Below are 115343 nucleotides of genomic sequence, written 5' to 3'. Positions count from 1 at the left end.
AGCCGACTCCAAAATTGCCTAAATTTTCTTCAGATAAAGAAAAATATTTTATAAGCGGTAGAGGTATTTTAACAGTCTATTACAATGTTAAGAATTTAGAAGTTCGTTTTTCAAAACATCAAATTAGAGCGCCATTTTCAGGTATTTTAACAGAAGCGTTAGTAAGCCCAGGAACCTTAGTTAGAGCAGGGCAAAAATTGGGCGAATTTATTGATCCAAGAGTTTATGAAATGGAAGTTTCTATAAATTCAGAATTTGCAGATTTATTAAAAGTGGGTAATTCTGTATCGCTTTCTAATTCAGAAAAAACAAAAAGTTATAAAGGTAAAGTTGTTCGTGTAAATGGTAAGGTAGATCAAATTTCTCAAACCATAAAAGCGTATATAGATGTACAACATCCAGATTTAAAAGAAGGAATGTTTTTAGAAGCGAATTTAATAGCAAAATCAGAAACAGAAGCTATTGAAATTTCTAGAAAATTATTGGTAGCTAATAAAGCTGTTTACACGGTTAAAAATGATAGTGTTTTAAGTTTGGTAAAGGTAAATCCGGTTTATTTTGGTTCAGAAACAGTGGTTATTAAAGGTTTAAACAATAACGACAAAATTTTAACACAACTTCTTCCTGGTGCTTTTGATGGAATGATTGTAAAAATCAATAAACAGCAATAGGCTATGAAAAAAATCATTTCTTATTTTATAAAATATCATGTAGCTGTAAATGTTATCATTTTTGCTTTTTTAGCCTTTGGTTTAGTTGGAGCTTTAAGTATGAAATCGTCCTTTTTTCCTTTGGTAGATTCACAATTAATTAGAATTAATTTAGTATATCCTGGAGCTTCGCCAACAGAAATGGAAGAAGGTGTTGTACTAAAAATAGAAGATAATTTAAAAGGAATTGTGGGTGTAGAAAGAGTTACATCTATTTCTAGAGAAAATGCTGCAAGTGTAAATGTAGAGATAGAAAAAGGAAAAAATATTGATGTTGTTTTATCGGATGTAAAAAATGCGGTAGATAGAGTTCCGTCTTTTCCTTCTGGTATGGAACCTCCTGTAATTGCAAAAGTAGAAAGTATTAGACCCACTATTAGTTTTACGGTTAGTGGAGAAAATGTATCGCTTACATCTTTAAAACAATATGCCAGAAAAGTAGAAAATGATATAAGAGGTATAGAAGGTATTTCGCAAGTGGCACTCTCTGGTTTTCCTGATGAAGAAATTGAAATTGCAGTTAGAGAAAACGAGCTAAGAGCTTATAATTTGTCTTTTGCAGAAATTGCAACTGCCATTAGAAACTCTAATTTATTAATTACAGGAGGTAATATAAAAACGCCTCAAGAAGATTATTTAATTAGAGCTAACAATCGTTCATATTACGGTGTAGAACTGCAAAATTTAATTGTTAGAACACAACCCAATGGAACCATTATTCGATTAAAAGATGTTGCTGTTGTAAAAGATATTTGGTCAGAAAACCCAGATAGATTGTACTACAATGGTAATTTAGCCATTAATATTACTGTAAGCAACACCAATAGTGAAGACTTAATTTCATCCGCAGATAAAATTAAAGAGTACATTCATCAATTTAATCAAGAACAACAAAATGTACAATTAAATGTTTCTAGTGATTCTTCAATCACTTTAGAAGGAAGAACAAAATTATTGATAGAAAATGGGATGGTTGGTATTTTATTAGTGTTGTTTTTTTTAGCATTATTTTTAAACCTACGTTTGGCAATTTGGGTTGCTTTTGGGTTGCCAATTGCATTTTTTGGGATGTTTATTTTTGCAGCTCAGTTTAGTGTTACCATTAATGTTTTATCGCTCTTTGGGATGATTATTGTTATTGGTATTTTGGTAGATGATGGAATTGTGATAGGAGAAAATATTTATCATCATTATTACGATTTAGGAAAATCGAAAATCCAAGCTGCTATTGATGGAACAATGGAAGTAATTCCACCAATTGTATCAGCAATTTTAACAACGATTATTGCTTTTTCAACCTTCTTTTTTGTGGATGGTAGAATAGGAAGTTTCTTTGGCGAAGTTTCTACAATTGTACTATTAACACTAAGTGTTTCTTTAATAGAAGCTTTAATCATTTTACCTGCTCATATTGCCCATTCTAAAGCTTTAGATAGAAAAAGATTAGAAAATGGTAAAGAGAAAAATGCAGTAGATGCTTTTTTTAATAAAGTAAACAAAATTGCAGATGTTGCACTCTCAAAATTAAGAGATAATTATTATGTTCCGTTTTTAAAATTTTCTTTAAAAAATAAAATATTTGCATTTTCAATTCCTATTGCCGTTTTAATTTTTAGCAAATTAGCAATAGATGCGGGTATTGTTAAAACTTCATTTTTTCCAAGAATTGCCAGCGATAGAATTCAGATTACGTTAAATATGCCACAAGGTACAAACGAGAAAATTACAGATTCTATCATTTCTTTTATCGAAGAAAAAGTTTGGTTAACAAATACAGAATTTACAAAAAAACAATCTGGTAATGAGCAAGTTGTGCAAAATGTAATTAAAAGAATTGGTCCTGGAAGTGCAAACGCTACATTAACGGTAAATTTATTACCTGGTGAATCTAGAGATTTTTCATCACCTCAAATAACAAACTCTATTAGAGAAAAAGTAGGAAAAGTATATGGAGTTGAGAGTTTAATTTTTGGTTCTGGTGGTAATTTTGGCGGAAGACCTGTTGCTGTTTCTCTTTTAGGAAATAATATAAAAGAGTTAAAAGCAGCCAAACAAGAGTTAAAACAAGCGTTAGAAAACAATCAGCTTTTAAAAGATGTTACAGACAATGATCCTGCTGGAATTAAAGAAATAAAAATCACTTTAAAAGACAATGCTTATTTATTAGGATTGAATTTGCAAACTATTATGGCGCAAATTAGATATGGTTTTTTCGGATTTCAAGCTCAACGTTTTCAACGTGGACAAGATGAAATAAAAGTTTGGGTACGTTATAGTAAAAAAGACAGATCTTCTATAAAGAATTTAGATGATATGCGCATTGTAGCTCCAAACGGAACCAGAATACCGTTTTCTGAAATTGCAAATTATACCATAGAAAGAGGAGATATTGCCATAAATCACCTAAAAGGGAAAAGAGAAATACAAATTTCATCAGATTTAAAAGATGTAGAAACTAGTGCTACAGTTATTTTAGAGGATATTAAAACGAGAATAATGCCAGAGATCTTGTCAAAATATCCAACAGTATCTCCATTATATGAAGGGCAAAACAGACAGGCTAAAAAAACCACAGATTCTTTAGGTGTTGTTGGACCAATTATTTTACTGCTTATTTATATTGTTATTGCGTTTACATTTAGGTCTTATAGCCAACCAATATTGTTAATTGTTATGATTCCTTTTAGTATGATTGGTGTTATTTGGGGACATTATTTCCATAATTTTCCAATCGGTATTTTATCCTTTTTAGGAATCATTGCTTTAATAGGAATTATGGTAAATGACGGGTTGGTTTTAATCGGTAAATTTAATAAATATTTAAAAGAAGGAATGAAATATGATGCTGCTTTAGTTAGAGCTGGTCAATCTCGTTTTAGAGCAATTTTCTTAACGTCTTTAACAACAATTGCGGGTTTAGCACCATTATTATTGGAAAAAAGTAGACAAGCCCAATTTTTAATTCCAATGGCAATTTCTATTGCTTATGGTATTGCAATTGCAACCGTTTTAACTTTAATTATGTTGCCACTTTTGTTGTCGGTTTCTAATGCTATAAAAGTGAATATTAAATGGTTAAAAACCAATAGAGAAGTTACAAAAGAAGAAGTAGAAAGAGCAATTATAGAATCTAAATTTGATAAAAATGAAGATCATTAAAAACAGCATATTAGTCGTCGTTTTTTTATTGACTTTACAAGGAATTTCACAAGAAATTTTAACCAAAAAAGAAGCGTTAAAAATTACTTTAGAAAACAATTTTGGCATTAAAATAGCGAATAACAATTTACAAGTTGCTAAAAACAATAGCAGTATTTATAATACGCGTTTTTTGCCAGTTGCATCCATTTCTTCAGGTGCAAATTACAGAAGAGATAATCAAACAATTAATCGTCAAGACGGAACATCTACAAGTATTAACGGAGCAGTCACAAAATCGTACAATGCAGCATTAAATGTAAATTATACCATTTTTGATGGATTGGGAAGAAAATACAATTATCAACAATTAAAAGAAACCTATAATTTAACAGCGTTGCAAGCAAAACAAACCATAGAAAACACGTATTTACAATTGTTTACAAACTATTTTCAAATTGCGAGATTAACTGCAAATAAAGCAAACTTAAACGAAGCTTTATCCATTTCAAAACAAAGATTAAAGCGTGCAAAATATCAATATGAATATGGGCAATCTACCAAATTAGAATTGTTAAATGCAGAAGTAGATGTAAATAATGATAGTATTACTTTAATAAATGCAAACCAACAATTAAGCAATGCAAAACGTGGTTTAAATGTAATTTTAGGCATACAAAAAAATGTAAATTATGTTGTAGAAACCAATGTAGATTTTATTAAAATGATGAATTTTAAAGATTTACAACAGAAGACTTTAGCAAATAATTTACTTTTAAAACAAAATGAAAAAAATATTGCCATTAGCGAGTTTAATATTAAAATTAGCAAAGCAAATTATTTACCCTCTTTAGGATTAAATACTTCTTACGGTTGGAATAAAAGCGAAAACCCTGCAACTTCTTTTTTAGCAGGTGCAACTTCAAATGGATTGAATGCAGGTGTAAGTTTATCTTGGAATTTATTTGATGGAGGTAACACAAAAATAAGAGTTGCAAACGCAAAAATTGCCTTAGAAAATCAGCAAATATTGTTAGAGCAACAAAAAGTAACCATTCAAAATAATTTAAAAAATATTTGGGAGAATTATCAAAACCAGTTATTTATTATAAAAGCACAAGAGAAAAACATAGTAACTGCTCAAAATAATTTTGATAGAAGCACAGAGCGTTTTAAATTAGGTCAAATTACATCTATTCAATTTAGACAAGCGCAAATAAATTTAATCAATTCTAAAACAGCATATAACAATGCAAAGTTTGACGCAAAGTTGATAGAATTGCAATTATTACAATTAAGTGGAGACATATTAAATGTAAATTTTTAAAAAACTGACATTTATCATTCTTTAAAATTTAAGTAATTTTTACTTTTATATAAAATAGTAAGAGATGAGTTTTTTAACCTTACCCCAGGTTTCTTGGACAAACGGTACCATTATGATTGGTGTTTTTGCCTTGGTTGTTGTAGGCTTAGTTGTTGCTATATTTCTCTTAATGAATAGCGATAAGAAACCGAAGAGTTAGTAGTAGTTAGTCAATAAAAATCCGAGTTTTTACTCGGATTTTTCATTTTAAACTAACTAAATTTAATTTCTTAATTACTAAATTTATACAATCATAGAAAATATACTTAAATGTCAAAAACCGAAAATAATTTAACAACCAACTTTGGGTATTTATTTGAAGACGAATTAATAGAAGAAATTCAAAAAATTGGTACTTCGAAAAAAGTTCTAAAAAACGAAGTAATTATAGAGATAGGAGACTATATTAAGTTTATACCTCTGCTATTAAATGGTGCTATAAAGATTTTAAGAGAAGATAAAAACGGAGAAGAATTGGTTTTGTATTATTTAGAAAAAGGAGATACCTGTGCTATGACTTTGTCTTGTTGCTTAGGGCAAACTAAAAGTAAAATTAGAGCAATAGCAGAAACAGATACAGAATTGCTACTGATACCAAAAGAAAAAATGGGAGAATGGTTAGGAATCTATAAAACTTGGCAAGCATTTATTTTACAAAGTTATCATAATAGAATGGATGAACTTTTAGAAGCTGTAGATACCATTGCATTTTTAAAAATGGATGAACGCCTTTTTAAATACTTAAAAGACAAAGCTATGGTAACTCATAATGATGTTATAAATACAACGCATCAGCAAATTTCTGAAGATTTGCACACCTCAAGAGTAGTAGTTTCTAGGCTCTTAAAAAAGTTAGAAAATGAAGGTAAAATTGGCCTTTATAGAAACAGTATTAAGGTGATAGATTTGTAACATTTGTTACAACAAATGGACGTTTCATTTTTTATTCTTTCAGCACTTATCGGTTTCTTTAGTTGTCAAAATAAAAAACAACCTTCTTACAGTTCAAAAGAAGTAGTTTCTGAAGCTCAAAATCATCCTGGAAAAAAATTGATGGAAAATAAATGCTATGTCTGTCATAATCCTACAACAAGTCATAATGAAAGAATAGCGCCGCCAATGATTGCTATCAAAAAACATTATTTAAGAGCCAATATTACCAAAGAAGAATTTAATAACTCTATGCAAAATTGGATAAAAAATCCAACTCAAGAAAATGCAAAAATGTTTGGCGCAGTAAAACGTTTTGGATTAATGCCAAAGCAGCATTTTGCTGAAAAAACCATAAAGCAAATTTCAGAATATATGTTTGATAATGATATTGAAAAACCAGAATGGTTTGAAGAACATTACAATAAAGAAAAAGGAAAAGGAATGCAAAAAAATCGTCAAAAAAAATAAATTAGTTTCTATTATTAATAGTTTTAGTTAATTATTATAATAGCGTTGGTTGGAAAGCATCAGATTAATTTCTGGTGCTTTTTTTATGTACAATCTAAACTGTAAAATCCACCACAATTTGTTCTTCTTTTTTTAGAGAATTGCGTAATTAAATAGGCAGTAGTAATTAAGTTTCTAAGTTCACATAAATCTACAGAAAGTTCAGAATGGTCGTACAAACGCTTGTTGTCTTCATACAAAACACGTAAGCGTTTTTCGGCACGTTTTAAACGCTCATTAGAACGAACAATGCCAACATAATTGGTCATAATTGTTTTTACTTCATTTCTGTCATGCGTTATTAAAATTTTCTCCATATTTTTAATCACTCCGCTATCATTCCAAGCAGGAACATTGTCTGGCATTTTTGCTTTTTCATATTTTTTAGAAACATTTAAAAAAGCTTTATGCGCATACACTAAACCTTCTAGTAAAGAATTAGAAGCTAGTCTGTTACCTCCATGTAATCCTGTTTTAGTAACTTCGCCACAGGCGTATAATTTTTTAATTGATGTTTTAGCTTTCTTGTTTACGTTTACACCTCCGCAGATATAATGAGATGCAGGAACCACAGGAATAAAATCTTTGCTAACATCAATATTAAGAGAAGCGCATTTTTCTGTGATATTAGGAAAATGGTCTTTAAATTTTTTTATATCTAGATTTGTACAATCGAGATAAACGTGTGGTTTACCGCTTTTTTTAAGTTCGTTATCTATGGCTCTTGCAACAATATCTCTTGATGCTAATTCTTCTCTTTCATCATATTTATGCATAAAAGCATTTCCGTAAAAATCTCTTAATTTTGCACCAAAACCTCTTACAGCTTCTGATATTAAAAAAGCAGGATATTCTCCTGGATTATACAACGCAGTTGGATGAAACTGAATAAATTCCATTTCCGAGATTTCTGCTTTTGCTCTGTAGGCAATTCCTATTCCATCTCCTGTAGCAACAATAGGGTTTGTGGTTGTTTCATAAACCTGCCCATTTCCACCAGAAGCTAAAATTGTAAATTTGCTAGCAAAAGTTTTAACCACCTCTTTTTTTTCGTCTAAAACATACGCGCCAAAACAAGAGATTTTAGAATTTCTTTTTGTTCTTTTTTTCTTTACTTGATGTTCTGTAATTAAGTCAATTGCATAATGATGTGTAAGAAAATCGATATTAGAAAGTGCATTTACTTGCGCCAATAAAGCACGTTCTATTTCTGCTCCAGTAATATCTGTATGATGTAGAATTCTGTTTTGAGAATGCCCACCTTCTCGTCCTAAATCGTATTCTCCTTTTTTATTTTTATCAAATTTTGTACCCCATTTAATTAATTCTTGTAATCTGTCTGGAGCATCTTTAACAACCATTTTTACAACTTCTTCATCGCACAAACCATCACCAGCAATTAAAGTATCTTGTATGTGTTGCTCAAAACTATCAACAGTTTTGTTATAAACAGTGGCAATTCCACCTTGTGCATATTTTGTGTTAGATTCGCTTTGTTCATTTTTAGTAACAATGGTAATTTTTGCTTTTGGGAATTTTGTTGCTGTTTTTAAGGCAAAAGTTAAACCCGCAATTCCGGAACCAATTACTAAAAAATCAGTAGAAATTATTTTATTGTTGCTGTTCATAAATAATTTTTTATTTAGAAAGTTCTAACATTCTTTCAATAGGAATTATGGCTTTTTTGGCTAATTCTTGTTCAACTTCTATGCTTGGTAATTCATATTTTAAACACAAATACAACTTTTTCATTGTATTCATTTTCATATAAGCACATTCGCTACAAGCACAAGTATTATCTTCTTTTGCTGGCGCAGCAATAATAGTTTTATCTGGGTTTTCTTGCATCATTTGAAACAAAATACCTGCTTCTGTAGCCACAATAAATTTTTGTTTTTTACTGGTTTTTACGTGATTTAACAAGCCTGATGTTGAACCAATATATTTAGCAACTTTTAGCATATGAGCTTCCGATTCTGGATGTGCAATTAATTCTGCATCTGGATGTTCTTGATGTAGTTTAATCAATTTTTCCATAGAAAAAGCTTCATGAACAATGCAAGCTCCATCCCAAAGTAACATATCTCTACCCGTTTCTTTGTTTAAATAATCGCCTAAATTTCTATCAGGAGCAAAAATTAAAGGTTGGTCTTCAGGAAATGAATCAATAATTTTTCTTGCGTTTGATGATGTACAAACAATATCACTCAATGCTTTAATATCTGCAGAACAGTTAATATATGTAACTACTTTATGATTTGGATGTTTCTTTTTAAATGCTGCGAATTTTTCTGGCGGACAAGAATCTGCCAAAGAACAACCTGCTAATAAATCTGGTAGCAAAACTTTTTTAGTAGGATTTAAAATTTTAGCAGTTTCTGCCATAAAATGAACACCAGCAAAAACAATCATATCTGCTTCTGTTTTAGCGGCTCTTTGTGCCAATGCTAAACTATCGCCCACAAAATCTGCAATTTCTTGAATTTCATCTATTTGATAGTAATGTGCTAAAAGAACAGCATTCTTCTCTTTTTTTAATTTTAAAATTTCGTCTACATAATTAACGTTGGGAGTTTCTATGTCTAAAAATCCTTTTTCATTAATATTTTTCTTTGCTACAGCTAAAGTTTCCATAAAAAATGTTTTAATTTGAACTATACTGCAAATATAAACGCTATTTTGTTGGTAGGGAAATGATTATTGTCATTCTATTGAATTATAAATTATTCGCATAAAAAAGGGAAACTAGTAGGTTTACTTTTTAATGCTAAATTAAATGATGACCATCTTCCATTTGGTGGAAATAAAGAAGAATTTCTTTCTTATTTTGAAGAAAATTTTTCAATAGAAATTATGGAAAAGTGTTACAATTCTTTTCATAATAGAGATGAAATGGAATTGTTTGTTAAGTTTCTAAAAAAATAAAAAAAGAGTGTATTAGAAGTCTAACACGCTCTTTTTTTATTAAAACTTATACTGTAAAAAAGCAGAAAAATTACGTCCTGGTTCTGTTACAGGTGTTCTTCCAAAATTTGCTTGATTTGTAAATGAAAAGTTTAAATGACTGTTATAACCTTTGTCAAAAACATTTAAAACAGCAAAACCTAATGTTACATTTTTAAGAGGTTTACCTCCAAAACGTACATCTAAAGTTTCATAGCCTTTTGTAGTAGTTTCACCAAAACTTGCAGAAATATTATCTTGTTTAGAAACCATATTAAACTGTGCATTTGCCCACAAACTTTCCTTTTCATAACCTAAAGTAAATTTGGTAGTAAATGGAGGTGTTAATGGTAAAGATTCGTCTAAATCTTTGTTTTTAGTGTACACGTAATAAAATTCTGATTTAAAGTTATAAAAATCTAAAAAGTTTAAAACGGCTTTAGCTTCAAAACCTGTTTTATAAGAGTTATCTAAATTTCTAAAAACTTTTGGATTTACAGGTTGTTTTGTTGGCATAAACTTTCTAGTTTTTGTTGGGTCTACAATGGCAATAATGAAGTTTTCGAAAAAAGAATAATAGACAGAAGTTTCAAATTTGAAACTGTCAAATCCATTTTCTAATTCTTCTATTCCTTTTAGACCAATTTCAAACTGATTGTTAACTTCGGCTTTTAAATCAGGATTTCCAATATATTCATAAGGATCTTGCCCAACCGTAAAGTGATTTATAAAACGTTCTAACATATTAGCAGTTCTAACTCCACGTCCATATGCAGCTTCTAAAGTATAATTGTTAGACAATATTTTCTTTAAAGATATTGTTCCGCTTAAAGTATGTTCTGTACGTTTTTTTAAACTATATAATGCTGCAAAATCTGCTTCTGGGTCTTGAATATCTGATGTTACATTGTCATAACGAACTCCTGCTGTTAGTATAGATTTATCACTTAAACTATATTTTAATTCCGTAAATAAACCAATGTCTGTTATGTAAGAATCTTGCCAAACTTTATCATTAAAAGTCATTGGCATTGGCAATACATTTCCATTCATTTTCTTAACGATTCTTGTTCTTCCTCCATCTCTTGCAAGATTCATTAAATCGATTCCAGAGTAAATATCAGCTTTTTTTGTTGGTTTCCAGTTTAACTCAATTTTCCCACCTATTGTTGTTGCTTCAACTGCAGACGCAGCTTCCATCATCATAAAAGAAGGTCTGTTGTTATTGGTCATTAAATGATCTACATAACTATGGTATCCTTTTACTGTAACCGATTTTACAACATCACCTATTTTATCAATCTTATAATCAACAGAAAGAATGCTACTGTTATCATAATCTGTATCCATAGGTAAAGCTGCGTGTAAAACATCTCTACCAAAAGATTGTCTCCAATCTATTTTTAAACGTTGGTTTTTAGTGAAATTGTAACCAAACTTAATTCCATAATCAGAACTTTTAAAAGAGGAAGGAATTTCTGTTTTAAAACCATCTTTATAGTTCCCAAAGTTTCTGTAACCACCATTGGCAACAATGTCAAATTTTTTGTTGATGTATTGCATTTCAACTAAATTTACCATCGAATTTCCATTGCTTTCAAAACCACTAGAAACTTTACCGTGAAAACCATAATCTTCATAGTTTGGTTTTTTAGTAACTAGGTTTATAATTCCTCCAAAAATGGCTCCATATCTAACAGTATATGGTCCTTTTATAATTTCTATTCTTGAAACTTCTTCAGGAATAATATGTGTTGTAATTGGATCCATTCTGTTAGGACAAGCGTGCATTGCTTTTGTACCACCATCATATTGAATGTTTAATTGTTCGTATTGAAAAGCTCTAAATGATGGATCTATTGCATAGTTTCCTCTTTTTATGACAGAGAAACCATTGATGTTGTTAAATAAATCAGCAACATTTTTAGGCTGCACAACTTTTTTAGCATATTTATTGGCAATTGAACTTAAAACAGGATCTTTTTTTAGTTTTCCTGTGATAAAAACTTCATCCAATTTTATTGTTTTTTCTTTAAGGGTATCTTTTTTTGTCTTTGGCAATACTTGACTATAAGATACAGCAGATATTAGCGTGCAAAAAAGCACACTATAAAATATTTTCATTTTTAATTGTTTTAATTTTAAGTATTTAGTGTTTTATAGAAGTTCTATAAATTGATAAAACAATTATGCATTTGGCGGATGAAAACAGTTTTCTAATAATTTAAAGTTATAGAGATTGTTGTAATAAAAATTAGATTTTGATTGATGAATAATATCATCAACTTGATGAGAAGAAATCTTCTGATTATATAATAATATATCTTTAAAATCAATCAAATTAATTGGTTGATTACTTTCCTCATTCGTAGTTTTGGAAATCTTTTTTAAATGACACTTACCATTACAAGCCAATTCTGGTTTGTCTTTGTTTTCACACAGAGCTTCAATAAAACCAATAGTATCTACATTATAATAGATATAGGTAATAGAAACCCTTAAACTATTATATAGTATAAGTACACTTAAAAATAAGGTTAATATAAAGGTTCCTTTTTTCAACTACAAATAAATTAAGACTATTTTATCTTTTATTGCCGTTAGAGAACAAAGATAATATATCATTTCTGTTATTAATGTGACTTTTGTCACTTAAAAATAGTTTTTTCGATATTTTATTAGAGTAACAAATGTTACTTATAGAGCTGTTTATTCATTCTAGTTTTGTGTCATCAAAATGAAATAAATGAAAAATACTTTTAAATATCTAATTATTACTATTTTACTGTTTACTTCAATTATAGATGCGCAGGAAATTGTAACAATTACAAAATCAGAATTGTTATTAAAAGTTTCAGAAAACAATATTTCTATTAAAATTTCTGAACAAGAATTTAACAAAGCAAAAGCAGATTATAAGCAAACAAATGCTGTTTTTTTACCAAATATTACAGCAAGTCATACAGGAATCTCAACAACAAATCCTTTAATGGCTTTTGGTTCTAAATTGAATCAAGGAATTTTAACGCAAGCAGATTTTAATCCAGTTTTGTTAAACAATCCAACTAGAACTCAAAATTTTGCAACCAAGGTTGAAATTCAACAACCATTAATCAATTTAGATGGTTTTTATCAAAGAAAAGCAGCCAAATCTAAAATGGATGCAATGTCTTTACAAACAAAACGCACTCAAGATTATTTAATTTTTGAAGTTGAAAAAGCATATATGCAATTACAGTTAGCTTACAAAGGAGTTCAAGTTTTAGAAAAAGCATTAGAAGCTGCAAATGCAAATAAAAATATGGCAAACAATAGTTTTAAACAAGGCATTTTACAAAGAGCTGATGTTTTGAATGTTGAAGTGCGAGTTACAGAAATTAAAAATCAGTTGCAAACAGCAAAAAGTAATGTTCAAAACGCATCCAATTATTTATCATTTTTAATGAATGATGAAAGCTATACATTATACAAACCAGCAGAAAACTTAACAGTTACTAATTTACAAATTGATGATAAAACGATTTCTGAAAATAGATCTGATATTAAAGCATTGCAATTAGTTTCTAAAGGATATGAAGTGATGAATAAAGCTGATAAAATGTCTTTTTTACCTCGTTTAAATGCTTTTGGAAGTTATGAAATGTATGACAATAAATTTTTACAAGGTAATGCTAATGGATATTTAATTGGAGCACAATTAAGTTGGGATATTTTTAAAGGTTCACAGCGTTTTGGAAAAGTACAAAAAAGTAAAGCTGAGTTAGAGAAATCCAAATTAGAATACAAGCAATATGTATCTAAAAGTAAGTTAGAATTAAATAAAGTAAAGCGTCAATTGGTTGATGCAAAAAGCAAATTAGAATTAACAGATTTGTCGGTTCAACAATCTAAAGAATCTTTAAGAATCCGAAAAAATAGATTTCAAGAAGGTTTAGAAAAAATGTCTGATTTGCTAATGGCAGAAACTCAATTTCTACAAAAACAACTTGCATATTATCAAACTATTTTCGAATACAATTTTACAAATGCCTATTTAGAATTTTTAACTAAAGAATGAAAATAGTTGGTAGTAAGTAGTCGCAGTTTTTAGTAAAATAATTTTAAAAAAAATGTCTGATCAAGCGCAGTCGAGATCAAAATTATAAACAAATCATAAAATGAAAAAAATATACACAATTCTATTATTATCTGTAGCATTCACATTTGCAAATTGTGGTAAAGAAGAGAAAAAAGTAGTTGCAGACAATTCTCCTGTGATTAAAGTTGAAGTAAGTAAAGTTACAGAAAACCATAACAGTCAGTTTTTGTCTGTAAGCGGAAAAATTCAAGCCTCAAAAAGTGCAGATTTAAGTACAAGAATAATGGGTTTTGTAAAGAAAGTCCACGTAAATGTTGGCGATAAAGTTCGTAAAGGTCAATTGTTGATTTCTATTAATAATACAGATTTACAAGCAAAAAAAGCGCAAGTAAATGCAGGAATTACAAGAGCAAAAACCGCTTTTAATAATGCTGAAAAAAATTACAAGCGTTTTAAGAATTTGTTTGCAAGTAATAGCATTACACAAAAAGAAATGGACGATATGACTGCTAATTATGAAATGGCTAAAGCTGGATTGGAATCTGCAAACCAAATGAAAAATGAGATTAATGCTCAATTTACATATAGCAATATAACAGCTCCTTTTAGTGGAATAATTACTGCTAAAAATATTGAAAATGGAAATATGGCAAACCCAGGAATGCCGCTAATTAGTTTAGAAACTCCAAATGAATTTGATGTTGTTGCTATGGTGCCAGAATCTGAAATTTCACATATTAAAAAAGGAACAACTGTTACAGTAATAGTAAAATCTTTAAATAAAACTGTTAAAGGAAAAGTTACTGAAGTAAGTACTTCTGCAAAAAATACTGGTGGTCAATATTTGGTGAAAATCAATTTAGAAAAAACAGCTGTAAATATTTTATCTGGAATGTTTTCTACGGTTCAGTTTCCTGTTGAAAGAAAAGCAGTTTCAAAAATGGTTTTAATTCCGAAAAAAGCGATTGTGAAAAATGGACAATTATCAGGAGTTTATACAGTAAGTCAAAGTAATACAGCGTTGTTACGTTGGTTACGTTTAGGAAGAACTTATGGCAATAAAGTTGAGGTTTTATCGGGTTTATCTGCATCAGAATCTTACATCCTTTCTGCTGATGGCAAGTTATATAATGGTGTAAAAATTTCAATTAAATAACTAAAAAGTCGCGTTAAGGATAGAAGTGGAAATCCTTTTTTTGATGCCATTTATGGCAAAAAAAGATTGAAACGAATAGCCTGTTAAAACGCCCAAAATATAAAAATATGAAAGAAGGTTTAGCTGGAAAAACTGCAAAAGTCTTTATCGGTTCTAAATTAACTGTGTTGCTAATGATCGTTTTTATGGTGATTGGTGTGTATAGTTCGTTTTTAATTCCGAGAGAAGAAGAGCCACAAATTGATGTGCCAATGGCAGATATCTTTGTGGGTTACCCAGGTGCAAGTCCTACAGAAGTGGAGTCTAGAGTTGTAAAACCTTTAGAGAAATTAATTTCGAATATTAAAGGTGTAGAGTATGTGTATTCTACTTCTATGAACGAAAAAGCAATGGTTATTGTGCAGTTTTATGTGGGCGAAGATATTGAGCGTTCGTTTGTAAAATTGTACAATGAAATTAATAAACATATGGATCAAATGCCAAAAGGAGTCACCTTTCCTTTGGTAAAAACACGTGCGATTGATGATGTGCCAATGTTGGGATTAACCTTGTGGAGTGAAAATTATGACGATTTTCAGTTGAGCCAAATGGCACAAGAATTAGAATCTGAAATTAAGAAAGTAAATGATGTTTCTATCACACATAAAATTGGAGGTAGAAACAGACAACTACGTGTTGTTTTAGATAAAGATAAATTGGCAGCTAGTGGTTTAGATTTCTTATCGGTTTCAAAAATGATAAAAGCCAATAATACTCAATTGAGTTCTGGTAGTTTTGATAAAAATGATACTGAATTTTTAGTAAATACGGGCAAGTTTTTGTCTTCTGTTACTGATGTGGAAAATTTGGTAGTTGGTGTGCAACAGAATCAACCAATTTATTTAAAACAGATTGCAAAAATTATTGACGGACCAGAAGTTCCACAGAATTATGTGAGTTTAGGTTTTGGAAAAGGAAGTGTAAAATCATCTGATTATAAATCAGAATATCCTGCAGTAACTATTTCTGTAGCAAAAAGAAAAGGTGCAGATGCAATGAAGATTGCAGAAGTAATTATTGATAAAGTAGACCATTTAAGCACAACTTTAATTCCTGATGATGTACACGTAGAAATTACTAGAAATTATGGAGAAACAGCCTCTCATAAAGTGTCAGAATTATTGTTACACCTAATTGGTTCTATCATTGCAGTTACTTTAGTAGTAATGTTGGCAATGGGTTGGAGAGGTGGATTGGTTGTATTTTTGTCAGTTCCAATTACGTTTGCTCTAACATTGTTAAGCTATTATATGTTAGATTATACCTTGAATAGAATCACACTCTTTGCGTTGGTTTTTGTAACAGGTATTGTGGTTGATGATTCCATAATTATTGCAGAAAATATGCACAGGCATTTTAAGATGAAACGACTGCCATTTAAACAAGCTGCTTTATATGCAATTAACGAAGTAGGTAACCCAACAATTTTAGCAACATTTACAGTAATTGCTTCTGTTTTACCAATGGCATTTGTATCTGGTTTAATGGGGCCTTATATGGCGCCAATGCCAATTGGAGCTTCAATCGCAATGATTTTATCATTATTTGTTGCCTTAACAATTACTCCTTATTTAGGATACATTTTCTTAAGAGAAAAAGACAAAAAAGGAACAGTTGAAAAACAAGAAAAGCCTTTAGAAGAAACGTTTATTTATAAAATTTATAACAAGCTAGAAAGACCATTATTAGAAAACAAAGCAAAAAGATGGTTGTTTTTAGGCGGAACATTTTTAGTGTTGATGAGCACAATGGTCTTATTTTTTACGAATTCTGTCGCTGTAAAAATGTTGCCTTTTGATAATAAAAACGAATTTCAGGTTGTTATTGATATGCCAGAAGGAACCACATTAGAACGTACAGCTGTTGTTACACAAGAAATTGCACAGTATCTATCTACAAGACCAGAAGTAGTAAATTATCAAAATTATGTTGGTACTTCTGCTCCTATAACTTTTAATGGTTTGGTGCGTCATTACGATTTACGTGGAGGAAGCAATATGGCAGATATTCAGGTGAATCTGGTTGATAAAAGTGAACGTAAAATTCAGAGTCACGGAATTGCAAAATTACTACGCCCAGAGATTCAGAAAATAGCAGCAAAATACAATGCCAATGTAAAGTTGGTTGAAGTTCCTCCTGGGCCTCCAGTATTATCAACCATTGTAGCAGAGGTTTATGGACCCGATTATAAAATGCAAATTGATATTGCAAATCAGGTGCAAACCATCTTAAAAAATACTGATGATGTTGTTGATATTGATTGGATGGTAGAAGACAATCAAACTAAATATCAATTTGAAATAAATAAAGAAAAAGCAATGTTGTACGGTGTTGCGCCACAGCAAATTGCTTATACAATGAATATGGCTTTGTCTAACACTGCAATTACAAATTTGTATGATGAAGATGCTGTAAATCAGGTTGGTTTGGTGTTGAGTTTAGATGAAAAAGAAAAATCTACCATTTCTCAACTAAAAGTAAAATCGAAACAAGGAAGAATGATTCCGATTGCGGATTTAGTAGAAATTAAAGAAACGATTTCTGATAAAAGTATTTTTCGTAAAAACCAAAAACGAGTTGTTTATGTGATGGCAGATATGGCAGGAGAATTAGAAAGTCCTGCTTATGTAATTTTAGGAATGGAGAAAAAATTAAAAGAAATAAAACTTCCTGAAGGTTATAAGCTAAACGAGATGTATTTAGGTCAGCCAGATTTTGAAGATAATTATACTGTAAAATGGGATGGAGAATGGCAAATTACGCTAGAAGTTTTTAGAGATTTAGGAATCGCTTTTTTAGGTGCCATTATCTTGATTTATATTTTAATTGTTGGGTGGTTTCAAAACTTTAAAGCACCTGTGGTAATGATGGTTGCCATTCCGTTATCATTAATAGGAATTGTTATAGGACACTGGATTATGGGTGCATTTTTTACAGCAACTTCATTTATTGGAATGATTGCTTTGGCTGGAATTATGGTGAGAAATTCAGTTCTATTGATAGATTTTATCAACTTAAGATTAGCAGAAGGAGTTCCTTTAAAACAAGCAGCAATAGAAGCAGGAGCAGTAAGAACAACGCCAATTTTATTAACTGCAGGAACTGTTGTAATTGGAGCATTTGTAATCTTATTCGATCCAATTTTTCAAGGATTGGCAATTTCATTAATGGGTGGAACCATTGTTTCAACTGTTTTAACATTATTGGTTGTGCCATTAGTTTATTATATGATTGAAAAGAAGAATTATAAATAGTTCTCGACTGCGCTCGAACGGACATTAAAATAAAAAATTATGAAATTAGTATTAGTAACAGCAGTAGAAGAATTTCAAAATGATGTTTTAAAAATCTTCAAAAAAGCAAATATTGAAAACTTTAGCAGTTCAGATATTGATGGATATAAAAATTCGCCTCAATTATTAATGGCTTCAAACTGGTTTTCAGCAGGAAAAGGAGAGACAGAGTCTATGATGTTTTTCTCCTTCACCAATAAAGAAAAAATTGATGATTTGTTCAATTTAATAAAAGAATTCAATAATAATTTAGAAACAAATAATCCTTTAAAAGCGATTGTTGTTCCTGTAGAAAGATTTATATAAACTAAAAAAATTAATAAAAATGTTAAATAAGTATTTTAGAGTAATTGTAGGGATAATGATTTTGTTAAGTGTTGTTTTAGTGTATTATGTGAGTCAAAATTGGATGTGGTTTACGGTGTTTATTGGCGTTAATTTAATTCAATCTGCATTTTCAAAATGGTGTTTACTAGAAACGATTCTTGTAAAATTAGGTGTGAAAAAAGAAGGTGGATTTTGTTCTTCTTGTTAAAATAGTAAGATTTTTTATTATCTTTATTTATTCTAAATAAAGACTTATATTTGCAGAATAATTATTAATAATGATTGTTTTTTATACAGTAAATAAGCCTGTTATTTCTCTTTCAAACACTTCTGTTTGTAGTAATATTTGTTCTGAAAACTGTATTAAACCTAAGAATAAATGCTGTAATAAGTACAAAAAAAAGGGCATCAACTGTAAGCGATGCCCAAATATTCTGCTAAAAGCAGTTTCTTAATTCAAATATTATTCTTTCTTTTTGCATAAAGGATCAGCACCAATTGTTCCGTTTAAACTTTCTAAATAAGTTTTAGATTTTGCTTCATTATATAGTTCTTTAACCTTATCTAATCGCTTTTTAATATTCATTTCAACAACTAAATTAGCATTATTAGGATTCGCAATAAAGTCTTCTAAATATTGGATTTGCTTTTTGTAAAAAGCAATATCTTTTTGTTGTTTTAAAACTAACCTTTCTTTATACCAATCGCTATTAACAATAGATTCTCTGTTAAAATATTTACGCAATTCTGGGTCGCTAATATCTTTTCCTTCGTAATTTCCATACGCCATAATGTGTAAAAGAATTTTTAAAGGAGGTATTGCAGCTTCTACGCTACCATCTTCAAAGTAATTTAAAGCTACTTTTTGTTGCGCTTCGCAAATATTTTTGATTCCGTCTACATAATCTTCTAAACCTTGTAATTCTGGTTTTAACATTCTTTTGCTAAAAACAGCAGTTGGTTCATCAAAAATTCTATTCATACATCTATAAGAGAACGTTTTTGTAATTCTGTAACCCAATCTACTTGCTAAGATTTTTTCACCTTCGTATTCAAAATCATCAATCTTTTCTAAAGAACCATTTTCAATTAATGCTTTAGGATCTCTATCTGCAGGTTCTAATCTTGCCCAAATTTCAGGAATTAACAAACTAACATCGTGGTCAATTTTATTTTCTGCCCCTACATAACCTGCAGCAGTACTAAATCCGTTAGATTCTGTTAAAATATGAGATAACAACGCATTGTTTAAATCGGTTGTTGGCGTTAACATATTAAAGGGTGCTTTTGTTAATGCACCTTCAGAACCAGCACCTGTTGTAGAAGGAGATTTACCTGTTAAACTACAGATAAAGTCCATAAATAACTCAGGAGTTTCTTGGTAATGAATTGGGTTGTAAACCGCTAACGGTCTAATTCCGGCAGCTTTATCTACAGGATTATTTCTTCTTCCTGGTAAAACAGCATTCACAACGTGATTTAAAGGCTCATTTAGTTCAATTTTTCTTACCAAACGTACACCAATATCAGCTAAATAAGAAGCTTCAGTTTCTTTTACAAATCTATTTGGCTCTAAATAACGAGGGTTTTTTGTAGGTTCTCCGTTTACAATTCTTGTGTGAGATGGCACTACAAAATACTCTTCGTTTTTATCACTTTTTACAATACTTTCTATAAAATCTTGTACTGGTTTTGTGTATTTATCAAAGTTGATAGTATCTTCATATAAAGCAATTGCATCTTCTTTTTTTAACAATTCGTAGTTGGTTAAGAAGCGTCCGTTAGTAACCAAATCTAATTCAGCCCCTTTGTCATAACCTCTTACAACAGCTTCATCTGGTCTTTGAAATAAGTGTGCTTCACAGTTTTTAAGAACCTTTAAACTTTTGTTTGTAAATTCTGGATTTAAGTTCGATAATTTTTCTCTTGGTAAAGTGATAGATGCAGTAATATCATCCTCAGTTTGAATTTTTTCACAAGGAGAAAAGTCTGAACGTAATTTGTTTAACATCCAGTTTCCTTTTTCATTAAATCCAATTCTTACATAACTACCAATTACAGGTGTGTTGTTGTGCATTAAACCGGTTCCTTTTTTTCCGTTGATGATTTCAACAGACATATAATCTTTCCAGTTTAATTTTCCGTGTGCTTGTCTGTACAAACGTTTTACAAACAATACTAAAGAACGGATGTGAACAGGAATATTTTTTAAGAATTCATTGTATTCATCAGAGTTTTCAGCAGATGGAATTAATAATTTTACTGCAGAACTTAGCGATCTTTTTTCACTTAAGAATGATCTAGAAATAGGTCTGTTCGGGTCTTTAATTTTCCAACGAGTAGAGTAATTAAACTCGATAATTTCGTCGGCTTTTTTAAAGTCTTCTTCAATATCTATGATGTTAAAATTACTATAAGTAATTGCATTTTGCATCGATTTTGATATTTCAGATTTACCTCCACCAGAAACCGTACAAGGTTTGTGACAGAAAATGCCTTCTGCAAACGTATCTATAATTCTCCAAAGATTAACGGTTTTATGTTTTTCGAGCTTAAATTTATTTCCTGTTGGATGCACATACGTTTTATAAGGAGACAAGGTTAATTTTTGCTCTCTACTATTGTGCATCCAAGTAATGCTATTTGTATTAATGTTTACATAAGCAAATTCAGGGATATAAATTATGTTTGGATATTTTTTATCTACGGCATAATTTTCTGGTTTTACATCAATAGTATTACCTAAAAGTTTTTTTACATCTTCAAAAGTATGTTGAAAATTATGGAATTCAGAATAGTCTTTACCATCTAAAGTATCGCCCATAACTCTTCTTGCAAACGCAATGGCTCCACCTGCGTGTTCTTCTTCTACCAAACCATATAAATTGGCAGAATAACTAATTTGTGTTTTAATTTCTTTTTTAGAATATCCGTAGTAATTGTCTGCAATTAAGGTGATTACAACACCTCTTTCATCTCTACAAGTTATTTTAAATGCGCCACCATCATTGTACAGTTCGTTTTCATCTTTCCAACACATTCCGTCTTTTTTCTGACGCTCAGTAGCATCATCAAAATGAGGTAAGCCAACCTCTTTCTTTTTTAACGCTTTTAATTGCGGAGCTAAAACAATACAACCTGTATGACCTGTCCAATGTTCGGTATCTAAAGCAGCATCGTTTTGTGCTAAATTAGGATTGCCAGCATTGCCAAAAATAGATTCTACAAAGTCTAAATTACTCACTAAGTTTCCAGGAACAAAGAAGCGAACTTCTAATGATTTTTCTGAAATTACACCTTTTACTTCTGGGCAAACAGTTGGTCTTAATAACATAGAAACCATCACTTTTGCTTTTTCTTCTTGATTGGATGTAAATGGAAGAATTTTTAAATCGTCTGAAGGATTGAAGGCCGCATTTAGAAAATGAGCAAAAACAACTTTTGGTACTTCAAATTTATCTAGAGGTACAGGTAAATCTCCTTCTACAATATGAAAGGTTCCTTTTGTAGTTCTTTTATCGTGTAAAGGATTGTTTAAAATACCTTGTTTTACTCTACTAGAGGTTACTAAATCGCTTTTAAAAGAGTTACCATCTGGTGGTAAACTAATTTCTCTAGCTTGTCCTTTTTTTGATAATATTAACGTATTATTTGGTACAATTGTTGGTTTTTCTATAGAAACATCTTTTAAATAATCGTCTATAAAGTTTTGTATTCTTGTATCTACAGGAGAATGATGGTTAGATAATAATCTCGATTTTTCTTGTAAACTTTTTATAAGTCCGCTTGTTAATTCTTCAAATTTAGGGTCTAAGAATTTCCCTTCTTTATCTTTAAAAGTGGGCTGTCCTAACGAAGCTAATTGTAAGTTAATAAACTGTACAATATCTTTTCTTGATTCTTCCATGGTGTTTCGCTTGAATTTATTAGAATAATTTCTACAACAAAATTATACTATCAAACAAGTAAAAAACCTGTCAAATATCATATAATTATCAAAATCTACGAATACGATTTAGAAGATTTTACTCAATAATCAAGATTAAAAACGCTGAAATTCAATTAGAAATTTCTGCTGTTTTCTTTCAATTCTTTTAGAATTATTTTTAAAGAAATTTACTTAAAAGCATTTAAGCCAGTTATGTCTAAACCCGTAATTAAAAGGTGAATGTCATGGGTTCCTTCGTAAGTAATTACACTTTCTAAATTCATAGAATGACGCATGATAGAATACTCGCCAGTAATTCCCATTCCACCTAACATTTGTCTAGCTTCTCTAGCAATTTTTATTGCCATATCTACATTGTTTCTTTTTGCCATAGAAATTTGTGCAGAAGTTGCTTTTCCTTCGTTTCTTAAAGTTCCTAATCTCCAAGCTAATAATTGTGCTTTGGTAATTTCGGTAATCATTTCTGCCAATTTTTTCTGTTGCAATTGAAACTGACCAATGGGTTTTCCAAATTGCTCACGTTCTTTACAGTAGCGTAACGCAGTGTCATAACAATCCATTGCAGCACCAATGGCACCCCAAGCAATTCCAAAACGAGCAGAATCTAAACATCCTAAAGGTGCTCCTAAACCAGATTTGTTTGGTAATAAATTTTCTTTAGGTACTTTTACATTATCAAAAATTAACTCACCAGTTGCAGAAGCTCGTAACGACCATTTATTGTGAGTTTCTGGCGTAGAAAACCCTTCCATTCCACGTTCTACAAGTAAACCGTGAATTCTACCTTCTTCATTTTTTGCCCAAACCACAGCAACTTGTGCAAAAGGAGCATTAGAAATCCACATTTTTGCACCATTTAAAAGATAATAATCTCCCATATCTTTAAACTTGGTTTCCATTCCACCAGGGTTAGAACCGTGATTTGGTTCTGTTAAACCAAAACAACCCATCCATTCTCCAGAAGCCAATTTTGGTAAATATTTTTTACGCTGTTCTTCTGTTCCGTATTTAAAAATAGGATACATTACCAAAGAAGATTGTACAGATGCTGTACTTCTTATACCAGAATCTCCACGTTCAATTTCTTGCATAATTAATCCATAGGAAATTTGATCTAAACCTGCACCTCCATATTCTTCTGGAATGTAAGGTCCAAACGCACCAATTTCTGCCAAACCATTTACAATTTGCATTGGGAATTCAGCCTTTTGAGCATACTCTTCTATAATTGGAGTAACATCACGTTTTACCCAATCGCGAGCAGCATCTCTAACCAATTTATGTTCTTCAGTTAGTAAATCGTCTAAATTATAATAGTCTGGAGCCTGAAAAAGATCTTGTTTCATATGGTTTTATCTATAAATTGATTCGTTTTTTTATTATTTATCAAATGTATGATATTTAACAAATTTAGTGATTGTTGTTTAATTTTTAAATTTTAAATCGAAAAAACAGCAACATTAATTGATTTGAAAAGAAAGTTAAACGTGCAAAATATACAAAAAGTAGATGATTTCTATTAAGTTTGTAGCAATGAAGTACACTTTAGGAAAAGAAGAGCGTTTAAAGAGCAAGAAGTTAATAGAAAAACTTTATAAAGAGGGAAATTCTGTAAAAGCTTTTCCGTTAAGAATGATTTTTTTACAAACCGAACACACTTCAAATTTTCCTGCACAGGTTGGCGTTTCTGTACCCAAAAGAAATTTTAAATTGGCGGTTGATAGAAATCGAATTAAAAGATTGATGCGCGAAACGTATCGTTTGCAAAAAGAAATTGTCTATAAAAACCTAGACAAACCCTATGTTTTTATGATTTCTTATCTTGGGAAAGAAGAATGGAAATATGAAGAACTGTTCTTAAAAATGGAAAAATTGTTGACATTGTTTGTTAACGAAACAAAAAATAAAAATGATGAAGTTTAATCTATCCAAAAAAACGATTGGTGTTCTTTTAGTAGCAACCCTATTTTTATCGTTTTCTTTTAAATCTAAATTTTTTGAAATTGCAAAACAGATAGAAATCTATAATATGTTATTCAAAGAACTGAATATGTATTATGTAGATGAAATTAATCCGGCAGAAATTACGGATAAGGCAATTAAAAACACCTTAAAAGATTTAGATCCTTATACTAATTTTTACAACGAGCAAGACGTTGAAGATGCTAGAATTAGAAGAGAAGGAGAATATGGTGGCATTGGTGTTTCTGTGTATTACACAAAAAAAGGAATTCAAATAAAAGAAATTTATAAAGGTTTTGCAGCAGATAAATCTGATTTAAAAGCAGGAGATATTATTGTTGCTATTGATGGACAATCTATTAAAAATATGGAAAGAGACCAGCTTTCTATGTTTTTAAAAGGAGCGCCAAATAGTGAATTTTCTGTGGATGTTTTAAGACAAGAAAACATCATCAAAAAAGAAATAACGAGAGAAAAAGTAGTTGTAAATCCTGTTCCTTTTTCTAAAATGATTGATGAAGAAACAGGTTATATTGTTTTAACTCGTTTTAATAATAAGGCTTCATCCGAAGTAAAAAAAGCCTTTAAAAAATTAAAAAAAGAAGGAATGAAAAAACTGGTTTTTGACTTACGCTCTAATCCTGGAGGTTCTTTGTTAGAATCTATAAATATTTCGAATTTCTTTTTACCAAAAGGAAAAAAAATAGTGAGTACAAAAGCAAAAGTTAAAAAATGGAGCAATACTTATAAAACTACCAATAATCCTTTAGATTTAGAAATACCTATTGTGGTTTTGGTAAATGGGCGTTCTGCATCAGCATCAGAAATTGTAAGTGGTTCTCTACAAGATTATGATAGAGCTATAATTATGGGACAACGTTCTTTTGGTAAAGGATTGGTGCAGCGTTATAGAAAATTAACTTACGGAACGCAGTTAAAAGTAACCATTTCTAAATATTATACGCCAAGTGGCAGATGTATTCAAGAATTGGATTATGCCAATAGAAAAAAAGACGGAACAGTTCCTAAATTTTCTGACCAAGGAATTAACGAATTTAAAACCGCAAACGGAAGAACTGTTTACGATGGTGGTGGCATTTTACCAGATGTAATTATAAAAGAATCTAAAAGAACAGCAGCTACTAAAAGATTATTAAGCTCAAAAGCTATTTTTAATTTTGCAACGCACTTTTATTTTAACAATCCTAAAATGAATACTGAAGATCATTTTGATTTTAAAGATGCAGATTTTAAGAAGTTTACCAATTATTTAAAGTCAGACACTACTTTTGTTACTAAGCAAGAAGTCTTATTTAAAGAAGCTTACAAGGTTTCATCAACAAAAAATATTACGAAAGAATATGAAAAAATTCAAGAAAAATTATTGGATGATAAAATTGATGAAATATCAAAAAATAAAGATATTTTAAAAAGAATTTTAAAAGAAGAAATCTTAATGAGATATTTTTACAAAAAAGGAGTGTATGCTCACAATTTAAAAAATGATGCTGCCATAAGAAATGCAGTTGAATTATTGAAAAATCAAGACAAGTATAAGCAGTTATTATCCGCCAAATAATTTTATCTTTGATAAATTAAAATTTAGAATGAGTAAACTCAAAAAAATAGATAGAACCAGAGCGCAAGAGTCTAGAAATGCCATAGAAAAACTATACATTTCTATGCGACATTTATTTAGTAGAGGTTTTTACAAACCTATGGGCGTTTCTGGAGAAACTTTAAGAAAATCGCTATTATTACTTCGCCCAGAAATTTACGGCTCTATTGCAGAAGATAAAATAGAATTAAATGGTCTTGTTTACGTTATAGAAAGACTTCCTAAAGGAATAGAAGAATGCCAGTTTATTAGTTTAACCACAGATGAAGGTTATAAAAATTCTCATTTCGAAGCAATTGTTCCGCCAAAAAGAAGAAGAAATTGTTACAGAATAGATAAAGATCAAATGAATATCGAAATTACTAGAGGACGTTCTGAAATCTATGATATTCTTACGCACTTAACTTTTTTGTTTATAGAATCGCATAAAATTCAAAAAAGAGTTACCATTAACGATGGAACAGATTTTATTAGAGAATGGAAATATTTAGAAAATATTGTCATTCATAACAAAGAAATTACCAATAAAGAAAGAGAAATAGCCATTGCACATTTAAGTAATTTTTTAGGAAGAACTTTTGATGAAGTTTTAAACATTCATAAAACTTTTTATACCGAAGAAAATAAAGACCGCTTTTTTCAACTCATTTATTGGTTGGGTAAATTAGCCATTAACGAAGTTTTAGATAATAAAAAACGAAAAATTACGTTTAGTTCGGTTTTAATTCAAGAAATAGGGCATCATATTTACGGAGAAGTTTGGGCAAACAATATTAAAAAAGTTTTAAAAGAAAACAAACTTTTAAAAAGACCTATTCATATTATTAGTGCAAATATGCACAGTGTTTTAAACTCTATTTATGCACAAAACGCAATTCCGGAAGAAGCAAAAAATCATCAAGGATTTGAGTTGTATCAATTATTAAGTAATGCAGATAGCAAACCTTTACAAAAAGCGGTAAAAGAATATGCATCTGAAAACGGATTAATTTATATAAAAGATACTTCTGGCACAAATATTAACGTGCAAGTTATTGATACTGATAAAATAAATTTTGAAAACTCACCTTTTGATAAAATAAATGCTGTTGATAAAAGCCCTGTAATTATTGTGATGGATTATGCCTTTGGAGAACAAGCTTACGAAACAATGGATGAACTTTTAAAACCCTATAAAAACAGCAAGAAAAAGAATCATTTAGATGTAAAATCTGTTTCTATTATGGGTAAAGCAGGTATTTTAGAAGGTGGTAAAGGAGATATAATGATTCCATCTTCGCATATTTTTGAAGGAACTGCAGACAATTATCCTTTTAAAAATGAGTTATCTAAAGAAGATTTAGAAGGTTTTGGCGTGCAAGTTTTTGATGGTTCTATGATTTCGGTATTAGGAACCTCATTACAAAACAAAGACTTGTTAAAGTTTTTTCACGATTCAACCTGGAGTGTAATTGGGTTAGAAATGGAAGGAGCACATTATCAAAAAGCCATACAATCTGCCTCTAAAATTAGAGGAAATATTTCTAGTGATGTAAAAGTACGTTATGCATATTATGCCTCAGATAATCCTTTAGAAACAGGAGCAACTTTGGCCTCAGGAGGTTTAGGAATGACAGGAGTTACTCCAACTTATGCCATCACTCAAAAAATATTAGAACAAATTTTTTAACAGTTTATAACTGATTTATTTAACCAAACAAAGAATGTCAACAAAACAAAACAACAACGAAGAAGAGGTAGACTTAGGATCTTTATTTGTAATTATAGGGAAAGGTTTTTCCAAGTTTTTTAATTTTATTGGTAGTATTTTTAAAGGTGTTTTTCACGCCATCATTTCAATTTTAATCTTTTTAAAAAATAATATTATAAAAATTGGAATTGCTGCAATAATTGGTGGGGTTTTAGGAATTTTTCTAGAAACAAAAAAACAGGATACTTTTGGTTCTGATTTATTAGTAAGTCCAAATTTTAAAAGTACCAGACAATTGTATAATAATATTAATTATTATAATGATTTGGTAAAACAAAAAGACACTATTGGTTTAGCAAATACTTTTAAATTAGATAAAAATACTGCTGCAACTTTAAAGAATTTTGCAATAGAGCCTATAAAAACAGAGAAAGATATTATAGATTCTTACAACGAATTTATTTTAGCCGTAGATACAACAACCGTTAAAAGTTATACTTATGATGAGTTTAAAACCTCTTTTACCAATTACGATTATAAGGTTCATAAAATAAATGTAATTGCAGAGAAAAACGATGTTTTTAAAGATTTAGGTGAAGTAATTATTGCGTCTGTAATAAATAATAAATACTATAACAGAATAAAAGAGTTAACCAATGAAAATTTGAATAGAACAGACTCTTTATATCGTAAAAATATTATTCAATTAGATTCTTTAAGAAAAGTGTATATGCAGGTAATGCTTGATGAAGCAAAGAAACAAACCAATGGAACCAGTATTGATTTAGGCGGAGAAAAACGAACCACAAAAGAATTAGAATTATTTGAAACCAACAGAAAAATAAATTCGGACTTAAAACAAATTGCGAGAGAAAAATCTAGGAAATATGAGGTTATTAATGTTATTTCTAATTTTCAGCCAATTGGTTATGAAATAAAAGGAATAACAAAAAACAAAGCATTTTTATTAGCCGTTTTAGGCGCAGGATTAATGATTTTATTTCTATTATTAAAGCAATTAAATAATTATTTAAACAATTATACTAAAGACAATAATTAACCTATTAATTGTTTATGATTATTAAAGAAACTCCGTTTAAAGGTTGTTTTATTATAAAACCTAAGTTAATTAAAGACAACAGAGGAAGCTTTTTATTAAATTACAATAAAAAAGAATTTGATAAAGCAATAGGAAAGGAAGTTAACTTTGTTTTAGAAAATGAATCTGTTTCGCAATTTGGTGTCATAAGAGGGTTGCATTTGCAAAAAGGAAAATTTAGTCAAGCAAAATTAGTAAGAGTAACTAAAGGTAAAATTTTAGATGTAATTGTTGATGTTAGAGAAAATGCTGAAACTTTTGGGAAAAGCTTTTCAATAGAATTATCATCAGAAAATAATACTCAAATATACATTCCAAGAGGTTTTTTACATGGTTTTGCTGTTTTAGAAAACAATACAACAGTAAATTATAAATGCGATAATTATTATAATGTAAATTCTGAAGATGGCGTTATTTATAATGATGCAGATTTAAATATAGATTGGGGTCTTAACAAAGAGGATATTATTTTATCGGAAAAAGACACGAAATTAAAAACGTTTAAAGAATTTATTAAATGAAAAGCGATACAATGCGTAAAGTTGCTAATGTTTCTAAACTACATAGTTTAGATTGGAAACATAAAATAAACTTAGAAGAAGGTGTTAAAAAGATATATGATTGGTATTTTAATTTTAATAACTTTATATGTTAAAGAGAATAAGCTCAGATAATTTAATCATTTTAAAAAATCTATCTTTTTTATCGATTCTAAGATTTTTTAATATTGGTATAAAGTTTCTTTTAGTAGCTTATTTGGTTAGAACATTGGGTAAAATTAACTATGGTATACTTACGTGGTCAGACTCAATAATACAGTATTTTATAATTTTCATCAATTTTGGGTTCAATGTTTATGCTGCCAAGTATATAGTTGAAAATCGAACTAATATTGATAATTTAAACAAAATTACTTCAGCAATTTTTTCTATAAAAATAGCATTATACATTTTAAGTTTTTTAATACTTTTTTTACTCACTTTTTTAGAAGTTTTTTCTGGTTATAAAGACTATTTATATTTGATGTTAATTATGGGTATAGGAGAGGTTTTCTTTCCTATTTGGTATTTTCAAGGTGTTGAAAAATTAAAATTAGCAACTTATATAACAGTTTTTTCTAGACTTGTTTTAGTAATAGGTACTGTGTTATTAGTTTTAAACCCAGAAGATTTAAAAACTCATATTTGTTTAATCGTTTTTTCAAGTTTTTTAATGGGTTTTTTGGGGTATTTAACACTTGTTAAAAAATTTAATTTTTTGTTTGTTTGTATTGAAAAAAAATATCTTTTTAAAATAATTAAAGAGGCTTATATGTTTTTTTTAGGAAGGTTTTTATCATTAACTTTTAATTTTATGACAATCTTTTTAATTGGAGTTTTTTATACGATGGATTATGTTAGTGGTTTTGATGTGGCTTTAAAAATAGTATTAGTTTGTATTATTCCTTTTGATATGTTACAGCAAGCTGTTTTTCCTACCATCACAAGAAATAAAGATAAATCACTCCTAAAAAGATTAATTTTTTTAAGTGTAGCTTTTGCAATTATGCTATCACTTATTTTATTCTTTTTTTCTCAACAATTGTTACAATTGTTTGGAGGAAGTGAAATGATAGAATATAATAATGTTCTTAAAACTTTAGCAATTATTCCTCCGTTTGTGGCATTAACTTTTATGCTAGGTACTTGTACTCTAGTCGCTTTTGGTTATAATAAAGAATTTAATCAATCATTAATTATCTCATCTTTAATCTATATATTTATAGCAGTAGTACTTTATTTTTTTGAAAAATTATCTTTTTGGAATTTGATTTACTTAAGGGTAATTTCAGATGTTATATTAGCATTACTAAGGACTTATTATGTAATAAAACTTAAAATTATTTGATTTTTTTAATTATCATATTAATCTTCGAATTATATCTTATAATAAAAGTACTTAAGTACTTTTTGCTAAGCCCTACATATATTTACATAATTTTTAGTTCATTATCTATAATTTTATCTCTATGGTATTTTTATTTTTTTGAAGAGAAATTTTCATTGTTTAATATTGATAGAGTGTCAGAGAAAACTTTTTTAAGTACAATTAGATTATATTTTATTGCATTAAATTCTTTTCTTTTAGGGGTCATTATTTTTTATGAATTTTCTAAGAAGAAAACCAAATTAATACTTAATAAATCATTTTCTGATAGTTTGTTTGTAAAGCATAACTTTCCTAATTATTTAAAAAATGTAGTAATTGTTGTTTTTTTTCTTGTGATAGCTTTATACTTTATTACCTATGGTAGAGGTGTTTTTATTAGAAGTGAATACCTTCCAGATACAAATCGTTTTTTTACCATATTTATAAAAGTATTAACTTTTATTGAAGTTATTATGCTCGGATTAATCTATAGTAGTTATAAGACTTTAAGTGCAGTATTATTTTTTTTAACTATTATTATTTCTGTAAGCACAGGTTCTAGATCTGTATTTTTATTTTATTTGTTTTTTGTTTGTTTAATGTTTATTTCTAGTGGAAATAATCTTATGAATAAGTTAAGGTTTTCGATTCATTTAGCAATAGGATTTGTTTTTTTATCATTTATGATGCAATTAAGAGAATTAAATTCACATGGTTTAGTACCTTATTTTAAAAGTATTGGTTCGTCGTCAGAGAGTTTTTCGAGGAGCTTTTTTTTTAACCTTTATTATTCATTTATTTATGGCACTTATGTAACTATTGCAACAGTTAAAAAAGCTCAACTAGATTGGAATATTATTTTAATTAATATTAACCCGCTTCCAGGGAGTACAGCGGGATGGTACGACTATGCAGATAAAATGAGAATAAATACTTATGCTCCTTTTTCTTTACATGGAAGGGTCTTTAAAATGGGATATATATTTACTATTATCTATTTTTTTCTAACAGGCTTAATTTTTTCTTATTTCGAGAAAGTTGTGAGGATTAAATTTATAAAAAACAAAAGAATTACCGCTTTTCTAATGGTAATTTTACTAGCTCTTCATATTGTTTATGCTTTTGAATATAATATGAGGGCAGCAGTTCGCTATTTTTATTATATTCTTTTTATAATTTTTGCAGGTTATTTAATTAGACAAATAAAACTTAATTTACCAAAAGTTAAAAGAGAATGAGTTTATCAAAATATTCGCCTAATTTAGCTAGGCTTGCAATCTTTTTTTTTTCGCTATTTCCTTTACTCCCTAATAGGTTAAAAGGGTTGTCTGTTTTTTTTCTTTTTTTAACTTCTCTTTTTTTCTATATATTTAGTGCTAAAAAAAAATTTCCATATAAAGATACTTTAATTTTCGGTTCAATTTATTTTATATTAATAATATCATTAATCAATACTGATAATTTTTTAAATATTGATAGACTACTGTCTACAAGGATGAGTTTACTAGTTGTTCCAATTTCTTTTGGATTTATTAATAGAATTAATCAAACTAGGTTCTTCAAAAAGAAATTTTTATTTTATTTTATAGTTTTACTAAACACTTTTACTGCAATTTTTTCAATTTGGATTTTATATATATTAAATGATTTAGGTGTTTTTAAGCAAGGAATGCATATAGATGATGCAATTGCGTATATTACGAATGAAATGTGGCTAATAAGCCAACATCCAATTTATGCATCTATTTTTATTTCTATTGCATTATTGTTAATGGTTTTTTTATGGTTAACAACCATAAAAAAAGCTTTTTTTTTAGCAACCCTTCCATTAGTTATAACACAAATGACTACTCTATTTCTTTTAGGTAGGAAAGGAGTTTTGCTTAGTTTTATAATAAGTTTATCAATATTAGTTTTTATACTCTTAAAGAAGAGGAGATTTAGTAGATACTTTAAATTTACAGTGCTAATAATAATGATAAGTATTTTGTTCTTTGTTGTTAATTCTAGTAGATTTAAAGAATTGTATCAAAAAGAAAATTATTCAGAGGTTTTAAAATTTAATTCTACGAATCTCAGGTATAATATTTATTTATGTTCATTTGATAAAATAAAAGAATCTCCATTTTTGGGATATGGTTTAGGAGATGTTCAATTTGAACTTGATAAATGTTATAAAAAAAAATCATCACTTTTAACAGATATAGTATATAATTGTCATAATCAGTATATTAGTTATTATTTAAGTTCAGGTATTTTAGGGTTTTTATTATTAATTTACCTTATTGTTAAACTTTTATGGAAGGCGTACTTTGAAAAGAACATTCTTCTATTATCAGTAACTTTTTTTTTCTCAATAATTATGCTTTTTGAAAATGTTTTGGAAAGACAATCAGGAGTAATCTTATTTATATTTTATATTTGCTTTTTTTATTATTTTAATTTTTCAAAAAAAGTAAAATATGAAAAATAAAAACATTCTAATTATTGGTCCATTTCCAAAACCAATTTCGGGAGTTTCCTTGGCAAATCAAGTTGTAAAAGAGCTATTAACTAAATCTAGTGAGTTTTCTTTAGATACAATAAACACTTCTTATACTGTTTTTGAAGATGCTGTAGGGAGTTTCTCTTTTAAAAAATTTGTGTTCTTCTTGTCTCTAAACTTTAAAGCGTTTAAAGTTTTTAAAAATGATATTATTTATATGACACCAGGTCAAACTTTTTTAGGAATAACAAAATATTCATTGTTTATTTTACTTTCTTCATTATTAAAAAAAGAGATAGTAATTCATATTCATGGTAATTTTTTAGGAACCCAATATCATCAGCTAAAAGGAATAAAAAAGAAAACATTTCATTATTTAATTTCAAAATTTACAAAGGGAATTGTTTTATCTAAATCTTTAAAGAATAATCTAACCCCTTTTTTAAAAAAGGATAAAATTTTTATTCTTAACAATTTTGCCCAAGATTTTCTTTTAAAGGATGAAAAAATAAAAAATGATAAAGAATTAAAAATTACTTATCTCAGTAATTTAATGGAAGAAAAAGGGATTCTTTTTTTATTAGAATCTTTAAAACAATTAGAAAATAATAATGTACTCTATAAAGCTAGAATTGCTGGTAATATAGATGCAGGTTTAAAAGAAAGAATTAAACAAAAAATAAATGATTTAAAAAACACAGAATATTTAGGGTCAGTTTATGGTCAAGAAAAAAAGGAAATGTTACAATGGGGTAATGTTTTTGTACTTCCAACTTTTTATAAAATGGAAGGTCAACCAATATCAATTTTAGAAGCTTTAGCGACAAATAATGTTATAATAACAACTAAACATGCAGGTATAGAAGACATTATACAAGAAGATATAAATGGTTACTTTGTAAAAAAGAAATGCTTAGAAAGTTTAACTAATAAATTGTTGTTTTTAAGTGAAAACAAATCTAGAATAACAGAAATAGGCAATAATAACATCAAATATTTTGCGGAAAACTTTACAATAGATATTTTTAGTAAAGAAATTTTAAAAATCTTAAAACACTAATGCAAAAATTAAACACATTTAAACTTCCAACTAATTTTAGAGGTAGAAATGCAATTATCGTTCAATTATGGTGGATAGTTCAAGGAGTTTTGTTTAAAAATACACCTCAATTTATGTATGGATTTAGAAGATTTCTTTTACGTTTATTTGGTGCTAAAATTGGAAAAAAAGTAATTATAAGACCAACTGTAAAAACAACCTATCCTTGGAAAGTTTCTATTGATGATTATTCTTGGATTGGTGATGATGTAACTTTATATTCTTTAGGCGAAATTGAAATAGGAAAAAATGTTGTTATTTCACAAAAATCATATATATGTACGGGTTCACATGACTATTTAAAATCAGATTTTCCTATTTTTGCAAAAAAGATTCTAATAGAAGATCAATGTTGGTTAGCAACCGATGTTTTTGTAGCGCCAGGAATTACTATTGGTAAGGGAACTGTAGTTGGCTCTAGAAGTAGTGTGTATAAAAATTTACCGCCAAAAAAGATTTGTGTAGGAAATCCTGCTAAGATTATAAGAGAAAGAAGCTGTGAATAAAAGTAAAAATATATTAATACTCTCCCCCTTTTTTTTTCCTGAACCAATTTCTACAGGTAAATTTAATTCAGATATTGCTATTGCTCTTAAAGAAAAAGGACATTATGTAACTGTTCTGTGTTTTCATCCTTTCTATCCAGATTGGAAAGTGAAAAAAAGCACTTTAGGCTTAGAAGGAATAACTATTATTAGAGGTGGAGGAAGTTTAAAATTTTCTAATAAAACAATGATTAGAAGATTAGCCTTAGAATTTGGTTATGCTTTTTTTTTATTAAGAAAAATTAGAAAATATCAAAAAAATAAAGACATAATAATACCCGTTTTTCCACCAAGTTTTGCATTCTATTCAATTTTGCCATTTTTAAATAAACATATTAAAAAGGTTGGAATGGTTCATGATTTACAAGAAATATATTCAAAAAATAAAAAAGGAATTGTAAATAAATGGGTAAGTTTTTTTATCAATAAAATTGAAAGTAAATGTTATAATTCTTGTGATAAACTTATCTTTTTATCAAATGAAATGAAAGAAGTTGCAAAGAATATGTATAACTTAAATCCAAATAAATTAGAAACACAGTACCCTTTTCATTCAATAAAAAATGAATTTTCAAACGATTTAGGAACGATTATAGATGACAAGAATATAAATATTGTTTATTCGGGCGCATTAGGAGAAAAACAAAACCCCTCTGAATTATATAACTTTTTTAATTTTGCTTCTAATAAAATAGAAAATACTGTTTTTCATTTTTTTTCGCAAGGAACTATTTTTGATAAGCTAAAAGAAAACAATACAAATAAGAAAATAAAGTTTCATAATTTAGTTGCTAGAAAAAATTTAGAAGAGTTGTATTTAAGAAGTGATATTCAAATTATACCACAACTTTACAATACTTCAAAAGGGTCTTTACCCTCAAAACTCCCAAATTTATTAGCTTCAGGATGTAATATCCTTATCATTACAGATAAAGGAAGTGAAATAGAGAATCTTTTTAAAACACATAATTTAAAGACCATTTCTACTTCTTGGAAAAAAGAAGTTTTACTTAAAAACATAATGCATATTCTAGCAGAAAAAAAAGACAATCAACATCAAAAAAAAATTGCAAAAAAAATATTTACTATAGATAAAATGATAAGTAAAATACTACATTAAACACTTATATTTGTATATCTAATTCTAAATAATTGAAAAAAAGATATTCATACTTAATAAAACCTATACAGCTATTAATAGATTTATGTATAATCAATTTAACAGTTTTTTTTGTTTATGATAAAGAGTTTTTTAATATTTCTTTTCTATCTTATATTACTTTATTTTGGATAATTACGAGTTATTTTTTAGGCTTTTATAATGTTTATCGTTTTAATAACAACTTAAGAATTTTAACCCTTTTAGCAAAACAATTTTTAATATTTACATTAGGATATTTTGCTTATTTCGGAATTTTTAGAGAAGGAGATGTAGTACATAATCAATTTTTAATTTTAGTATCCATATTACTATCTATCACTATTTTTAAATTTTTATTTTTCTTTCTATTAAAAAAATACAGAGCTTTAGGTAACAACTATATCTCTACCGTTGTTTTAGGGTTTGATGATTCTGCAAAAAGTGTTATTAAAGTATTTAACAGTAAAGCTAATTTAGGGTATAAATTTTTAGGTTTTTTTTCTGATAAAGAACACAAAAACAAAAAATACAAAGGGAAGTTAAATGATGTTTTTTCTTATGTAATAGACAATCAAGTAGATGAAATTTATTGCTCATTAAGTGTTTTAAATAAAGAACAAATTAAAGAAATGAATAAATTTTCTATTGAGAATAAAATTACATTAAAACTTATACCCAATACAAATGAATTATACAGTAAAAACCAAAAAGTAGAATATTATGATGATACTTTAATGGTGTTAAATGTAAAAAAATTACCATTTGAATTTACGGAGAATTTTTATATTAAGAGAATCTTTGATATTTTTTTCTCGCTCTTTGCTTGCATTTTTATCCTTTCTTGGTTAATACCTCTTTTATGGATTTTAGTAAAATTAGAATCTAAAGGACCCTTAATTTTTAAACAAAAAAGAGAAGGTTTAAATGGCGATGAATTTGTTTGTTATAAGTTTAGATCTATGAGAATTAACCCTCAGTCAGATAAAGTCCACGCTACAAAAAATGATGTTAGAGTTACTAAAATAGGCGCTTTTTTAAGAAAAACAAGTATGGACGAATTGCCTCAATTTATTAATGTCTTGTTTGGCGATATGAGTGTTGTTGGCCCAAGACCACACTTAGAAAGCTTATCTTTAGAATATCAAAAAGATGTAGACGATTATTTAAAAAGACACATTGTAAAGCCAGGAATTACAGGTTTAGCACAAGTTAGTGGCTATCGAGGTGAAATTAAAAAGAAATCGGATATTAAAAACAGGGTGCGTTTAGACATTTTTTATATAGAAAATTGGTCTTTTCTGTTAGATATTAAAATCATTATTCAAACGGTTTTAAACGTTTTTAAAGGAGAAGAAAAAGCCTATTAAAATGATAACCGCTTCAATTGTTTTATATAATGAGAGTTTAGAAACCCTAAAAAAAACAGTCAATTCCTTTCTTCAAACTCCTATTCAGAAAAAACTTTTTTTAATAGACAATTCTCCCACAAATCAACTAGAAAAACATTTTAAAAATTCTGAAATAGAATATATTTTTATCAATAAAAATATAGGTTTTGGTAGCGCTCATAATTTAATTCTAGATAAAATTAATTCTAAATTTCATTTGATTTTAAATCCAGATGTTGAGTTTTCTGTGGATGTAATTCCTAATTTAATTCATCAATTAGACAAGCATCCACAAGCTATTTTTATTACTCCTAAGGTAATTTACCCCAATAAAGAATTACAGTTTGTTTGCAGAAAACATCCTTCTTTTTTCGATTTAATAAACAGAAAATTAAAACTGTCTAAAAATCTTCTAAATAAAAATGAATACAGAAATATAGATTTAACAAAACCATTTTACCCAGAGTTTATTCACGGATGTTTTATGCTTTTTAAAACAGATGATTTTAAAAGTTTAAAAGGTTTTGACCAACGTTATTTCTTATATCTAGAAGATGCAGATATTTGTAGAAAAATTGATAAACTTGGAAAAAAAATATTGTATTTTCCTCAAGTAGAGATTGTTCATCAACATCAAAAAGGTTCATCAAAAAATATGAAGTTGTTTTTTTATCACCTTTCTTCAGCAATTAAATATTTTTTAAAGTGGGGATTCTAATATCATCAGAATTTAAAATATATTTGCAATAACAACAACACAACAAACAATGAATGTACTTATTTTAGGTTCTGGCGGTAGAGAACACGCTTTTACCTTAAAACTATTAGAAAGCAATAAAATTAATCAACTTTTTGTAGCGCCAGGAAATGCAGGAACAGCTAAAATTGCCACCAACATCAATATCAATCCAACAGATTTTAAAGCCGTAAAAAACACAGTTTTAAAAAACAATATTCAAATGGTAATTGTTGGCCCAGAAGCACCTTTAGTGGCAGGTGTTCACGATTTCTTTTTGGCGGATAATGAATTGAAAAACATCCCTGTAATAGGCCCTAAAAAAGATGGTGCTTTGTTAGAAGGATCTAAAGATTTTTCGAAACAATTTATGCAAAAACACGGAGTTCCAACTGCAAAATATCAATCTTTTACTAAAGATACCTTATCTGAAGGCATTGCCTTCTTAGAAACTTTAGAACCACCTTACGTGTTAAAAGCGGATGGTTTAGCAGCAGGAAAAGGAGTTTTAATTTTAAATGATTTAGCTGAAGCAAAAGCTGAGTTAAAAGAAATGGTTTCTAATCAAAAATTTGGCGAAGCTTCTTTAACAGTTGTAATAGAAGAATTTTTAAAAGGAATAGAACTATCAGTTTTTGTTTTAACTGACGGAAAAAACTATAAAATTTTACCATCAGCAAAAGACTATAAAAGAATTGGCGAAGGCGATACAGGTTTAAATACTGGCGGAATGGGCGCAATTTCTCCTGTGCCATTTGCAGATGATGCTTTTTTAAATAAAGTGGAAGAACTGGTTGTAAAACCTACCATTGCAGGTTTGCAAAAAGACGGAATAGATTACAGAGGTTTTATTTTTATTGGATTGATGAATGACAATGGAAACCCTTCTGTGGTAGAGTATAATGTAAGAATGGGAGATCCAGAAACTGAAGTAGTTTTACCAAGAATAGAATCAGATTTGTTTGATTTGTTTGATGGTGTTGCCAATCAAACTTTAAACCAAAAATCTTTTGCAGTAACCAGCAAAACAGCAACAACTATAATGTTAGTTTCTGGTGGATACCCAGAAACTTATGAAAAAAATAAAGAAATTACAGGCTTAGAAAACGTAAAAGAATCTACAGTTTATCACGCAGGTACAACCATAAAAAACAACAAAGTTATTACAAGTGGAGGTAGAGTGATGGCTGTTACATCTTTTGGAAATACCATAGAAGAGGCTTTAGAAAAGTCGTATAATTCTATTGATAAAATCTCTTTTGATAAGATGAATTACAGAAAAGATATTGGTTTCGATTTGGTTTAAAAACAAGTTTGTCATTCCTGCAAAGGCAGGAATCTTATTAAAAAAAGATTTCTAAATTTAAAGAATGACAAATCAAAAAAAAATAATTGTTGCACCCCTAAATTGGGGTTTGGGTCACGCCTCACGTTGTGTGCCAATTATAAATACTTTATTAGAAAATAAATTTGCGCCAATCATTGCTTCCGATGGAAATGCACTTGCGTTTTTACAACAAGAATTCCCTGATTTAGAAACGTTAGAATTACCTTCTTACCATATTTTTTATCGAAAAAATTTAAAACTGAATTTACTCTTTCAGGCTCCAAAAATTTTGGCTGCAGTAAAAAAAGAACAAAAAGTAATTGAAACTTTTATTGATGAAAACAAAGACGTTATTGGTCTAATTTCTGATAACAGATTTGGCGTAAGAAGCTCTAAAGTTAGGTCTGTTTATATTACACATCAGTTAAAAGTTTTATCAGGTTTTACCACTTTTTTTACCAGTTATTTTCATCAAAAAGTTATCAATAAATTTGATGAATGTTGGATTCCTGATACTATAAATTCTGAGTTTTCAGGAAAATTATCATCAACCAAAAAAGTAAAAAAAGTAAAATATATTGGTATTTTAAGTCGATTTAAAAAAGAAAATTTAGAAGTAAAGATAGATGTTTTAATAGTGCTTTCTGGGCCTGAACCTAACAGAACTTTGCTCGAAAAAAAATTAAAGAAAGAATTTTTAAAGTCTGATAAGAATGTTGTTTTAGTACAAGGTAAGGTTGAACAGCAACAAAAAAAATCAACAGAAAATAAAATTACCATTTTTAATTTTATGCTTTCTAATGAGTTGGAAAAAACAATAAATAAATCTAAAATTGTGGTTTGTAGAAGTGGGTATTCATCTATTATGGATTTGGCTGTTTTAGAGAAAAAGGCATTTTTTATCCCAACTAAAAATCAGAATGAACAAGAATATTTAGCCAATTATTTATCTGAAAAAAAATTAGCTCCTTTTTGTAAAGAAGAAGATTTTACGATAGATAAATTATCAGAAATAGAAAATTATAAAGGATTAAAATCTAAAGAAACAAAACTAGATTCAGACTTATTTCGCTTTTTCTAAGGTAAAAGAAAATTCTGATCCTTCTCCGTAAATGCTTTTTAAAAGGATGGTTTCATTATGTGCTTCTACAATGTGTTTTACAATAGATAAGCCAAGCCCAGAACCACCTTGCTCTCTAGATCTACTTTGGTCTACTCTGTAAAAACGCTCAAATAAACGTGATAAATGTTGTTGTTTAACGCCCTCTCCGTTATCAATAACTTTTACAATAAATTTTTTGTCGTTATAAGTATCAATTCCAACAATTGTAGTGCCATTTGGTTTACCATATTTAATAGAGTTTACCACTAAATTAATAAGTACTTGCTCAATCTTTTCTATATCTCCTTTCACAAAAACAGGAAATTCGTAAATTTTATCAAACGCTAAAGTAATGTTTCTTTTTTTTGCTTTCATTTCGAACAAATCAAAAACATTCTGAATTAATTCTAGAATGTTAAAAACTTCTAAATTTAGCTTCATACCATCTGTTTCTAGTTTGGCAATCATATCTAAATCTTTAATAACAGCCACCAATCTTTCTACACCTTTGTTGGCTCTGTCTAAATATTTTGTTCTTATTTGTTTGTTGTTTACAGCTCCTTCTATTAAGGTTAAAATATAACCTTGAACTGTAAATAAAGGCGTTTTAAGCTCGTGAGCAACATTTCCTAAAAAATCTCTTCTAAAGGAATCTCTTTCTGTTAGGCTTTTTATTTCTAGTCTTTTTCCCTCAACAAATTTTTGCATTCTTTTAGAGAGAATTTCAATATCTGTGGTAACAGATTCGCTTTTTAGGTCGTTAACATCTAAAATAGAGATGTCTTCATAAATCTTTTTTAAACGTCTGTAAATAAAATGTTCTGCTCTGTATTGTATGATAAAAAAAGAAATGATAAAAAGAACAATTATAGAAATAATTACAGTACTAATTCCTAAATGCTTGACAATAAAAAAATATGAAACTGCAGCTATAGCAACAGATAACAGCGTTAGATATGTTGCAGACCAAAGTGCGTAAGAATAGGTTTTTTTAAATTTCATTAGAGCAAATTTATTTATCAGCTCCTTCTAAAACAAATTTATAACCAACTCCTTTTACGGTTTTAAAATGATTATCTCCTATTTTTTCTCTAAGTTTTCTTATATGAACATCTATAGTTCTGCCACCAACAACAACTTCATTTCCCCAAACAGTGTCTAAAATAACTTCTCTTTTAAAGACTTTTCCAGGTTTGGAGGTTAACAAAGAAAATAGTTCAAATTCTTTTCTTGGTAGCGATATTTTTTTATTGGCTTTATAAACCACATACTCATCTCTATCAATAACAATGTCACCTATTTTAAAAGATGTATCGCTTTCTTTTTCTGTTTTTAGTCTTCTTAATAAAGATTTTACTTTGCTAACTAAAACTTTTGGTTTAATAGGTTTTGTAATGTAGTCGTCTGCACCAGCTTCAAAACCAGCAACTTGAGAGTAGTCTTCTCCTCTTGCTGTTAAGAACGATATAATAACATTTTCTAAAGATTTTACTTTTCTAATTTTTTCACAAGCTTCAATTCCGTCCATTTCTGGCATCATAATATCTAATAAAATTAGATGCGGAAGGTTTTTTTTAGCAGCTTTAATGGCTTCTTGACCGTTATTGGCTGTAAAAATTTGATAACCTTCATTTTTTAAATTGTATCCAACAATTTCTAAAATGTCTGGTTCATCGTCAACTAATAAAATTTTAATATCGCTTTTATTCATAAATTGATTAGAATTCTATGAATTTCAAAAATAACGATAATTCTACAACAAAAGCAAGTAGTTAACAATCATTTAATCTAATTGCGCTTTGTTAACATTTAAATAACTTTAGTGTTTTGATTTATAGGATAGTAAGTTAATTAACAATTTGTTAATCAGTAAGGAATATAGTGTGTACTTAAATTTTTTATATATTTACAATATCAATTTAATTTAATATTTACTTATATGAAAAAAAATTACTTTTTAACTTTATTATTAACCATTTGCTTTAGTTTTTTATCTTTTGGGCAATCAGTACTTATTACAGGCTATGTAGATGCGCCTTGTTCTGGAGCAAAACCTAGAACTGTTGAGGTTTATGTTAATGGAACTGTAGATTTTACAGGTTGGAAACTTATAAGACAAACAAATGGAAAAGGGTTTGCCCCTGGTTCAGGTTCTAGAGCAGAAATAGATATATCTAGTCTTGGGTCTTTAACTGATACTTTTGCATATATAACAAATGATAGTGCTGGATTGGCTTCTGAGTTTGGAATATCTACTAACTTTGTTCAAAATGGAAGTATTAATAGTAATGGAGATGATGCTTTTCAATTGTTAAATGGTTCTACTGTTGTAGATAGATTTGGTGTAGACAATGAAGATGGAACAGGAAAAAATTGGGAACACGTAGATACTTATTTTTACAGAAAAGATGGTTCTTCTGCAAATGCAGGTGCATTTAATGTTATTAATTGGACTTTTGGGGCTCAAAATTTATTAGATGGAAAAGGTTTGTGCAATGGGCAAGCTGCGTTAAGTACTTTAGTTCCTTTTGGGTCATTTAAATTAACAGCTTCATCAACTCCTAGTTTAAAGATCAATACTCCTATTGCTGGCACTATTGCTAGTACAAGCTCAGTTACACCAACAATAACAGTTCAAAACTTTACTATATCAGGTGATAATGGTTCTGGATCGAGTAATAACTCTGGAGATGGTTTTATAAAATCTACATTTGTAACTCAAGGAGGTTCTACTGAAAACAACAATTTTTTTACAGCAACTTTACCAGCTATAACTGTAGCTTCTGGAAATACTTATACTTTAACTTTAGAATTAGTAGATAATGCAGGTGCATCTTTAAGTCCTTCAGTAAGTGAGTCTGTAACTTTTACTGTTAAACATCCTTGTGATTTGATGCTTGGTGAAATAGCAGCTACTTGTGATGCACTAACTTCTGGTTCAGATGGGTTTAGTGGTTCAATTGCTTTTACAGGAGGAAATACTGGTACAACATATACTATTACAGCTCCAGTTGGTGTAACTGTTGGTGGTGACAATCCTAATACAGCAACAGCAGGAACAATTACTTTTACAGGAATGACTGAAGGAACAAATGCTGAAATTAAAATAGTTGGAGGTGCAAATAGCTCTTGTGATTTTACTAGAACTCTTTTTAGCCCTACTTGTATTGCTTTTCCAGTAGTTGATTATTTTGATTATGCAAATGGATCAAATTTAACTGATGTTTCTAATTGGGAAACTTCATCTACATCTTCTGATAAAGTGAAAATAGCTACAGGTACCATTGGAAATCCTTTTGGACCGGGACAATTTCCTGATCCAACAGGAAATATGGTTACTTTTAACGGTGGTGGAGCAGATCCATATATTAAATTTTATCAACAAAATACAGGAACAATTTACGCATCATTTATTTTTACTGCAACAGATATTTCTGGTTTAACAAATACAAATGGTGGTTATTTTGCAGTATTAACACAAGCCTCAGGAAGTTATAAAGGTAGATTGTGGTTAAGGCAAGAAACAAGCGATAAAACAAAATATAATGTTGGTGTAACAACAGGAAGTAGTGGAGCAACTTATCATACATTAATGCATACACCAGGAGAAGAAATATTTATTGTTATGGGATATGATTTTGCTTCTAATGATTTAAAAGTTTGGATTGACCCAGACCCAGTTAGTTTTTCTTCAACTATACCTGCAGAAACATTGAAACTAACTGCTTCTGCTTCTGATATTCCAACAGATTTAGGAAGATTTTTGTTAAGGCAAGATTCTGATTCTGAAACACCAAGTATTAATTTTGATGAATTGAGAATTGGACAAACATGGGCTCAAGTTACTCCAAAAACAGCAACTGCTTCTACAGCAAAAAATTCTATTGATGGCTTTGCAACGTATCCAAATCCTGTAACAAATAAGAGTTTTACAGTTAAAACTTCTAGTGCTTCTAAAAAACAAATTAATATTTACAATGTTTTAGGAAAGAATTTATTTACGCAATCTTTTTCTGGATTAAAGAAGTCAATTAATATTTCTTCTTTAAATGCTGGAATTTACATTTTAAAAGTAACAGAAGAAGGAAAAACGGCAACAAAAAAATTAGTTATTCAATAATTAATACTTGTTTTAAATTTTAAAAAAGCTCCGAAATTTTCGGGGCTTTTTTATTTTTACTATATTTAGGTCAAGAAAAAGTAACTATTTAGCTATGAATTTGTCTATCAAATTAAATAATATCCTTTTTTTGGATATTGAAACGGTACCTCAAGAAGAAAATTGGAAAAGCATTTCTAAAGAAACTCAAGAACTTTTTAGTAAAAAAACGCAATATCAACGTAAAGAAGATTTTTCTGCTGAAGAATTTTATGTACGAGCAGGAATTTGGGCAGAGTTTGGAAAAATAATTTGTATTTCTGTGGGTTATTTTGTTAATCTAGAGAAAGATAAACAATTAAGAGTTACTTCTTTTTTTGGTGACGATGAACACAAAATTCTTATTGATTTTAAAGAATTATTAGATAAGCATTTTAATAAAAAAAACAACGTTTTGTGCGCACATAATGGTAAAGAATTCGACTTTCCGTTTATTGCCAGAAGAATGATTGTACACCAAATAGAACTTCCTAAAAAATTGAATTTATTTGGTAAAAAACCTTGGGAAGTTCCGCATTTAGATACCTTAGAATTATGGAAATTTGGAGATTATAAACATTATACATCACTAAAACTTTTAACGTCTATTTTAGGAGTTCCATCGCCAAAAGATGATATTGATGGTAGTGAAGTTGCAAATGTTTATTACAAAGAAAAAAACCTAGATAGAATTGTAGATTATTGCGAAAAAGATACCATTGCTGTGGCTCAGATTTTATTACGTTTTAATAACCAAGAGTTGTTACAAGAAAAAAATATTATTAGAGTTTAGTTATTCTTCTAACTTCATAGAAAGTTCTAACCAACGTTCTTCTTTTTGTTCTAGCTTGTCAATAATCTCTTGTAATTCTTCAGATTTTTTGGCAATATCATCAGGTGCAATTTCTACATTCAAAAACTGTTTTTCAATGGTTGATTTCTTTTTTTGAAGACGATCTATTTCAGCTTCTAAAGCACCAAATTCTCTTTTTTCATTAAAACTTAAAGTTCCTTTTGTGTTTTTCTTTTCGGTTTTTTCAATCACTTTTTCTGGCTTGTTTTCTTTTAGTGCAGAACTATCATAAGCTCTAAAATCTGAGTAATTTCCAGGAAAATTCTCCACAATTCCATCACCTCTAAAAACAAACAAAGCATCTACAATTTTATCCATAAAATAACGGTCATGAGAAACCACCAATAAATTTCCTGGGTAATCTAGTAAGAAGTTTTCTAACACATTTAGAGTAACAACATCTAAATCGTTTGTTGGCTCATCCAAAATTAAAAAATTAGGATTCTGAATTAAAACCGCGCATAAATACAAGCGTTTTTGTTCTCCTCCAGAAAGTTTTTCTACAAAATCGTACTGTTTCTTTTTATCAAACAAAAATCGTTCTAACAATTGCGATGCAGAAATTCTTCTTCCTTTGGTTAAGGGGATTTCTTCACCAAATTCTTTAACAACTTCAATTACTTTTTGTCCTTCTTTTATTTGGATTCCTGCTTGGGTGTAATAACCATATTTTACAGTTTCACCTAAAATAACTTTACCTGCATCTACAGGAGCTTGTTGTGTAATTATATTTAAAAATGATGATTTTCCTGTTCCGTTTTTACCAATAATTCCTACACGTTCTCCACGTTTAAAAACATAGTCGAAACCTTCTAAAATTTTCTTATCGCCAAAAGATTTATATACTTTATGAAGTTCTAAAATTTTACTTCCTAAACGCTCCATATTTATCTCTAATTGTACTTGATGGTCTTTTCTACGTTGATGTGCTTTCTCTTTTATTTTATAAAAATCATCGGTTCTAGATTTCGATTTTGTAGTTCTTGCTTTGGGTTGCTTTCGCATCCATTCTAATTCTTTTTTAAACAAACTTTTGGCTTTTCCTAAATTGGTGGCTTCTAAAGCTAATCGTTCTTCTTTATTTTGAAGGTAATAAGAATAATTTCCTTTGTATTTGTAGATTTTTCCTTCATCTAATTCTAAAATTTCATTACACACACGTTCTAAAAAATAACGATCATGCGTAACCATAAATAAAGTAATTTTTTCTTTCGCAAAAAAAGCTTCTAACCATTCTATCATTTCTAAATCTAAATGATTAGTTGGCTCATCAAGAATTAATAAATCGGGTTTATTAATTAAAACAATAGCTAAAGAAAGACGTTTTCTTTGTCCGCCAGAAAGCTTTCCAACTTTTAAAGTTAAATCGTCTAATTTTAATTTTGATAAAATTTGCCTGTATTGCGTTTCAAAATCCCAAGCATTGTATTGCTCCATTTTTTCAAATGCAGTTTGATAAGCTTCAGCATCATCAGGATTTTTTAATGCTTTTTCATATTCATTTACAATAGAAAGTATTTTGTTATCGGTAGCAAAAATGGTTTCTTCTATGGTTAAATCTGGATTGATATCATCTTTTTGTGATAAATACGCAATAGAAATTCCTTTACGGCTTACAACTTGTCCAGAATCTGGCACATCTAAACCTGTAATAATATTTAAGATGGATGTTTTTCCACTTCCGTTTTTAGCAACAAAAGCAACTTTTTGGTCTTTATTGATTCCAAATGAGATGTTTTCAAACAAAACTCGCTCACCATACGCTTTAGATATGTTTTCTACAGATAAATAATTCATAGAAATAAATTTATTTTTTGCAAAGAAACAAAAAACCCAAGCTTAAACTTGGGTTTTTGCTGTCATTTAATTTTTTAGAAGGGTTCTTAGGGGGATAAAAATTAAATGTTACTATGATGAGGTAAAAATATATGAAATAAACGTTGTTGTCAATCCCTGAAAACAGTGAAATTTTTTACTCACTGAAAACCGTGATAAATCTCACTGAAAACCGTGAGAAAAATAAAAGCCTCAAGTTATACTTGAGGCTTTATTACAATTACGTTAAAACTAAAAGTTTACTTTTTAATAAGTTTAGTTCTTATCGTTTTTTGACCATCAAATACTTCTAAAATATATGCTCCAGAAACAATATTTGAAACATCAATATTATTTCTATTTAATTTTCCATACTTAATAACCTGACCTAAAGTACTTACAATTTTAAAAGTTAAGTTCTTAGCTCTAGAATTTAAATTAACTTTTACATAGTTAGAAGCTGGATTTGGATAGATTACCAAATCTAATATATTTTGATTACTAAACGGTTCTCCATTTTGTTTGGCAAAAGTAGTATTTAAACTAGATGATGAAGAAGAGGCAGTAATATTTACTGTATAATCTTCTACTTCACCATCTGAAAAAGTTTCACAAGAGTTAGGTTTAGAATTATACTTCATGGATACACGCATTCTGGTGCTTCCTAATTTAGCTGAAGCCGGAATAGTAACGTTAGCTGTTCTATTGCCTGAACTCGTAGAGTTGCCAGAAGCTACTTCTTCACCTGCATCTGTAAAGTCTCCATCTCCATTATAATCTATCCAAATGGTAAAATACTCATTATAAGAAGTGCTTCTAAAACCTGCACTTACAACTAATTGATTAGAACTTCCTCTTGCTACTGTTGCGGTTTTTGTAGCTGTAAAGTTTCCATAACCACTGTTTTTACCAGTAGAATTTGTCATTCCTCCAAAAGCAACATAATCAATCCACTCGTAAGTAACACTATTTCCTTTTGAAGCACAATAAGAAACTTGGCTAGACAGTGTTGTTACATTAACAGTATTACTTTTTGAAGAAATATTTCCTGCTGCATCTTTTGCTCTTACTGAAAAAGCATAAGCTGTAGCAGCTGTTAAATTTGTAACATTTACAGAAGTGTTTGCAGTAGAACCTATTTTAGTTGCACCTTGATAAATATCGTATTCAGTTACTGCTACATTATCTGTAGAAGCTGTCCAAGTTAAAGATAAAGTAGTTTGTGTTATATTACTTGCTGCTAAACTAGTTGGTGCAGTTGGGGCTTGGCTATCTGCTTGAGCTCCTATAACATTTACTGTATAATCTTCTACCTCGCCATCAAAATTAGTTAAACAAGAAGTAGGATTGCTATTATATCTTGCAGAAATTCTCATTCTTGTGTTTCCTAACTTAGCATTTGCAGGAACTGCAATAGTTTTTGTTGGCAAAGCCCCATTAGAAACGTTACTTATGTTACCTAAATCATAAGCTTCTCCATTATCTGTAAAATCTCCATCTTGATTCCAATCTATCCAAGCAAAAGCATCAACTCTATAATTACCATCTGTGTTAACAGATACTTTAAGGTCTTGTGATGATGATCTAGCAACTGAAGTACTTAAACTGGTAAAATTCTCGTATCCAACATTTTTTGCAGGACCATCTGCTTTATCAATTGACCCGAATACAACGCGTGTTATTCCTGTTGCATAAGTTGTGTTTCCGCTAGAGGCACAATAATTTATTTGTACTGCTGGTGTTGTAAAGTTTACGGAACTACTATAATTAGAATTTCCTGAAGAACATTTACTGCGCACTTGAACTTCGTATTGTGTTGAAGCTGATAAACCTGTTATAGCTTGTGATGATGTTGAAGCTGCAACTGTTGTCCAAGATGAAGCAGAAGTTGCTTTGTATCTTACATCGTAAGTAGCTCCTGAAACTGCAGCCCAAGAAACTGTTGCTCCTGTTGCTGTTATGTTTGCTGTTGAAACTCCTGTTGGTACTGTTGCGTTACATACAACAGGATTTCCTTGTATACCCGTAACAATTAAAGAATAGTTTTGGCTTCCTCCTGTTAAAGTACCTTTATGGGTAACTGTAATTGTATAAGTTCCAGATGCATTTGCAACATCAACTCTTTCGTAAGGATCTACATTATTATCTTTCTTTGCAGATGTAGTTGGTCCTGTTAATTCGTAAGGTAAATAAGTTGTTCCAGATTTAGAAACTCTTATGTCTAAATCATTTACTAATACTGGGGTTGTTGAGTTTACAGTGGTATTTGCAGTACCGGGTCTATCTGTCCAAGAAATAGAAGCCAATAAAGGTGAAGTTCCATCAGAATTTACATTTATTGTATATGTTTGCCCAGAAGTTAAAGTTAGTTCTTCTATTTTAGATTTACTTCCTTTATCGGTAATTGCCTGAGCTGCTTTTTTTGCATTTAATAACCCCCAGCCAAAAACTGCATCTGGACCAGAAACTCCTGCATCATCTGCAGTATGAAGTGCTAATCCTTTTAAACTAGCAGCTTTCATAAAAGTATTATTGTTTAGGTTTTTATGATGTTGTTGCAATAATAATAAGGTTCCTGTTACATTTGGTGACGCCATTGAGGTTCCAGAAATAGAGTTATATGCTGTATTGCTGTTATGAAATGTAGAGTAAACTGCTGTACCATTACCTGTAATATCTGGTTTAATACGCATATCATCAGTAGGACCTTCACTACTAGAACTATTAATAGAAACTGAAACTAAATCTCCAGCTGCATTAATATTTGCATCTTGTGCGTTAGCTACTACTAAATTATTTTTAGAAGTTGAATGACCTGTTAATTTATCCCATCCAGAACCACCTGTTGGGTTATTATTAGCTGTATTATCGTTTCCATTATTACCTGCAGCCACTACCATTAAATAGTTAGGTGCATTAAATAGTATTTCATCCCAAGCTCTAGATTCAGTAATATATCCTCCAAAATAATGTTGAGGTAAAAGGACTTCATTTGTATCTGGATGTCTTACTCTAAAACCATAAGAGTGATTAGAAATTAACATTCCATCAGAAGCTGCAGAGGTTGCTTCTGGTTTGTCATTAGTCCAATGGCTACCTTTTACTTTTGAGTGAGGTGCCATACCTTTTGCATTTGCTTGTACACCAGAAGCCATAATAGTTCCTGTTACGTGAGCGGCATGAAAATTTAAGGTTGTATGGCCATCTATTACGGAATACCTGTTGTTTCCTCCTGCTCCATCATATTCTTGATGAGAAGCTCTAGCAATACCTCCATCCCAAACATAAGCAGTCATACCTTGACCATTTAAGTTTAGATTTAAAGAACCGCCAGAATTCAAATGGTTTGTTCTGGTAGATTTTGAGGCATCTGCATTAAAAGTTGTGTAATATATTGGTTTACCATTTACAACCCTTTGGAGTTCCATATATTTTCCGTCTTTTGTAGTAATTTTTGTTTTCCATCCTTTTCGTTTCGCAATTTTTAAAGCAGATTGCCTTTGAGATAAATCTACTTTTTTTAATTTTTTTTCTATAGTTTTTAACTTTTCTAAATTGTAATCTTTGCGGATTTGCAAAATTTCATTTTTGTCTTGAGAAAAAGCCTGAAAAGTTGTTCCTAGAAAAATTAATACAAGAACAAGCCTACTAAATAAGTACTGTTTTTTCATTTTTTTAAGGTTTTTAATTTATGGTTGTAAAATTGATTGTGTCGCTTTTTTTATTAGAAAACCTAAACGACAAGGCTTTTGTAGGGGTGAAAATCCCTAGATAAAATTATTTTTCAATTGAATAATATTAGTTAATAATTTAATAAATGTGCTGTTAGTTTGTTAAAAAGACATAAATCATTAAGTTATCTGTTACAAAACTATGTGATTATTATTAATTTCGCAATAACTGAAAACAGTGAAATTTTTACTTCACGGAAAACAGTGAGACACCTCACTGTTTTCCGTGAGAAAAGAAAGTAAAAAGTAATTCTGCTTTTCTACATCTCTTAATTATATAGTATATTGCGCCTTTAATTATTGATAAAAAGAAGATATGAAAATAATAGTGCCTATGGCAGGAGTTGGTTCTCGTTTAAGACCTCACACTTTAACAGTTCCAAAACCTTTAACTGTAATTGCAGGTAAACCCATTGTACAGCGTTTAGTAGAAGATATTACCTCTGTTGTCAATCAGAAAATAGAAGAAATTGCATTTATAATTGGCCCTGCAGCAAAGGGATTTCCGGCTAATACTTCAGAAGAATTAATTAAAATTGCCGAAAAATTGGGCGCTAAAGGTTCTGTGTATGTGCAAGAAGAAGCTTTGGGAACAGCACATGCAATTTATTGCGCTAAAGAATCTTTAAGTGGTCCTTGTGTTGTAGCTTTTGCAGATACTTTATTTAAAGCAGATTTTAAATTAGATGCTAATGCTGATGGTGCAATTTGGGTGAAAAAAGTTCTTGACCCGAGTGCTTTTGGTGTTGTAAAATTAAATGATGGTTATATTACTGATTTTGTAGAAAAACCAAAAGATTTTGTTTCAGATTTAGCTATTATCGGAATTTATTATTTTAAAGACGGAGATAAAGTGCGTGAAGAAATTCAGTATTTAATAGACAATGATTTAAGAGAAAATAACGAATATCAATTAACCAATGTTTTAGAAACTTTAAAACAACAAGGTGCAAAATTTATTCCAGGAACTGTAAATGCTTGGATGGATTGTGGAAAAAAAGACCCAACTGTAGATACTAATACACAAGTTTTAGGTTTTGAACAAGAGGCAGGAAATAATTTGGTATCTAAAGATGTGGTTTTAGAGAATTCTGAAATTATTCAACCTTGTTTTGTTGGAGAAAATGTTATTTTAAAAAACACCAAAATTGGGCCTTATGTTTCTATTGGAGCCAATAGTTTGGTAGAAAATTCTACGATTGTAAGTTCTTTAATTCAATCTAATGTAGAGATTTCTAATGCAGATTTAGACAATGCTATGATTGGTAATTACGCAAAATATAATGGTAAATATACATCAGTAAGTATAGGCGATTATACAGAGTTAACATAATGATATTTAGAATAAAGAAACAAGAAAATAGAAAAGAGAGGCAATTTACGAACATAAAGTTGTCTCTTTTCTCTTTGTTCTTTATTCTCTTTTCTTATGCCAGTTTTTCTCAAGACAGTATACCAGCAGCAAAAGATTTAACAGAAGAAAAGGAATTAAAATTTCAACAGTTTTTTTTTAAAGCTTTATCAGAAAAATCAATAGGAAATTACCAAAAAGCAATTGAAAACCTAGAAAGTTGTAATCAAATTTTAATAAATAATACTTCGGTTTTTTTCGAATTTTCAAAAAATTATTTTCAGCTTAACAAAACGTTACTTGCCAAAGAATATATAAAAAGAGCTCTTACTAAAGAACCAGATAATATTTGGATGCTAAAACATTTGGTAAAAATTCATCTTAAAACTAGAGATTTTGTTGCTGCAATTCGTATTCAAAAAAAGATTGTTACTATCAATCCAAAAGAAAGGGCGGTTTTAGTAAGGTTGTATTTGCAGAATAGAGAATTAGAAAAAGCAATTTCATTATTAAATGTTTTAGAGGCAGAAAACACGCTTTCACCTTACTTAAAAAGGTTAAAATATAATTTAGAAAAAAGGAAAAGTAAAACTATTTCTGAAGAAAAAACAAAAGATAATATTTCTTTAAAAAATCAATTTAAAACCAATAAATCGTATGTGATTTTAAAACAAATTTTAAAGGAGTCTGAAAATAATTATGGAGAGTTATTAAAATATTCTGATGAAGGAATTACACTTTTTCCTGCACAACCTTATGTGTATTTAATGAAAGGAAAAGCGTTGAATTATCAGAAAAAGTATAAAAAAGCGTTAATTAGTTTACACAATGGTATCGATTTTGTTATAGAGGATAAAATGGAAGCAGATTTTTACAAAGAAATGGCAAAATCTTATAAAGGTTTAGGCAATAGTAAAGAGGAAAAAAAATACCAAGAAAAGGCTAAAAAACTAAAGAGTTAAGAATGAAGTTTATTAAATATTTTGCTGTTTTTGTAATTGTTTTAACTTCTTGTAAAACAAAAAAAAATCTAATGAGCACAAATACTATTGCTAAAGAAATGTCGGCAAAAAAAGTGGCTAGAAAGCATATTTCTGCGAGTTTTGATAAAAAATCTGTCAACGCAAAATTAAAAGCAAAATTTAATAACGGAAAACTAAAACAGAGTATTTCTGTTAGTTTAAGAATGAAAAAAGATGAGGTAATTTGGTTAAAAGGAACTAAAATTATTACTGTTTTTAAAGTTAAAATTACACCAACTTCTGTAAGTTATTATTCTCCGTTGAAAAAGAATTATTTTATAGGAGATTTCTCTATGCTTAAAAAATTATTGGGTACAGACATTAATTTTAATCAGCTTCAAAATTTGTTGCTGGGGCAGTCTTTAATAAATGTTAAAAAAGAAAAACAAAATATAACAATAGAAGATAATTCGTATGTTTTATCACCAAAAAACCAAGCGAATTTGTTTGATATTTTCTTTGCTGTAAATCCTTCACATTTTAAATTAGACAGGCAATCTATTGTAAATTCAATAAAAAACCAGCGATTAGATATTTTTTATCCTTCTTATCGTTTGGTTGATGATGAAGTTTTTCCATCAGAAATTAAAATAAAAGCCAAACAACCTGATAAGTTTACCAACATCGATTTTGTTTTAAAGTCTGTTGAATTTAACACCAAATTTGACACCAAATTTTCTATTCCTAAAGGATATAAACAAATTATTTTGTAGTGATTAAAAAGCGTTTTTACATATCTATTATACTTTTATTAATTGGTTTTTTTTCTGTTTCTGGACAAACAAGAAAACAGTTAGAAGCCCAACGTAAAAAGTTAAATCTAGAAATGAAGCGAGTTAATAACTTGCTTTTTAAAGAAAAAAAGAAAGAAAAAAACGCATTAGAAGACTTAAAAGATATCAAAAAAAAGATTGACGTTAGAGCAAAATTAATTTCTACTATAAATTCTGAAGCATCTATTTTATCGAAAGAAATAGCTATAAATCAATCAAAAATTAATCAATTAAATAAACAGTTATCAGATTTAAAGAAAGATTATGCGGCTATGATTTTTAAATCGTACAAAAGCAAATCTCAACAAAGTAAAACAATGTTTTTGCTGTCTTCTCAGAATTTTTATCAGGCTTATAAACGTTTAGAGTATATGAAACAATATGCTAAGTTTAGAAAAAAGCAAGGAGAAGAAATTACAGTACGGGCAACTATTATTCAAAAATTAAACGACTCTTTAGGGTATCAAAAAAGAGTAAAAGATTCTTTAATTTTAACAGAAAAACAACAAAAAACAGCTATTGAAGCTGATAAAAAACAGCAAGAAAGTTTAATTTCTAAAATAAAAAAGAAGGAAAATAAATACAAAAGAGAATTAAAAAAGAAAATTAGAGAAGAAAAAAAGATTACTGCTAAAATTGATAAATTGATTAAAGCAGAAATTGCGAGAGCGAATAGAATTGCCAAAGCAAAATTAAAATCTAAAAAGACCAAAAAAAATGAATTTCTTTTAAGTCCAGAAGCTAAAGCTCTAGCATCAAAATTTGAGTTAAATAAAGGTAAATTACCTTGGCCTGTTAAAGAAGGTTTGGTGGTTAGAAAATTTGGTAAACAAGCGCATCCATCATTTCCAGGAATTACCATAAACGGAACTGGTTTACACATTGTTACCAAAAAAGGGAAAGATGCCAAAGCTATTTTTAACGGAAAAGTACTAAATGTTTTGGTGAGTTCTGGCGGAAGAAAAAACGTGTTAGTACAGCACGGAAATTATATTTCATCTTATAATAACTTAGAAAAAAGCTATGTTAAAAAAGGCGATAAAATAAAAACTGGGCAAAAAATAGGACAGATTTTTACAGATAAAATATCTAACAAAACGAAATTAATTTTTGTGCTTTTTAAAAATACGACACGTTTAAACCCATCTTCTTGGATTTTAAAAAGATAAATTAATCTTTAGTATTTGGTGTATATTTTATGTTTTTTTGAAGAATAACCGCGTTAGGAATTGTAATTAAATCTTTATCAAGAATTTTTAACGTGATAAAAAACGCACCTATATCTATAATTTCTCCAGTTGTGTCATTGTCTTTTTCTAAAATAGTAATTGTATCTCCTATTTTAACAGGGTAGTTAATAAATAAAATAATACCTGCTGTAATGTTAGATAAAATAGACCATTGTGCAAAAAAGGCAATACCTAAAACCGTTAAAAAAGAAGAAACAAATAATAAGAATTGCTCTTCATTAACCCCCCAAATAAAAGCAATAAAAGAAAGCGCTGTAATATAAATAATAAAGGTAGTTACTTTATTAATAACAGTAATTCTGGCTTTTTGAAATCCAAACTTCGTTTGAATTTTTTTTAAAGAATTCGTAATTAAAAACCGAATTAAAAACGCTAAAACAAAAAATATTATTGAGTAAATTATTTTATGATTATCAAATTCCATAATAGATGTGTTTAATTAAACAAAGCTTTTAATTCTGATGCTTCTGCAGGATTTAACTTTCCTGCCAATATTAAACTTAATTGTTTACGTCTTAAAGCACCATAAAAACGTTCTTTTTCTAGTTCAGTTTCTGGTATAATTTGAGGAATTAAAACAGGTTTCCCAGTTTCATCTACAGCAACAAAAGTATAAATGCCCTCATTAACCTTTGTTCTAGATCTAGATTGTCTGTCTTCAATCCAAACATCAACATAAATTTCCATAGAAGATTTAAATGCTCTAGAAACTTTTGCTTCTATAGTAACAACGCTACCAACAGGTACAGCTTTGGTAAAAGCAACATGATTTACAGAAGCTGTTACCACAATTCTTCTAGAGTGTCTTCTTGCAGCAATACTACAAGCTCTATCCATTCTTGCTAATAATTCTCCGCCAAACAAATTATCTAAATAATTGGTTTCGCCAGGTAAAACTAAATCAGTAAGTATGGTTAAAGATTCTTTCGGAGTTTTTGTTTCCATCAAAAAAATATTTTTTGCAAAGATAACAATCACTTATTTAAAAGTGATGATGAAAAAAAGATTGTAAAAAAAGATTTATTTTAACTTTTTTACCAATAACCAAGCATCTTTAGAAACAGTGTCTTGTATTCTGTATAGGTTGTTTATGGCATCTTTTTTATTAGAAAAACTATTAAAAGTAACTTGTGTTAATCCCCATTTATTAACTCCAATTATTTTAGCGTCAAAACCTTTAGCCTTTAATTGTTTTACCTTTTTCTCAGCATTTTCTTTAAACTGAAAAGCACCAGCAACAATATGATAAGGTTTAGAAACTTTTTTAGCAACATTTAAATTAATTGTTGGCAACGGATTAGCAATTACAAAAGTAGCAGCTTGTATTTTTTTCTCTAAAGCTTTTTCTTGGTTTGCTAAAATTTCTTTTTGTTGATTATTTTGATAACCCCTATAGCCAGCAAACCCCAATGTTAATAAAATGGCAGCAGTGGCAGCATATTTTATAAAAGCAGGAACACCTTTTTTGTCTTCTTTCTGAGTTGCAGAAATTAAAGGCTTTATTTGTTCTTTATATCTTGTAATAGCTGAAGATTCAAAAGTTGATAAACCAAAAGATTCTGTTAAATAATTAACAGTTGCATTGGGTTCAAAAATTATTTGTTTTTTATCATTTAAAGATAAAACACCCAATTTATCAATTTTTACAACATTAGATTGCAACTCATTTTTCCATTTAATTACCGATAAAGAAATGGCAGCAGCAGCTTTTTCGAAAGAAATATTTTCAGAAGAAGCAATATAATTAGCCAATAAACCATCATTGTGTTTTAGATGACTATTAAAAGTTATCTGTTTTGTTGGTGGATAAAAAATGTGTTTAGAGTTGTCTACTTTTGCACTAATTCTATTGGTTACAAAACCTCCAAAATCAGGTACAATAACACATTCGTATCTGTATAATAAATCGTTGATGTAATTTGCTAATATCATTATAACAAATATAAAAAATATGGAGTTTTATTAAGCAATTTCTTATTAATTTTATCAACAAATTTTTTTATATATTGGTGTTCAAATTGTTATGTTTTGAAAGAAGAAAAGTTGCTTGCTGTTTTAAGGTTGCAGAAATGCAAAGCTATTGGCGCTATTTTGGCTAAAAAACTCATTGTAAATGTGGGTGATGTAGCACAAGTTTTTAAAGAAAAACCTGCAATTTTATCAAAAATAAACGGAATAGGAAACCATGTTTTAAAACATCTTTTTGATACTAAAAACATACAATTTGCAGAAAAAGAACTAAAATATATTCAAGAAAATAATATCGCTTACTCTTACTTTTTAGAAGATAATTACCCTAAAAATCTTCAAAACTGTATAGATTCACCATTGTTGCTTTTTAAAGACGGAAATTTAGATTTTTCTAATGATAAAATAATTTCTATTGTTGGTACAAGAAATATGAGTTCTTATGGATGTGATTTTTGCAACAATTTAATTGAAAAATTGGCAGAACACAACCCAATAATTGTAAGTGGTTTTGCTTACGGAGTTGATATTTGTGCACACAAAGCTGCCCTAGAAAACAACCTACAAACCATTGCCATTTTAGCTCACGGATTTGAGCAAATTTATCCGAAAGTTCATAAAAAGTATATTAACCAAGTTAATGAGAAAGGAGGTTTTTTAACCGAATTTTGGCACAATGAAAATCCGCTTAGAGAAAACTTTTTAAAAAGAAATAGAATTGTTGCGGGCATTTCTAAAGCCACTATAATTATAGAATCTGCAGCAAAAGGAGGTTCTTTAGTAACTGCAGATATTGCCAATTCTTATAACAGAGATGTATTTGCTGTGCCAGGAAGAACATCAGATATTTATAGCAGAGGTTGCAATGATTTAATCAGAAATAACAAAGCACATTTGTTAAACACTGCCTCAGATATTGTAAAAATGTTGAATTGGGATATTCAGCAAAAACCAAAACCAATTCAAAAACAATTATTTATTGAGTTGAATGAAAACGAACAAAAAATCTACGATTTTCTTCACCAAAAAGGACAACAATTATTAGATGTTATTTCTTTAGAATGCAACATTCCTGTTTTTCAATTATCATCAATTTTATTGCAAATGGAATTAAAAGGAGTTTTAAAACCATTACAAGGTAAGATGTTTGAAATAGTGTAAATTTTATCCGTACTTTTGATCTAATTAATAGAAAAAAGATGTCGTCAGAAGAAAAATTAATGTCAAAAAAGAAACCTGCATTTCCGGTTTCAGAAATGTTTGATACCTATTTAAAAGAATATAATAGAGAAGTTAAAATCCCAATTTTTTATGACGATTTACTTCGTTTTCAAGGATGTGTAGTTGTGTATGATAAAAACGACGAAGACACACTTTGGGTAAGAACTTATTATTCTGAATTTGATAGACAAGAAATAGATTTAAGCCTAAAAAGAATGTACACTATTTTTCATTCTAACGGAAATGAAGAAACGATTCCTTTTTTAAATGTAGACGCAATAGATTACTGTACTTTTGGTAATTCTAAACCTTTTAGAATTAAAATTAGAAATATTTTAAATGATAATTTTACTTATTTCTATGTTAAAAAAGCAGATGCTTCTAGATTGTATGGTTTAGAGTTAGAGCATATGCTATCGCCTTATAATTTTAACTATTTAGTGTATAAAGATACCTTAATAGAAGAACATATTGCAGGAATTCCAGGCGATGTTTTTATTAATGAAATGTTGCCAAAATGTTCATCAAGAGAAAAATCTCAAATAGCAAAAGAGTTTGTAAAATTTAACGAAAGATGTATGGTAAGAATGTTAGGAGATATGCGTTCTTACAACTATGTAATTGTACCTATACACGATTTTGATAAAATTATTTACAAAATAAGAGCCATCGATTTTGATCAACAAACTTTCGAAGGTAAGTTTAGGGTTTATTATCCTCAGTTTTTTAAAGAAAATTTTCCTATGGTTTCTTTGGTTAGTAATAAACTGCAAGAATCTTCCATCAATCAATATAAATTAGAAGAACGCTCTATTGTGGCAAAAAGGATGTTGAGTTATGACAAACGTTTAACAAAATTGCTAAATTCTATGAAGAACGATACTATTTCATATCCAGAAAATATTAAACGTTTAAAGAAAGAATTACAAGATTTTACAGGTGATATTGAGTTTAAACGATGTAAAAATATGGGCGAAATTGTAGAAACTGCCTTAACCTTTGTAAGACGTAACTATTTAGATATTAGTACTGCATTGTTGTTTTGATACTAGGTATTGTTAATTTTTATGAAAGAAAAAGAAAATAATATTTATGGTTGGTTAAGAGTTTTATTAATAATTATACCTTACATACTTATTGTTGGCGTATTTCAATTAATTGGTTGTATTATAGCAGGAGTAGAATTTACAAATCTTGAGTATAAACAAACTTCTATTCAACTACTAATCATTAGTTTTTTTGATTTATTAGGAACTTTTTTTCTTCTATGGATTTTTATGAAATTTATAGATAAAGAATATTTCATAAAACTGGGTTTTCAGACAAAAAATAGATGCATAGAATTTGTTGTTGGAATTGTAATTGGTTTGATAATAATGACATTAGGATATGGATTTTTAATTTATTACCAAGAAATTTTATTTTTAAAAATAAATTTTGATCTAAAAGAGCTATTAATATCTATACTCCTTTTTACTATTGTAGCAATAGTTGAAGAAACACTTCTTAGAGGATATGTACTAAAAAATTTAATGATTTCTTTTAATAAATATATTGCACTAATTGTTTCATCAATTTTGTTTTCATTAATGCATAGTTTTAATCCAAATATTAGCTTGTTTTCTTTGTTTGATTTGTTTTTGGCGGGAATAGTTTTAGGGTTGTCATATGTTTATACTAAAAATTTATGGTTTCCGATTGCTTTGCATTTAAGTTGGAATTTCTTTCAAACGCTTTATGGCTTTAATGTTAGCGGACAAAACACCTATTCTTTAATCGAGTTTAAAATACAAGAAGCCAACTTAATTAATGGTGGAGATTTTGGATTTGAAGGTTCATATTTATCAATTATTGCAGAAATCATTACAATAATAGGAATAGGAGTTTATTACAATTCTAAAAAAACAAACTATAAATATATTACTTAACTGTTTGGTTGTATGAGGTATTATGTTTTTTTTCTCTATGTAATTTACATAAAAACACCAACCATTTTTTGCCACATTACCATTATGTAATAATATTAAACTTTTTCTAAAATACGCAAAGCAGTTTTTACAGAATCTATTTTAATAAAAGTGATAAGTAAACGCAAGCCATTTTTAGTTTGCTTCTCTTTTATAACACAACTTTTAGAATTTTGCTGAACATATTTTAGCATTTTTGTAAATGCTTCTGTTTGATAGAATTCACTTTGTTGGTCAGAAATAAAATAACCAATCATACGTTTTTGTTTCAGAATAACTTTTTCTAAACCTAACTTTTTAGCCAACCATTTTATTCTTACAGAATCTAAGAGGTCGCAGACCTCATTTGGTATTTCTCCAAATCTATCAATAATTTCAGTTTCGAAAACTTGTAGTTCTTTTTCCTCTTTTAAAGTTGATAATTTGTTGTACAAACTCAATCTTTCTGATATCGAATTCACATAATCATCAGGGAAAAGAATTTCGAAATCGGTATCAATTTGCACTTCTTTTACAAACTCTTTAGGTTTAGAAGCATCTGTAGGATACAGCTCTTTAAACTCATTTTCTTTGAGTTCTTCAATAGCTTCTTGTAGTATTTTTTGATAGGTGTCAAACCCAATATCATTAATAAATCCGCTTTGTTCTCCACCTAATAAATCTCCTGCTCCACGAATTTCTAAATCTTTCATAGCAATGTTAATTCCGCTTCCTAAATCAGAAAACAACTCTAAAGCCTGAATCCGTTTTCTAGCATCATCAGTCATCATATGAAAAGGCGGTGTTATAAAATAACAAAACGCTTTTTTGTTAGAACGCCCAACTCTACCACGCATTTGGTGTAAATCAGAAAGTCCAAAATTATTGGCATTATTGATAAAAATAGTATTCGCATTGGGTACATCTAAACCACTTTCTACAATGGTTGTAGAAACCAAAACATCGAATTCATTATTCATAAAACCAAGCATTAATTGCTCTAGTTTTTTGCCTTCCATTTGCCCATGACCAATTCCTATTTTTGCAGACGGAACTAATCTTTGTAACAAACCAGCAACTTCTTTAATGTTTTCAATTCTATTATGGATAAAGAAAATTTGTCCGCCTCTAGAAATTTCATATGAAATAGCATCACGTATTGTTTCTTCGCTAAAGCGGATGACATTCGTTTCTATGGGATGTCTATTGGGAGGTGGCGTTTTTATGACGGATAAATCTCTTGCCGCCATTAAACTAAACTGCAAAGTTCTCGGAATTGGAGTAGCAGTTAAGGTTAAGGTATCAACATTTTCTTTTAACGTTTTTAGTTTGTCTTTTACAGCAACGCCAAATTTCTGTTCTTCATCGATAATTAATAAGCCTAAATCTTTAAATTTTATACGTTGATTTGTGAGTTGATGTGTGCCAATAATAATATCTACAGAACCATCATTTACACCATTAATTGCTGTGGTTTTTTGTTTAGCAGTTCTAAATCTATTTAAATAATCTATCTTAATTGGAAAGTCTTTTAATCTTTCTGAAAAGGTTTTATAATGCTGAAAAGCCAAAATTGTTGTCGGCACTAAAATAACAACTTGTTTGCCATTATCAACCGCTTTAAAAGCGGCTCTTACTGCCACTTCAGTTTTTCCAAAACCAACATCGCCACAAACCAACCTGTCCATAGGTTGCTCTTTTTCCATATCCGTTTTTACATCCTGCGTAGCAGTAAATTGATCTGGAGTATCTTCGTACATAAAACTCCCTTCTAGTTCGTGCTGAATGTGTGTGTCTGAGCCAAAAGCAAAGCCTTTTTGTAGCTTTCTTTTTGCATATAACTGAATTAAATTAAACGCAATATGTTTAACTCTTGCTTTGGTTTTTTGTTTTATTTTTTTCCAAGCACCAGAACCTAATTTGTAAATCTTTGGTGCTTTTCCATCCTTACCATTAAATCTAGAAATTTTGTGAAGTGAGTGAATGCTTACATATAAAATATCACGTTCTCCGTAAACTAATTTAATGGCTTCTTGCTTTTTACCTTGAACATCAATTTTTTGCAAACCACCAAATTTTCCGATTCCATGATCTATATGTGTTACATAATCTCCAATTTCAAGTTTATTTAATTCTTGAAGTGTGATGGCTTGTTTTTTTGCATAGCCATTTTTTAAGCGGAATTTATGATAACGTTCAAAAATTTGATGGTCTGTATAACAAACTAATTTATGATGAACATCTATAAAACCTTGATATAAAGGAAAAACGATGGTTTCATAATGCACTTTTTGTTCTGCATCATCAAAAATATCGTGAAAACGTTTTGCTTGTTGCTCATTTGCACAAAAAATATAATTGGTAAAGCCTGCTTTGTGATACTCGTTTAAATTGTTAATTAATAAATTAAATTGTTTGTTGAATGAAGGTTGAGGTTTTGTGTTAAAATTTATTTCCTGCAAGGTTTTTGAAACTTTATAGGGATCCTTATTTTCAAACCTCAAAGGTTTTAAAAACCTTTGAGGTTTAGTTTTACTACCAAAATTTACTAATGAAAACTCCTGTAATTGATTTAAAATAAAATCGCCATCGCAAAATAATTCTGATGGTTTTGAGTGTTTAATTTCTTTAGATAAATTGGTAAAAGCAGCTTCTGCTTTTGTGAAAAATTTATCTAGTTTCCCTACTAATAAATCAATGTTTTTAGTAAAAATAACCGTTTTCGATGATATGTATTTTAAGAAACTCTCTCGGATTTTATCTTGAGCGGAGTCGAAAGGTTCTTGCAATGTTTTGTTTTCTATATTGGGCATTATAGAAACTTTTTTTAGTTTCTCTTTAGAGAGTTGTGTTTCTACATCAAAAGTTCTAATACTATCAATTTCATCGCCAAAAAATTCTATTCTGTAGGGTTCATCATTAGAAAAAGAAAAAACATCTATGATGCCTCCTCTTACAGAAAAATCGCCTGGTTCTGTAACAAAATCAACTCTTTTAAATTTGTATTCGAATAAAACTTCGTTTACAAAATCGAGCGATAAATTTTCGCCAACAGTAATTTTTAAAGTGTTTTTTTCTAGTTCTTTTTTTGTAACTACTTTTTCGAATAAAGCAGTAGGGTAGGTTACAATAACAGCAGGTTTTTTGCGAGAATTAATTCTATTTAAAACTTCTGAACGCAATAAAACATTGGCATTGTCTGTTTCTTCTATTTGATAAGGTCTTCTGTAAGAACCCGGATAAAAAAGTACATTTTTATCTCCTAATAACTGCTCTAAATCATTTAAATAATAAGCAGCTTCTTCTTTATCATTAAAAATTAAAAGATAAGGTTTGTCTGCTTTCTTAAAAGTTTCAGAAATTACAAAAGACAACGAAGAACCTACCAAATTCGATATCTGAAAATGGTTTTTGTCTTGTTGAAGCTCGGTTATTATCTGCAAAACTTTTACAGATTTTTGATATTGATTTACAATGTTCTGCTTACTCAACTGAATATAATTTGATGCAAATATATGACTTAGAATTAGGTAGAGAATAAAACTTTTTAATTTTTGTAGGGTCTAACAAAAAATGCTTGTTATATATTATATACCATAAATAAAATCATAAAAATGAAAAAAAGTTACGTTTTAAATAATCATAATAAATTTTTGATGTATGAAGAGCGTAATGGTATTTATGATTTTTGGAATGATTTTTATCACTAACAAAAATCAAGCACAAAATAAAAATAAATGGGAATTAGGTTTGAGTTCTGCTCTTATTAAGTTTAATAATAAAAACGCTTCTTTTATAGGAGATAAACATATTTTTCATATTCCTAGACTAAACCTAACGTATCATTTTAAGAACAATCTTTCTGTTGATGTAGAGATTGGTTTTAACACAATTAATAATATTGGTCTTATTAAAAATTCTGCAAAATATAATTCTTTTGGGGGTTCTGTTAGATATCATTTTAAAAAACAATTTAAATTTTTAGAACCTTATGCTTTTATTGGCGGAACATTTGTAAAGTCTGAAAGAAAAAGAACACCAACATTAAATTTTGGAGTTGGAAATACTTATTGGATTTCTAATAGAATAGGAGTAAACACACAAGCAATTTATAAGTTTTCTGAAAAAAGATTTGAAAGTATGAGATCTCATTTACAATTAACTCTGGGTGTAGTTTATAGTTTTGATTTTAATATTTCTTTGTTTGGAAGAAAAAGAATTTGGCAAGTTAATCATTGATAAATTACTTATTTGATAAAAAAAGGGAGAAAAACTATTGACAATTTTGTTTTCTTAAATAATACAATATATTTGCGTTTCGTCAGTTTTATAATTGCTGACCTTAATCCCCTTTTTAAAATGAAAAGTAAATATATATTTTTTCTAATACTTTCTTTATTATTGATTTGCAATTCTTATAGTCAAAATGAAGAAAATAAATGGGCTCTTACTTTTGGTTCTGGATCAATTCTTTACTCTGTAAAAGATGGACCTGCAGTTGGGGGTAGATATATAGACCAATTTCCTAGGATATCTGTAGCTAGGTATATGTTTAAAAATGTAACTTTTGTTGGTAGTATTTCTTCAACATTTAAAGATGTTCAAAAATATACCACTTTTGATGGCGAAGCAAGATATGATTTCGGAACTTCTAATAACAGAATTTCTATGTATGCATTGTTAGGAGGTAGTTTTATAAAAGCAAAGCGGTTAACACCAACTTTAAACTTTGGAGCGGGTGGTACACTTTGGGTTTCCGAAAGGTTTGGTCTTAACGGACAATTAATGTATAGGTTTAACGAAAAAAGATTTTCTAGTCAGCGTTCTCATACTTTTGGTTCTGTTGGTTTGGTGTATCGTTTTTCTCTTTTTTCAGGAAACAGTTCATCATCAAATAAATCTATTATTAAAGATTCTAGAAGAAAACGTATCTGGGATAGATAAAAATAATTTCTATTTATAAAGCTTAAAAAAGCGTATATCTTAAGCCAGCAAAAGCTCTAATTCCTTGATTAGAAGCATAAACATAACTCGGGTCAAAAGCTTTATGTTCGTTTTCTTTCGTAAAAATAATTGGTGTTCCATCAGGGTTTTTATCAAAAGGATTATCTGCACTATTTATACTGTTTGCTGGTGGTGTAAAGTTTAAAAGGTTTTTTACACCTCCATAAATTTCCCAAGAATTACTAAATTTTTTACTGAATTGTATGTTTTGAATGCTAAACCAAGGAGAGTTTGCTGCTCTTTTATCATTGGGTCCTAACAATGGTAATCTCATTGGTCCATATACATTTCCTGTATAATCTAGTGTGAAATTATTTCTAAATTTATAAGAAATAGACCAAACTCCGCTAAAACTTTCGGTAAGTAGTTGTCTAGTTTTTACCCCGTTTTTTGTAATGGAAACATCCATTAAGGTTGCGCCAGCGTTTATTGTTAATCCGTTTAAAAAAGTAATGTCTGTGTTAAGAGAGATTCCTTTTGAAACTGAATGACCTTCTAGATTTGCATAAATAATTTTGTTTGTATCCGTCTCATAATCAGGTAAAATTCTATTGTCAAAATAGGTGTAAAATGCACTTGCATCTAGCGTTATAATTGAGTTTTTTGGGTAAATCTTTTTTACATAATTTATATTTGTATTCCACGAAGTTTCGGGGTTTAATTCGCCATTAAACTCAATCTCTCTTGCTCCATTTAAAGCTGCGTGATCTTCTGTAAATATATTAGCAACTCTAAATCCATTACCAATGCTCAATCTAAAAATATTGGTATTATCTTTAGAATTCCATTTGTAATTTATTCTTGGTGAAAAAATACTTCCGTGTAAACTGTTATAATCCCATCTTGCGCCTAATAATAATTTGTTATTCTTATTTAAGCTAATTTCATCTTGCAAGAAAATTCCTGGTAAATGTGTAATAGAAGGTTGATTTTTAATGCCTTTACTATCTAAAGTAGCAAAAGTATTATCGTCATAAAACGTGTACCTGTAGGCTAAACCTAACGTTAAATCGTGTTTTTCTTTTAATTGTTTGTTATACACAAATTGCCCAAAACCAATAATTTGTTCTGCATTGTAAGCATCTGTTCCATAAGAGGAATCTTGATAATGACCATTTGCACTAAATTGAAAATTAATATTTTCTGAAGTTGGTAATTGGTAGGTTCCAAAAGTTTCCCAACGATTTGTGTAAATACTCTCACCATATTTTATTTCTGTTCCTCTATATTTTTTTTCCCAATCTAATTCTCCTCCCCATCTGTCTTCATACACATATCTTCCTGCAATTGTAAAAACCTTATTATCCTTTCTATCTATATTAATTTTATTAAAAATTGATATTCTGTCTTGAAGCGTTAAATCTGTAAAACCATCATTATTATTGTCTATTCTTTGTTGATAATTAAAATAATTTACACCCAAAAGACCTTTCGATTTTTCTGATAATTTGTATCGCAAACCTAAATCTGTATTCACTTCTCCCCAAGAACTAGCAAACGTATCTGAAGTTATAGCTGGAGAATTCGAGGGTTTTTTTGTAATGATATTAATAATTCCACCAACAGCTTCAGAACCATATAAAGTTGATGCTGGGCCTTTTACAACTTCAACTCTTTCAATTAAAGCTTGCGGAATTCCTGTTAAACCATAAACGGTAGATAAACCACTTACAATTGGCATTCCATCAATTAAAACAAAGGTGTAAGGCCCTTCTAAACCATTAATGTGAATATCTCCGGTATTACAAACATTACAATTTAGTTGCGGCCTAACTCCGTTTACATTTTGTAATGATTCAAAAATAGAAGGCGTAGGATTTTTCTTAAAAAAAGTTTTACTATATACTTCTACAGGAACAGAGCTATTTGCTTTTGTAACGGGTTTTAAAGTTCCAGAAATCACGATTTCATCTAGCGAATTACTTTCATTTAATGTAAAATTTCTATGGATGGTTTTATCCCCTGAAAAGGAAATTTTAATAGATTTTGGCTTAAAACCTACAGAACTTATGACTAAAGTATAGTTGCCATTAGGAATATTTTTAAGTTTATAAAAACCTTTTTCATTTGTTGATGTTCCTAATTTAGTTTTCTTCAAATAAATATTAACAAAAGGCATAGGTTCTCCTTCCGAAATTACTTTACCAGAAATACTATTATTTTGAGAAAGAATACTATTTGCACACAAGGTTAAAAAAAGAATAGTAATTTTTAGCTTCATTTTTTATGATTATTTTTTGCAAATGTATTACTTATTTATATTTAGAATAAATAAAAATAATGTTTTTTAAATATATTTTTGCAGTTAAGTTTTTGCAAATGTAATTTTATTTTTAGGTAAAACTAAAAAAATATTTTAATAAAAATAAAAAGCATATCTTTGTATTACAATTATTAAAAATGTTTACACTTTCTGAAGAGAATTATTTAAAAGCTATTTATCATTTAGAATTGGATGCTGAAAAAGGAATCAGTACAAATGCTATTGCAAAAAAGTTAACTACAAAAGCTTCTTCTGTTACAGATATGATTAAAAAATTGTCTGATAAAAATGTAGTGGTTTACAAGAAATATAAAGGTGTAAAATTAACAGATTTAGGAAAGAAAACGGCTGCCAATATTGTGCGAAAACATAGATTGTGGGAAGTTTTTTTGGTTGAAAAACTAAATTTTTCTTGGGATGAAGTTCATGATGTTGCAGAACAATTAGAGCATATAAAATCTCCTAAATTAATCAATCAATTAGATGCTTTATTAGGTTTTCCAACACACGATCCTCATGGAGATCCAATACCAGATAAAGATGGTAATTTAAAAACGATTGATAAAAGTTTATTATCAACTTTAAGAAAAAATGAAGTTGGAATTTGTGTTGGTGTCAATGATTCTTCATCAGAGTTTTTACAATTTTTAGATAAAAAAGGGATTACTTTAGGAGAGCAAATTACAGTATTAGAAAAAGAAGATTTTGATGATTCTTTGTTCATTCAAATAGAAGATAAGAAATTATCAATATCAAATAAAATAGCCAACAATTTATATATAAAAAGACTATGAGTACATTCGATCAATTAGTTGAATTTGGAAAAGAACATCCAATTTTAGCAGCATTATTTGCATCACTTTTTACTTGGGGATTAACTGCAGCAGGCGCAGCTTTGGTTTTCTTTTTTAAGAAGGCTAATAGAGCGGTTTTAGACGGAATGTTAGGTTTTACAGGTGGAGTTATGGTAGCTGCAAGTTTTTGGAGTTTGTTGGCGCCAGCAATAGACAACAGTCCTGGTGAGGGTTTTGTAAAAGTTTTACCAGCCGCAATTGGCTTTGGTTTAGGAGCTTTAGCACTTTTTGGAATGGATAAAATTTTACCGCATTTACATATCAATTTTAAAGAAAGTGAAAAAGAAGGAGTAAAAACAGAATGGCATAAAACTACTTTGTTGGTGTTGGCAATTACCTTACACAATATTCCTGAAGGTTTAGCGGTTGGAGTTTTATTTGGTGCAGCATCTACTTTAGTTGGCGTAGAACAAACAGAAATGATTATTGCAGCAATATCTTTAGCAATCGGAATTGGAATTCAGAATTTTCCAGAAGGTTTTGCAGTGGCAATGCCATTAAGAAGACAAGGAGTTAGTAGATTTAAAAGTTTTTGGTACGGACAATTATCTGCAATTGTAGAGCCAGTTGCAGCAGTTTTAGGAGCTTTAGCGGTTTCGTTTTTTACACCAATTTTACCTTATGCTTTGGCGTTTGCAGCAGGTGCAATGATTTTTGTGGTGGTAGAAGAAGTAATACCAGAAACCCAAAGAGATAAATATACAGATGTTGCTACTCTTGGTTTTATTGGCGGTTTTATAGTAATGATGTCTTTAGATGTTGGTTTAGGATAGATAGAAGCCCATCTTAATCTTCACGAAGAATAAGAAACACTCTCGTGTTTTTACTACGCGATTTTTTTGGCGATTTCTCTGTGTGACTCTGTAGAATTGCTTGCTAAACTAATCCGTGAAATCTGTGAAATTCGTGTCTCTTTTTATCTCTGAGATTTCTCTGTGAAACTCTGTGTATTAATCTAATAAATACTTAAATTCGTACAATTCGTTTTTAAAAATAAATTGTGCAACAACCTTCAACATTTCAAGTGTATAATGCTTCTGCCGGAAGCGGAAAAACCTTTACATTAGTAAAAGAATACCTGAAAGTATTATTGATTTCAGAAGATATTTTTACCTTTCAAAAAGTATTGGCAATTACGTTTACCAACAAAGCTGCCGGCGAAATGAAAGAACGTGTTTTGCAGAATTTAGAAGATTTTTCTAACGGAAAAGAGAATGATTTATTCAAGATTATTATCAATGAAATAGCTATTGATAAGCCAACAGTTAAAGAAAGAAGTAAGAAGGTTTTAGATGTAATTCTTCAAAATTATTCGGCTTTTTCAATTACCACAATTGATAGTTTTACGCATAAAATCATCAAAAATTTTGCTTTCGATTTAGGTTTGTCACTCAACTTTGAAGTAGAAATGGATGCAGTTTCTTTATTAAATGAAGCCGTTGATGTTTTAATTTCTAAAATAGGAACAGAAAAGAAGCTAACAAACTTGTTAATTGATTATTCTTTAGATAAAACAGATGATGATAAATCTTGGGATATTTCGAGAGATTTAAGTGAGTTTGCAAAAATTTTATTGAATGAAGATGACGTGCAACATTTTAGAAATCTTGCAGATAAAAAGTTAGAAGATTTTACCAATTTAAAAAAGAAACTTTATTATCAACAAAAAGAGTTAAAAGAAGCTGTAAAAAAAATAGGTAAAGAATGTTTGCAACTTATAGAAAATAATGATTTAGAGCCTAAAGATTTTATGCGCGGAACCATTCCAAAATTTTTTTTAGATATTAGTGTTAAGTCTGTAAATATCGATTTTATAAAACGAAGTGAAACCATAAAAAAAGCAATAGAAAATAATCAATATTATTCGAAGTCTACAATAGATTCAATTGCCAATTCCATAAATCAAATAATTCCTGATATTATTCGGTTATTTAAAGAGTCAGAAAAAATATATCAGCAATTTTCAATGAATAAATTGGCGCTGAAAAGCATTGTTCCTTTAGCGGTTTTAAACAATATTAATTCGGAATTAGAAGCCATAAAAGAAGATAATAATATTCGATTAAACGCTGAGTTTAATCAGCTAATTTCTGATAATATAAAAGACCAACCTGCGCCATTTATTTACGAAAGAATTGGGCAGCGTTTTCAGCATTATTTTATAGATGAAATGCAAGACACTTCTGTGCTGCAGTGGCAAAATTTAATTCCGTTAATAGACAATGCTTTGGCGCAAGAAAACAGTAATTTATTATTGGTTGGCGATGGTAAACAAGCCATTTACAGATGGCGTGGAGGAAAAGCAGCACAGTTTATTAATTTGGGTTCAGGTATTGAAAATCCGTTTCAGATTAAAAAAGAAATTAAAAATTTAGAAACTAATTTTAGGAGTTATTCAGAGGTCATTAATTTTAACAATTCCTTTTTTCAACACACAGCCAATTTTCTTGAAAATGAGTCTTATAAAAATCTTTTTATTGAAGGAAATAAGCAAATAGAAAACAGCAAAAAAGGAGGTTTTGTTTCTTTAAATTTTTTAGAAAAAGAAGATTTAAAGGAAGCTAATAAATTAAAATATCCAAAGAAAGTTTTAGCAAAAATTAACCTATTAAAAACCTCTTTTTCGTTGAATGAAATTTGCGTGTTAACACGCACAAGAAAAGACGGTGTTGCTGTTGCAAATTACCTTTCAGAAAACGGAATTCATATTGTTTCATCAGAAACTTTATTATTGCAAAATAGTGCAAAAGTTACTTTTATTATTGATATTTTAAAGATTTTACAAAACCCAAGGGATGAAGAAACTCGTTTTGAAATACTCTATTTTTTATATCAACATTTACAAATAAAAAATTCTAAACATACTTTTTTAAACGAACTTGCGAAATCAGACAATCAAATTATTTTACAGTCTTTAAAAAAATATGGTGTTTCGTTTGATGAGACAAGATTTCATCAACAACCATTTTACGAAAAAATTGAAGAAATAATTAGAGGTTTTAATTTGGTAAACTCGTCTGATGCTTATGTTCAATTTTTCTTAGATGTAGTTTTAGAACAACAAAGAAAAGGAACCGATGTTGGTGAGTTTTTAGAGTTTTGGGAGCTTAAAAAAGACAAGCTGAGTATTGTTGCTCCAGAAAGCGCAAATGCGGTTCAGGTTATGACCATTCATAAATCAAAAGGACTAGAGTTTCCTGTGGTAATTTTTCCTTGCGATGTAGATATTTACAGACAAATTAAACCAAAAACTTGGTTAAATCAATTGCCAGAATCTTATGAAGGATTCAGTGAATTATTGGTAGATTATAGTAAGAGTTTGTCAATAGTAAGTAAAAGAGGTTTAGAGATTTACAAGCATCAAAGGGAGGAATTAGAATTAGATAATTTTAATTTACTATATGTTTCGTTAACTAGAGTAGTTGAGCAATTACACATTATCACAGAGAAGAAAATATCATCAAAAGGAGATGAAAACACCAATTTTTATTCTGGTGTTTTTATCAATTATTTAAAACAGCAAAATCTATGGAATGATGCTGTTTTAGAATACACTTTTGGAGATGAAAAGAGAATTAGTGTTCAAGAGAAAGAAGATGCTATTGCAGAAACTCATCAAAATTTTATTTCTACACCTTGGCAAGAACATAATATTGTATTGTTGGCAAGTGCTTCAAAATTATGGAATACAGAACAAGGAAAAGCAATCGATTTTGGGAATTTATTTCACGAGATTTTTGCAAAAATCATTCGTAAAAATGATGTAAATAAGGTTGTTGCACAATATCATCAGCAAGGAATTTTAAATGATGAGCAAGTTGTGTCATTTAAAAAAAGTATTGATGAGGTTGTAAATCATCCAGAATTAGCAACTTATTTTTCAGAAAAAGTCAAAGTTTTTAATGAAAGAGAAATTGTTGATGTAGATAATCAAATGATTATTCCAGATAGATTGGTGTTTACAGATAAAAATACAGCAGTAATTATAGATTATAAAACCGGAAATCCGTCTGCAGAACATCATCAACAATTATTAAAATACGAACAAATATTAAAATCGATGAATATTAAAGTCGATAAAAAACTGCTCATATATATAAATGAAGAAATTTTGGTTGAAGAAGTTTAAATAAAAACTTTCAAACTTGTAACTTTACAACTTTCAAACTTAACAATATGTACGGAAAAATTAAGAATACGCTAAAAAAAGAGATTCAAGATATAAAAGACGCAGGTTTATATAAATCGGAAAGAATTATTACATCGTCTCAAGATGCAGTAATAAAAATTTCTACTGGCGAAGAAGTAATTAACTTTTGTGCCAATAATTATTTAGGATTGTCAAATCATCCAGAAGTTATACAAGCAGCAAAAGACACTATGGATACGCACGGTTTTGGAATGTCTTCTGTACGTTTTATTTGTGGAACACAAGATATTCATAAGCAATTAGAAAAAAAGATTGCCGATTTTTATACAACCGAAGACACTATTTTATATGCAGCCGCTTTTGATGCAAATGGCGGAGTTTTTGAACCACTTTTAACAAAAGAAGATGCTATTATTTCTGATAGTTTAAATCATGCTTCGATTATAGATGGAGTGCGTTTATGTAAAGCTGCACGTTATCGTTATCATAACAATGATATGACTTCTTTAGAAGAACAATTAATTGAAGCTAATAAACAAAATCATCGTTTTAAAATTATTGTTACAGACGGTGTTTTTTCTATGGATGGAATTGTGGCTAAATTAGATGAAATTTGCGATTTAGCAGATAAATATGATGCTTTGGTTATGGTTGATGAGTGTCACGCAACAGGATTTATTGGTAAAACAGGCAGAGGAACAGTTGAACTAAAAAATGTAATGGATAGAGTAGATATTGTTACAGGAACTTTAGGAAAAGCGCTTGGAGGAGCAATGGGAGGCTATACAACAGGGAAAAAAGAAATTATTGAGATTTTACGTCAACGTTCTAGACCTTATTTATTTTCAAACTCATTAGCACCAGCAATTGTAGGAGCGTCATTAAAAGTTTTTGATTTAATTTCTAATGATACTTCACTTCGAGATAAATTAGAATGGAATACCAATTATTTTAGAACAGAAATGGAAAAAGCAGGTTTTGATTTAGTAGGTGCTGATGCTGCCATTGTACCAGTAATGTTATATGACGCTAAACTATCTCAAGTGATGGCAAATAAGCTTTTAGAAGAAGGAATTTATGTGATTGGCTTTTTCTTTCCAGTAGTTCCAAAAGAAAAAGCAAGAATAAGAGTACAATTATCTGCTGCACATTCAAAAGAGCATTTAGACAAAGCAATATCTGCTTTTAAAAAGACAGGAAAAAACTTAAATGTTATTTAGAATTGATAAAAAAACTTGTGCTTTTTATAAGTTTTTGTAAATTTGTCTTTGTAGATACGTTTTAAGAGTTTACTTTTGCGTATAATAATAACGAACTTTTAATTTAAAAATTTGATAATGAAACGATTAAAATTAGCTGTGATAGCTATGTTTGCTTTGCTAACAGTTAGCAACGTAAATGCACAAAATGAAAACAACCCTTGGGCAGTAGGTTTTGGTGTAAATGTTGTAGATTTCTACAATACTTCTAATTTTACAGATCAGTTGAAAGACTTACTTGGCAATAAAGATTGGAATGTTTTACCTTCTATATCTAGAATCTATGCTTCTAAGTATTTAGACAAAGGTTTTGGGATTCAGTTAGCAGGTTCTTTGAATAAAATTGAAAATTACGATGGTAAAAATGATGCAGACTTTTTGTATTGGTCAGTAGATGCTGTTGCAACTTATGATCTTAATAATCTTGTGGGTGATACAGGTTGGTTTGATCCTTATGTATATTTAGGAGGGGCTTATGTTTCTGCTGACTCTAAAGGAGAAGGAATGTTAAATGGTGGTGTTGGTGCTAATTTTTGGTTTAATGATAATGTTGGGTTAAATTTCCAAACAGGTACTAAAAAAGGTTTTGCAGATAAAGTAAGATCTCATTACCAAACATCATTAGGTTTAGTTCTTCAATTTGGAGGAAAAGACTCTGATGGAGATGGAGTGTATGATAAAGATGATGCTTGTCCTGAAGTTGCAGGCTTAAAAGAATTCAATGGATGTCCTGATGCTGATGGAGATGGTGTAAAAGATTCTGATGATGCTTGTCCTAACGTTGCTGGTTTAGCTGCTATGAATGGTTGTCCAGATGCTGATGGAGATGGTGTTGCTGACAAAGATGATATGTGTCCTAATTCTAAAGGAACTAAAGCTAACAAAGGTTGTCCTGATACTGATGGTGATGGTGTTGTAGATAAAGATGATAGATGTGCTACTAAAGCAGGTCCAGCTGCAAATGCAGGTTGTCCTTGGCCAGATACTGATGGAGATGGAGTTTTAGATAAAGATGACAAATGTCCTTCTGTAGCAGGTGTTGCTTCTCAACAAGGTTGCCCAGAGCCAGTAATTAGCAAAGAAGAAATTGAAGAAATTAACTTTACAGCTAAGTCTATTTTATTTAACTCTGGTAGATCTTCATTCAAGCCAGGTGTAACTAAGCAATTAGATGCTATCGTTGCAATTATGAATAAAAATACGAAAGCTACTTTTGCAATTGGTGGTCATACAGATAGTTCTGGAAGTGATGCTTTAAACTTAAGATTATCTACAAAAAGAGCAAATGCTGTTAAAAACTATTTAGTTAAAAAAGGTATTGACTCTAGTAGATTAACTGCTAAAGGTTTTGGGGAGTCTTCTCCAATAGACTCTAATAAAACTAGAGCAGGTAAAGCTAACAACAGAAGAGTTGAAATTAAAGTAACTAACTAGTAGTATTTTAAATAAAATATGAAAGCCTCATCAATTTTGATGAGGCTTTTTTATATCTATAATAATTCTTTTTAAGTAAAAAAACTTTTTTAGTTTCAATCAAAAAAATTACCTTTGCATCCTGAAAATGAGAGAGAAGTCTCATACATAAAATAATAATTTTAATTAGATACATAATGTCTACAATAACAGGTAAAGTTTCTCAAATTATTGGGCCAGTAATCGATGTTGAATTCAATACAGAAAATGAACTTCCTAAAATCTACGATTCTCTAGAAATAAAAAAAGCTGATGGTTCTATTTTAGTATTAGAAGTACAGCAACATATTGGAGAAGATACAGTAAGAACTATTTCTATGGATGCTACTGATGGTTTAAGTAGAGGCACAGAAGTTATAGCAACTGGTAATCCTATTCAAATGCCAATAGGAAACGATATTTATGGTCGTTTGTTTAATGTAACAGGAGACGCAATTGATGGTTTAGGAGATTTAAAGAAAGAAGGTAAAAATGGTTTGCCTATTCATAGATCTGCACCTAAATTTGAAGATTTATCAGTATCTACAGAAGTTTTATTTACAGGTATTAAAGTTATCGATTTAATTGAACCTTATGCAAAAGGAGGTAAAATTGGATTATTTGGTGGAGCAGGTGTAGGTAAAACAGTACTAATTCAAGAGTTAATTAACAACATTGCAAAAGGTCATGGAGGTTTATCTGTGTTTGCAGGAGTTGGAGAAAGAACTCGTGAAGGAAACGATTTACTTCGTGAAATGTTAGAATCTGGAATTATAAAATATGGTGATGATTTTATGCATTCTATGGAAGAAGGCGGATGGGATTTATCTAAAGTAGATAAACCAGGAATGAAAGATTCTAAAGCAACTTTTGTATTTGGTCAAATGAATGAGCCACCTGGAGCGCGTGCAAGAGTTGCTTTATCTGGTTTAACAATTGCAGAATACTTTAGAGATGGAGCAGGAGAAGCACAAGGAAAAGATGTTCTTTTCTTTGTTGATAATATCTTCCGTTTTACACAAGCAGGTTCTGAGGTTTCTGCCTTATTAGGACGTATGCCATCTGCGGTAGGTTATCAACCTACACTAGCAACAGAAATGGGTGCAATGCAAGAACGTATTACATCAACTAAAAAAGGATCTATTACATCTGTACAAGCAGTTTATGTACCTGCAGATGATTTAACAGATCCTGCACCAGCAACAACTTTTGCGCATTTAGATGCAACAACAGTATTATCTCGTAAAATTGCAGAGTTAGGTATTTATCCTGCGGTAGACCCTTTAGATTCTACTTCAAGAATTTTAACAGCTGAAGTTTTAGGTGATGAACATTATGATTGTGCACAAAGAGTAAAAGAAATTTTACAACGTTATAAAGAATTACAAGATATTATCGCCATTTTAGGGATGGAAGAATTATCTGAAGAAGATAAATTAGTAGTTCATAGAGCAAGACGTGTACAACGTTTCTTATCTCAACCTTTCCATGTTGCTGAACAATTTACTGGTATACCAGGTGTTTTAGTTGATATTAAAGATACGATTAAAGGATTTAATATGATTATGGATGGTGAATTAGATAAATATCCTGAAGCAGCATTTAACTTAAGAGGATCAATTCAAGATGCAATTGATGCAGGAGAAAAAATGTTAGCAGAAGCGTAAACAAGTTTTAAGTTTTAAGTTTTAAGTTATGACTAAGTAACTAAAAACTAAGAACTAAGAACTAAAAACTAGTAAAATTATGTTTTTAGAAATTGTAACCCCAGAAGCTATTTTATTCTCATCAGAAATTGATTCATTATCAGTTCCTGGTGTAAATGGAGAGTTTCAAATGCTAAATAATCACGCACCAATTGTTTCTAATTTAAAAGAAGGAACAGTTAAAATTCACATTCATTCTCAAACTAATTTAGAGTTAGATGATTTACATGGTAAGTTAGTGCCAGATGAGACAGATGATAAAATTTTAACGTTATCAATTAATTCTGGTACATTAGAATTAAATGAAAACAAAGTAATTATTTTAGCAGATTAAATTTTTTAAAATAAATTATAATAAAAATCTCAAAGTATTTGCTTTGAGATTTTTTTATACAATTCAATTCACTATAAATATAAAATCACTCTATAAAAATATTGTAAATTTGCACAATGGAACAAACCAATAGACAAAGAAAAATAGCAGGAGTTTTACAAAAAGACTTAGTAGATGTGCTACAAAAAGCAGCTCAAGAAGGAATGAAAGGAGTTATTATTTCTGTCTCTAAAGTTTCTGTTACTTCAGATTTAGGAGTAGCAAAAGTGTATTTAAGTGTTTTTCCTTCTGATAAAAGAAATAAAATTTTAGAAGGAGTACAATCTAACACACCTTTAATTCGCTATGAAATGGCATCAAGAACCAGAAATCAATTAAGAAGAATGCCTGAGTTATTATTTTTTGGTGATGATACTTTAGATTATAATGAAGAAATTGATAATTCTTTGAAAGGGAAAGATGAAAACCCAATTCTAAATCCAGAAATTTTACCTAGAAGACAAAAAAAATAATACATATTTTTTGAACTTTCCATACTACATAGCCAAAAGATATTTGTTTACTAAAACTAGCAATAATGCTATTAATATTATTACAATAATTGCTTCTTTTGGAGTAATAGTAGGAGCTTTAGCTTTGTTTATAATATTATCTGGATTTTCTGGTTTAAAAACATTTAATTATAGTTTGTTAGAAGTTACAGATCCAGATATTAAAATAACTTCTGTAAAAGGAAAATCATTTTTAATGACAGATGATATTCGCAACGTCATAAAAAGTGAAAGTCGTATTAAAGCAAGCGCAACAATAATTGAAGAGCGTGTTTTTTTAGAGTATAATGATAAAAATGAAATTGCTTATATAAAAGGAGTTAGTGAAAACTATCCAAATATTACACAAATAGATTCTGCAGTTAATGTTGGCACTTGGCTTCAAAAAGATTTTGAAAATACGGCTGTTGTTGGAGAAGGAATTGCTAGAAAACTATCTTTAGAAATATTAAATTTTGGAGAACCATTATCAATAATGATTCCAAAACCTGGCACAGGATTTATAAATCCTACCAAAGCATTTTACACTTTAAACACTCAAATTGTAGGCGTTTATACTGGTACTGAAGAGTTTAAGAATAAATTTGTTTTTGTTGATATTTCATCCGCCAGAAAATTATTAAAATACAAACAAAATCAAATTACGGGTATAGAAATAAAATTAGACAATCCTAATTTTGCTAATGAGATTGCAGAAAAATTTCAGAATGGGTTTGGTGACAATTATAAAGTACAAACAAAAGAGCAGCTGAATGAGGTTTTTTATAAAGTTATAAATACAGAAAATTTTGTTTCGTATTTAATCTTTACATTGATTGTAATTATTGCTTTATTTAATGTGATTGGTGCAATTATTATGATGATTATAGAAAAAAAGCATAATCTAAAAACGCTCTTTAGTTTAGGTGTTTCTATAAAAGAAATTAAAAGAATATTTACAATTCAAGGGTTTTTACTCACTTTTTTCGGGATGTTAATTGGATTAGCTTTAGGGTCGCTTTTAGTATTCTTTCAACAAACATTTGGTTTTTTCGAAATTGTACCTGGTTTACCTTATCCAGTAGAATATAGACTTTCTAATCTTTTAATTGTAATTCTAACAATTACTGTGTTAGGATTTATTGCTGCTAAAATTGCAAGTAGCAGAATTTCTAAAGAGTTTATAGAAAAATAATAAAAACTATTTTATTTCTGCAATTGTTGCATTCCCAAATTTTGTTTCTACTTCATCAAAAGCAGCAAAAACATCTTTAGCATCATCAGACGTTACCATTTTCATTCTATATTCTTTAAAATGCGGAATTCCTTTAAAATAATTGGTATAATGCCTTCTTGTTTCTACAATCCCTAAGTGTTCACCTTTCCAATCAATAGCCATTTTTAAATGCCTTCTTGCCATTTCTGTACGTTCTGCAATTGTTGGTTTGGATAAATGTTTACCTGTTTTAAAAAAATGTTTTATTTCATTAAAAAACCAAGGATAACCAATAGAAGCTCTACCAATCATACAGCCATCTAAACCATATTTATCTCGCATTTCCATTGCTTTTTCTGGTGATGTAACATCTCCATTACCAAAAACAGGAATGTGCATTCTTGGATTGTTTTTAACCTCTGCAATGGGTTTCCAGTCTGCATCACCTTTATACATTTGCGCACGTGTTCTTCCATGAATAGAAATGGCTTTACAACCTACATCTTGCAAACGTTCTGCAACTTCTACAATTCTAATAGAATTATGATCCCAACCTAAGCGCGTTTTTACAGTAATTGGGAGTTTAGTATGTTTAACCATAGCTTCAGTAAGTGAAACCATTAAATCAATATTTTTTAAAATCCCAGCACCAGCACCTTTAGAAACCACTTTTTTAACAGGACAACCAAAGTTGATATCAATAATATCTGGATTCGATTTTTCAACAATTTCCACCGTTTTTAACATCGAATCTAAATTGGCTCCAAAAATTTGAATTCCAACAGGACGTTCTTTTTCGTAAATATCTAGTTTGATAACACTTTTTGCGGCATCACGAATTAAACCTTCTGAAGAAATAAACTCTGTATACACAACATCTGCTCCGTTTTCTTTACACAAAGCTCTAAAAGGAGGATCAGAAACATCTTCCATAGGTGCTAATAATAGCGGAAAACTGGGGAGTTCTATGTTGTCTATTTTTACCATTCTGCAAAGATATTGCTTTATTAGAAACAAAAAAACCTTACTTTTAAAAGTAAGGTTTTGGTTTGTTAAATTTGTGTCTAATTTAAAATACTCTTACAATATTAAATCCGAAGAAAATATCATTTTTAGTAGCATTACTTAAAAAACCAACTTCGTTTGTAGATTGCGCATTTGTGAATAATAGCTGAAAAATATGTCCGCCAGTTTCAATATCTACACCAATTGTGTATGGATCTGCAAATTTAGAATTTTTGTCTCGATTAAAATTATATGAATATTCTGCATTTAAACTAACTCTTTTACTTAATTTATATCGCCCGCCAAATGCCATTGCAAATTGATTGTGATTTGCAGCACCTGTTACATTTAAATCTTGTAAGTTTTCTCTAATGTATGAAGGTGCTATTTCAAAAGAAAAATCTGATGAAAATCGTTTTGATATTAATAATTGACTAACGTGAGAAAGTCTATCGCTAAAAGTTAAAGTTGGTAAAATAGTTTTGTCTATTTGAGAATTAATGGTTGTTGTTCCGTAAAAAACCATATTAAAAGGAAAACTGTTAGATTGTTTTGCCAAACCTATTTTAAGAGCTCCAGCATAGGTTTTTTGCCAAGATTCTCTGCTGATACTTAACTGAACATTATTCCAAAAACTATATAATAATTGAATTTTGGTGTTAGCTTCATCCAAGCCAAAAAAGTTGTCAAATCCGTCTTTTAATGTTCCAAATCTGTGGGAAACTATTAAATAGAAATCTCCTTTTGTAGCTATTTTTGTAGATTGTAAATTACCAATTTTCATTGCTTTAAAAGCGGGTAATTCATATTGAGTGTCATTTTTTGTTTCATTGTCTAATTCGTCTAATAAATCATCTTGCGCTGAGATTGAAAACGAAATAAAAAATAATAAAAATAAGCTTCGTAATTTTTTTGTCATTGGGTTTATTTTTTAATAATACATTGATTTAATTTTAATTCTTCTAACAAATCATCATAACCAATAACTTGTCCTTTTAATGTAATTTGTTGTCCTTTTGTAAGCAAATTAAAACTTACATCTTCTCTAAACTGACAATAAATACGGTTACTTAAAGTAATTCCTTTTTCGTCTCTAGAAGTAATTTCTCCAGATAATTCTACAGTTTTGTTTAACCAAAGATTAGCATCACTACTTATTTTAGTAATGAAATTATTTGAGCTACCAATAAAATCTGCTTTTATATTTTCGGTAGTTTTATGTGGTTTATAGGCGTATTTATAGGCTCCAAAAGCTATAATTATACCTAGAATTAGTAGAGCTAAAAACCATTTACTTTTTTTCTGTAAGCTCATAATCTAAAGTTACGTTAATGCTTTTTGCTATTTTTTTACGAACAATACTAGGTATTTTAATATCAAAATCTTGTGGAGTAACTGAAAATGTTGCGTTTAACTTTAATTTATTTTCAGATTTTGTAAAAGTTCCAATGGTTTCAATATTTTTTTTTACTCCACGAACAGTTAAAGTCCCCTTTATTAAGTATTCTTTTTTTGTGCTGATTTCATCAAGAATAAAACCATCTATTTTACCTTTAAAGGTGGCTTTTGGATACTTGTCAGAATCCATATAATTTTCATTAAAATGCTCTTGCATTAGTGCTACTTTAAATCTAAAAGCTTTAATTAATAATAGCGCAGCAATGTCTCCAGTGTCAGTTTTTAAAATTACAGAAGTACTTTTATTAGTAGCCTCAACAGCTTCAAAAGCTTCTACAGATGCTTTAAAGTTTGTGCTACCAGTTCTTGTAAAATATTTTTGAGCAATAGTTGTTTGACTCAACAAAATTATCGCTAAAAGAATTACTTTTTTCATAAAGAGAAAGTTTCAGGTTAATATATTTATTTTTCTAGATAGCCATCTACTTTCCATTTATTAATAATAGCTATTGTAGCAGAAGGTAAAGCTCCTTTTGGGGGCATTGTTCCGTTGTCTATTCTTTTATGAAAATTACCACTTTGAGCAGAACTTTTAACTTGAGTATAGGTAACAAGTTTTACACCAGCAGCCGGACTTACAGTACTATGACAACCACTAGTAGCGCAACTATTATCAATAATTGTTTTAACATTTTTATTATATGTAACTTTTGTTACTACTTCCGAAGCTAAAGGAACTTCTTTTGAAGAACAGCTTAGAAATACCGTAGAAATTAAGATTGAAAAAGCTACTTTCTTAAAATTTAAATACATAATTTTTAGGTTTTATTTTGTTAAATATAGTGTTTTTTATGAAAACCATTTGGTCTATTACATAATGAATCCCTTACAGTAACCTAACAGTTAACTTTAGTTTTTCCCTAAATTGAATTATAAATAATGGTTAAAAAATAATTTCAGTTTCTACATCTTTGCCATTTCTAACTACTATAACCTTAGTTTTGTCACCTTTTTTAAATACTGATAAAGCACGCATATAACTCATCATATTTGTAACCAAACTATCTCCTAGTTTAACTACAATATCACCTTTTTGTAAGCCAGCTTTTTGTGCAGGTTTATCTTCAGAAATACCATCAATACGCATTCCTTTTCCGTCAAACATATAATCAGGAACCACTCCTAAACCCACTTTAAAACGAACTTGACTGCTTTCGTTTTTAGTTTTTCTAAACGCTAATTTTCCATTGTCATTTAAATCAGAAATGATGTTAAAAATATAATTAGAAATAGTTTCCATTCCTTTATAATTCAACTTTTCTGAATCATCTCCTGGTTTATGATAATCTTCATGTTGACCCGTAAAAAAATGCAATACTGGGATATCTGCCAAATAAAAACTTGTGTGGTCAGAAGGACCAACACCAGATTCTTTTTGAATCAGTTTAAAATTATTGTTATGCGATTTTAATGTTTGTTTAAAAATAGGTGATGTTCCTGTTCCGTAAACTGCCAAAGTCGAGTCTTTTTTTAATCTACCCACCATATCCATATTAATCATATAAGAAACCGCTTTGGTGTCTATAGTTGGGTTTTTTACAAAATAATTGGAACCTAATAAACCCATTTCTTCACCAGAAAAGGCAATAAATAAATAATTATTATTGATGTTTTTCTTTTTTAATTTTGCTGCTAAATTTAATAGAATTGCCACGCCAGAAGCGTTATCGTCTGCACCATTATGAATTGCTTTAATAGAATCTCTATACAAAGAACCTTCGCCTCCATAACCTAAATGATCGTAATGCGCACCAATAATTACTGTATTTTTTACTTTATTATCTAAAAAACCAATAACATTATTTCCTGTAATAGTTCCATCTCCATTCACATCGAATTTTACTTCATCGTGCGGATTTGTTTTTGGCTTAAATGTAAAAGATTGTAGGTATTTATTAGTTCCTTTGGGTTGTAATCCTAAATCTTTAAAACGTTTAGCAATGTAATTAGCCGCTTTTTTCTCTCCTTCTGTACCAGTTTGCCTTCCTTCTAAATTATCAGAAGCTAAGAAAATGACATCTTTTTTTATTAGTTTTTCTAAGTTAACTTCTTGCTTGCAAGATGCTAAAACAAATAAAAAGATGATAAATAGAGTGTTTCTCATAATGATAAATATTATTTTTACAGAATTATAAAATACATAGTACTAATTAGAATGACAAAAATGAGATTTAGAATACTTTTTTTAGCCATCTTAACATTAACTATTGTTTCTTGTAAAAGTAACAAAAAAGATAAAGAAGATGCAAAATCTGGAGCAACAAAAAAATGGAAAGGCGGATTAATTTATCCAGAAGAAACTCATTTTAAAACGATGAAGCAAATTACTTTTGGTGGTGATAATGCAGAGGCTTATTGGAGTTTTGATGATAAACAACTTATTTTTCAATCTAATAATAAAAAATGGAATGTTGGTTGTGATCAAATGTTTTTAATGAATGCAAATGAAACATTTAAAGACAAAAAACCTCCAATGATTTCAACAGGATTAGGACGTACAACTTGCGCCTACTTTTTACCCGATAATAAGAGTTTTGTGTATGGTTCTACACATTTAAAATGGAAAGAATGTCCGCCAGCACCTTTGCGAAGAGAAGGAAAATATGTGTGGCCAATCTATGAGAGTTACGATATTTTTGTGGCTGACCTAGATGGGAATATTACCAAGCAATTAACAACTGAACCTGGTTATGATGCAGAGGCAACTGTTTCCCCTAAAGGAGATAAAATTGTATTTACATCTATGAGAACAGGAGATTTAGAGTTGTTTACTATGAATATAGATGGTACAGATGTAAAACAAATTACCAATCAATTAGGATATGATGGTGGTGCGTTTTTCTCTCCTGATGGGACTAAATTAATTTTCCGTTCTTCAAGACCAAAAACTCCAGAAGAAATTAAAGAATACAAAGATTTACTAAAAGAAGGCTTGGTACAACCCACAGAAATGGAGTTGTATATCTGTAATGCAGATGGTTCAGAATTACGTCAATTAACCGATTTAGGAAACGCCAATTGGAGTCCGTTTTTTCATCCTTCAGGAAAAAAGATTTTATTCTCTTCAAACTTTGAAGCAGAACGTGGTTTTCCTTTTAACTTGTATATGATTGATCTTGATGGGAAAAATTTAAAAAGAATTACGCACGGAGAAACTTTTGATGCTTTTCCAGTATTTTCTAATGATGGTAAAAAGTTAATTTTTTCATCAAACAGAAATAATGGAGGAGGTCATGATACCAACTTGTTTATTGCAGAATGGCAAGATTAGTAAGACAGTAGTTTTTATTTGCTTAGGCTTGTAATTAACGTATATTTGCAGACATTTTAGAAAACAAATTTAACGAATGAAGAACATTAGAAACTTTTGCATTATCGCACATATCGATCATGGTAAGAGTACGTTAGCCGATAGATTGTTAGATTATACAGGTGCTGTAACTGACCGAGAAAAGAAAGACCAGTTATTAGATAATATGGATTTAGAGCGCGAACGTGGAATTACCATAAAATCGCACGCAATTCAAATGGATTATGAGTTAAATGGAGAAAAGTACATTCTTAATTTAATTGATACACCAGGTCATGTAGATTTTTCTTACGAAGTTTCTCGTTCTATTGCTGCTTGTGAAGGAGCTTTACTAATTGTAGATGCTGCTCAAAGTATTCAGGCACAAACCATTTCTAATTTATATTTAGCGTTAGAAAACGATTTGGAAATTATTCCAATTTTAAATAAGGTTGATTTGCCTTCTGCAAACCCTGAAGAAGTTACCGATGATATTGTAGATTTATTAGGATGTGATCCAGAAGAGGTAATTCACGCAAGTGGAAAAACTGGTTTTGGAGTTGATAACATTTTAGAAGCAATTATTGATAGAGTTCCTGCTCCAAAAGGAAATCCAGAAGCACCATTACAAGCTTTAATTTTTGATTCGGTTTACAATTCTTACAGAGGAATTGAAACTTATTTTAGAGTGTTGAATGGAGAGATTAAAAAAGGTCAGGAGATTAAATTTATGGCAACAGGCAAAAATTATTTTGCTGATGAGGTAGGAACGTTAAAATTAGAGCAAGTTGTTAAAAAGTCTGTAAAAACAGGAGATGTTGGCTATTTAATTACAGGAATTAAAACCGCTAAAGAAGTAAAAGTAGGAGATACAATTACGGATGCAAAAACTCCTACTACAGAAGTAATTGATGGTTTTGAAGATGTAAAACCAATGGTTTTTGCTGGTATTTATCCTGTAGATACAGAAGATTACGAAGAGTTGCGGTATTCTATGGAAAAACTGCAATTAAATGATGCTTCTTTGGTGTTTCAACCAGAAAGTTCTGCAGCTTTAGGATTTGGTTTTAGATGTGGATTCTTAGGAATGTTGCATATGGAAATCATTCAAGAACGTTTAGAGCGCGAGTTTAATATGACAGTAATTACAACTGTGCCAAACGTTTCTTATTACGCCTATACAAAGAAAAATCCAGATGAAATTATCATTCTAAACAATCCAACAGATTTACCAGATCCATCAAGATTAGATAGAGTAGAAGAGCCATTTATAAAAGCATCAATCATTACAAAGTCTGATTTTGTTGGGCAAGTTATGAGTTTGTGTATAGAAAAACGAGGACAAATAACAAACCAAACCTATTTAACAACACAAAGAGTTGAACTTATTTTTGAAATGCCTTTGGCAGAAATTGTGTTCGATTTTTACGATCGATTAAAAACCGTTTCTAAAGGGTATGCTTCTTTCGATTATCATCCTATTGGAATGAAAGAATCGAAATTGGTAAGAGTAGATATTTTATTAAACGGACAACCTGTAGATGCGCTTTCTGCTTTATTACACGCAGATAATGCGTATTCAATTGGTAAAAAAATTGTTGAGAAATTAAAGACATTAATTCCAAGACAACAGTTCGATATTCCTATTCAGGCAGCAATTGGCGCAAAAATTATTGCTAGAGAAACCACAAAAGCATTGCGTAAAGATGTAACTGCAAAATGTTATGGAGGAGATATTTCGCGTAAGCGTAAATTGTTAGAAAAGCAGAAAAAAGGAAAGAAAAGAATGCGTCAAGTGGGTAATGTAGAAATTCCACAAGAAGCATTTATGGCGGTTTTAAAGTTAAATGATTAATATCAAACTCTTATATTTTGAATACTTATGATGTAGTAATAGTTGGTGGAGGTACAGCTGGTTTAATGCTTGCTAGAGAATTAGGGCGTTTTAAAAGAAAAACACTTGTTTTAGATAGAAAAAAAGACCTATTAGAATTTGGCTTTAATACATTAGGAAGCTTTATGAAGGTGCAAGATTTTGATTTATCTGATGATGTTATCGCTCAAAAAATTGACAAAGGCGTTATTCACTCAAAAACGTTTAAAGAGAATATAAAAGTAGAAGCATATATTTTAGATAAAAAAAAGATACATCAAGAATTAATTGCTTCATTTAACACTGATTTTGTTGATATTCAATTAGGTGTTAATATCACTAAGATTATATCAGATTCTAACGGAAACTTTACATCTCTAGAGGATAAAAACGGTAAAAGTTATACCGCAACTGTTTTTGTTGACGCATCAGGTACAAATGGTATAATTAGTAAAAAAGTAGGACTTAGAGCTAAAACGGTTGACCTTGCAACTGGTGTTGAATATAATGTACAGTATTTAGGAAAAACAAACGAAGCACATCTTATGATTGGTAAAGATTATAAAGGTGGTTATGGTTGGATTTTTCCTTTAAAAAATAATAGAGCTATAATTGGTTTTGGCACTTTAGATAAAAGTATGTTTAGTGGGTTAAAAAAACAATTACATAAAATTTTAGAATTACCTGAAATTAAAAAACTGGTAATTAAAGATAATGATAATGTAGAAGGAGGTAGTATCCCAATTACACCTGTTTTACAAAAATTTGTAAAAAGCAATCTTGTTTGTGTAGGAGATAGTGTTTCTCAAGTAAATCCAATTGTTGGCGAAGGCTATAAGTTTATTTTTGAATCAGCAATTATGGCAAGTAAAGCAATTGAAGAAGCGTTAGATTCATCTGATTTAAGCTTACTTTTAAAGTATGAATCTGAATGGAAAGAACGTTTTTTACATAATTATAGACGTTCTAAAATAGCACAAGAAAGAATTTTTTCGCTTTCTAAAAAAGACTTTTTAACAGATTTTGGTATGGTTTTATTAAAATTAAGATCTAATAAAAAGAACGTGCAAACACTCTCAGGAGAGTATCAATAAAGAGTTTGGTTTTCCTTTCTAATCACTTTTTAAAACCACAAATTATAGAAGAATTTTTCATAGATTTTTTATCTTCCTTTTATTTCTTAAATGTTAAAGTTTTAAGAAGAACTGTTTTAATAAAATAAATATATAAATTACTCGTTTTTAGATATATAGAAAAGTAATTGTGCAATTAGTTTATCTATTTTACACGTGTGTTTGATTTAAAAAATCAAGAAAATTTTATTAAAAATTAAAACCAGTTAAAATGAAAAACTATTTAAAAAAAGTAGCACTTTTGTCTATGCTTTTAAGTTTAGGAATTGTTACTATTGCCCAAGCAGAAATTTTAGAACCAATTAGTATTGTTACAGCGCAAGAAAAAACGGTTGAAGGAACTTTTAGTGGATACACTCTAGAAGATGGATTTAAATTTATTTTAGAAGATGGAGAAACTATGTATTTTCAAAAAGTATCTCCAGATGTTTTAAAAGAGTTTAATCTAAAGGATAAATCTTTAATAGACAAAACATTTGCAATTAAATACACTATTTCAGAAGATAAGTCTGATTTAGAAATAATGCCTCTAAAGATTTATACTATTACTAGCTTAGAAAAAGTTAAAAAGTAATAGTTTAAATAAGTAGTATTAGAATCTCCTAGTTTTTAGGAGATTCTTTTGTTTTGCAATTATTGCTCTAACCATTTTCTAAAATCTGAAGTTGTAGAAGAACTTGTCATTGGTTTTTCTTTTACACCTTTTAGAGTGATTAATAAGCGGTTTTTAAAATGACTTTCGATATTGTCTATATAATCGATACAAACAATTTCACTTCTATTAATTTTAAAGAATTTAACAGGATTTAATTGCTGAAAAATACTTCCTAACGTTTGCGAAATTGTGTGTCGTTTTCCAGAATTATCGGTGGCAATACAGAAATCTCCAGAAGCTTCAACTAAACTAATGTCTCTAACATTTAATAATTGAATTCCTTTTGCTTTTTTAATTACAAATCGTTTTTTATACGATGTGTTTTCTTCTTTTAAAGCTGATTTTAAATTTGATAATGTATCAGAATTTAATGCATTATAATTTCCTTGACTAAATAAGGATTGATACTTTTCTATGGCTTTATTAAAATCTGATTTAGAATACGGTTTTAAGATATATGCAATTCCGTTTGTGTTAAATGCTTTAAACAAATATTCGTCGTGAGCAGAACAAAAAATTATGGGGCAATCTGTGTTTACTTCATCAAATAAATCGAAAGAAATTCCGTCTAATAATTGAATGTCTGAGAGAATAAAATCGTATTTATTATGCAATAATAATTTTTTTCCATCTGCATTAGAACGCGCCCAATCGTGTGTAAAATCATCACCAAAAGAATTGGTTAAGTAATTTAACAATTTTTGATATGCTGGTATTTCGTCTTCTAGAATTAAGATTTTCATTTTTAAATTTTGCCATTTGTCTGGTCGAGCGCAGTCGAGACCTAAATATAACCTCTCGACTGCGCTCGAGGAGACAGAATACTATAGTTTTAGTTTTCCTTGCTCAATTTAATAATAGGAATAAAAACTTCAAACTTTTTATCCATATTATTTATTTGAATGTTTTTATCTGAAAGTAATTTATAACGTGCTTTTAAGTTTACTAAACCTGTGCCCAAAGTTTCTTTTTTATCAATAATTTCTGATTTTGTATTGGTAACTATTAACCAACCGTTATTAATTTGAATTTTGGTTTTTATAGGATTGTTATTTTGAGCTTTGTTATGTTTTACAACATTTTCTAATAAAGTTTGAATTGCGCCTGTAGGAATAAATTGATGGTTAATAGAGGTGTTTTCTTCAATTGTAAATTCATAATCATTTCCGAATCTGGTTTTTATCAAAAAAATATAATTTTCTGCAAACTGAATTTCTTTAGAAAGTTCCATAACTTCGGCATCTTTGGTCTGAATTAAATAGCGATAAATTAACGATAATCTGTTAATGTATTCTTTGGCTTTTTCAGAATCTGAATCAATTAAAGAATCTAAAGTATTTAAGTTGTTAAACAAAAAATGAGGATCTATTTGAGAGCGTAATAGTTTTAATTCATTTTCTTTTTGTTCTTTTTCAATTTTATTAAATTCAGTTTTTCCTTCATAGAACTTTTTAGTTAGAAGTACTCCTAAAAGCAAACCTGCATCATCTGTTACTCTAAATAGACACCTTAAAATGAAATCTAATCCTTTAGGAAATTTTTTCCAATCATTTTCTCCACTCCAAAAACCTGCAGTATAATCAACAACTCCTGATAGAAACAAAATAAGAAGCCCATAAAAAACAAAATGAAAATACTTTTGTTTTTTTACTAAAAAGTTAGGAATTAACCAATATATAAATAACAAAACAACACTTAAAGACATTATTGTCCCTACTGAAAAATCTACAAAATATTCTTTTAAAAGATTATGTTCTCTATAATAATCTACAGAGTTTATAATTATTGTTACTGAATAAACAATTATTATTATTATCCAATCTGATTTATTGAGTTTTGTGTTCATAATTTAAATACGAATGTATTAATTATTATCATCAATTCTATTTTCTTCGTCTTTAGAAGAATTACGTTTCGATTTTTTCTTACCGAATTTAGAACCAAAACTATAAACTAATCGTAATTGAATGTTCTGACGAGAACCATTACTTTCTACTTTTGCAGTACCATTTCCGTAGTCTATTGTTCCGTTAAAACCTCTGTTTAGCATTTTGTTAAAACCTAAGTTGGCTTTTAATTTATCATTAAAAAACTTTTTACCAAAAGAAAAATCTAATCCAGCCAACCAGTCAAATTCAATTTGTCCTTCTAAAGCACCTGTTCCGTAGTTACCACTTATTTCAAAATTAATATCCCAAGGCAATTTGTAACTTGCTTGTACAAACCAAAAAAAATTCCATTTAGATAAATCTACTCCGTGAGTTGCAGAGTTGTACATATTTTTGTTTACAATTACACCTGTATAACCTTCTAAACCTTTTACAAAACTTAAAGGCGCAAATAATCTGAAGTTCCAATTGGTAAATTTTTCTACATTTACAGCTTGTTGTCTTATCTGTTTTGTGGTATTATTTTGTTTGATTAGGTCGAAAATAACATCCTCTGTATTGCTGTAGCCAATGGTAAAAAAAGGTTGTCCTTCATAGGTTAAATTAAATTGATAGTTGTTTGTAAAAGCAGGTTTAAGATTTGGATTTCCTTCTCCAGCAGAAAACGGGTCTAAATATTCTTCAAAAGAATTTAAGCTACCATAAGAAGGTCTTTGAATTCTGTAACTGTAAGATACACTTGCGCCTAAAACTTCTGTTAGTTTTCTACTAACAGATGCGCTTGGAAACAATTTACTTATAGGTCTTTTTTTAATTTTTGTTTTTAGAACTCCCTTTTCTATAAAGTTTGATGTTCCATCAGTATTACTATCTTCATAACGTAAACCACCAGAAAAAGACCATTTGCCAGAAGTTGCATTTATTTTAGAATAGACTGCAAAAATAGTTTCATCAATTAAAAACTGACTACTTGTTTCTTGGTCTAATTCAAAAGTACTTGTTGTTGTGTTTTCTAAAAAAGATTGTAAATCATTATCTGTATTTACTTTTGCATATTTACTACCTACACTTAGTTTAAAGTTCTCTGAAAAGGTTTTAGAATAATCTGCTTTGTAGGTTTTAATGGTAAATTTTCCATCTTGTATGTATTTTCTGTTTGTAAATGGTAAAGTGCTTCCTTGAGTTTTTAATAAAAAATTAGTGTTATCGTTGTTATAATTGATATAGTTAAAATCAACAATTAATTTATCTGTATCAGATTTGTATTCGTAATATGGGTTGATGTTAAAATTTACTCGATCTCTATCGAAACTGTTTTCAGAAAATAAAACTTTTGTTTCTGTGGGTTTTGTAACAAGAGTTTTACTAGTAGTTATTCTGTCGGATTTTCTGTTGTTCCAGCGTCCGCCAATTCCAATTGCGTGATTATCATTTAAATAATAGTCAATATTTCCACTAACTCTAAAGTTATTTGGATTGTAAGGTGAAACACTTTTTTGATCGTAAATATCTTCTTTTAGCGTGATTGGGTCTTTTACAGTTCTAACCAAAATTAAATCATCTCTCCAAGTGGGTTTAGAATGGCTGATGCTTGTTTGCCAATTCAGTTTGTTTTTATAACTAGCAATAGATGCGCTGGTTCCGTACTCAAAACCTTCATCTTCGCCAACCCAACCAGTAATGCTTCCGTGAGTTCCTAATTTTACGTTTTTCTTTAAAATAATGTTAATGATGGCTCCAGAACCAGAAGCATCAAATTCTGCTCCAGGTTGTTCTACCACTTCAATTTTAGCAATATTATCTGCAGGAAAATCGCGTAATAAAGTTTCTACATCCATATATTCTGTAGTTTTACCGTTAATTAGAATTCTTGCACCGCCTTTTCCTGCAATTGTAATTCCGTTGTTAGTAACCAAAACACCAGGAACTTTACGCATAACATCTTGTAAATTAGAACTCAGCATTTCTGTTTTTTCTAAATCTACTACTAATTTTTCTGCAGTTTGTTTAATAACGGGTCTTGTAGATTTTACAACAACTTCATCTAAAATCTGACTTTCTTCTTTTAAAGTAAAATTAAATATTTTGTTTGATGACAATTCAAACGCTGTCTTTTTTTTGGTTTCAAAACCCAACATAGAAACTTCTAATTTGTATTTACCCGAACCTATATTTTCTATTTTGTAGTTACCTTTTTCATCAGTTACAGTTCCTTTCGGATTTTCTTTACTGCCCATTTTGTATAAAATAACATTGGCAAAAGGTAAAGGTAGATTTTGATTATCAACAATTTTTCCTTTAATAGAATGTTGAGAAAATGAGGTTAAAATTCCGAAGCATAAAATAAAAATGTTTGTAGCAAAAAGTTTCATTGGATTGGTTTTTATTTAACACTGTAAAAGTGCTGGTTTTGTTACCATAGAAAAACTAAATTCTGATGAAACGGGTTAATTTTCCTTTAAACAGCTATGGTAATTCTACAAAACTTAGACCCTTTTAATTGAGAAAAAGTTGCATCAAAAAAAATACTCCCAATAAAATCGAGAGTATTTTTGAATGCATTTTTCTGTAAGATTGAGAAACAAAAATGTCTGCGACATTAATCTCTATTACCCAAAACTTGTAAACCCCAATACAAAAGCATCGCTAAAGAACCAATTGCAGCAACTAAATACGTTCTTGCTGCCCATTTTAAAGCATCAGTTGCACCAGCTAATTCTTGTTGAGAAACCATATTTTTATTTTTTAACCAAGCCAAAGCTCTGTTACTGGCATCATACTCTACAGGTAAAGTTATAAAACTGAATAATGTAGCTAAAGCCATCATTACCAAACCAGCAACAGCAATAAAGAATGCAACTCCTGTAGCACCAGAAGCTGCTCCCATTATTAATCCTCCAATAACCAACCACTGAGAAAATTTAGAAGAGATACTTACAATAGGCACTAGTTTAGAACGCATTGTTAAATAACTATACGCTTTTGCGTGTTGTACTGCATGCCCAACTTCGTGAGCAGCAACAGCTGCTGCTGCTGCATTTCTTTGATTGTAAACAGCTTCACTTAAATTTACTGTTTTATCTTTAGGATTGTAATGGTCAGTTAATCTACCAGGAGTAGATATCACTTTTACATCAAAAATACCATTATCTGCCAACATTTTAGAAGCAATTTCTGCACCACTCATTCCGTTTCTAAGCTGAATTTGTGAATACTTCTTAAACTTACTTTTTAATTTATTACTAACTAGCATACTCACTAAAGAGATAAGACCAATTAAAAGATAAAAACTCATTCCCATAATTTATAGTGTTTTAAATTTGTATATCATTTTTGTTTGATAAATTTACAACATAAAGTATTCCGTTTTATTGTTTGGAATATAAAAATGACAAAATGACAAATAAACCGAACATCTTACTTATCTATACTGGCGGAACAATTGGTATGATTAAAGATTATAAAACAGGTGCTTTAAAAGCCTTTGATTTTAGTCAGATTGTAGAGAAAATACCAGAATTGCAACATTTAAATTGCAATATAGAAAGTATTTCTTTTGATGACCCCATAGATTCATCGAATATGAATACCAAATATTTTGTTGATATTGTAGAAATTATTGAAAAAAACTATATTAGTTTTGATGGTTTTGTAGTTTTAACAGGTTCAGATACAATGTCTTATACTTCTTCCGTAATTAGTTTTATGTTAGAAAATTTACAAAAACCAATCATTTTTACAGGATCCCAATTGCCAATAGGAGATTTAAGAACAGATGCCAAAGAGAATTTAATTACATCCATAGAAATTGCTGCATCAAGAAAAGATAATAAACCTAAAATTTCTGAAGTTTGTTTATATTTTGAATACAAATTATATAGAGCCAATAGAACTACAAAAATTAGTGCAGAACAGTTTGAAGCTTTTATCTCAATGAATTTTCCTCCGCTTGCAGAAAGTGGAGTGCATTTAAATTTTAATGAGCATTTAATTTATCAACCCAAAAAAAGAGAAAAAAAATTAATTGTAAGAAAAAAGTTGGCTGATGAGGTTGTGATTTTAAAACTTTTTCCAGGAATTTCTAAAATTGTTATAGAAAATATTTTAAACATTCCTAATTTAAAAGGAGTAGTCTTAGAAACTTATGGATCTGGTAATGCACCTAATTCAGAAAGTTTTATTGCGTTATTAAAAAAAGCGATACACAAAGGAATTAAAATAGTAAATGTAACGCAATGTAAAAGCGGAAGTGTAATAATGGGGCATTATGATACAAGTTTAAAACTCAAAGAAATTGGCGTTATAAATGGTAAAGATATTACAACAGAAACTGCTGTGGCAAAATTAATGTATTTGCTTAACGAAAATTTAAATGATAAGGAGTTTAAAACTTTTTTTGAACAATCTTTGCGAGGAGAAATAACGAATAATTAGCTCTATATTGAATCTATAATTGAATAAAATCAATTTTATAATCTAAAATAGATTGGTTTTTTTTTTAAATTTTAAATAATTTTTTGTTACTTGGCACTCTCAAAAGACTATATGGAAGCTTTTTTAAGATTAATTTCAATAAAGTAGCTTTCATATTATTTTTTTGAAATGAAAATTTATATCTTTAACCCGTTAACTATCAAAAATTAATTATAACAACGATGAAAAAAGTAGTAAATATCCTATCTATAACAGGATTTATGTTTTTTGGAGCCATTCAATCAACTTTCGCACAAGAAGCAGCTGAAGAATCAAGAACTTTTCACCAAGAATTAAAGCTTCGTTTTATTGAAGGTGATCCATCATTTATGGGAATTGTATTAGTTGCCTTAATATTAGGTTTGGCAATTGCAATTGAAAGAATTATTTATTTAAATATGGCTTCTACCAATACTAAAAAATTAGTAGCAAGTGTAGACGATGCGTTAAGCTCTGGTGGTGTAGAGGCTGCAAAAGAAGTTTGTAGAAATTCTAAAGGACCTGTTGCTTCTATATTTTATCAAGGTTTAGATAGAGTAGATGAAGGTGTAGACGTAGCTGAAAAAGCAGTTGTTTCTTATGGAGGAGTTCAAATGGGGCTTTTAGAGAAAAATGTTTCTTGGTTGTCTTTATTTATTGCATTAGCACCAATGCTTGGTTTCATGGGAACTGTAATTGGTATGATTGATGCTTTTGATAGAATAGCAGTAGCAAACGATATTTCTCCAGCAGTAGTTGCAGGTGGTATTAAAATTGCCTTATTAACAACTGTATTTGGTTTAATTGTTGCAATTATATTACAAATTTTTTATAACTATATCGTATCTAAAATTGACAGCATTGTAAACAATATGGAAGATGCATCAATTCAATTAATCGATTTATTAGTAAAATATAAAAAATAATAACAATTATGAAAAGTAATAAAATATTAAATATTTTAATTGCACTAATTGCTGTTATTGGAGCTTTTCTATTCATCAGAATTTTTTCTGTAGATGATATGGAAGCATTTAAAACAGATGTAGACCTTCAAAATGGTATCATTAGTCCAATTATATATTTTTCTACTTTCTTATTTTATGCTGCAGTAGGTATTGCTATTATACTTTCGTTATGGAGCATTATAAGAAATCCGGAAAACTTAAAAAAGACATTGTTAGGTGTTGCTGTTTTAGGTGTTGTATTAGTGTTTGCTTATTTCTTAGCAGATAGTAATGCAGTATTAGACACGCAAGGAAAAGTAATACCTAATGGAGGAGAAGCTGGTTCTGCTGTAAATAAATGGGTAGGTACTGGTATTTGGTACAGTATTACATTAGGTTTAGTTGCAAGTGTGTTTTTTGTTTACGATTTAGTTAAAGGATTAATAAAATCTTAATTATATGGCAAGAAGAGAGAATCCAGAAATTAATGCAGGTTCTATGGCAGATATTGCTTTCTTGTTATTAATATTTTTCTTAGTAACCACCACAATGAATGTAGATTCTGGGGTATCTAAGAAATTATCAGAGAAGCCGCCTGCAGACTATGTGCCACCTGTTATTAAGGAGAAAAACATTTTTGAAGTTAATATCAATAGAAATAATGATTTGTTGGTAGAAGGAGAAGAAATGAAAATTGAAGACCTTAAAGAAGCTGCAGTTAAATTTATTGACAATGGTGGTGGAGAAGGTAAAGTTGAAAATGGAGTAGCTACGGGTCCTTGTACTTATTGTAAAGGAGACAGAAGTCCATCATCATCAGATCATCCTATAACAAAGCAATTATCTCTGTTCAAAGTGATAGACTTACTGAATACGGAACGTATTTAAAAGTACAAAATGAACTATTAAGAGCATATTCAGAATTGCGTAACAGACTATCATTAGAAAGGTATAAAATTCCTTTTTCGGAATTGGAAAAAGCGTATAAAGATGATAGAGATAATGAAGATTTAAAGAAAAAAGTTGAAGATATTAAAACAAGTTATCCTCAAATTATTTCTGATGCCGAGCCAACATCTAATTAATTTTTAAAATATTAACAATATGTCTAAATTTAGAAAGAAGAAAAAAGGAATGCCAGCAGTTAATACTGCAGCTTTACCTGACATCGTTTTTATGTTGTTATTTTTCTTTATGGTAACCACTACTATGAGAGAAACAGATTTAAAAATTGAGAATCCAAGGTTACCTTCTGCATCAGAAGTTAAAAAGTTGGAACATAAAAGTTTAGTTACTACTATATATGTTGGTAAAGCTAAAGATGCTAAATATGGTAATAGTTATAATAGAATTCAGTTAAATGATAAAATTGGTACTGCAGATGATGTGCCAGCATTTATTATTAATGCAAGAAGCAAGGTTTCTGAAGCTGAAGTTCCGTTTATGACTACTTCTATTAAAGCCGATAAGGAATCTAGTGTGGGTACAATTACTGATATTAGATTAAAACTTAGAGATGTGAACGCATTAAAAATTAGTTATTCTGCTTCTAAAGCTAATAATTAATTATTTTATACATTTTTAGAAAAAGGATAATTCGTTAGAATTATCCTTTTTTTATGCGTTAAAGTTAAATTTTAAAATTATGAAATATTGTATATTTATAATTCGTTAATGTAATTATGATAAAGAAAAGTATACTATTTTTTTTAACCCTTTTTTTGTGTAATAATTTAATTGCTCAAAAAGATTCTTTACAACTTGGAGATAGATACTCTGATGATCAACTTTATGCATCAATATCTTATGCTCAACTGTATTCTCAACCCACCACAATTACAAAAAGCAATTTTTCTTATGCTTTATCTGTTGGTTTTATAAAAGATTTGACGCTTAATAAACGAGGTAATTTTTCTATTGCAGGAGGTGTAGGTTATGGTTATAATTATTTTAATCACGAATTAAAGGTAGATGTAATAAATAGTATCACAACTTTTAGCAAAGCTAATTCTATAAGCTCTAATTCTTATAAATCACATAATTTAGAAATTCCTTTTGAGCTTCGTTGGCGAACATCAACAGCAAAAAAATATAATTTCTGGAGGATTTATACAGGAATTAAATTTTTATACAATCTTTCTAATTCTTTTGAATATTTAGATGCTAAAAAAGATAAATTTAAATACAAAAATATTGCATCGCACAAAAAATTACAATATGGTTTGACTTTTTCTGCGGGTTATGATGAGTTTAATATTAATGTGTTCTATGGTTTAGCACCTATTTTTGAAAATGCAAGTTTAAATGGAGAGAAAATAGATACTAAAATTCTAAAATTTGGACTGATTTTTTATATTCTATAAAAAATAATTGACTAAAATTGGAGATAGAAACCCTAATATAAATCCAAAATATACTTCTTTAGGTGTATGTGCTTTTAAGTACAATCTAGCACTGGCTAGTAAACCAGAAAGAATTAGTGCAACAAGAATTACAACTATAAAAGTTTGATTATGTTTTGTATTTAAAACTAAAAAAAAGCCTACAGTAATTCCTAAGGATAATAAATGAATACTGGTTTTCATTTTAAAAGAAAATAGAATATATATAAAAGACAAACCTAGTGTTGTAGCGTAAAACAATAAACCTAAATCATTTAAATTAGGAACATTATTTAGTGTATTACCTAATAAATAGAACAATACAATCATCATTAAAATAGGTATTTTTCTTTCTTTAATACTCTCTGCTTTAAAAGATTTTATCAGCTTAAATTTCTTAAAAAGAAATAAAATAACAAGTGGTATAATGTAGGTCGTTACAAATATTAATCCTAAAACTGCTAATGTTTGATTGTTGTTAAACCGATTTGGAATTAAAATAAAGTATAACAATACACCAATTGTAGGAATTACAATTGGATGTAATAGTACAGATATAAACTTGTAAAATTTCATTATATTTCTTTTCTTAAACGTGCAACAGGCAAATCTAATTGCTCTCTATATTTTGCAACGGTTCTTCTAGCAATAGGATATCCTTTTTCTTTTAAAATTCCAGCAAGTTTCTCGTCAGTTAAAGGTTTTTTCTTGTTCTCATCAGCAATAACATTTTCTAAAATTTTCTTTATTTCTCTTGTAGAAACATCTTCACCTTGATCATTTTTCATAGATTCAGAAAAGAATTCTTTAATCAATTTTGTACCATAAGGTGTAGAAACATATTTGCTATTGGCAACTCTAGAAACCGTAGAAACATCCATATTAATTTTATCTGCAATATCTTTTAAAATCATTGGTTTTAACTTGCGTTCATCACCTGTTAAAAAATAATCATATTGATAATGCATTATGGTGTTCATTGTAACTAAAAGTGTTTGCTGACGCTGTTTTATTGCATCTATAAACCATTTAGCGGCATCTAATTTTTGTTTGATAAAAAACACGGCATCTTTTTGAGATTTACTCTTTGTTTTAGATGCTTGATAACCTTTTAACATATTATTATACTCTCTAGAAATATGCAATTCAGGAGCGTTTCTAGAGTTTAGAGTAAGGTCTAATTCTCCATCAATAAGTTTAATAGAAAAGTCTGGAACTATCTGTTCTGCTATTTTATTATTACCCGCATAAGAACTACCAGGTTTAGGATTTAACTTAGAAATTTCTGTATTTACTTTTTTGAGTTCTGCTTCAGAAATATTGAATTTTTCTTGTAATTTCTTGTAGTGTTTTTTTACAAAATGATCAAAAGCATTCTCTAAAATATCAATAGCTAAACTTCTTATTTTCGTTTTTTCTTTTCTTTTTAATTGAATAATTAAACACTCTTTTAAATCTCTTGCACCAACACCTATTGGATCTAAAGTATGAATTACCTTTTTTAAAATGGAAACAACTTTTTCCTCTGAGGTAAATACGTTTGCTGTAAATGCTAAATCATCAACTAAATCTAAGATATCTCTTCTAATATAGCCACTATCATCAATACTACCTACTAAAAATTCTGCAATCGCTCTTTCTTCATCATCAAAACTATAGGTGTTAAGTTGATTTTTTAAAGATTGATGAAAGCTTGTTCCGGCTGCATAAGGCACGCTTTTTTCATCATCGTCAGCAGAAAAATTATTGGCTTGCGTTTTGTAACTTGGTATTTCATCATCGCTTAAATATTCATCAATATTAATGTCTTCAGCCTCAATTTTTTCAGTACCAGTATCATCAAATTCATTGGTTAAATCGTCATCTATAGTATCAGATTCTTCTTTACCAGTATCTAACGCAGGATTTTCTTCAATTTCTTGTTTTAAACGTTCTTCAAAAGCCTGTGTAGGTAATTGAATTAGTTTCATCAACTGAATTTGTTGAGGAGATAATTTTTGTAAGAGTTTATATTGTAAACTTTGTTTTAGCATAAAATTAAATATACAAAATTCTGATTAAAACTCAGCATTTTGAGGTGTTCTTGGAAACGGAATGACGTCTCTAATGTTACCCATTCCTGTTGCAAATTGCACCAATCTTTCGAAACCTAATCCAAAACCTGAGTGAACTGCTGTACCAAATTTTCTTAAATCTAAATACCACCACAATTCTTCTTCTTCAATTCCTAGAGCTTTCATTTTATCAACCAAAACATCATAACGTTCTTCTCTTTGCGAGCCACCAACAATTTCTCCAATTCCAGGAAAGAGAACATCCATTGCTCTTACTGTTTTTCCATCATCATTTAAACGCATATAAAATGCTTTGATATTTGCTGGGTAATCAAATAAAATTACAGGACATTTAAAGTGTTTTTCAACTAAAAAGCGTTCGTGTTCAGATTGTAAATCTGCTCCCCATTCGTTAATTGGAAACTGAAATTTCTTCTTTTTATTAGGTTTAGAATTGCGTAAAATATCGATAGCTTCTGTGTAAGAAACACGTTTAAAATTATTATCAACTACAAATTTTAGTTTGTCGAGCAAACACATTTCGCTTCTTTGGGCTTGTGGTTTGCTTTTTTCTTCTTGTGTTAAACGATTGTCAAGAAAAGCTAAATCGTCTTTACAATGTTCTAAAACATAATTGAGAACATATTTTATAAAGTCTTCTGCCAAATCCATATTGCCATCTAAATCCATAAAAGCAACTTCGGGTTCAATCATCCAAAACTCTGCTAAATGACGTGTTGTATTCGAGTTTTCTGCTCTAAAAGTGGGTCCAAAAGTGTAGGCTTTACCCAAAGACATTGCAAAAGTTTCTGCTTCTAATTGCCCAGAAACAGTAAGGTTGGTTTCTTTACCAAAAAAATCTTTAGAATAATCAATTTTACCATCTTCAGTTGTTGGTGCTTTGTTGTCTTCAAAAGAAGTAACTCTAAACATTTCTCCTGCTCCTTCTGCATCAGAACCTGTAATTATAGGAGTGTTTACATAGTTAAAGTCTCTTTCTTGAAAATATTGATGTACTGCAAAAGACAATTTAGAACGTACTCTCATAACCGCGCTAAATGTGTTTGTTCTCATACGCAAATGCGCATTTTCTCTTAAAAACTCAAAGCTGTGTTTTTTAGGTTGAATAGGATATTCATCTGGATTAGAATCTCCTAAAATTTCTATCTCAGAAACCTGTATTTCTACAGATTGCCCTCTACCTTGGCTTTCTGCTAAAGTTCCTTTTATTGCAACTGCAGCTCCTGTATTTATTCTTTTTAAAGTTGCTTCTGGTGTGTTTTCAAAGTCGATAACACATTGTATATTGTTAATGGTAGAACCATCATTTAGAGCAATAAAGCGATTGCTTCTAAAAGTTCTTACCCAGCCTTTTATGTGTACTTCTTGTAATAATGTGTTCGATTTTAAAAGTTCGGCAACGTTTCTATTCATCATCATATTCTTAAAATAATATTGCTATAAATATATGTTTTTATTAAAAAGTAAAGATACTTTTTTGTGATAAGATTAACAATGATGAAGTGTCAATAAAAATATAAAGTTTTATTCATCTTCCTTTTCATCTTCTGGAGGTAAAATTCTTATTGCAGGTTCTTTAAATACTTTTTTATTCGCTATTTTCTTTTCGAAAGATAATAATAAAGAAGGCAATAATAATAAATTAGAAACCATTGCTAATAATAAAGTTATAGAAACTAAACCACCTAAAGCGATGGTGCCTCCAAAACTAGAGAGTGTAAAGGTTAAGAAACCAAAAAACAAAACGATTGATGTGTAAAACATACTAACTCCTGTTTCTCTAAGAGCCGTATAAACAGAGGGTTTTATACTCCATTTACTAGCAATTAATTCTTGTCTGTATTTTGCCAAAAAGTGAATAGTATCATCTACAGAAATACCAAAAGCAATACTAAAAACTAATATGGTAGAGGGTTTTATAGGAATATCTAAGAAACCCATTAATCCTGCAGTAATTAATAAAGGTAAAATGTTTGGAATAAGTGATATAAAAATCATTTGCGGTGATTTAAACATCCAAGCCATAAAAACGGCAATTAAAAATATTGCTAATGATAAAGAAATTACTAAGTTTTTAATTAAATAATTAGTTCCTTTTATAAAAACTAAAGCTTTACCTGTTAAAGAAACTTCGTATTTTTCTGACGGAAATTCTTTTGCAATAACCGTTTTTAATCGTTCTTGTATAGCATCCATTTTATCTGTGCCAACATCTTTCATAAAAGTGGTAATTCTTGCATAACGTCCTGTAGAATCTACAAAGTTTTTTAACATACCAGCATCGCTATTTGAGTTTTTAGTATACGCAAAAATGTAACTTTTTTCTTGAGTAGTTGGTAATTGATAATATTTTGGATTTCCTAAGTAATATGCTTGTTTAGAGTATTTTACTAAATTTGTTATAGATACAGGTTTAGATAATTCTGGAAAACTTTCTATGGTTTCATTCAACTCTTCCATCTTTTTTAAAGTAGAGAGTTTCATAACACCTTTTTCTTTTTTGGTGTCTATTAAAATTTCTAAAGGCATAATACCACCAAACTCACTTTCAAAAAACTTTATATCTTCATAAAAGCTTTTGCTCTTTGGCATATCTTCAATTAAACTACCAGAAACTTTAATCATATAAACACCAATAATTCCGGTAATTATTACAATTACGGTTGCTAAATAAATGGTAATTCTGTGTCCTTTAACCATTCTTTCCATCCAATCAACAACATTTTCTATCCACTTTTTTTCAAGATGATTTAAATGTTTTTTCTTTGGAAGCGGCATAAAACTATAAATGATTGGAATAATTAATAATGCCAAAATAAAAATACTGATAATGTTTACAGAGGCTAAAATTCCGAATTCTCTTAATAAGTTACTTTTTACAAAAACAAAGGTTGCAAAACCAGATGCAGTTGTAATGTTGGTCATTAAAGTGGCGTTTCCAATTTTAGAAATTACACGTTGTAAAGATTTTGCTTGATTACCGTGCTTTTTTATTTCTTGTTGGTATTTGTTGATGAGAAAAACTGCATTTGGCACACCAATAACAATAATTAATGGCGGAATTAATGCTGATAAAACTGTAATTTCATATCTAAATAAACCAATAAAGCCAAAAGCCCAAGTAACGCCAATCATTACTACTAAAAGTGTAATAAAAGTTGCTCTATAAGAACGGAAGAAGAAAAAGAAAATTAATGCAGTTATTAGTAGTGCACCGCCTACAAACATTCCTATTTCATCTTGAATATTTTGCGCATTTAAAGTTCGTATATAGGGCATTCCAGAAACACGAACATCTAGATTGTTTTCCTTCTCAAAGTTTTCTATTATTGGTATTAAAGTATTAAAAATAAAATCTCTTCTAATAGGAGTATTTATGATTTCTTTTTTAATATAGATAGCAGTTTGTAGCGTGCCAGTTTCTTTATTATAAAGTAAATTATCGTAAAAAGGCAGTTTCTCAAAAAGTTGTTTTTTTATTTTTAAAACTTCTTTTGATGTAACGGGTTCTTTGTTATACAAAGGTTCTAATACAAACTTTCTTTTTTTTCTATCTGCTTTTAATTTTTTTACATCAGCAATAGAAAGTGTAAAATCTATTTCATTTAAACTATCAAATTTTTTGACTAAATTGTTCCAGGCGTTAAATTTTTTTGGTGTAAAAACAGTTGAGTCTTTAATGCCAAGAATAACTAAATTACCTTCTTCACCAAATATTTTTAAAAATTGATTGTATTGTAGGTTGGCCTTATGGTCTTCTGGCAATAAGTTGGCTTCTGTATATGAAAATTTCATATACTTCATTTGCGAAGCTAATAAACCCGTAATAATTGCAATTCCTATTAAAACCAAATAACGGTTTCTTAAGATAAGACCAGCAACTTTTGTCCAGAAATTCATTTAGAATTGTTTGTGTAAAATTAAGTAAATTTGAGTTTTAGTATAAAAAGAAAAGAGTGTTTCTAAACACTCTTTTCTTTTTGCTCTTTTTAATTAAGCTTAAATGGTTAAAATTTCTTTTTCTTTAACAGTCAATTTATCATCAACTAGTTTAATGTAACTATCTGTTAAATCTTGAACATCAGCTTCAGAGTTTTTCTTTAAATCTTCAGAAGCATCTGTTTTTTTGATGTCGTTATTAGCTTCTTTACGAGCATTTCTAACACCAACTTTTGCATCTTCTGCTTCAGCTTTAGCTTGTTTTACTAAGTTTTTTCTTCTTTCTTCTGTTAATGGCGGAACATTTATCATAATTACATCACCATTATTCATTGGGTTAAAACCTAGATTGGCTAATTGAATTGCTTTCTCAATTTCTTGTAGCATATTTTTTTCCCATGGCTGAATACTCAATGTTCTTGCGTCTGGCGTGTTTACATTGGCAACTTGACTTAAAGGAGTTTGAGAGCCATAATAATCTACCATTACAGTGCTTAGCATTGCAGGTGTAGCTTTACCTGCTCTAATAGTTTTTAATTCTTTTTCTAAATGTGCAATGGCTTTGTTCATAGCCTCTTTAGCAGTGTCTAATATAAATTCGATTTCTTCGTTCATCTATAATAAATTTTAAAAGATTTGATTCCTTTTTTCATAGGAATGATATTTTATTGGAAACTCTAAAGTAAAATCTTTAGAGAAGCTTTATTCAATTATTGAGTATCAACAACAGTACCAATTTTTTGGCCAGAAATTAATTTTAATAAGTTTCCTTGTGTGTTCATATCAAAAATGATAATTGGTAATTTGTTTTCTTCACTTAATGTAAATGCTGTCATATCCATTACTTTTAAACCTTTTTCTATAACTTCTTTAAAAGTAATGTTTTCAAACTTAACAGCATTTTTGTTTTTTTCTGGATCAGATGAGTACACTCCATCAACTCTTGTGCCTTTTAAAATAGCATCTGCATCTATTTCTATGGCTCTTAAAACAGCAGCTGTATCTGTTGTAAAATAAGGGTTTCCTGTGCCTGCACCAAAAATAACTACACGTCCTTTTTCTAAATGTCTTATTGCTTTTCTTTTTATGTATGGTTCTGCAACTTCTTTGATTTCTAATGCAGTTTGTAAACGAGTGTAAACGCCTTCATCTTCTAAAGCACTTTGTAAGGCTAAACCATTTATACAGGTTGCTAACATACCCATATGATCTCCTTGGACACGATCCATACCATTACTAGCGCCTGCAACACCTCTAAAAATATTTCCACCACCAATTACAATGGCTACTTCTATGCCTTTTTCTACAACTTGTTTTATTTCTTTTGCGTATTCAGAAAGACGTTTAGGGTCTATTCCATATTGTCTATCACCCATTAAAGCTTCTCCGCTTAATTTTAAAAGAACTCTTTTGTATTGCATAAATTTTTATCTATTAGATTCCCACTTTTGTGGGAACAGGAGTTATGCAAAATTACTATTTTTTTTTGAGTTTATTTTTTTTGATGCATAAAAAAACCTCGCAAATTTGCGAGGTTTAAAATATAATTTGAAAGAAAATGTTATCCTAAAGTAACTCTTTTGAATCCGCTTACGGTAACGTCTCCATAAGTTTTTACATATTGTGCTACATTTTTCTTTTCGTCTTTAATAAAAGCTTGGTCTAAAAGACATTGTTCCATATCTAAAGTTGTATTATCTGCAATAAATCTTTCCATTTTTCCTGGTAAAATTCTATCCCAAATTTTTTCTGGTTTTCCTTCTGCAGCTAATTGCGCTTTTGCAGCTTCTTCAGCTTTTGCTAAAACTTCAGGAGTTAATTGAGCCATAGAAATATATTGAGGAACATTTTTTAAGGTTTTACCCAATCTTCCTAACTCAATATTATCTTTTTCGATAACAGCAATTCTTGCTTCAGTTTCTGCAGCTACATATGCAGGATCAAAATCTTTATAAGATAAAGTAGTGGCTCCCATAGATGCCACTTGCATTGCAACGTCTTTTGCTAAAACATCAGCATTATCTACCACAGCAGATAAACCAACTAAAGCAGCAATTTTACCAATATGAGTGTAAGCACCAATATAAGCAGCTTCGATTTTTTCGAAAGCAGTAATGTCTAACTTTTCGCCAATAACACCAGTTTGTTCAACTAATTTATCGGCAACAGACATTCCTCCAAAATCAGCAGCTAAAAATTCTTCTTTAGTAGAACAATTTAAAGCGATATCTGCAAACTGACCACCTAAAGCTACAAATTTTTCATTTTTACCAACAAAATCGGTTTCACAAGCTAAAACAATAGCAACTCCTTGTGTTTTTGCTTCGTTAATTCTTGTTACGGCAACTCCTTCTGTAGATGCTCTATCAGCTCTTTTTGCAGCAATTTTCTGACCTTTTTTACGCAAAATGTCAATTGCTTTATCAAAGTCTCCAGCAGCTTCTACTAATGCCTTTTTACAGTCCATCATTCCAGCTCCTGTTGCTTCTCTTAATTTTTTAACATCAGCAGCACTTATTTTTACTGTTTCCATGTTATTATATGTTTTATGGATTATAATTATTTTGTTTCTTCTGCAGGTGTTTCTGTAACTTCAGCTTTAATTTCTTCCTTTTTAGGAGCCTCTTTAGCTGCTTTTACTTTTTCTTTGTCTGCTTTTCTATCTGATAAACCTTCTGCAATTGCATCCGTTACAAAAGATAATACTTTGTTTATAGACTTAGAAGCATCATCATTTGCAGGAATTACAAAATCTACTAATCTTGGATCAGAGTTTGTGTCTACCATTGCAAAAATAGGAATGTTTAATTTTTGAGCTTCTGCAACTGCAATGTGCTCTTTTTTAATGTCTACTACAAATAATGCACCAGGTAAACGAGTCATATCTGAAATAGAACCTAAATTCTTTTCTAATTTTTCTCTCTGACGATTAATTTGTAATTTTTCTCTTTTCGATAAAGCATCAAAAGAACCATCTTGTTTCATTCTATCAATAGAAGCCATTTTCTTTACAGCTTTTCTAATAGTTACAAAGTTTGTTAACATACCTCCTGGCCATCTTTCTGTAATGTAAGGCATATTTACTGCTTTTGCTTTATCTGCAACAATATCTTTTGCTTGCTTTTTTGTAGCTACAAATAAAATTTTACGTCCAGAGTTAGCTATCTTTTTTAAAGCTTCTGAAGTTTCTTCTATTTTAGCTGCCGTTTTATACAAATCTATAATGTGTACACCATTTCTTTCTGTATAAATATATGGAGCCATATTTGGGTTCCATTTTCTAGTTAAGTGCCCAAAATGAACACCATTTTCTAATAATTCTTGAATGTTTACGTTTGCCATTTTTTAAATGTGTTTACTTTCTGTTTTTAAATCAATATATAAGTAGTCTTTTATGAATCTTATATATTTAGATGCTAAACTGTTATTAATATTTGATAACAGTAATCTAAACAATATATTAACGTTTAGAGAACTGGAATTTTTTACGTGCTTTCTTCTGACCGAATTTTTTACGTTCTACCATTCTTGGGTCACGTGTTAATAATCCTTCTGGTTTTAAGATTGCTCTGTGTTCTGGGTCAATAGAAACTAATGCTCTTGTAATTGCTAAACGAATTGCTTCTGCTTGTCCTGTTACACCACCACCATAAACATTTACTTTAATATCGTAAGATGCTAAGTTTTCTGTTAACATTAATGGTTGTTGTACTTTATATTGTAAAGTTCCTGTTGTAAAGTAACTTTTATAATCTTTTTTGTTTACTGTAATATTACCTTTTCCTTCAGAAAGATAAATACGTGCTACAGCAGTTTTTCTTCTACCGATTTTGTGAACTGTATCCATTATTTTAAATCGTTAAGGTTAATAGCTTTAGGTTCTTGACCTGCTTGTTTGTGCTCTGAACCTGCATATACATACAAGTTTCTGTATAAAGCTGCTCCTAAGATATTTTTAGGTAACATCCCTTTTACTGCTTTTTCGATTAATCTTGTAGGATCTTTCTCAAACATTTCTGTTGCAGTTAACGACCTTTGTCCTCCTGGATATCCTGTGTGACGGATGTAAGACTTATCAGTCCATTTTTTACCAGTAAGGTTAATTTTTTCTGCGTTGATAATAACCACGTTATCTCCACAATCTACGTGTGGTGTATAATTTGGCTTGTATTTACCTCTAATTAGCTTTGCTACTTTAGAAGCTAGACGACCCAACGTTTGCCCGTCTGCATCAACTAAAACCCACTCCTTGTTTACGGTAGCGCTGTTTGCTGATACTGTTTTGTAACTTAATGTGTTCATAATTACACTTTTAGTCTTTGTTTAATGTTAATATTTATAATTTTCCTTAAAAAAGGAGTGCAAATGTACCGCTTTTTATTTGATTGACAAATAGTGTTTTAGTTAATTTTACAGCTTTTTAAAAGTGTTAAAATTAGATTTCAATTATTAACATATTCTTAAGAAAATAGAAAAGTACTTTTGTTTTAGAAAAAGAGGTGAATAAAAACTTTTTTTTGATTATCAATCAATCCAAATTTATGAAGTTTCGTTTATCAATTTTGTTAGTGTGTGTTTCTGTATCTATGAGTAATTATGGTCAAGAATCATCATCAGAAGTAATATCAAAAAGAATTTATACTACAAAGAAACTTAAAAAAGTACCTGTTATTGATGGTGATATTTCTGAAGATGCTTGGAGTGTTGTAGAATGGTCTTCAGATTTTACTCAAAAAACTCCGAATGAAGGTGTTCCGCCAACGCATCAAACAAAATTTAAAGTAATGTATGATGCAAAATATTTATATGTTGCCATAAGAGCTTTAGATGATAGTCCAGATTTGATTCAACAAAGATTAACAAGGAGAGATGGTTTTGCTGGTGATAGAGTAAATGTTATTATTGATAGTTATCATGATAAAAGAACTGCTTTTGTTTTTACAACCACTGCAGCAGGTGTTAAAGGTGAAGAAATTGCGACTCAGAATGGAAATAATTTTGACGAAAGTTGGAATCCAATTTGGTACACAGACGCTAAAGTTGATGCTAAAGGATATACTGTTGAAATGAAGATTCCTTTTAGTCAATTACGTTTCGGAAAAGCCAAAGAACAAGTTTGGGGTTTTAATGTTAACAGAACCATTTTTAGAAAAAATGAACGCTCATTGTGGCAAAGAATTCCAAATTCTCAATCTGGTTTTATTAGCGAAGCAGGAGAATTACACGGTTTAATCGATTTAAAGTCTCAGAAGCAATTAGAAATTCAACCATTTACAGTTTTACAGTATGATAATTATCCATCAGAAAAAGGGAATCCATATAGAGATGGAAGCGATTTTAAAGTAAATGGAGGTCTAGATGCAAAAATTGGAATTACCAATGATTTAACTTTAGATTTAACCATAAATCCAGATTTTGGGCAAGTAGAAGCAGATCCTGGAGCCATTGCTTTAGACGGATTTCAAATATTTTTTAAAGAACAGCGTCCGTTTTTTGTAGAAAACAAAAATATTTTTGATTATAAATTTGCGAACGGAAGAGACAACCTTTTTTATAGTAGAAGAATTGGTAGAAGCCCGCATAAAAAAGCAGATAAAAAGAAAGGTGAGTTTGCAAATAATCCTATTAATACAACAATTTTAGGAGCTGCAAAATTTTCTGGAAAAACCAAAAGTGGTTGGTCTATTGGTGTTTTAGAAAGTATTACTGCTAACGAATATGCAGAAATAAGACAAACTGATGGAAAAACAAGAGACGAAATTGTAGAGCCTTTAACTAATTATTTTGTTGCAAGAACTCAAAAAGATTTTAATGATAGAAATACTTTTATTGGTGGAATTTTTACAGCCACAAATAGAAACTTAAGAGACAATTTTAATAAACTCCACAAAGCTGCTTACACAGGTGGAATCGATTTTAAACATAACTGGAAAAACAGAAATTATTTTATAGAAGGTAATGTTATTGCCAGTAAAGTTTTGGGTAGTAAAGATGCGATTACTGCAACTCAAAAAACCTTACGTCATAATTTTCATAGAGTAGATGCCAATCACGTTAATGTAGATGAAAATAGAACTTCTTTAACAGGAACAGGAGGTAGAATTGAAGCAGGGAAATCTGGAGGAGGAAACTGGCGTTATAATGGTGGTTTTATTTGGCGATCACCAGAATTAGAATTAAATGATATTGGGTTTTTACGTCAAACCGATGAAATGATTCAGTTTGCAAACCTTCGTTATTTATGGCAAGTTCCTAAAGGAATTTATAGAAATATTCAACTAAGATTAGCGCAATTTTCTACTTACGATTTTGATGGAAATTATAATAGAATTCAATACGAATTTCAAGGTAATTTTAGTTGGAAAAATAATTGGTGGACAGAAATTGGTTTAGGTCATAAACCTAGAATCTTTGGAAACTCATTTTTAAGAGGTGGTCCACGTTGGCGTTTTGCTAACGAAAATTTTGGTTTCTTGTTTTTTGGTTCAGATAGAAGTAAGAAATTTAGTTTTACTTTAGGATATGTAAATGGCGTATCAAAAGAAAATGTAGTAGATTTTAAACGCTATGTTTTTAGAATGAATTATCAACCATTTGATGCTTTTAGCATGTCTTTAAACACAGAATTCGAAAAAACAATTGATAAAACACAATATGTTACAGCAAGAGATTTTGGCAACCAAAAAAGATATATTTTAGGAGAAATAGACAATCAAACTTGGTCTACAACTTTACGCCTAAATTATAGTATAAATCCTAATATGTCTATTCAGTTTTATGGGCAACCTTATATTGCTAGAGGTAGGTATGCCAACTTTAATTATGTAAATAATCCAATAGCTTCTAGTATAAACAATAAAGTGAGTTTTTATAATCCGAATCAAATTTCTTTAAATAGCGGTAGTTATGAAGTTGATGAAAATATTGATGGAAATGTTGATTTTTCTTTTGGTAAACCCGATTTTTCTTTTGTGCAATTTAGAACCAATCTAGTGGCACGTTGGGAGTATATACCAGGTTCTGAGCTGTTTTTTGTTTGGTCTAGAGGCGGAATGGGTAATGATTCTGCTACCAATTCTTTATCAAAAAGTTTTCGAAATCAGATTATAGATAAACCTTTAGAAGATACATTTTTAATAAAAGCTACTTATAGATTTGTGAGGTAAATTTTTATTGAAAAGTTGCACGTTGCAAACGATCGTTAATCGATTTTCCTAAACCATTTTCTGGAAAGCGTTCTGCAATAATTACATCTAATTTTAGATGGTCTAATTTGTGCAAAGAATCGTATAAATTAGAGGCAGCTTCTTCTAAAGATTTTTCTTTTGATAAAATAATTTCATCCAAAGAATCATCATTTAAAGATTGATAAAACACAAGTACACCAATTTTTTTTCCTTTATGTTTTTTTACTTCAGCAGCAACATTATCCACTAAAAAAGTACGCGTAGATGGCGCATAATGTCTTGCCAACATTCCTGGTGCATCTGGCATAATTTCCTTTTTATTTTTGATAGAAATTTTACCAACAACAGCCTCAATGTCTTCTAAAGCCAAAGCTCCAAGTCTATAAATTATAGGTTCATCATTTTCAAAACCGATAATGGTAGATTCGATTCCATTTGTACAAGAACCACCATCTAAAACCATTTTTATATCATTTTTAAAATAGTTTTCTACGTGTGCTGGTTTTGTTGGGCTAATGCTACCAAAAGGATTTGCACTTGGTGCCGCTAACGGAAATGGCAATTGCTGCAACAATTCTAAAGTTACAGGATGATTAGGAACGCGAACTGCAACAGTGTCTTTATTTGCAGTAATTAAGTCCGGAATTTTATCACTTTTAGGCAATACTAAAGTCATAGAGCCTGGCCAAAAAGCTTGTGCTAATAATTTTGCTTTTTCAGGAATATGTGTTACAATTTCACTCAAAACATCAGCAGAAGAAATATGTACAATTAACGGATTAAAAAACGGACGTTTCTTGGTAGAAAAAATACTTTTGATCGCTTTTTCGCTAAAAATATTTCCTGCTAAACCATAAACAGTTTCTGTTGGTATGGCTACCAACTGCTCATTAGTTAAAAGTTGAACTGCTTTTTGTATGTCTTTAGAAATAATACTCATATTTTGCGGCTGCAAAATTACATATAAAATTAATTTCTAATGCGCTTCTAGCCAATTATTGCCCAAACCAATTTCTACATCTAAAGGAACAACCATTTTAAAAGCATTTTCCATTTCGTGTTTTATAATAGGTTTTATGGTTTCTAATTCGTCTTTATGAGCATCAAAAACCAATTCGTCATGTACTTGCAATAACATTTTAGATTTAAAATTTTCTTGCTCAAATCTTTTGTGAATATTTATCATTGCTAGTTTAATAATATCTGCTGCAGAACCTTGTATAGGTGCGTTTACAGCATTTCTTTCAGCAGCTCCTCTAACCACAGCATTTCTAGAATTGATGTCTTTTAAATACCTGCGTCTTTTTAAAACGGTTTCTACATAACCGTGTTCGCGAGCAAAATCTACCTGCGCAGACATATACGCTTTTAATTTTGGATAGGTTTCATAATATGTATCAATCAATTCTTTAGATTCGCTTCTGGTTAAATTGGTTTGGTTGCTTAAACCGAAAGCAGAAACGCCGTAAATAATTCCAAAATTTACCGTTTTTGCATTGCTTCTTTGTTCACGAGTAACATCATTTAAATTAACATTAAATACTTTTGCAGCAGTAGAAGCGTGAATGTCTTCGCCATTTTTAAAAGCATCTATCATTGTTTCTTCTTTGCTTAAAGCAGCAATAATTCGCAATTCAATTTGACTGTAATCTGCAGCCAATAAAACGTGATTTTCATCTCTTGGAATAAACGCTTTTCTCACTTCTCGTCCGCGTTCTGTTCTTATGGGAATGTTTTGTAAATTAGGATTGTTAGAACTCAATCTTCCTGTGGCAGCAACAGCTTGGGCATATACTGTATGAATTCTGTTTGTTTTCGGATTTATCTCATTTGGCAACGCATCTACATACGTGCTTTGTAGTTTTTTATACTGACGATATTCAAGAATATCTCTAATAATTTGATGATCTTTTGCCAAGTAAGATAAAATGTCTTCACTGGTTTTGTATTGACCCGTTTTTGTTTTTTTTGGTTTGTTAACCAACTTCATATTTTCAAACAAAACAATACCTAATTGTTTGGGCGAAGCAATATTAAACTCTTCGCCAGCTTGCTCATAAATTCCTTTTTCTAATCGGTTAATATCGTCAGTTAAAGCAACCGATAATTCTTTTAAGAAAGCTTTATTTAAGTTAATTCCTTCTATTTCCATAGCTGTTAAAACCGAAACCAAAGGCAACTCAACATCGTTATATAGTTTTGTAAGATTTCCTTCGGATAATTCTTTGGTAAAATGCTCTTTTAATTGCAAGGTAATATCTGCATCTTCAACTGCATATTCGGTTTGTTCTTCAATAGGAACTGTACGCATAGAAAGTTGATTCTTCCCTTTTTTACCAATCAATTCTGTGATAGAAACGGGTTGATAATTTAGGTAGGTTTCTGCCAAAACATCCATATTGTGGCGCATATCAGGATTGATGAGATAATGCGCAATCATCGTATCAAACAATTTGCCTTTAACGGGCATATCATAATTCGATAAAACCTTAATATCATATTTTAAATTATGACCAATTTTTTCGATTTCATCGGAAGTAAAAAACGGATGAAACTCTTCTAAAATAGCTTTGGTTTCTTCTTGATTTTCTGGGAACGAAACATAATATCCTTTACCAATTTCATAAGAAAAAGCAATTCCTATTAGCTCAACTTCTAAGGCTTTTAAACCTGTAGTTTCTGTATCAAAACACACCGATTTTTGTTGCATTAATTTTTGCAACAATAGTTTTCTCGATAAAGGCGAATCTATATGTTGATAAAAATGATTGGTGTTTTTTATGTTTTTAAAACCTGAAGCAACTTGTTCTTCAGAAACACTTCCAGTTCCAGGAGCTGAAAACAAATCGAATTGTCCGCCTGTATTTACCACAGCTTTTTTTGCAGTAGCTTTTGGCTTTTCTTCAGTTTTATTTTCAGTAGATTTTGTAGATGTTTCAGTAGAAAAAGTCCTCAAGAAATTAGTTAATAAATTTCTGAACTCCAAATCGTTAAAAATCTCGGTAACTTTTTCTTTATTGGGTTGATCTAATGTAAAATCATCAGCATCAAAAGTTACAGGAACATCTAGCATTATGGTTGCTAATTTTTTAGAAAGCAAACCTAATTCTGCGTTCGCTTCTACTTTTTCTTTCATTTTTCCTTTAAGCTCATCTGTATTGGCTAACAAACCTTCCATAGAGCCAAATTGCGCCAGAAATTTCTTTGCGGTTTTTTCTCCAACTCCTGGCAACCCTGGGATATTATCAGAAGAATCACCCATCATTCCTAAAAAGTCGATAACTTGTTCGGGGTTTTCAACACCAAATTTTTCTTGTACTTCTGGTATTCCCCAAATATCGTAACCGCCTCCAAAACGGGGTTTGTACATAAAAATATTTTCAGAAACCAATTGCGCAAAATCCTTGTCAGGCGTTACCATAAAGGTTTTGTAACCTTCTTTTTCTGCTTGTTTAGAAAGTGTTCCAATAACATCATCAGCCTCAAAACCTTCTTTTACCATAATTGGTATATGCATTGCTTTTAGAATCTCATAAATGTATGGCACAGCAACTTTTATAGCTTCTGGAGTTTCATCTCTGTTGGCTTTGTAAGCTTCAAACATTTCTACTCTATCTACGCTGCCACCTTTATCAAAACAAACTGCTAAATGATCTGGTCTTTCACGTTTTATAACGTCTAACAA

General features: G+C 29.5%; 94 protein-coding genes and 1 pseudogene (2 of these 95 cut by a window edge). 58 read left to right on the top strand and 37 right to left on the bottom strand.

The genetic code is table 11. From position 1 onward, the window contains the following. The 6 genes from ACY2RX_RS10020 to ACY2RX_RS09995 all read left to right on the top strand — a co-directional run. On the top strand, window positions 1-671 hold the 3' portion of the coding sequence (locus tag ACY2RX_RS10020) for an efflux RND transporter periplasmic adaptor subunit (RefSeq protein ID WP_490103841.1). Its footprint begins 445 nt before the window's first position; only the last 671 of its 1116 coding nucleotides appear in the window; the start codon falls outside the window, past its left edge; its stop codon occupies window positions 669-671. A gap of 3 nt (window positions 672-674) precedes the next feature. Then, entirely contained in the window at window positions 675-3869 is a 3195-nt protein-coding gene (locus ACY2RX_RS10015; RefSeq protein ID WP_490103840.1) for an efflux RND transporter permease subunit, read from the top strand. Further along, on the top strand, window positions 3856-5175 hold the full coding sequence (locus tag ACY2RX_RS10010) for a TolC family protein (RefSeq protein ID WP_490103839.1): 1320 nt from the start codon (window positions 3856-3858) through the stop codon (window positions 5173-5175). Before ACY2RX_RS10015 ends, ACY2RX_RS10010 begins: the two co-directional genes overlap by 14 nt. Window positions 5176-5239: 64 nt before the next feature. Then, entirely contained in the window at window positions 5240-5374 is a 135-nt protein-coding gene (locus tag ACY2RX_RS10005; RefSeq protein WP_490103838.1) for a hypothetical protein, read from the top strand. Window positions 5375-5484: 110 nt separating this feature from the next. Then, window positions 5485-6126 carry a Crp/Fnr family transcriptional regulator gene (locus tag ACY2RX_RS10000; protein ID WP_490103837.1) on the top strand — a complete coding sequence of 214 codons (642 nt, stop codon included), beginning with the start codon at window positions 5485-5487 and terminating at the stop codon, window positions 6124-6126. A gap of 15 nt (window positions 6127-6141) precedes the next feature. After that, a complete protein-coding gene (locus ACY2RX_RS09995; protein WP_490103836.1) occupies window positions 6142-6615 on the top strand; it encodes a c-type cytochrome in 474 nt (157 codons plus the stop codon). A gap of 83 nt (window positions 6616-6698) precedes the next feature. Here ACY2RX_RS09995 and nadB read toward each other — a convergent pair whose 3' ends face one another. From nadB to ACY2RX_RS09975, 4 genes are all read right to left on the bottom strand, one after another. After that, a complete protein-coding gene (nadB, locus tag ACY2RX_RS09990) occupies window positions 6699-8282 on the bottom strand; it encodes an L-aspartate oxidase (protein WP_490103835.1) in 1584 nt (527 codons plus the stop codon). Window positions 8283-8292: 10 nt separating this feature from the next. Beyond that, window positions 8293-9288 (bottom strand): quinolinate synthase NadA, encoded by a 996-nt coding sequence (gene nadA, locus ACY2RX_RS09985; protein ID WP_490103834.1) that lies wholly within the window; start codon window positions 9286-9288, stop codon window positions 8293-8295. Between the two features lie 330 nt (window positions 9289-9618). After that, window positions 9619-11721 carry a TonB-dependent receptor domain-containing protein gene (locus ACY2RX_RS09980; RefSeq protein WP_490103833.1) on the bottom strand — a complete coding sequence of 701 codons (2103 nt, stop codon included), beginning with the start codon at window positions 11719-11721 and terminating at the stop codon, window positions 9619-9621. Between the two features lie 63 nt (window positions 11722-11784). Then, window positions 11785-12159, bottom strand: a complete 375-nt coding sequence (locus tag ACY2RX_RS09975; protein ID WP_490103832.1) for a hypothetical protein — start codon at window positions 12157-12159, stop codon at window positions 11785-11787. Between the two features lie 184 nt (window positions 12160-12343). Here ACY2RX_RS09975 and ACY2RX_RS09970 point away from each other — a divergent pair, with 184 nt between their 5' ends. From ACY2RX_RS09970 to ACY2RX_RS09950, 5 genes are all read left to right on the top strand, one after another. After that, window positions 12344-13654 carry a TolC family protein gene (locus tag ACY2RX_RS09970; protein WP_490103831.1) on the top strand — a complete coding sequence of 437 codons (1311 nt, stop codon included), beginning with the start codon at window positions 12344-12346 and terminating at the stop codon, window positions 13652-13654. A 100-nt stretch (window positions 13655-13754) separates the two neighbouring features. Then, complete coding sequence (locus ACY2RX_RS09965) at window positions 13755-14831, top strand: efflux RND transporter periplasmic adaptor subunit (RefSeq protein WP_490103830.1); 1077 nt, start codon at window positions 13755-13757, stop codon at window positions 14829-14831. 107 nt (window positions 14832-14938) lie between these two features. Further along, window positions 14939-18124, top strand: a complete 3186-nt coding sequence (locus tag ACY2RX_RS09960; protein ID WP_490103829.1) for an efflux RND transporter permease subunit — start codon at window positions 14939-14941, stop codon at window positions 18122-18124. Window positions 18125-18163: 39 nt separating this feature from the next. After that, entirely contained in the window at window positions 18164-18469 is a 306-nt protein-coding gene (locus ACY2RX_RS09955; protein ID WP_490103828.1) for a hypothetical protein, read from the top strand. Between the two features lie 19 nt (window positions 18470-18488). Further along, window positions 18489-18698, top strand: a complete 210-nt coding sequence (locus ACY2RX_RS09950) for a YgaP family membrane protein (protein ID WP_490103827.1) — start codon at window positions 18489-18491, stop codon at window positions 18696-18698. Window positions 18699-18953: 255 nt separating this feature from the next. Here ACY2RX_RS09950 and ACY2RX_RS09945 read toward each other — a convergent pair whose 3' ends face one another. Both ACY2RX_RS09945 and ACY2RX_RS09940 read right to left on the bottom strand, forming a co-directional pair. Continuing rightward, window positions 18954-22397: a PPi-type phosphoenolpyruvate carboxykinase family protein gene (locus tag ACY2RX_RS09945; RefSeq protein ID WP_490103826.1), complete on the bottom strand. Its 3444-nt coding sequence runs from the start codon at window positions 22395-22397 to the stop codon at window positions 18954-18956. 209 nt (window positions 22398-22606) lie between these two features. Next, a complete protein-coding gene (locus tag ACY2RX_RS09940) occupies window positions 22607-23785 on the bottom strand; it encodes an acyl-CoA dehydrogenase family protein (protein ID WP_490103825.1) in 1179 nt (392 codons plus the stop codon). Window positions 23786-23948: 163 nt separating this feature from the next. On the opposite strand from ACY2RX_RS09940, the gene rnpA reads away from it, so the two are divergent. The 16 genes from rnpA to ACY2RX_RS09860 all read left to right on the top strand — a co-directional run bounded on the left by rnpA (window position 23949) and on the right by ACY2RX_RS09860 (window position 40518). Further along, window positions 23949-24362, top strand: a complete 414-nt coding sequence (gene rnpA, locus ACY2RX_RS09935) for a ribonuclease P protein component (RefSeq protein ID WP_490103824.1) — start codon at window positions 23949-23951, stop codon at window positions 24360-24362. Beyond that, complete coding sequence (locus tag ACY2RX_RS09930; RefSeq protein ID WP_490103823.1) at window positions 24352-25980, top strand: S41 family peptidase; 1629 nt, start codon at window positions 24352-24354, stop codon at window positions 25978-25980. The genes rnpA and ACY2RX_RS09930 overlap by 11 nt, the downstream gene beginning before the upstream one ends. Window positions 25981-26008: 28 nt before the next feature. Next, complete coding sequence (locus ACY2RX_RS09925; protein ID WP_490103822.1) at window positions 26009-27688, top strand: DUF6909 family protein; 1680 nt, start codon at window positions 26009-26011, stop codon at window positions 27686-27688. 34 nt (window positions 27689-27722) lie between these two features. After that, entirely contained in the window at window positions 27723-28769 is a 1047-nt protein-coding gene (locus ACY2RX_RS09920) for a hypothetical protein (RefSeq protein ID WP_490103821.1), read from the top strand. A 14-nt stretch (window positions 28770-28783) separates the two neighbouring features. Further along, window positions 28784-29329, top strand: coding sequence for a dTDP-4-dehydrorhamnose 3,5-epimerase (rfbC, locus tag ACY2RX_RS09915; RefSeq protein ID WP_490103820.1), 546 nt, complete (start codon window positions 28784-28786; stop codon window positions 29327-29329). After that, on the top strand, window positions 29326-29463 hold the full coding sequence (locus ACY2RX_RS09910) for a hypothetical protein (RefSeq protein ID WP_490103819.1): 138 nt from the start codon (window positions 29326-29328) through the stop codon (window positions 29461-29463). The genes rfbC and ACY2RX_RS09910 overlap by 4 nt, the downstream gene beginning before the upstream one ends. Then, window positions 29457-30695, top strand: a complete 1239-nt coding sequence (locus ACY2RX_RS09905) for an oligosaccharide flippase family protein (protein WP_490103818.1) — start codon at window positions 29457-29459, stop codon at window positions 30693-30695. Before ACY2RX_RS09910 ends, ACY2RX_RS09905 begins: the two co-directional genes overlap by 7 nt. A gap of 173 nt (window positions 30696-30868) precedes the next feature. Next, the gene (locus tag ACY2RX_RS09900; protein ID WP_490103817.1) at window positions 30869-31954 is read left to right on the top strand and encodes an O-antigen polymerase; all 1086 of its coding nucleotides are present in this window, start codon (window positions 30869-30871) and stop codon (window positions 31952-31954) included. Window positions 31955-32211: 257 nt separating this feature from the next. After that, a complete protein-coding gene (locus ACY2RX_RS09895) occupies window positions 32212-33189 on the top strand; it encodes an O-antigen ligase family protein (RefSeq protein WP_490103816.1) in 978 nt (325 codons plus the stop codon). Further along, complete coding sequence (locus ACY2RX_RS09890; protein WP_490103815.1) at window positions 33179-34261, top strand: glycosyltransferase family 4 protein; 1083 nt, start codon at window positions 33179-33181, stop codon at window positions 34259-34261. The genes ACY2RX_RS09895 and ACY2RX_RS09890 overlap by 11 nt, the downstream gene beginning before the upstream one ends. Beyond that, on the top strand, window positions 34261-34806 hold the full coding sequence (locus ACY2RX_RS09885; RefSeq protein ID WP_490103814.1) for a putative colanic acid biosynthesis acetyltransferase: 546 nt from the start codon (window positions 34261-34263) through the stop codon (window positions 34804-34806). The genes ACY2RX_RS09890 and ACY2RX_RS09885 overlap by 1 nt, the downstream gene beginning before the upstream one ends. After that, complete coding sequence (locus ACY2RX_RS09880; RefSeq protein WP_490103813.1) at window positions 34799-35965, top strand: glycosyltransferase; 1167 nt, start codon at window positions 34799-34801, stop codon at window positions 35963-35965. Before ACY2RX_RS09885 ends, ACY2RX_RS09880 begins: the two co-directional genes overlap by 8 nt. Before the next feature lie 32 nt (window positions 35966-35997). Continuing rightward, window positions 35998-37353, top strand: coding sequence for an exopolysaccharide biosynthesis polyprenyl glycosylphosphotransferase (locus tag ACY2RX_RS09875; RefSeq protein ID WP_490103812.1), 1356 nt, complete (start codon window positions 35998-36000; stop codon window positions 37351-37353). 1 nt (window position 37354) lies between these two features. After that, window positions 37355-38092 (top strand): glycosyltransferase family 2 protein, encoded by a 738-nt coding sequence (locus ACY2RX_RS09870; RefSeq protein ID WP_490103811.1) that lies wholly within the window; start codon window positions 37355-37357, stop codon window positions 38090-38092. A 49-nt stretch (window positions 38093-38141) separates the two neighbouring features. Next, window positions 38142-39416, top strand: coding sequence for a phosphoribosylamine--glycine ligase (gene purD / locus ACY2RX_RS09865; RefSeq protein WP_490103810.1), 1275 nt, complete (start codon window positions 38142-38144; stop codon window positions 39414-39416). A 64-nt stretch (window positions 39417-39480) separates the two neighbouring features. Further along, window positions 39481-40518 carry a glycosyltransferase gene (locus ACY2RX_RS09860; protein WP_490103809.1) on the top strand — a complete coding sequence of 346 codons (1038 nt, stop codon included), beginning with the start codon at window positions 39481-39483 and terminating at the stop codon, window positions 40516-40518. On the opposite strand, the gene ACY2RX_RS09855 is transcribed toward ACY2RX_RS09860, so the two are convergent. Further along, on the bottom strand, window positions 40501-41541 hold the full coding sequence (locus ACY2RX_RS09855) for a sensor histidine kinase (RefSeq protein WP_490103808.1): 1041 nt from the start codon (window positions 41539-41541) through the stop codon (window positions 40501-40503). The two genes, ACY2RX_RS09860 and ACY2RX_RS09855, sit on opposite strands and share 18 nt — an antisense overlap. 10 nt (window positions 41542-41551) lie before the next feature. Beyond that, window positions 41552-42250 (bottom strand): response regulator, encoded by a 699-nt coding sequence (locus tag ACY2RX_RS09850; protein ID WP_490103807.1) that lies wholly within the window; start codon window positions 42248-42250, stop codon window positions 41552-41554. A 228-nt stretch (window positions 42251-42478) separates the two neighbouring features. Between ACY2RX_RS09850 and ACY2RX_RS09845 the strand changes: the two genes are divergently transcribed. Next, entirely contained in the window at window positions 42479-44659 is a 2181-nt protein-coding gene (locus ACY2RX_RS09845; protein ID WP_490103806.1) for a T9SS type A sorting domain-containing protein, read from the top strand. 94 nt (window positions 44660-44753) lie between these two features. After that, window positions 44754-45470, top strand: a complete 717-nt coding sequence (locus tag ACY2RX_RS09840) for a 3'-5' exonuclease (protein ID WP_490103805.1) — start codon at window positions 44754-44756, stop codon at window positions 45468-45470. Here the strand turns inward: ACY2RX_RS09840 and ACY2RX_RS09835 are convergent, their stop codons facing one another. Both ACY2RX_RS09835 and ACY2RX_RS09830 read right to left on the bottom strand, forming a co-directional pair. Then, complete coding sequence (locus ACY2RX_RS09835) at window positions 45471-47327, bottom strand: ABC-F family ATP-binding cassette domain-containing protein (RefSeq protein WP_490103804.1); 1857 nt, start codon at window positions 47325-47327, stop codon at window positions 45471-45473. Window positions 47328-47605: 278 nt separating this feature from the next. After that, the gene (locus ACY2RX_RS09830) at window positions 47606-51016 is read right to left on the bottom strand and encodes a GEVED domain-containing protein (RefSeq protein WP_490103803.1); all 3411 of its coding nucleotides are present in this window, start codon (window positions 51014-51016) and stop codon (window positions 47606-47608) included. 376 nt (window positions 51017-51392) lie between these two features. Here ACY2RX_RS09830 and ACY2RX_RS09825 point away from each other — a divergent pair, with 376 nt between their 5' ends. Genes ACY2RX_RS09825 through ACY2RX_RS09810 form a run of 4 tightly spaced genes read left to right on the top strand, consistent with a single transcriptional unit; the run spans window position 51393 to window position 55391 of the window. Further along, window positions 51393-52409: a sugar phosphate nucleotidyltransferase gene (locus ACY2RX_RS09825; protein WP_490103802.1), complete on the top strand. Its 1017-nt coding sequence runs from the start codon at window positions 51393-51395 to the stop codon at window positions 52407-52409. After that, window positions 52409-53389, top strand: a complete 981-nt coding sequence (locus ACY2RX_RS09820; RefSeq protein WP_490103801.1) for a tetratricopeptide repeat protein — start codon at window positions 52409-52411, stop codon at window positions 53387-53389. The genes ACY2RX_RS09825 and ACY2RX_RS09820 overlap by 1 nt, the downstream gene beginning before the upstream one ends. Window positions 53390-53391: 2 nt before the next feature. Beyond that, entirely contained in the window at window positions 53392-54162 is a 771-nt protein-coding gene (lolB1, locus tag ACY2RX_RS09815) for a lipoprotein insertase outer membrane protein LolB1 (RefSeq protein ID WP_490103800.1), read from the top strand. Further along, on the top strand, window positions 54162-55391 hold the full coding sequence (locus ACY2RX_RS09810) for a murein hydrolase activator EnvC family protein (protein WP_490103799.1): 1230 nt from the start codon (window positions 54162-54164) through the stop codon (window positions 55389-55391). The genes lolB1 and ACY2RX_RS09810 overlap by 1 nt, the downstream gene beginning before the upstream one ends. Before the next feature lies 1 nt (window position 55392). Here ACY2RX_RS09810 and ACY2RX_RS09805 read toward each other — a convergent pair whose 3' ends face one another. The 3 genes from ACY2RX_RS09805 to ACY2RX_RS09795 all read right to left on the bottom strand — a co-directional run bounded on the left by ACY2RX_RS09805 (window position 55393) and on the right by ACY2RX_RS09795 (window position 57404). Then, a complete protein-coding gene (locus tag ACY2RX_RS09805; protein ID WP_490103798.1) occupies window positions 55393-55896 on the bottom strand; it encodes a mechanosensitive ion channel family protein in 504 nt (167 codons plus the stop codon). 11 nt (window positions 55897-55907) lie between these two features. After that, window positions 55908-56417: an acyl-CoA thioesterase gene (locus ACY2RX_RS09800; RefSeq protein WP_490103797.1), complete on the bottom strand. Its 510-nt coding sequence runs from the start codon at window positions 56415-56417 to the stop codon at window positions 55908-55910. A 75-nt stretch (window positions 56418-56492) separates the two neighbouring features. Then, the gene (locus ACY2RX_RS09795; RefSeq protein ID WP_490103796.1) at window positions 56493-57404 is read right to left on the bottom strand and encodes an HU domain-containing protein; all 912 of its coding nucleotides are present in this window, start codon (window positions 57402-57404) and stop codon (window positions 56493-56495) included. Between the two features lie 96 nt (window positions 57405-57500). On the opposite strand from ACY2RX_RS09795, the gene dprA reads away from it, so the two are divergent. Genes dprA through ACY2RX_RS09780 form a run of 3 tightly spaced genes read left to right on the top strand, consistent with a single transcriptional unit; the run spans window position 57501 to window position 60589 of the window. Further along, the gene (dprA, locus tag ACY2RX_RS09790) at window positions 57501-58601 is read left to right on the top strand and encodes a DNA-processing protein DprA (RefSeq protein WP_490103795.1); all 1101 of its coding nucleotides are present in this window, start codon (window positions 57501-57503) and stop codon (window positions 58599-58601) included. Between the two features lie 38 nt (window positions 58602-58639). Continuing rightward, window positions 58640-59707: a hypothetical protein gene (locus tag ACY2RX_RS09785; RefSeq protein ID WP_490103794.1), complete on the top strand. Its 1068-nt coding sequence runs from the start codon at window positions 58640-58642 to the stop codon at window positions 59705-59707. Between the two features lie 21 nt (window positions 59708-59728). After that, a complete protein-coding gene (locus ACY2RX_RS09780) occupies window positions 59729-60589 on the top strand; it encodes a CPBP family intramembrane glutamic endopeptidase (RefSeq protein WP_490103793.1) in 861 nt (286 codons plus the stop codon). 95 nt (window positions 60590-60684) lie between these two features. On the opposite strand, the gene mfd is transcribed toward ACY2RX_RS09780, so the two are convergent. Beyond that, the gene (gene mfd, locus ACY2RX_RS09775; protein WP_490103792.1) at window positions 60685-64098 is read right to left on the bottom strand and encodes a transcription-repair coupling factor; all 3414 of its coding nucleotides are present in this window, start codon (window positions 64096-64098) and stop codon (window positions 60685-60687) included. A 169-nt stretch (window positions 64099-64267) separates the two neighbouring features. Between mfd and ACY2RX_RS09770 the strand changes: the two genes are divergently transcribed. After that, window positions 64268-64846, top strand: a complete 579-nt coding sequence (locus tag ACY2RX_RS09770) for a hypothetical protein (protein WP_490103791.1) — start codon at window positions 64268-64270, stop codon at window positions 64844-64846. A gap of 120 nt (window positions 64847-64966) precedes the next feature. Beyond that, window positions 64967-65551: a hypothetical protein gene (locus ACY2RX_RS09765; RefSeq protein WP_490103790.1), complete on the top strand. Its 585-nt coding sequence runs from the start codon at window positions 64967-64969 to the stop codon at window positions 65549-65551. A 22-nt stretch (window positions 65552-65573) separates the two neighbouring features. On the opposite strand, the gene ACY2RX_RS09760 is transcribed toward ACY2RX_RS09765, so the two are convergent. Beyond that, the gene (locus tag ACY2RX_RS09760; protein WP_490103789.1) at window positions 65574-67832 is read right to left on the bottom strand and encodes a TonB-dependent receptor; all 2259 of its coding nucleotides are present in this window, start codon (window positions 67830-67832) and stop codon (window positions 65574-65576) included. Between the two features lie 179 nt (window positions 67833-68011). On the opposite strand from ACY2RX_RS09760, the gene ACY2RX_RS09755 reads away from it, so the two are divergent. From ACY2RX_RS09755 to ACY2RX_RS09715, 9 genes are all read left to right on the top strand, one after another. Then, complete coding sequence (locus tag ACY2RX_RS09755) at window positions 68012-68668, top strand: metal-dependent transcriptional regulator (protein ID WP_490103788.1); 657 nt, start codon at window positions 68012-68014, stop codon at window positions 68666-68668. Beyond that, complete coding sequence (locus tag ACY2RX_RS09750; RefSeq protein WP_490103787.1) at window positions 68665-69501, top strand: ZIP family metal transporter; 837 nt, start codon at window positions 68665-68667, stop codon at window positions 69499-69501. Before ACY2RX_RS09755 ends, ACY2RX_RS09750 begins: the two co-directional genes overlap by 4 nt. A gap of 227 nt (window positions 69502-69728) precedes the next feature. Continuing rightward, window positions 69729-72857 carry a UvrD-helicase domain-containing protein gene (locus ACY2RX_RS09745; protein WP_490103786.1) on the top strand — a complete coding sequence of 1043 codons (3129 nt, stop codon included), beginning with the start codon at window positions 69729-69731 and terminating at the stop codon, window positions 72855-72857. A 47-nt stretch (window positions 72858-72904) separates the two neighbouring features. Further along, window positions 72905-74098, top strand: coding sequence for a glycine C-acetyltransferase (kbl, locus tag ACY2RX_RS09740; protein WP_490103785.1), 1194 nt, complete (start codon window positions 72905-72907; stop codon window positions 74096-74098). Between the two features lie 117 nt (window positions 74099-74215). Continuing rightward, window positions 74216-75571, top strand: a complete 1356-nt coding sequence (locus ACY2RX_RS09735; RefSeq protein ID WP_490103784.1) for an OmpA family protein — start codon at window positions 74216-74218, stop codon at window positions 75569-75571. Window positions 75572-75747: 176 nt separating this feature from the next. Continuing rightward, window positions 75748-77256, top strand: coding sequence for a F0F1 ATP synthase subunit beta (gene atpD / locus ACY2RX_RS09730; RefSeq protein WP_490103783.1), 1509 nt, complete (start codon window positions 75748-75750; stop codon window positions 77254-77256). Window positions 77257-77335: 79 nt separating this feature from the next. After that, the gene (locus tag ACY2RX_RS09725; protein WP_490103782.1) at window positions 77336-77629 is read left to right on the top strand and encodes a FoF1 ATP synthase subunit delta/epsilon; all 294 of its coding nucleotides are present in this window, start codon (window positions 77336-77338) and stop codon (window positions 77627-77629) included. A 116-nt stretch (window positions 77630-77745) separates the two neighbouring features. Then, complete coding sequence (rbfA, locus tag ACY2RX_RS09720; protein WP_490103781.1) at window positions 77746-78141, top strand: 30S ribosome-binding factor RbfA; 396 nt, start codon at window positions 77746-77748, stop codon at window positions 78139-78141. Window positions 78142-78151: 10 nt separating this feature from the next. After that, window positions 78152-79354, top strand: a complete 1203-nt coding sequence (locus tag ACY2RX_RS09715; RefSeq protein WP_490103780.1) for an ABC transporter permease — start codon at window positions 78152-78154, stop codon at window positions 79352-79354. Window positions 79355-79360: 6 nt separating this feature from the next. On the opposite strand, the gene dusB is transcribed toward ACY2RX_RS09715, so the two are convergent. From dusB to ACY2RX_RS09685, 6 genes are all read right to left on the bottom strand, one after another. Further along, window positions 79361-80362 (bottom strand): tRNA dihydrouridine synthase DusB, encoded by a 1002-nt coding sequence (gene dusB / locus ACY2RX_RS09710; RefSeq protein WP_490103779.1) that lies wholly within the window; start codon window positions 80360-80362, stop codon window positions 79361-79363. 82 nt (window positions 80363-80444) lie between these two features. After that, the gene (locus tag ACY2RX_RS09705; RefSeq protein WP_490103778.1) at window positions 80445-81299 is read right to left on the bottom strand and encodes a DUF5777 family beta-barrel protein; all 855 of its coding nucleotides are present in this window, start codon (window positions 81297-81299) and stop codon (window positions 80445-80447) included. 5 nt (window positions 81300-81304) lie between these two features. Further along, window positions 81305-81694: an OB-fold protein gene (locus ACY2RX_RS09700; RefSeq protein WP_490103777.1), complete on the bottom strand. Its 390-nt coding sequence runs from the start codon at window positions 81692-81694 to the stop codon at window positions 81305-81307. After that, window positions 81672-82214 (bottom strand): YceI family protein, encoded by a 543-nt coding sequence (locus tag ACY2RX_RS09695; RefSeq protein ID WP_490103776.1) that lies wholly within the window; start codon window positions 82212-82214, stop codon window positions 81672-81674. The genes ACY2RX_RS09700 and ACY2RX_RS09695 overlap by 23 nt, the downstream gene beginning before the upstream one ends. 26 nt (window positions 82215-82240) lie before the next feature. Beyond that, window positions 82241-82591: a hypothetical protein gene (locus ACY2RX_RS09690; protein ID WP_490103775.1), complete on the bottom strand. Its 351-nt coding sequence runs from the start codon at window positions 82589-82591 to the stop codon at window positions 82241-82243. A 130-nt stretch (window positions 82592-82721) separates the two neighbouring features. After that, window positions 82722-83942, bottom strand: a complete 1221-nt coding sequence (locus tag ACY2RX_RS09685) for a M28 family peptidase (RefSeq protein WP_490103774.1) — start codon at window positions 83940-83942, stop codon at window positions 82722-82724. A 60-nt stretch (window positions 83943-84002) separates the two neighbouring features. On the opposite strand from ACY2RX_RS09685, the gene ACY2RX_RS09680 reads away from it, so the two are divergent. The 4 genes from ACY2RX_RS09680 (at window position 84003) to ACY2RX_RS09665 (ending at window position 88707) form a co-directional block, all read left to right on the top strand. Beyond that, entirely contained in the window at window positions 84003-85109 is a 1107-nt protein-coding gene (locus ACY2RX_RS09680; protein WP_490103773.1) for a hypothetical protein, read from the top strand. Between the two features lie 76 nt (window positions 85110-85185). Then, window positions 85186-86982: a translation elongation factor 4 gene (lepA, locus tag ACY2RX_RS09675; RefSeq protein ID WP_490103772.1), complete on the top strand. Its 1797-nt coding sequence runs from the start codon at window positions 85186-85188 to the stop codon at window positions 86980-86982. Window positions 86983-86999: 17 nt separating this feature from the next. Beyond that, the gene (locus ACY2RX_RS09670) at window positions 87000-88094 is read left to right on the top strand and encodes a tryptophan 7-halogenase (RefSeq protein ID WP_490103771.1); all 1095 of its coding nucleotides are present in this window, start codon (window positions 87000-87002) and stop codon (window positions 88092-88094) included. 250 nt (window positions 88095-88344) lie between these two features. Next, window positions 88345-88707: a hypothetical protein gene (locus ACY2RX_RS09665; protein WP_490103770.1), complete on the top strand. Its 363-nt coding sequence runs from the start codon at window positions 88345-88347 to the stop codon at window positions 88705-88707. Window positions 88708-88766: 59 nt separating this feature from the next. On the opposite strand, the gene ACY2RX_RS09660 is transcribed toward ACY2RX_RS09665, so the two are convergent. The 4 genes from ACY2RX_RS09660 to ACY2RX_RS09645 all read right to left on the bottom strand — a co-directional run bounded on the left by ACY2RX_RS09660 (window position 88767) and on the right by ACY2RX_RS09645 (window position 93972). After that, the gene (locus ACY2RX_RS09660; protein WP_490103769.1) at window positions 88767-89531 is read right to left on the bottom strand and encodes a LytR/AlgR family response regulator transcription factor; all 765 of its coding nucleotides are present in this window, start codon (window positions 89529-89531) and stop codon (window positions 88767-88769) included. An 89-nt stretch (window positions 89532-89620) separates the two neighbouring features. Continuing rightward, window positions 89621-90634 carry a sensor histidine kinase gene (locus tag ACY2RX_RS09655; RefSeq protein ID WP_490103768.1) on the bottom strand — a complete coding sequence of 338 codons (1014 nt, stop codon included), beginning with the start codon at window positions 90632-90634 and terminating at the stop codon, window positions 89621-89623. A gap of 18 nt (window positions 90635-90652) precedes the next feature. Beyond that, window positions 90653-93049, bottom strand: a complete 2397-nt coding sequence (locus ACY2RX_RS09650) for a TonB-dependent receptor (RefSeq protein ID WP_490103767.1) — start codon at window positions 93047-93049, stop codon at window positions 90653-90655. A 227-nt stretch (window positions 93050-93276) separates the two neighbouring features. Further along, complete coding sequence (locus ACY2RX_RS09645) at window positions 93277-93972, bottom strand: zinc metallopeptidase (protein ID WP_490103766.1); 696 nt, start codon at window positions 93970-93972, stop codon at window positions 93277-93279. A 101-nt stretch (window positions 93973-94073) separates the two neighbouring features. On the opposite strand from ACY2RX_RS09645, the gene ACY2RX_RS09640 reads away from it, so the two are divergent. The 6 genes and pseudogenes from ACY2RX_RS09640 (at window position 94074) to ACY2RX_RS09615 (ending at window position 98439) form a co-directional block, all read left to right on the top strand. Beyond that, entirely contained in the window at window positions 94074-95111 is a 1038-nt protein-coding gene (locus tag ACY2RX_RS09640; RefSeq protein WP_490103765.1) for an asparaginase, read from the top strand. A gap of 221 nt (window positions 95112-95332) precedes the next feature. After that, a complete protein-coding gene (locus tag ACY2RX_RS09635; RefSeq protein WP_490103764.1) occupies window positions 95333-96055 on the top strand; it encodes a MotA/TolQ/ExbB proton channel family protein in 723 nt (240 codons plus the stop codon). An 8-nt stretch (window positions 96056-96063) separates the two neighbouring features. After that, window positions 96064-96531, top strand: coding sequence for a hypothetical protein (locus tag ACY2RX_RS09630; protein ID WP_490103763.1), 468 nt, complete (start codon window positions 96064-96066; stop codon window positions 96529-96531). A gap of 4 nt (window positions 96532-96535) precedes the next feature. After that, window positions 96536-97161 (top strand): annotated as a pseudogene (locus ACY2RX_RS09625) (ExbD/TolR family protein). Between the two features lie 19 nt (window positions 97162-97180). Then, window positions 97181-97642 carry an ExbD/TolR family protein gene (locus tag ACY2RX_RS09620; RefSeq protein WP_490103762.1) on the top strand — a complete coding sequence of 154 codons (462 nt, stop codon included), beginning with the start codon at window positions 97181-97183 and terminating at the stop codon, window positions 97640-97642. A 155-nt stretch (window positions 97643-97797) separates the two neighbouring features. Continuing rightward, window positions 97798-98439: a porin family protein gene (locus tag ACY2RX_RS09615; protein WP_490103761.1), complete on the top strand. Its 642-nt coding sequence runs from the start codon at window positions 97798-97800 to the stop codon at window positions 98437-98439. Here the strand turns inward: ACY2RX_RS09615 and ACY2RX_RS09610 are convergent. The 10 genes from ACY2RX_RS09610 to rplM all read right to left on the bottom strand — a co-directional run bounded on the left by ACY2RX_RS09610 (window position 98434) and on the right by rplM (window position 108773). Beyond that, on the bottom strand, window positions 98434-99033 hold the full coding sequence (locus ACY2RX_RS09610) for a phosphatase PAP2 family protein (protein ID WP_490103760.1): 600 nt from the start codon (window positions 99031-99033) through the stop codon (window positions 98434-98436). The two genes, ACY2RX_RS09615 and ACY2RX_RS09610, sit on opposite strands and share 6 nt — an antisense overlap. After that, a complete protein-coding gene (rpoN, locus tag ACY2RX_RS09605) occupies window positions 99033-100490 on the bottom strand; it encodes an RNA polymerase factor sigma-54 (protein WP_490103759.1) in 1458 nt (485 codons plus the stop codon). Before rpoN ends, ACY2RX_RS09610 begins: the two co-directional genes overlap by 1 nt. A 24-nt stretch (window positions 100491-100514) precedes the next feature. Continuing rightward, complete coding sequence (gene asnS, locus ACY2RX_RS09600; RefSeq protein WP_490103758.1) at window positions 100515-101948, bottom strand: asparagine--tRNA ligase; 1434 nt, start codon at window positions 101946-101948, stop codon at window positions 100515-100517. A gap of 108 nt (window positions 101949-102056) precedes the next feature. Next, window positions 102057-104432 carry an efflux RND transporter permease subunit gene (locus tag ACY2RX_RS09595; protein ID WP_490103757.1) on the bottom strand — a complete coding sequence of 792 codons (2376 nt, stop codon included), beginning with the start codon at window positions 104430-104432 and terminating at the stop codon, window positions 102057-102059. A 99-nt stretch (window positions 104433-104531) separates the two neighbouring features. Beyond that, window positions 104532-105086, bottom strand: coding sequence for a ribosome recycling factor (frr, locus tag ACY2RX_RS09590; RefSeq protein WP_490103756.1), 555 nt, complete (start codon window positions 105084-105086; stop codon window positions 104532-104534). A gap of 95 nt (window positions 105087-105181) precedes the next feature. Continuing rightward, on the bottom strand, window positions 105182-105892 hold the full coding sequence (gene pyrH / locus ACY2RX_RS09585) for a UMP kinase (protein ID WP_490103755.1): 711 nt from the start codon (window positions 105890-105892) through the stop codon (window positions 105182-105184). A 140-nt stretch (window positions 105893-106032) separates the two neighbouring features. After that, window positions 106033-107004 (bottom strand): translation elongation factor Ts, encoded by a 972-nt coding sequence (gene tsf, locus ACY2RX_RS09580; protein WP_490103754.1) that lies wholly within the window; start codon window positions 107002-107004, stop codon window positions 106033-106035. Window positions 107005-107030: 26 nt separating this feature from the next. Then, window positions 107031-107813: a 30S ribosomal protein S2 gene (gene rpsB, locus ACY2RX_RS09575; RefSeq protein WP_490103753.1), complete on the bottom strand. Its 783-nt coding sequence runs from the start codon at window positions 107811-107813 to the stop codon at window positions 107031-107033. A gap of 118 nt (window positions 107814-107931) precedes the next feature. After that, on the bottom strand, window positions 107932-108318 hold the full coding sequence (rpsI, locus tag ACY2RX_RS09570; RefSeq protein ID WP_490103752.1) for a 30S ribosomal protein S9: 387 nt from the start codon (window positions 108316-108318) through the stop codon (window positions 107932-107934). Continuing rightward, window positions 108318-108773, bottom strand: a complete 456-nt coding sequence (gene rplM, locus ACY2RX_RS09565; RefSeq protein ID WP_490103751.1) for a 50S ribosomal protein L13 — start codon at window positions 108771-108773, stop codon at window positions 108318-108320. The genes rpsI and rplM overlap by 1 nt, the downstream gene beginning before the upstream one ends. Window positions 108774-109012: 239 nt before the next feature. Between rplM and ACY2RX_RS09560 the strand changes: the two genes are divergently transcribed. Next, on the top strand, window positions 109013-111637 hold the full coding sequence (locus ACY2RX_RS09560; RefSeq protein ID WP_490103750.1) for a DUF5916 domain-containing protein: 2625 nt from the start codon (window positions 109013-109015) through the stop codon (window positions 111635-111637). Window positions 111638-111641: 4 nt separating this feature from the next. On the opposite strand, the gene ACY2RX_RS09555 is transcribed toward ACY2RX_RS09560, so the two are convergent. Further along, on the bottom strand, window positions 111642-112598 hold the full coding sequence (locus ACY2RX_RS09555) for an L-threonylcarbamoyladenylate synthase (protein WP_490103749.1): 957 nt from the start codon (window positions 112596-112598) through the stop codon (window positions 111642-111644). Window positions 112599-112634: 36 nt separating this feature from the next. Continuing rightward, window positions 112635-115343 carry the 3' portion of a DNA polymerase I gene (gene polA / locus ACY2RX_RS09550; protein WP_490103748.1) on the bottom strand. The gene runs 135 nt beyond the window's last position, so only the last 2709 of its 2844 coding nucleotides appear in the window; the start codon falls outside the window, past its right edge; the stop codon is at window positions 112635-112637.

This window comes from Polaribacter sp. 2405UD43-2 (assembly GCF_058147125.1).
Note: the sequence above shows the minus strand (reverse complement) of the source record. Positions and strands in the feature narration are given on the sequence as shown.

Coding starts and splice junctions, on each gene's coding strand:
- ACY2RX_RS10015 (WP_490103840.1), top strand. CDS start 675: ATGAAAAAAATCATTTCTTATTTTATAAAATATCATGTAGCTGTAAAT.
- ACY2RX_RS10010 (WP_490103839.1), top strand. CDS start 3,856: ATGAAGATCATTAAAAACAGCATATTAGTCGTCGTTTTTTTATTGACT.
- ACY2RX_RS10005 (WP_490103838.1), top strand. CDS start 5,240: ATGAGTTTTTTAACCTTACCCCAGGTTTCTTGGACAAACGGTACCATT.
- ACY2RX_RS10000 (WP_490103837.1), top strand. CDS start 5,485: ATGTCAAAAACCGAAAATAATTTAACAACCAACTTTGGGTATTTATTT.
- ACY2RX_RS09995 (WP_490103836.1), top strand. CDS start 6,142: ATGGACGTTTCATTTTTTATTCTTTCAGCACTTATCGGTTTCTTTAGT.
- nadB (WP_490103835.1), bottom strand. CDS start 8,282: ATGAACAGCAACAATAAAATAATTTCTACTGATTTTTTAGTAATTGGT.
- nadA (WP_490103834.1), bottom strand. CDS start 9,288: ATGGAAACTTTAGCTGTAGCAAAGAAAAATATTAATGAAAAAGGATTT.
- ACY2RX_RS09980 (WP_490103833.1), bottom strand. CDS start 11,721: ATGAAAATATTTTATAGTGTGCTTTTTTGCACGCTAATATCTGCTGTA.
- ACY2RX_RS09970 (WP_490103831.1), top strand. CDS start 12,344: ATGAAAAATACTTTTAAATATCTAATTATTACTATTTTACTGTTTACT.
- ACY2RX_RS09965 (WP_490103830.1), top strand. CDS start 13,755: ATGAAAAAAATATACACAATTCTATTATTATCTGTAGCATTCACATTT.
- ACY2RX_RS09960 (WP_490103829.1), top strand. CDS start 14,939: ATGAAAGAAGGTTTAGCTGGAAAAACTGCAAAAGTCTTTATCGGTTCT.
- ACY2RX_RS09955 (WP_490103828.1), top strand. CDS start 18,164: ATGAAATTAGTATTAGTAACAGCAGTAGAAGAATTTCAAAATGATGTT.
- ACY2RX_RS09950 (WP_490103827.1), top strand. CDS start 18,489: ATGTTAAATAAGTATTTTAGAGTAATTGTAGGGATAATGATTTTGTTA.
- ACY2RX_RS09945 (WP_490103826.1), bottom strand. CDS start 22,397: ATGGAAGAATCAAGAAAAGATATTGTACAGTTTATTAACTTACAATTA.
- ACY2RX_RS09940 (WP_490103825.1), bottom strand. CDS start 23,785: ATGAAACAAGATCTTTTTCAGGCTCCAGACTATTATAATTTAGACGAT.
- rnpA (WP_490103824.1), top strand. CDS start 23,949: ATGATTTCTATTAAGTTTGTAGCAATGAAGTACACTTTAGGAAAAGAA.
- ACY2RX_RS09930 (WP_490103823.1), top strand. CDS start 24,352: ATGAAGTTTAATCTATCCAAAAAAACGATTGGTGTTCTTTTAGTAGCA.
- ACY2RX_RS09925 (WP_490103822.1), top strand. CDS start 26,009: ATGAGTAAACTCAAAAAAATAGATAGAACCAGAGCGCAAGAGTCTAGA.
- ACY2RX_RS09920 (WP_490103821.1), top strand. CDS start 27,723: ATGTCAACAAAACAAAACAACAACGAAGAAGAGGTAGACTTAGGATCT.
- rfbC (WP_490103820.1), top strand. CDS start 28,784: ATGATTATTAAAGAAACTCCGTTTAAAGGTTGTTTTATTATAAAACCT.
- ACY2RX_RS09910 (WP_490103819.1), top strand. CDS start 29,326: ATGAAAAGCGATACAATGCGTAAAGTTGCTAATGTTTCTAAACTACAT.
- ACY2RX_RS09905 (WP_490103818.1), top strand. CDS start 29,457: ATGTTAAAGAGAATAAGCTCAGATAATTTAATCATTTTAAAAAATCTA.
- ACY2RX_RS09895 (WP_490103816.1), top strand. CDS start 32,212: ATGAGTTTACTAGTTGTTCCAATTTCTTTTGGATTTATTAATAGAATT.
- ACY2RX_RS09890 (WP_490103815.1), top strand. CDS start 33,179: ATGAAAAATAAAAACATTCTAATTATTGGTCCATTTCCAAAACCAATT.
- ACY2RX_RS09885 (WP_490103814.1), top strand. CDS start 34,261: ATGCAAAAATTAAACACATTTAAACTTCCAACTAATTTTAGAGGTAGA.
- ACY2RX_RS09870 (WP_490103811.1), top strand. CDS start 37,355: ATGATAACCGCTTCAATTGTTTTATATAATGAGAGTTTAGAAACCCTA.
- purD (WP_490103810.1), top strand. CDS start 38,142: ATGAATGTACTTATTTTAGGTTCTGGCGGTAGAGAACACGCTTTTACC.
- ACY2RX_RS09860 (WP_490103809.1), top strand. CDS start 39,481: ATGACAAATCAAAAAAAAATAATTGTTGCACCCCTAAATTGGGGTTTG.
- ACY2RX_RS09855 (WP_490103808.1), bottom strand. CDS start 41,541: ATGAAATTTAAAAAAACCTATTCTTACGCACTTTGGTCTGCAACATAT.
- ACY2RX_RS09850 (WP_490103807.1), bottom strand. CDS start 42,250: ATGAATAAAAGCGATATTAAAATTTTATTAGTTGACGATGAACCAGAC.
- ACY2RX_RS09845 (WP_490103806.1), top strand. CDS start 42,479: ATGAAAAAAAATTACTTTTTAACTTTATTATTAACCATTTGCTTTAGT.
- ACY2RX_RS09840 (WP_490103805.1), top strand. CDS start 44,754: ATGAATTTGTCTATCAAATTAAATAATATCCTTTTTTTGGATATTGAA.
- ACY2RX_RS09835 (WP_490103804.1), bottom strand. CDS start 47,327: ATGAATTATTTATCTGTAGAAAACATATCTAAAGCGTATGGTGAGCGA.
- ACY2RX_RS09830 (WP_490103803.1), bottom strand. CDS start 51,016: ATGAAAAAACAGTACTTATTTAGTAGGCTTGTTCTTGTATTAATTTTT.
- ACY2RX_RS09825 (WP_490103802.1), top strand. CDS start 51,393: ATGAAAATAATAGTGCCTATGGCAGGAGTTGGTTCTCGTTTAAGACCT.
- ACY2RX_RS09820 (WP_490103801.1), top strand. CDS start 52,409: ATGATATTTAGAATAAAGAAACAAGAAAATAGAAAAGAGAGGCAATTT.
- lolB1 (WP_490103800.1), top strand. CDS start 53,392: ATGAAGTTTATTAAATATTTTGCTGTTTTTGTAATTGTTTTAACTTCT.
- ACY2RX_RS09805 (WP_490103798.1), bottom strand. CDS start 55,896: ATGGAATTTGATAATCATAAAATAATTTACTCAATAATATTTTTTGTT.
- ACY2RX_RS09800 (WP_490103797.1), bottom strand. CDS start 56,417: ATGGAAACAAAAACTCCGAAAGAATCTTTAACCATACTTACTGATTTA.
- ACY2RX_RS09795 (WP_490103796.1), bottom strand. CDS start 57,404: ATGATATTAGCAAATTACATCAACGATTTATTATACAGATACGAATGT.
- ACY2RX_RS09785 (WP_490103794.1), top strand. CDS start 58,640: ATGTCGTCAGAAGAAAAATTAATGTCAAAAAAGAAACCTGCATTTCCG.
- ACY2RX_RS09780 (WP_490103793.1), top strand. CDS start 59,729: ATGAAAGAAAAAGAAAATAATATTTATGGTTGGTTAAGAGTTTTATTA.
- ACY2RX_RS09770 (WP_490103791.1), top strand. CDS start 64,268: ATGAAGAGCGTAATGGTATTTATGATTTTTGGAATGATTTTTATCACT.
- ACY2RX_RS09765 (WP_490103790.1), top strand. CDS start 64,967: ATGAAAAGTAAATATATATTTTTTCTAATACTTTCTTTATTATTGATT.
- ACY2RX_RS09760 (WP_490103789.1), bottom strand. CDS start 67,832: ATGAAGCTAAAAATTACTATTCTTTTTTTAACCTTGTGTGCAAATAGT.
- ACY2RX_RS09755 (WP_490103788.1), top strand. CDS start 68,012: ATGTTTACACTTTCTGAAGAGAATTATTTAAAAGCTATTTATCATTTA.
- ACY2RX_RS09750 (WP_490103787.1), top strand. CDS start 68,665: ATGAGTACATTCGATCAATTAGTTGAATTTGGAAAAGAACATCCAATT.
- kbl (WP_490103785.1), top strand. CDS start 72,905: ATGTACGGAAAAATTAAGAATACGCTAAAAAAAGAGATTCAAGATATA.
- ACY2RX_RS09735 (WP_490103784.1), top strand. CDS start 74,216: ATGAAACGATTAAAATTAGCTGTGATAGCTATGTTTGCTTTGCTAACA.
- atpD (WP_490103783.1), top strand. CDS start 75,748: ATGTCTACAATAACAGGTAAAGTTTCTCAAATTATTGGGCCAGTAATC.
- ACY2RX_RS09725 (WP_490103782.1), top strand. CDS start 77,336: ATGTTTTTAGAAATTGTAACCCCAGAAGCTATTTTATTCTCATCAGAA.
- rbfA (WP_490103781.1), top strand. CDS start 77,746: ATGGAACAAACCAATAGACAAAGAAAAATAGCAGGAGTTTTACAAAAA.
- dusB (WP_490103779.1), bottom strand. CDS start 80,362: ATGGTAAAAATAGACAACATAGAACTCCCCAGTTTTCCGCTATTATTA.
- ACY2RX_RS09705 (WP_490103778.1), bottom strand. CDS start 81,299: ATGACAAAAAAATTACGAAGCTTATTTTTATTATTTTTTATTTCGTTT.
- ACY2RX_RS09700 (WP_490103777.1), bottom strand. CDS start 81,694: ATGAGCTTACAGAAAAAAAGTAAATGGTTTTTAGCTCTACTAATTCTA.
- ACY2RX_RS09695 (WP_490103776.1), bottom strand. CDS start 82,214: ATGAAAAAAGTAATTCTTTTAGCGATAATTTTGTTGAGTCAAACAACT.
- ACY2RX_RS09690 (WP_490103775.1), bottom strand. CDS start 82,591: ATGTATTTAAATTTTAAGAAAGTAGCTTTTTCAATCTTAATTTCTACG.
- ACY2RX_RS09685 (WP_490103774.1), bottom strand. CDS start 83,942: ATGAGAAACACTCTATTTATCATCTTTTTATTTGTTTTAGCATCTTGC.
- ACY2RX_RS09680 (WP_490103773.1), top strand. CDS start 84,003: ATGAGATTTAGAATACTTTTTTTAGCCATCTTAACATTAACTATTGTT.
- lepA (WP_490103772.1), top strand. CDS start 85,186: ATGAAGAACATTAGAAACTTTTGCATTATCGCACATATCGATCATGGT.
- ACY2RX_RS09665 (WP_490103770.1), top strand. CDS start 88,345: ATGAAAAACTATTTAAAAAAAGTAGCACTTTTGTCTATGCTTTTAAGT.
- ACY2RX_RS09660 (WP_490103769.1), bottom strand. CDS start 89,531: ATGAAAATCTTAATTCTAGAAGACGAAATACCAGCATATCAAAAATTG.
- ACY2RX_RS09655 (WP_490103768.1), bottom strand. CDS start 90,634: ATGAACACAAAACTCAATAAATCAGATTGGATAATAATAATAATTGTT.
- ACY2RX_RS09650 (WP_490103767.1), bottom strand. CDS start 93,049: ATGAAACTTTTTGCTACAAACATTTTTATTTTATGCTTCGGAATTTTA.
- ACY2RX_RS09645 (WP_490103766.1), bottom strand. CDS start 93,972: ATGAGTTTTTATCTTTTAATTGGTCTTATCTCTTTAGTGAGTATGCTA.
- ACY2RX_RS09640 (WP_490103765.1), top strand. CDS start 94,074: ATGACAAATAAACCGAACATCTTACTTATCTATACTGGCGGAACAATT.
- ACY2RX_RS09635 (WP_490103764.1), top strand. CDS start 95,333: ATGAAAAAAGTAGTAAATATCCTATCTATAACAGGATTTATGTTTTTT.
- ACY2RX_RS09630 (WP_490103763.1), top strand. CDS start 96,064: ATGAAAAGTAATAAAATATTAAATATTTTAATTGCACTAATTGCTGTT.
- ACY2RX_RS09620 (WP_490103762.1), top strand. CDS start 97,181: ATGTCTAAATTTAGAAAGAAGAAAAAAGGAATGCCAGCAGTTAATACT.
- ACY2RX_RS09610 (WP_490103760.1), bottom strand. CDS start 99,033: ATGAAATTTTACAAGTTTATATCTGTACTATTACATCCAATTGTAATT.
- rpoN (WP_490103759.1), bottom strand. CDS start 100,490: ATGCTAAAACAAAGTTTACAATATAAACTCTTACAAAAATTATCTCCT.
- asnS (WP_490103758.1), bottom strand. CDS start 101,948: ATGATGAATAGAAACGTTGCCGAACTTTTAAAATCGAACACATTATTA.
- ACY2RX_RS09595 (WP_490103757.1), bottom strand. CDS start 104,432: ATGAATTTCTGGACAAAAGTTGCTGGTCTTATCTTAAGAAACCGTTAT.
- frr (WP_490103756.1), bottom strand. CDS start 105,086: ATGAACGAAGAAATCGAATTTATATTAGACACTGCTAAAGAGGCTATG.
- pyrH (WP_490103755.1), bottom strand. CDS start 105,892: ATGCAATACAAAAGAGTTCTTTTAAAATTAAGCGGAGAAGCTTTAATG.
- tsf (WP_490103754.1), bottom strand. CDS start 107,004: ATGGAAACAGTAAAAATAAGTGCTGCTGATGTTAAAAAATTAAGAGAA.
- rpsB (WP_490103753.1), bottom strand. CDS start 107,813: ATGGCAAACGTAAACATTCAAGAATTATTAGAAAATGGTGTTCATTTT.
- rpsI (WP_490103752.1), bottom strand. CDS start 108,318: ATGGATACAGTTCACAAAATCGGTAGAAGAAAAACTGCTGTAGCACGT.
- rplM (WP_490103751.1), bottom strand. CDS start 108,773: ATGAACACATTAAGTTACAAAACAGTATCAGCAAACAGCGCTACCGTA.
- ACY2RX_RS09560 (WP_490103750.1), top strand. CDS start 109,013: ATGAAGTTTCGTTTATCAATTTTGTTAGTGTGTGTTTCTGTATCTATG.
- ACY2RX_RS09555 (WP_490103749.1), bottom strand. CDS start 112,598: ATGAGTATTATTTCTAAAGACATACAAAAAGCAGTTCAACTTTTAACT.